The organism is Dehalococcoidia bacterium (assembly GCA_035310145.1).
In the GTDB taxonomy this organism is placed as follows: domain Bacteria; phylum Chloroflexota; class Dehalococcoidia; order CAUJGQ01; family CAUJGQ01; genus CALFMN01.
The window spans coordinates 1-110072 of the sequence record DATGEL010000022.1 but is presented as its reverse complement, the minus strand read 5'-3'; the positions used below and the strand labels follow the sequence as shown (position 1 = coordinate 110072).

111 protein-coding genes and 1 tRNA gene are annotated in these 110072 nt (G+C 69.4%); 47 read left to right on the top strand and 65 right to left on the bottom strand.

All coding sequences use genetic code 11. The annotated features are described in order from the left end of the window. The coding region (locus tag VKV26_04590) for a hypothetical protein (GenBank protein HLZ69170.1) at nucleotides 1-1361 on the bottom strand (1361 nt) is incomplete at its 3' end. Nucleotides 1362-1531: 170 nt separating this feature from the next. Between VKV26_04590 and VKV26_04585 the strand changes: the two genes are divergently transcribed. Further along, on the top strand, nucleotides 1532-1729 hold the full coding sequence (locus tag VKV26_04585; GenBank protein HLZ69169.1) for a hypothetical protein: 198 nt from the start codon (nucleotides 1532-1534) through the stop codon (nucleotides 1727-1729). A gap of 305 nt (nucleotides 1730-2034) precedes the next feature. Here VKV26_04585 and acnA read toward each other — a convergent pair whose 3' ends face one another. The 5 genes from acnA to VKV26_04560 form a co-directional block, all read right to left on the bottom strand. Continuing rightward, complete coding sequence (gene acnA, locus VKV26_04580) at nucleotides 2035-4734, bottom strand: aconitate hydratase AcnA (GenBank protein HLZ69168.1); 2700 nt, start codon at nucleotides 4732-4734, stop codon at nucleotides 2035-2037. A gap of 105 nt (nucleotides 4735-4839) precedes the next feature. Further along, nucleotides 4840-5607 carry a GntR family transcriptional regulator gene (locus VKV26_04575; protein ID HLZ69167.1) on the bottom strand — a complete coding sequence of 256 codons (768 nt, stop codon included), beginning with the start codon at nucleotides 5605-5607 and terminating at the stop codon, nucleotides 4840-4842. Nucleotides 5608-5662: 55 nt separating this feature from the next. Then, nucleotides 5663-6352: a hypothetical protein gene (locus VKV26_04570; protein HLZ69166.1), complete on the bottom strand. Its 690-nt coding sequence runs from the start codon at nucleotides 6350-6352 to the stop codon at nucleotides 5663-5665. A gap of 150 nt (nucleotides 6353-6502) precedes the next feature. Beyond that, the gene (locus tag VKV26_04565; GenBank protein HLZ69165.1) at nucleotides 6503-7102 is read right to left on the bottom strand and encodes a hypothetical protein; all 600 of its coding nucleotides are present in this window, start codon (nucleotides 7100-7102) and stop codon (nucleotides 6503-6505) included. Between the two features lie 106 nt (nucleotides 7103-7208). Continuing rightward, complete coding sequence (locus tag VKV26_04560) at nucleotides 7209-7778, bottom strand: hypothetical protein (GenBank protein HLZ69164.1); 570 nt, start codon at nucleotides 7776-7778, stop codon at nucleotides 7209-7211. Between the two features lie 186 nt (nucleotides 7779-7964). Here VKV26_04560 and VKV26_04555 point away from each other — a divergent pair, with 186 nt between their 5' ends. From VKV26_04555 to VKV26_04530, 6 genes are all read left to right on the top strand, one after another. Then, on the top strand, nucleotides 7965-8765 hold the full coding sequence (locus VKV26_04555) for an alpha/beta hydrolase (GenBank protein HLZ69163.1): 801 nt from the start codon (nucleotides 7965-7967) through the stop codon (nucleotides 8763-8765). Nucleotides 8766-8768: 3 nt separating this feature from the next. Then, a complete protein-coding gene (locus VKV26_04550) occupies nucleotides 8769-9857 on the top strand; it encodes an isocitrate/isopropylmalate family dehydrogenase (GenBank protein HLZ69162.1) in 1089 nt (362 codons plus the stop codon). Between the two features lie 199 nt (nucleotides 9858-10056). Further along, on the top strand, nucleotides 10057-11253 hold the full coding sequence (locus VKV26_04545) for a CoA transferase (GenBank protein ID HLZ69161.1): 1197 nt from the start codon (nucleotides 10057-10059) through the stop codon (nucleotides 11251-11253). Continuing rightward, nucleotides 11253-12446, top strand: coding sequence for a CoA transferase (locus VKV26_04540; GenBank protein ID HLZ69160.1), 1194 nt, complete (start codon nucleotides 11253-11255; stop codon nucleotides 12444-12446). Before VKV26_04545 ends, VKV26_04540 begins: the two co-directional genes overlap by 1 nt. 239 nt (nucleotides 12447-12685) lie before the next feature. Then, nucleotides 12686-13324, top strand: coding sequence for a hypothetical protein (locus VKV26_04535; GenBank protein HLZ69159.1), 639 nt, complete (start codon nucleotides 12686-12688; stop codon nucleotides 13322-13324). Between the two features lie 208 nt (nucleotides 13325-13532). After that, the gene (locus VKV26_04530) at nucleotides 13533-15137 is read left to right on the top strand and encodes a DEAD/DEAH box helicase (GenBank protein HLZ69158.1); all 1605 of its coding nucleotides are present in this window, start codon (nucleotides 13533-13535) and stop codon (nucleotides 15135-15137) included. Between the two features lie 231 nt (nucleotides 15138-15368). Here VKV26_04530 and VKV26_04525 read toward each other — a convergent pair whose 3' ends face one another. Beyond that, entirely contained in the window at nucleotides 15369-16538 is a 1170-nt protein-coding gene (locus VKV26_04525; GenBank protein HLZ69157.1) for a serine hydrolase domain-containing protein, read from the bottom strand. A 215-nt stretch (nucleotides 16539-16753) separates the two neighbouring features. Between VKV26_04525 and VKV26_04520 the strand changes: the two genes are divergently transcribed. The 4 genes from VKV26_04520 to VKV26_04505 all read left to right on the top strand — a co-directional run bounded on the left by VKV26_04520 (nucleotide 16754) and on the right by VKV26_04505 (nucleotide 19270). Next, the gene (locus VKV26_04520; GenBank protein HLZ69156.1) at nucleotides 16754-17086 is read left to right on the top strand and encodes a Lin0512 family protein; all 333 of its coding nucleotides are present in this window, start codon (nucleotides 16754-16756) and stop codon (nucleotides 17084-17086) included. Nucleotides 17087-17108: 22 nt separating this feature from the next. After that, nucleotides 17109-17612: a phytanoyl-CoA dioxygenase family protein gene (locus VKV26_04515; protein ID HLZ69155.1), complete on the top strand. Its 504-nt coding sequence runs from the start codon at nucleotides 17109-17111 to the stop codon at nucleotides 17610-17612. Beyond that, a complete protein-coding gene (locus VKV26_04510; protein HLZ69154.1) occupies nucleotides 17570-17857 on the top strand; it encodes a phytanoyl-CoA dioxygenase family protein in 288 nt (95 codons plus the stop codon). Before VKV26_04515 ends, VKV26_04510 begins: the two co-directional genes overlap by 43 nt. A 78-nt stretch (nucleotides 17858-17935) precedes the next feature. Next, nucleotides 17936-19270 (top strand): acetyl-CoA hydrolase/transferase C-terminal domain-containing protein, encoded by a 1335-nt coding sequence (locus VKV26_04505; GenBank protein ID HLZ69153.1) that lies wholly within the window; start codon nucleotides 17936-17938, stop codon nucleotides 19268-19270. A gap of 58 nt (nucleotides 19271-19328) precedes the next feature. Here VKV26_04505 and VKV26_04500 read toward each other — a convergent pair whose 3' ends face one another. From VKV26_04500 to npdG, 3 genes are all read right to left on the bottom strand, one after another. Then, on the bottom strand, nucleotides 19329-19907 hold the full coding sequence (locus VKV26_04500; protein ID HLZ69152.1) for a DinB family protein: 579 nt from the start codon (nucleotides 19905-19907) through the stop codon (nucleotides 19329-19331). Between the two features lie 186 nt (nucleotides 19908-20093). Then, nucleotides 20094-20891 carry a coenzyme F420-0:L-glutamate ligase gene (cofE, locus tag VKV26_04495; GenBank protein ID HLZ69151.1) on the bottom strand — a complete coding sequence of 266 codons (798 nt, stop codon included), beginning with the start codon at nucleotides 20889-20891 and terminating at the stop codon, nucleotides 20094-20096. Between the two features lie 39 nt (nucleotides 20892-20930). Then, nucleotides 20931-21587 (bottom strand): NADPH-dependent F420 reductase, encoded by a 657-nt coding sequence (gene npdG / locus VKV26_04490; GenBank protein ID HLZ69150.1) that lies wholly within the window; start codon nucleotides 21585-21587, stop codon nucleotides 20931-20933. 196 nt (nucleotides 21588-21783) lie between these two features. Here npdG and VKV26_04485 point away from each other — a divergent pair, with 196 nt between their 5' ends. After that, nucleotides 21784-22110, top strand: a complete 327-nt coding sequence (locus tag VKV26_04485; protein ID HLZ69149.1) for an NIPSNAP family protein — start codon at nucleotides 21784-21786, stop codon at nucleotides 22108-22110. 29 nt (nucleotides 22111-22139) lie between these two features. On the opposite strand, the gene VKV26_04480 is transcribed toward VKV26_04485, so the two are convergent. From VKV26_04480 to VKV26_04465, 4 genes are all read right to left on the bottom strand, one after another. Continuing rightward, a complete protein-coding gene (locus tag VKV26_04480; GenBank protein ID HLZ69148.1) occupies nucleotides 22140-22712 on the bottom strand; it encodes a class I SAM-dependent methyltransferase in 573 nt (190 codons plus the stop codon). Between the two features lie 124 nt (nucleotides 22713-22836). Beyond that, a complete protein-coding gene (locus VKV26_04475; GenBank protein HLZ69147.1) occupies nucleotides 22837-23427 on the bottom strand; it encodes a glycerol-3-phosphate acyltransferase in 591 nt (196 codons plus the stop codon). 96 nt (nucleotides 23428-23523) lie between these two features. Then, nucleotides 23524-24276 (bottom strand): response regulator transcription factor, encoded by a 753-nt coding sequence (locus tag VKV26_04470; GenBank protein ID HLZ69146.1) that lies wholly within the window; start codon nucleotides 24274-24276, stop codon nucleotides 23524-23526. A 270-nt stretch (nucleotides 24277-24546) separates the two neighbouring features. Continuing rightward, entirely contained in the window at nucleotides 24547-26016 is a 1470-nt protein-coding gene (locus VKV26_04465) for an alkaline phosphatase family protein (protein ID HLZ69145.1), read from the bottom strand. A 117-nt stretch (nucleotides 26017-26133) separates the two neighbouring features. Between VKV26_04465 and VKV26_04460 the strand changes: the two genes are divergently transcribed. The 3 genes from VKV26_04460 (at nucleotide 26134) to VKV26_04450 (ending at nucleotide 28815) form a co-directional block, all read left to right on the top strand. Then, complete coding sequence (locus VKV26_04460) at nucleotides 26134-27117, top strand: MBL fold metallo-hydrolase (GenBank protein ID HLZ69144.1); 984 nt, start codon at nucleotides 26134-26136, stop codon at nucleotides 27115-27117. Then, nucleotides 27114-27713 (top strand): hypothetical protein, encoded by a 600-nt coding sequence (locus VKV26_04455; protein ID HLZ69143.1) that lies wholly within the window; start codon nucleotides 27114-27116, stop codon nucleotides 27711-27713. The genes VKV26_04460 and VKV26_04455 overlap by 4 nt, the downstream gene beginning before the upstream one ends. A 70-nt stretch (nucleotides 27714-27783) precedes the next feature. Continuing rightward, entirely contained in the window at nucleotides 27784-28815 is a 1032-nt protein-coding gene (locus tag VKV26_04450; GenBank protein ID HLZ69142.1) for a ferritin-like domain-containing protein, read from the top strand. A gap of 127 nt (nucleotides 28816-28942) precedes the next feature. On the opposite strand, the gene VKV26_04445 is transcribed toward VKV26_04450, so the two are convergent. Beyond that, nucleotides 28943-30052: an amidohydrolase family protein gene (locus VKV26_04445; protein HLZ69141.1), complete on the bottom strand. Its 1110-nt coding sequence runs from the start codon at nucleotides 30050-30052 to the stop codon at nucleotides 28943-28945. 197 nt (nucleotides 30053-30249) lie between these two features. On the opposite strand from VKV26_04445, the gene VKV26_04440 reads away from it, so the two are divergent. Next, nucleotides 30250-30606, top strand: a complete 357-nt coding sequence (locus VKV26_04440; protein HLZ69140.1) for a hypothetical protein — start codon at nucleotides 30250-30252, stop codon at nucleotides 30604-30606. Here the strand turns inward: VKV26_04440 and VKV26_04435 are convergent. The 9 genes from VKV26_04435 to VKV26_04395 all read right to left on the bottom strand — a co-directional run bounded on the left by VKV26_04435 (nucleotide 30603) and on the right by VKV26_04395 (nucleotide 38834). Then, nucleotides 30603-31373 carry a DinB family protein gene (locus VKV26_04435; GenBank protein HLZ69139.1) on the bottom strand — a complete coding sequence of 257 codons (771 nt, stop codon included), beginning with the start codon at nucleotides 31371-31373 and terminating at the stop codon, nucleotides 30603-30605. The two genes, VKV26_04440 and VKV26_04435, sit on opposite strands and share 4 nt — an antisense overlap. A 380-nt stretch (nucleotides 31374-31753) precedes the next feature. Further along, entirely contained in the window at nucleotides 31754-31951 is a 198-nt protein-coding gene (locus tag VKV26_04430; GenBank protein ID HLZ69138.1) for a hypothetical protein, read from the bottom strand. A 284-nt stretch (nucleotides 31952-32235) separates the two neighbouring features. Further along, the gene (locus VKV26_04425; GenBank protein ID HLZ69137.1) at nucleotides 32236-32679 is read right to left on the bottom strand and encodes an SUF system NifU family Fe-S cluster assembly protein; all 444 of its coding nucleotides are present in this window, start codon (nucleotides 32677-32679) and stop codon (nucleotides 32236-32238) included. 13 nt (nucleotides 32680-32692) lie between these two features. Beyond that, nucleotides 32693-33934: a cysteine desulfurase gene (locus tag VKV26_04420; protein ID HLZ69136.1), complete on the bottom strand. Its 1242-nt coding sequence runs from the start codon at nucleotides 33932-33934 to the stop codon at nucleotides 32693-32695. 34 nt (nucleotides 33935-33968) lie between these two features. Continuing rightward, complete coding sequence (locus tag VKV26_04415; GenBank protein HLZ69135.1) at nucleotides 33969-34280, bottom strand: non-heme iron oxygenase ferredoxin subunit; 312 nt, start codon at nucleotides 34278-34280, stop codon at nucleotides 33969-33971. A gap of 13 nt (nucleotides 34281-34293) precedes the next feature. Next, entirely contained in the window at nucleotides 34294-35631 is a 1338-nt protein-coding gene (gene sufD / locus VKV26_04410; protein ID HLZ69134.1) for a Fe-S cluster assembly protein SufD, read from the bottom strand. A 259-nt stretch (nucleotides 35632-35890) separates the two neighbouring features. Then, on the bottom strand, nucleotides 35891-37300 hold the full coding sequence (gene sufB, locus VKV26_04405) for a Fe-S cluster assembly protein SufB (protein ID HLZ69133.1): 1410 nt from the start codon (nucleotides 37298-37300) through the stop codon (nucleotides 35891-35893). 69 nt (nucleotides 37301-37369) lie between these two features. Next, the gene (gene sufC, locus VKV26_04400; protein HLZ69132.1) at nucleotides 37370-38131 is read right to left on the bottom strand and encodes a Fe-S cluster assembly ATPase SufC; all 762 of its coding nucleotides are present in this window, start codon (nucleotides 38129-38131) and stop codon (nucleotides 37370-37372) included. Nucleotides 38132-38192: 61 nt separating this feature from the next. After that, nucleotides 38193-38834 carry an ArsR family transcriptional regulator gene (locus VKV26_04395; protein ID HLZ69131.1) on the bottom strand — a complete coding sequence of 214 codons (642 nt, stop codon included), beginning with the start codon at nucleotides 38832-38834 and terminating at the stop codon, nucleotides 38193-38195. Nucleotides 38835-39121: 287 nt separating this feature from the next. Between VKV26_04395 and VKV26_04390 the strand changes: the two genes are divergently transcribed. Next, a complete protein-coding gene (locus VKV26_04390) occupies nucleotides 39122-39490 on the top strand; it encodes a type II toxin-antitoxin system RelE/ParE family toxin (GenBank protein ID HLZ69130.1) in 369 nt (122 codons plus the stop codon). Further along, entirely contained in the window at nucleotides 39474-39818 is a 345-nt protein-coding gene (locus VKV26_04385) for a helix-turn-helix transcriptional regulator (GenBank protein ID HLZ69129.1), read from the top strand. The genes VKV26_04390 and VKV26_04385 overlap by 17 nt, the downstream gene beginning before the upstream one ends. A gap of 9 nt (nucleotides 39819-39827) precedes the next feature. Here VKV26_04385 and VKV26_04380 read toward each other — a convergent pair whose 3' ends face one another. After that, nucleotides 39828-43259 carry an FtsX-like permease family protein gene (locus VKV26_04380; protein HLZ69128.1) on the bottom strand — a complete coding sequence of 1144 codons (3432 nt, stop codon included), beginning with the start codon at nucleotides 43257-43259 and terminating at the stop codon, nucleotides 39828-39830. 3 nt (nucleotides 43260-43262) lie between these two features. Next, nucleotides 43263-43973, bottom strand: a complete 711-nt coding sequence (locus VKV26_04375; GenBank protein HLZ69127.1) for a GDSL-type esterase/lipase family protein — start codon at nucleotides 43971-43973, stop codon at nucleotides 43263-43265. Nucleotides 43974-44122: 149 nt separating this feature from the next. Between VKV26_04375 and VKV26_04370 the strand changes: the two genes are divergently transcribed. Next, the gene (locus VKV26_04370) at nucleotides 44123-44464 is read left to right on the top strand and encodes a thioredoxin family protein (GenBank protein HLZ69126.1); all 342 of its coding nucleotides are present in this window, start codon (nucleotides 44123-44125) and stop codon (nucleotides 44462-44464) included. 46 nt (nucleotides 44465-44510) lie between these two features. On the opposite strand, the gene VKV26_04365 is transcribed toward VKV26_04370, so the two are convergent. After that, nucleotides 44511-44882: a DUF423 domain-containing protein gene (locus VKV26_04365; GenBank protein HLZ69125.1), complete on the bottom strand. Its 372-nt coding sequence runs from the start codon at nucleotides 44880-44882 to the stop codon at nucleotides 44511-44513. 142 nt (nucleotides 44883-45024) lie between these two features. Next, on the bottom strand, nucleotides 45025-45672 hold the full coding sequence (locus VKV26_04360) for a flavin reductase family protein (protein ID HLZ69124.1): 648 nt from the start codon (nucleotides 45670-45672) through the stop codon (nucleotides 45025-45027). A gap of 180 nt (nucleotides 45673-45852) precedes the next feature. On the opposite strand from VKV26_04360, the gene hpaB reads away from it, so the two are divergent. Then, nucleotides 45853-47304: a 4-hydroxyphenylacetate 3-monooxygenase, oxygenase component gene (gene hpaB, locus VKV26_04355; protein HLZ69123.1), complete on the top strand. Its 1452-nt coding sequence runs from the start codon at nucleotides 45853-45855 to the stop codon at nucleotides 47302-47304. A 149-nt stretch (nucleotides 47305-47453) separates the two neighbouring features. Then, the gene (locus tag VKV26_04350; GenBank protein HLZ69122.1) at nucleotides 47454-47804 is read left to right on the top strand and encodes a zinc-ribbon domain containing protein; all 351 of its coding nucleotides are present in this window, start codon (nucleotides 47454-47456) and stop codon (nucleotides 47802-47804) included. Between the two features lie 162 nt (nucleotides 47805-47966). On the opposite strand, the gene VKV26_04345 is transcribed toward VKV26_04350, so the two are convergent. Continuing rightward, nucleotides 47967-48251 (bottom strand): hypothetical protein, encoded by a 285-nt coding sequence (locus tag VKV26_04345; GenBank protein HLZ69121.1) that lies wholly within the window; start codon nucleotides 48249-48251, stop codon nucleotides 47967-47969. A 265-nt stretch (nucleotides 48252-48516) separates the two neighbouring features. Between VKV26_04345 and VKV26_04340 the strand changes: the two genes are divergently transcribed. Beyond that, on the top strand, nucleotides 48517-48996 hold the full coding sequence (locus VKV26_04340) for a hypothetical protein (protein HLZ69120.1): 480 nt from the start codon (nucleotides 48517-48519) through the stop codon (nucleotides 48994-48996). 17 nt (nucleotides 48997-49013) lie between these two features. On the opposite strand, the gene VKV26_04335 is transcribed toward VKV26_04340, so the two are convergent. Then, nucleotides 49014-49805, bottom strand: a complete 792-nt coding sequence (locus VKV26_04335; protein HLZ69119.1) for an alpha/beta fold hydrolase — start codon at nucleotides 49803-49805, stop codon at nucleotides 49014-49016. A gap of 184 nt (nucleotides 49806-49989) precedes the next feature. Between VKV26_04335 and def the strand changes: the two genes are divergently transcribed. After that, nucleotides 49990-50637 (top strand): peptide deformylase, encoded by a 648-nt coding sequence (def, locus tag VKV26_04330; protein HLZ69118.1) that lies wholly within the window; start codon nucleotides 49990-49992, stop codon nucleotides 50635-50637. Between the two features lie 61 nt (nucleotides 50638-50698). Then, the gene (locus VKV26_04325) at nucleotides 50699-50896 is read left to right on the top strand and encodes a zinc ribbon domain-containing protein (GenBank protein ID HLZ69117.1); all 198 of its coding nucleotides are present in this window, start codon (nucleotides 50699-50701) and stop codon (nucleotides 50894-50896) included. Between the two features lie 10 nt (nucleotides 50897-50906). Here VKV26_04325 and VKV26_04320 read toward each other — a convergent pair whose 3' ends face one another. From VKV26_04320 to VKV26_04310, 3 genes are all read right to left on the bottom strand, one after another. Next, nucleotides 50907-52367 carry an Rnase Y domain-containing protein gene (locus tag VKV26_04320; protein HLZ69116.1) on the bottom strand — a complete coding sequence of 487 codons (1461 nt, stop codon included), beginning with the start codon at nucleotides 52365-52367 and terminating at the stop codon, nucleotides 50907-50909. A gap of 111 nt (nucleotides 52368-52478) precedes the next feature. Then, nucleotides 52479-53144, bottom strand: coding sequence for a cysteine dioxygenase family protein (locus VKV26_04315; protein HLZ69115.1), 666 nt, complete (start codon nucleotides 53142-53144; stop codon nucleotides 52479-52481). Nucleotides 53145-53275: 131 nt separating this feature from the next. Beyond that, the gene (locus tag VKV26_04310) at nucleotides 53276-54052 is read right to left on the bottom strand and encodes a hypothetical protein (GenBank protein HLZ69114.1); all 777 of its coding nucleotides are present in this window, start codon (nucleotides 54050-54052) and stop codon (nucleotides 53276-53278) included. A gap of 138 nt (nucleotides 54053-54190) precedes the next feature. Here VKV26_04310 and VKV26_04305 point away from each other — a divergent pair, with 138 nt between their 5' ends. Next, nucleotides 54191-54946 carry a SprT family zinc-dependent metalloprotease gene (locus VKV26_04305; protein HLZ69113.1) on the top strand — a complete coding sequence of 252 codons (756 nt, stop codon included), beginning with the start codon at nucleotides 54191-54193 and terminating at the stop codon, nucleotides 54944-54946. A 91-nt stretch (nucleotides 54947-55037) separates the two neighbouring features. Further along, nucleotides 55038-55847 (top strand): methyltransferase domain-containing protein, encoded by an 810-nt coding sequence (locus tag VKV26_04300; GenBank protein HLZ69112.1) that lies wholly within the window; start codon nucleotides 55038-55040, stop codon nucleotides 55845-55847. Here VKV26_04300 and VKV26_04295 read toward each other — a convergent pair. Then, nucleotides 55844-56917, bottom strand: a complete 1074-nt coding sequence (locus tag VKV26_04295) for a cupin domain-containing protein (GenBank protein HLZ69111.1) — start codon at nucleotides 56915-56917, stop codon at nucleotides 55844-55846. The genes VKV26_04300 and VKV26_04295 overlap by 4 nt on opposite strands. A 135-nt stretch (nucleotides 56918-57052) precedes the next feature. Between VKV26_04295 and VKV26_04290 the strand changes: the two genes are divergently transcribed. The 3 genes from VKV26_04290 (at nucleotide 57053) to VKV26_04280 (ending at nucleotide 58575) form a co-directional block, all read left to right on the top strand. Continuing rightward, nucleotides 57053-57316, top strand: coding sequence for a prevent-host-death protein (locus tag VKV26_04290; protein ID HLZ69110.1), 264 nt, complete (start codon nucleotides 57053-57055; stop codon nucleotides 57314-57316). A gap of 3 nt (nucleotides 57317-57319) precedes the next feature. Beyond that, nucleotides 57320-57598 (top strand): type II toxin-antitoxin system YafQ family toxin, encoded by a 279-nt coding sequence (locus VKV26_04285; protein HLZ69109.1) that lies wholly within the window; start codon nucleotides 57320-57322, stop codon nucleotides 57596-57598. Nucleotides 57599-57675: 77 nt separating this feature from the next. Beyond that, on the top strand, nucleotides 57676-58575 hold the full coding sequence (locus VKV26_04280; protein ID HLZ69108.1) for an MBL fold metallo-hydrolase: 900 nt from the start codon (nucleotides 57676-57678) through the stop codon (nucleotides 58573-58575). Nucleotides 58576-58659: 84 nt separating this feature from the next. Here VKV26_04280 and VKV26_04275 read toward each other — a convergent pair whose 3' ends face one another. Then, the gene (locus VKV26_04275) at nucleotides 58660-59457 is read right to left on the bottom strand and encodes an alpha/beta fold hydrolase (protein ID HLZ69107.1); all 798 of its coding nucleotides are present in this window, start codon (nucleotides 59455-59457) and stop codon (nucleotides 58660-58662) included. A 243-nt stretch (nucleotides 59458-59700) separates the two neighbouring features. Here VKV26_04275 and VKV26_04270 point away from each other — a divergent pair, with 243 nt between their 5' ends. Both VKV26_04270 and VKV26_04265 read left to right on the top strand, forming a co-directional pair. Then, entirely contained in the window at nucleotides 59701-60561 is an 861-nt protein-coding gene (locus VKV26_04270; GenBank protein ID HLZ69106.1) for a DUF6065 family protein, read from the top strand. After that, the gene (locus VKV26_04265; GenBank protein HLZ69105.1) at nucleotides 60558-60857 is read left to right on the top strand and encodes a hypothetical protein; all 300 of its coding nucleotides are present in this window, start codon (nucleotides 60558-60560) and stop codon (nucleotides 60855-60857) included. Before VKV26_04270 ends, VKV26_04265 begins: the two co-directional genes overlap by 4 nt. A 119-nt stretch (nucleotides 60858-60976) precedes the next feature. Here VKV26_04265 and VKV26_04260 read toward each other — a convergent pair whose 3' ends face one another. From VKV26_04260 to VKV26_04210, 11 genes are all read right to left on the bottom strand, one after another. Further along, nucleotides 60977-62266 (bottom strand): radical SAM protein, encoded by a 1290-nt coding sequence (locus VKV26_04260; GenBank protein HLZ69104.1) that lies wholly within the window; start codon nucleotides 62264-62266, stop codon nucleotides 60977-60979. A gap of 4 nt (nucleotides 62267-62270) precedes the next feature. Then, nucleotides 62271-62756, bottom strand: a complete 486-nt coding sequence (locus tag VKV26_04255; GenBank protein ID HLZ69103.1) for an SAM-dependent methyltransferase — start codon at nucleotides 62754-62756, stop codon at nucleotides 62271-62273. Nucleotides 62757-63186: 430 nt separating this feature from the next. Then, nucleotides 63187-63954, bottom strand: coding sequence for a class I SAM-dependent methyltransferase (locus VKV26_04250; protein ID HLZ69102.1), 768 nt, complete (start codon nucleotides 63952-63954; stop codon nucleotides 63187-63189). Continuing rightward, a complete protein-coding gene (locus VKV26_04245; GenBank protein HLZ69101.1) occupies nucleotides 63951-64736 on the bottom strand; it encodes a hypothetical protein in 786 nt (261 codons plus the stop codon). Before VKV26_04245 ends, VKV26_04250 begins: the two co-directional genes overlap by 4 nt. A gap of 17 nt (nucleotides 64737-64753) precedes the next feature. After that, on the bottom strand, nucleotides 64754-66223 hold the full coding sequence (locus tag VKV26_04240) for a radical SAM protein (GenBank protein HLZ69100.1): 1470 nt from the start codon (nucleotides 66221-66223) through the stop codon (nucleotides 64754-64756). Between the two features lie 244 nt (nucleotides 66224-66467). Continuing rightward, nucleotides 66468-66758: a hypothetical protein gene (locus VKV26_04235; GenBank protein HLZ69099.1), complete on the bottom strand. Its 291-nt coding sequence runs from the start codon at nucleotides 66756-66758 to the stop codon at nucleotides 66468-66470. Nucleotides 66759-66969: 211 nt separating this feature from the next. Further along, the gene (locus VKV26_04230) at nucleotides 66970-67182 is read right to left on the bottom strand and encodes a hypothetical protein (GenBank protein ID HLZ69098.1); all 213 of its coding nucleotides are present in this window, start codon (nucleotides 67180-67182) and stop codon (nucleotides 66970-66972) included. A 152-nt stretch (nucleotides 67183-67334) separates the two neighbouring features. Then, nucleotides 67335-68384 (bottom strand): BTAD domain-containing putative transcriptional regulator, encoded by a 1050-nt coding sequence (locus VKV26_04225; GenBank protein ID HLZ69097.1) that lies wholly within the window; start codon nucleotides 68382-68384, stop codon nucleotides 67335-67337. Between the two features lie 101 nt (nucleotides 68385-68485). Continuing rightward, entirely contained in the window at nucleotides 68486-69376 is an 891-nt protein-coding gene (locus tag VKV26_04220) for a carbohydrate ABC transporter permease (protein HLZ69096.1), read from the bottom strand. Next, nucleotides 69376-70353 carry a sugar ABC transporter permease gene (locus VKV26_04215; GenBank protein HLZ69095.1) on the bottom strand — a complete coding sequence of 326 codons (978 nt, stop codon included), beginning with the start codon at nucleotides 70351-70353 and terminating at the stop codon, nucleotides 69376-69378. Before VKV26_04215 ends, VKV26_04220 begins: the two co-directional genes overlap by 1 nt. A gap of 75 nt (nucleotides 70354-70428) precedes the next feature. Then, nucleotides 70429-71967 (bottom strand): ABC transporter substrate-binding protein, encoded by a 1539-nt coding sequence (locus VKV26_04210; protein HLZ69094.1) that lies wholly within the window; start codon nucleotides 71965-71967, stop codon nucleotides 70429-70431. 317 nt (nucleotides 71968-72284) lie between these two features. Here VKV26_04210 and VKV26_04205 point away from each other — a divergent pair, with 317 nt between their 5' ends. Further along, a complete protein-coding gene (locus VKV26_04205; GenBank protein ID HLZ69093.1) occupies nucleotides 72285-73283 on the top strand; it encodes a hypothetical protein in 999 nt (332 codons plus the stop codon). Nucleotides 73284-73881: 598 nt separating this feature from the next. Then, nucleotides 73882-74280: an HAD family hydrolase gene (locus tag VKV26_04200; GenBank protein ID HLZ69092.1), complete on the top strand. Its 399-nt coding sequence runs from the start codon at nucleotides 73882-73884 to the stop codon at nucleotides 74278-74280. Nucleotides 74281-74338: 58 nt separating this feature from the next. On the opposite strand, the gene guaB is transcribed toward VKV26_04200, so the two are convergent. The 3 genes from guaB to VKV26_04185 all read right to left on the bottom strand — a co-directional run bounded on the left by guaB (nucleotide 74339) and on the right by VKV26_04185 (nucleotide 77756). Beyond that, nucleotides 74339-75871 (bottom strand): IMP dehydrogenase, encoded by a 1533-nt coding sequence (gene guaB / locus VKV26_04195; GenBank protein ID HLZ69091.1) that lies wholly within the window; start codon nucleotides 75869-75871, stop codon nucleotides 74339-74341. Between the two features lie 233 nt (nucleotides 75872-76104). Continuing rightward, nucleotides 76105-76302, bottom strand: a complete 198-nt coding sequence (locus VKV26_04190) for a hypothetical protein (GenBank protein ID HLZ69090.1) — start codon at nucleotides 76300-76302, stop codon at nucleotides 76105-76107. A 32-nt stretch (nucleotides 76303-76334) separates the two neighbouring features. After that, complete coding sequence (locus VKV26_04185) at nucleotides 76335-77756, bottom strand: amidase (protein HLZ69089.1); 1422 nt, start codon at nucleotides 77754-77756, stop codon at nucleotides 76335-76337. A gap of 71 nt (nucleotides 77757-77827) precedes the next feature. Between VKV26_04185 and VKV26_04180 the strand changes: the two genes are divergently transcribed. Then, entirely contained in the window at nucleotides 77828-78646 is an 819-nt protein-coding gene (locus VKV26_04180) for a class I SAM-dependent methyltransferase (GenBank protein HLZ69088.1), read from the top strand. Between the two features lie 56 nt (nucleotides 78647-78702). Here the strand turns inward: VKV26_04180 and VKV26_04175 are convergent, their stop codons facing one another. The 4 genes from VKV26_04175 to hisS form a co-directional block, all read right to left on the bottom strand. Next, nucleotides 78703-79020: a helix-turn-helix domain-containing protein gene (locus VKV26_04175; GenBank protein HLZ69087.1), complete on the bottom strand. Its 318-nt coding sequence runs from the start codon at nucleotides 79018-79020 to the stop codon at nucleotides 78703-78705. A 104-nt stretch (nucleotides 79021-79124) separates the two neighbouring features. Next, nucleotides 79125-79952 (bottom strand): peptide chain release factor N(5)-glutamine methyltransferase, encoded by an 828-nt coding sequence (prmC, locus tag VKV26_04170; GenBank protein HLZ69086.1) that lies wholly within the window; start codon nucleotides 79950-79952, stop codon nucleotides 79125-79127. 44 nt (nucleotides 79953-79996) lie between these two features. After that, a complete protein-coding gene (gene prfA, locus VKV26_04165; GenBank protein HLZ69085.1) occupies nucleotides 79997-81073 on the bottom strand; it encodes a peptide chain release factor 1 in 1077 nt (358 codons plus the stop codon). 79 nt (nucleotides 81074-81152) lie between these two features. Continuing rightward, on the bottom strand, nucleotides 81153-82406 hold the full coding sequence (gene hisS, locus VKV26_04160; GenBank protein HLZ69084.1) for a histidine--tRNA ligase: 1254 nt from the start codon (nucleotides 82404-82406) through the stop codon (nucleotides 81153-81155). Between the two features lie 156 nt (nucleotides 82407-82562). On the opposite strand from hisS, the gene VKV26_04155 reads away from it, so the two are divergent. Next, nucleotides 82563-84737, top strand: coding sequence for a bifunctional (p)ppGpp synthetase/guanosine-3',5'-bis(diphosphate) 3'-pyrophosphohydrolase (locus tag VKV26_04155; protein HLZ69083.1), 2175 nt, complete (start codon nucleotides 82563-82565; stop codon nucleotides 84735-84737). A 17-nt stretch (nucleotides 84738-84754) separates the two neighbouring features. Here VKV26_04155 and boxB read toward each other — a convergent pair whose 3' ends face one another. Further along, complete coding sequence (boxB, locus tag VKV26_04150) at nucleotides 84755-86164, bottom strand: benzoyl-CoA 2,3-epoxidase subunit BoxB (GenBank protein ID HLZ69082.1); 1410 nt, start codon at nucleotides 86162-86164, stop codon at nucleotides 84755-84757. A gap of 54 nt (nucleotides 86165-86218) precedes the next feature. Further along, nucleotides 86219-87880 carry a 2,3-epoxybenzoyl-CoA dihydrolase gene (boxC, locus tag VKV26_04145; protein HLZ69081.1) on the bottom strand — a complete coding sequence of 554 codons (1662 nt, stop codon included), beginning with the start codon at nucleotides 87878-87880 and terminating at the stop codon, nucleotides 86219-86221. A gap of 274 nt (nucleotides 87881-88154) precedes the next feature. Here boxC and VKV26_04140 point away from each other — a divergent pair, with 274 nt between their 5' ends. The 3 genes from VKV26_04140 (at nucleotide 88155) to VKV26_04130 (ending at nucleotide 91746) form a co-directional block, all read left to right on the top strand. After that, nucleotides 88155-89687, top strand: a complete 1533-nt coding sequence (locus tag VKV26_04140; protein ID HLZ69080.1) for a YifB family Mg chelatase-like AAA ATPase — start codon at nucleotides 88155-88157, stop codon at nucleotides 89685-89687. Between the two features lie 242 nt (nucleotides 89688-89929). Beyond that, nucleotides 89930-90622 carry an HAD family hydrolase gene (locus VKV26_04135; GenBank protein HLZ69079.1) on the top strand — a complete coding sequence of 231 codons (693 nt, stop codon included), beginning with the start codon at nucleotides 89930-89932 and terminating at the stop codon, nucleotides 90620-90622. 200 nt (nucleotides 90623-90822) lie between these two features. Continuing rightward, nucleotides 90823-91746 carry a YihY/virulence factor BrkB family protein gene (locus VKV26_04130; protein ID HLZ69078.1) on the top strand — a complete coding sequence of 308 codons (924 nt, stop codon included), beginning with the start codon at nucleotides 90823-90825 and terminating at the stop codon, nucleotides 91744-91746. Nucleotides 91747-91890: 144 nt separating this feature from the next. On the opposite strand, the gene VKV26_04125 is transcribed toward VKV26_04130, so the two are convergent. The 5 genes from VKV26_04125 to VKV26_04105 form a co-directional block, all read right to left on the bottom strand. After that, nucleotides 91891-91964, bottom strand: a tRNA-Glu gene (locus tag VKV26_04125). Nucleotides 91965-92042: 78 nt separating this feature from the next. Next, the gene (locus VKV26_04120) at nucleotides 92043-92894 is read right to left on the bottom strand and encodes a Sir2 family NAD-dependent protein deacetylase (protein HLZ69077.1); all 852 of its coding nucleotides are present in this window, start codon (nucleotides 92892-92894) and stop codon (nucleotides 92043-92045) included. A gap of 41 nt (nucleotides 92895-92935) precedes the next feature. Beyond that, nucleotides 92936-93304, bottom strand: coding sequence for a hypothetical protein (locus VKV26_04115; protein HLZ69076.1), 369 nt, complete (start codon nucleotides 93302-93304; stop codon nucleotides 92936-92938). Further along, nucleotides 93301-94506, bottom strand: a complete 1206-nt coding sequence (locus VKV26_04110; protein HLZ69075.1) for a hypothetical protein — start codon at nucleotides 94504-94506, stop codon at nucleotides 93301-93303. The genes VKV26_04115 and VKV26_04110 overlap by 4 nt, the downstream gene beginning before the upstream one ends. Before the next feature lie 2 nt (nucleotides 94507-94508). Then, nucleotides 94509-95765, bottom strand: coding sequence for a PLP-dependent aminotransferase family protein (locus VKV26_04105; GenBank protein ID HLZ69074.1), 1257 nt, complete (start codon nucleotides 95763-95765; stop codon nucleotides 94509-94511). A gap of 521 nt (nucleotides 95766-96286) precedes the next feature. On the opposite strand from VKV26_04105, the gene ileS reads away from it, so the two are divergent. Beyond that, nucleotides 96287-99622: an isoleucine--tRNA ligase gene (gene ileS / locus VKV26_04100; protein ID HLZ69073.1), complete on the top strand. Its 3336-nt coding sequence runs from the start codon at nucleotides 96287-96289 to the stop codon at nucleotides 99620-99622. An 18-nt stretch (nucleotides 99623-99640) separates the two neighbouring features. Here the strand turns inward: ileS and VKV26_04095 are convergent, their stop codons facing one another. Together VKV26_04095 and VKV26_04090 are read right to left on the bottom strand one after the other, a co-directional pair. After that, the gene (locus VKV26_04095; GenBank protein ID HLZ69072.1) at nucleotides 99641-100450 is read right to left on the bottom strand and encodes an enoyl-CoA hydratase-related protein; all 810 of its coding nucleotides are present in this window, start codon (nucleotides 100448-100450) and stop codon (nucleotides 99641-99643) included. Then, complete coding sequence (locus VKV26_04090) at nucleotides 100447-101643, bottom strand: M20/M25/M40 family metallo-hydrolase (protein ID HLZ69071.1); 1197 nt, start codon at nucleotides 101641-101643, stop codon at nucleotides 100447-100449. Before VKV26_04090 ends, VKV26_04095 begins: the two co-directional genes overlap by 4 nt. A gap of 186 nt (nucleotides 101644-101829) precedes the next feature. On the opposite strand from VKV26_04090, the gene VKV26_04085 reads away from it, so the two are divergent. Next, nucleotides 101830-103020, top strand: coding sequence for a CaiB/BaiF CoA-transferase family protein (locus VKV26_04085; GenBank protein HLZ69070.1), 1191 nt, complete (start codon nucleotides 101830-101832; stop codon nucleotides 103018-103020). A 31-nt stretch (nucleotides 103021-103051) separates the two neighbouring features. Here the strand turns inward: VKV26_04085 and VKV26_04080 are convergent, their stop codons facing one another. Next, nucleotides 103052-103447, bottom strand: a complete 396-nt coding sequence (locus VKV26_04080; protein HLZ69069.1) for a carboxymuconolactone decarboxylase family protein — start codon at nucleotides 103445-103447, stop codon at nucleotides 103052-103054. A 176-nt stretch (nucleotides 103448-103623) separates the two neighbouring features. On the opposite strand from VKV26_04080, the gene VKV26_04075 reads away from it, so the two are divergent. The 4 genes from VKV26_04075 to VKV26_04060 all read left to right on the top strand — a co-directional run bounded on the left by VKV26_04075 (nucleotide 103624) and on the right by VKV26_04060 (nucleotide 106888). Then, nucleotides 103624-104013, top strand: a complete 390-nt coding sequence (locus tag VKV26_04075) for a nitroreductase/quinone reductase family protein (protein HLZ69068.1) — start codon at nucleotides 103624-103626, stop codon at nucleotides 104011-104013. A gap of 91 nt (nucleotides 104014-104104) precedes the next feature. Next, entirely contained in the window at nucleotides 104105-104956 is an 852-nt protein-coding gene (locus VKV26_04070) for a GNAT family N-acetyltransferase (protein HLZ69067.1), read from the top strand. Nucleotides 104957-105216: 260 nt separating this feature from the next. Beyond that, nucleotides 105217-105606: a hypothetical protein gene (locus tag VKV26_04065; GenBank protein ID HLZ69066.1), complete on the top strand. Its 390-nt coding sequence runs from the start codon at nucleotides 105217-105219 to the stop codon at nucleotides 105604-105606. Nucleotides 105607-105889: 283 nt separating this feature from the next. After that, nucleotides 105890-106888: an oxidoreductase gene (locus VKV26_04060; protein ID HLZ69065.1), complete on the top strand. Its 999-nt coding sequence runs from the start codon at nucleotides 105890-105892 to the stop codon at nucleotides 106886-106888. A 59-nt stretch (nucleotides 106889-106947) separates the two neighbouring features. On the opposite strand, the gene VKV26_04055 is transcribed toward VKV26_04060, so the two are convergent. Further along, nucleotides 106948-107250: a hypothetical protein gene (locus VKV26_04055; GenBank protein HLZ69064.1), complete on the bottom strand. Its 303-nt coding sequence runs from the start codon at nucleotides 107248-107250 to the stop codon at nucleotides 106948-106950. A 157-nt stretch (nucleotides 107251-107407) separates the two neighbouring features. Continuing rightward, on the bottom strand, nucleotides 107408-107611 hold the full coding sequence (locus tag VKV26_04050; protein HLZ69063.1) for a TOBE domain-containing protein: 204 nt from the start codon (nucleotides 107609-107611) through the stop codon (nucleotides 107408-107410). Between the two features lie 78 nt (nucleotides 107612-107689). Between VKV26_04050 and VKV26_04045 the strand changes: the two genes are divergently transcribed. From VKV26_04045 to VKV26_04035, 3 genes are all read left to right on the top strand, one after another. Then, nucleotides 107690-108232, top strand: coding sequence for a PadR family transcriptional regulator (locus tag VKV26_04045; protein HLZ69062.1), 543 nt, complete (start codon nucleotides 107690-107692; stop codon nucleotides 108230-108232). A gap of 21 nt (nucleotides 108233-108253) precedes the next feature. Continuing rightward, entirely contained in the window at nucleotides 108254-109234 is a 981-nt protein-coding gene (gene modA, locus VKV26_04040; protein ID HLZ69061.1) for a molybdate ABC transporter substrate-binding protein, read from the top strand. Between the two features lie 79 nt (nucleotides 109235-109313). After that, nucleotides 109314-110072 (top strand): ABC transporter permease (locus VKV26_04035; protein HLZ69060.1); only part of this gene is annotated, 759 nt, incomplete at its 3' end.

Below are 110072 nucleotides of genomic sequence, written 5' to 3'. Positions count from 1 at the left end.
TGCGGCAGGTTGGGCGGAAGCTGGGTATAGGCAGCGAGCCAGCCTCTGGCGCTTGTTGTCGCCCGCCGGAGGGCGCCTGCTTCGGCGCTCGAAACCAGGCCGGCTGTTGCGTACGTCGCCCCTGCCTGCAGGGGCGATGCGGCGATCAGCGCCGTGAATTCGCCGGCCGGCGCACCTTTCAACCACTGCGTATAGGCGCGTGGCGGCTGAGTGCCTTCGGTTGGAGCGAGGCCGAGCGGCGGTCCGGCCGCCAGCAGGACCGTGGCGGGTTGTGCAGGCGTCACGGTGAGCGTTGTGGACGAGCTGCTGAGATAGGGCGGCGCTGCCTCGAACGACAGCCCGCCGCTGCGGCGTATGCCAGGTCCGCCCTGCGGGGCGTTGGTATCGCCGGCAGCCGCGGATGTCGCCCAACCGTTCCCTTCGTAGCGGTCGTAGGAGATGCCGAACACGTATCCCGGTCCATCGGCTTGCACCGTGGCCACGATGCCGTCCCCCGGCGCGACCGGCCCGGAGAAGGGCAGGACCGACCCGAAATCGTGCAACACCGTAAGCGGCCGCTCGATCTGCCCCGCACCGAGCGCCGAGCCGCTTCCGGCCGGCGGGCGGTTCTCCGGCAGCCGAGGCAGGCGCCAATGGGCGGCGGGAATGAGCCAGCCCAGCGCAACCAGGCCCGCCGCGCCGCTCAGCACCATGCCGGTGTGGGCGACGCCGGCGCGGCGGCCGGTTGCAGGAGAGGCTTCCAGACCGCGCCGGACAGCATCCTGCCGCCGCTGCAGGGCCTGCTGCTGGGACACGTACAGCAGCGCGGCAAAGAGGAAGACGATCAGTCCGCCCGCCGGCCAGTTGTGCGTGTAGCCGATGCTCGAGAGCACGAGAGCGCCGGCGAGGGTAAGTACCAACCAGTGCCAGCCGGCCCGCAGCGCCGCCCAGGCCGCCCACATGCCCGCGAGCCAGGCAAGGCCGCTGGTCCAGGCACTCACGGCGAGGTCGTCGTGAATCGCCTCGCCGCGCCAAAGCAGCCGCAACCAGTGCAGCAGGTGCAACCGCGCTTGTTCGTCCGCGAGGCGCAGCCCCGGCCCCGGCTGCGCCTGAAGCAGCGTGGCGTAGGTCGCGGCGAGGCCGAGCGCCAGCGCCAACACGAGCAACCAACCGGGCCGGCGCGCGGTTGCCGCCAGGCCGCAGCAGGCCGTGCCGCAGACGAAAGCAGGCCACGGCGGCTGATACCGCGCCCAGACATCGAGCCCGCTGAAGACCACGGCCCCGGGTGCGAGCACAGCGACGAGCAGGACGACGGAGAGCAGATCGGAGGGCGTGCGAGCGGCGGCCGTACGACCGGAGCCGGCGGCCGCGGGGGATGCCATTCAGTGCAACCTCGCAAGGACGGATGGCGACCGCGGCAGGCGTCGCCGCTCCAGTGTAGCAACCGGCCGCCGCTTTCACGTTAAGCGCCGGTGTACAGCCGCACAGGCTGCCGCCCCGAGGGTGCACGCCGCTCGCGGCACGACTCAGCAGCTATACTGGATATATGACGGTGAAAGAAGAGTTGCACCAGATCGTCGATGCGCTCTCCGAAGAGGAAGCCGAGGAGCTGCTCGACTTCCTCAACCTGCGCGCCGACCCCGACACGCTCACGCCCGACGAACTGGCGCGCGTGGAGGCGGCGGAGCAGGCTGCCGCCGCCGGTGACTACGTCACCCTTGAGGAGTGGCGCCGTAGTCGCCGCCGATGAATTACAGGCTTCGACTGGCGGGACCGGCCCGAAGGTACCTTGACCGACTGGAACCGCGGGTTCAGGACCGGTTTGAGCGCAAGTTCTTGCTTCTCGCAGCGGATCCGTTCGACCTCCGGCACTCCAAGCCCCTGACTTCAGCCGGCATCCGAAGGTCGGCTCGCGTCGGCGGCTGGAGGATCGTCTTCACCGTGAACCGGGATGCACACGACATTCTCGTCGATGAGATCGGCCCGCGTGGCCAGATCTACCGTCGCCTATAACCCCGCCGCCAAGCTCGCGGGCCGATACTCTTGCTCATCGCTTCAGCCCGCCGTGGCGCCATGTGTCTGCACGTGTTCCGAAGCCAGCCGCCGCAGCACGTACTGCAAGATGCCCCCGTGGCGGTGGTAGTCCACCTCGACCGGGCTGTCGATGCGCACCTGCGCTGAAAAGCGAGATTCCGTCCCGTCTTCCTTCAGCGCCCGCACGCTGAGTAGCTTGCCCGGCGTCAGATTGTCGGCGATGCCGTCGATGTCAAAGACTTCGCGCCCCGTCAGGCCCAGCGTCTCGCGCGTCTGGCCATTCACAAACTGCAGTGGCAGCACGCCCATGCCCACCAGGTTGCTGCGGTGGATGCGCTCGAAGCTCTCGGCGATCACCGCTTTCACGCCCAGCAGCAGCGTGCCCTTCGCCGCCCAGTCACGCGAGCTGCCGGTGCCGTACTCCTTGCCCGCGATCACCAGCAGCGGCACGCCTTCCTCGCGGTAGCGTTCGGCCGCCTGGAAGATGCGCATCTCCTCGCCATCGGGCAGGTGCACAGTCCAGTCGCCTTCTTTGCCGGGCGACAGCTCGTTGCGCAGACGGATGTTGCCGAAGGTGCCGCGCACCATCACGCGGTCGTTGCCGCGGCGCGAGCCGTAGCTGTTGAACTCATCCGGTCGCACGTCGTGGGCGATCAGGTACTGTCCCGCCGGGCTGGTGCGGGGGATGTTGCCGGCGGGCGAAATGTGGTCGGTCGTCACCGAGTCGGCCAGCATCGCCAGCACGCGGGCGCCGTGAACGTCGCTAAGCGGGCCGGGTTCGGCCGCGAGATCGGTGAAGAAGGGCGGCTCCTGCACGTACGTCGATTCCGCGTCCCAGTCGTACAGGTCCCCGGTAGGTACGGGCAGGCTGCGCCAGCGCTCGTCGCCGGTGAACACATCGCCGTAGCTGCGGGCGAAGAGCTGCGGCCGCACCGACTTCTCGATCTCGTCGGCCACCTCGCGGTCGCTGGGCCAGATGTCGCGCAGGTAAACCGCGGCGCCGCTCTTGTCCGTGCCCAGCGGCTCGCGGTCGAGGTCGATGTCCACCGTGCCGGCCAGCGCGTAGGCGACGACCAGCGGCGGTGAGGCGAGGTAGTTCGCCTTGACCTGCGGATGGATGCGTCCCTCGAAGTTGCGGTTGCCGCTGAGCACGGCGGCGACGGTCAGGTTCTGGTCCGTGATCGTGCTCGCGACCTCGTCGGGCAGCGGACCGCTGTTGCCGATGCAGGTGGTGCAGCCGTAGCCTACGAGGTTGAACTTGAGCTGTTCCAGAAATGAGAGCAGACCGGCGTCGTGCAGGTAGTCGGTCACGGCGCGTGAGCCCGGCGCCAGGCTGGTCTTCACCCAGGGCTTGACGCTGAGACCCTTCTGCACGGCGTTGCGCGCCAGCAGGCCCGCGCCGACGAGCAGCGCCGGGTTCGAGGTGTTCGTGCAGCTGGTAATCGCGGCGATCGCCACCGAGCCGTGGCCGGGTCCGGCGTGGCCGTCGGTGGCCGCGGCGCCGTTGCCCTCCATCAGCCCGGGATACGCGGCGCGGAAGCTCTCCTTCAGCTCGCGCATCGCCACGCGGTCCTGCGGCCGCTTCGGCCCGGCGAGGCTGGGTTCGACCGTCGAGAGGTCGAGCTCCAGCAACTCGCTATACTGCGGCTCAGGCGCGGTGTCGGTGCGAAACAGGCCCTGCGCCTTCGTGTAGCGTTCGACCAGGTCGACAACGCGATCAGGCCGCGCCGTGTTGCGCAGGTAGCGCAGCGTCTCGTCGTCCACGGGGAAGAGGCCGGCGGTGGCGCCGTACTCGGGCGACATGTTGGCGATCGTGGCCCGCTGGGCCAGCGGCAGGGCGCTGACGCCGGGACCGAAGAACTCGACGAACTTGCCAACCACACCGTGCGCCCGCAGCCGCTGCGTCACGGTGAGCACGAGGTCCGTGCCCGTCACCCCCTCCTTGAGCTTGCCCGTGAAGCGCATGCCCACGACGGTCGGCAGCAGCAGGTAGAGCGGCTGACCGAGCATCACCGCCTCGGCCTCGATGCCGCCCACACCCCAGCCGAGCACGCCGAGGCCGTTGATCATCGTCGTGTGCGAGTCGGTGCCGACCAGCGTGTCGGGGAAGGCGATCGGCGTGCCGTCGTCTTCCTTGCGCTCGACCACGACGTGCGCGAGGAACTCCAGGTTGACCTGGTGCACGATACCGGTGTCCGGCGGCACGGCGCGGAAGTTCTTGAAGGCGGTCTGGGCCCAGCGCAGCAGCGCATAGCGCTCCTTGTTGCGCGCGTACTCCAGCTCCACGTTGGCGGCGAAGGCGGCGTCGGAGCCGAACTGATCGACCTGCACCGAGTGGTCGATGACCAGGTCGACGGGCACGAGCGGGTTGATGCGCTGCGGGTCGCCGCCCATGCGGCCGACGGCCGAGCGCATCGCGGCGAGGTCCACCACGCAGGGTACGCCGGTGAAGTCCTGCAGCAGCACGCGCGCCGGCAGGAAGGGAAAGTCCTGGTTGCCCGGCTGCCAGCGCGCCAGGGCCAGCACGTCGTCCTCTTTGACGAGCGATCCGTCGCAGAGGCGCAGCACGTTCTCCAGCAGCACACGCACGGTGTAGGGCAGGCGGCCGAGATCCCCGACGCCGCGCTGCTTGAGCGCCTCTAGCTGGTAGTACGCAACCCTGCTGCCGTCCGCGAGCTGCAGCGAGGCGCGTGCGCCGAAGGGGTCGAAGTTCCCGGCCATGCCCGACCATCCTTTCACCTGATGCCAGTCACCGGAGAGACGCGATTAGAGCATGTGCCGGCTTGTGCGAGGCCAATGCCGGCACACCTTCGCCACTGCTGCTTGTCATCCCGTATCCTGACGCGACGGACGCCGGGGCGCCAGCACCCGCAGGCCGGACGGTCCCCAGCCGGTGCCCGCGGCCAGGTGCGGAAACTCGACCTCGAACTCGGTGCGGTGGCCGGGGTAGCGGTGGTCGGAGAACAGCACGGTCTGCCCGGCCCGATCGCGGGTGGTGCGGCGGCAGGCGAGGAGCGGCGTGCCGGCCGGCACGCGCAGCAGCCTCGCTTCCTCCGGCGTCGCCGCGACAGCCGCGATCGTCTGCGTCGCGCCCGCCAGCTCGACGCCGCGCAAGGGCAGTAGATCGTAGAAGGTCGAACGCTCGACTTCGGCGCGCGAAAGCTGCGCCCCCAGCGCCGCCGGCACCCAGACGGTGACGATCGCGAAGGGCTCCTCGCCGGCGAGGTTCAAGCGCTGCACGCGCAGCACCTCGCTGCCTGGGGCGAGACCCAGACCCGCGGCCACGCCGGCGTCGGCGCGCTCGAAGGCGAAGGCCAGCACCTGCCGCCGCGGCGTGATCCCCGCCTCGGCCAGGGCGCTCTCGATCGTGACCACGCGCCCCAGCGCCTGGCGCACGGGATCGCAGACCACGAACCAGCCCGCGCCCTTGCGGCTGGTGAGCAGCCCCTCGCGGCGCAGCTCTTCGAGGGCACGCCGCACGGTCACGCGGCTGACGCCGTAGGCGCGGCCGAGATCGGCCTCCGACTCGATCGCGCCGCCCGCTCCGTAGGCGCCCGCACCGATCCGGGCACGCAGTGCCGCAGCCAGCTCCATGTATCGCATACCTGTATGCTACCTGTATCTCATACAGGCGGTCAAGCAGGCGAGATCAGGAGCGGCCGCGGCTGCGCTTGAGGGCCGCGCGTCGCCGAGGCGCCGGCTCCGGCGGTCCTGGCCGTCTATTGCGCCGAAGGGCCGGCCGACTTCGCTGAGGCGGACGCGACGGAGTCGATCGCGGTCGCGCCCGCCTCGCGCCGTGCGGCGGAGGCGAGACGCGTCTCCTGCTCGTCGGCGGTGTGTACCCGACCAGCTCGGGTCCGCAGGCGACTTCGTCGGCATAGGTGTCCACGTGGGCTTCGGAACGGTCGAGTCCGCCGACCATGCCGGCGAGCGCGCCGCCGATCGCCCCGACGATGCCGCCGATCAGGATCGCCGCGATGAACGCCGGCCAGTCGGGCTGTGCGCGGACGGCGTGACGAAAGCCGGGAATCAGGATCAGGATGATGCCGATAACCGCGCCGATAACCGCGCCTGCGAGACCCCAGAGCCAGGCCCGCGTCCAGACCGAGCGCACCACCGCTGCATCGGCGCGCATCAGGCCGCTGCCCGGCTCAACCTCGTCGCCAGCGCCGCCCAACACCGAAACGTCGCTCGCGGCGATGCCTCCCGCGCGGATGCGCTCTACCGCACGTGCGGCGCTCGCCGGGTCGGGAAAGCGGGCGATCACGTTAAAGCGGCTCGTCCTGGTCCTGGGCAGGTAGGGTTGTCGTGCGGTTCCCTCGTAATCGGCTGACGGCATCGACGTCTTCTCCCGCGCGCCGCCGCGAGCGGCGCGCTGCGATTCGATGCTCGCACGCAGAGCGGTCCCGCAGGCACTGCCAGCGGGGCAATTCTGCACCCGGCCACACGGGTCAGAGAGGCATCGATGCGGGAGTAGGCGAGGCAGCGCTCAGAGGGACGGCTCCTCGCCGGCGGCAAACGCGCGCACGCCAAAGGCGCCGCAGCCGTGCAGGATCTCGCAGACCCTGGCCTGCTGCTCGGGGTCAGCGGTATGGACGCCGACGATGCGCGCGTTCTCGCAGATTTGATCGCCGTAGGTGTCCGACCCGGCCTGTGTGCGATCTAGTCCGGCGACGCCGCCGACCAGCGCGCCGGAGACGACGCCCACGACCGCCCCGAACGCGGCCGCCAGCGCGTAGCCCGCGGCGGTCGGCGCCACGATGTGCTGCACGGCGGGCAGCAGCCCGAGCAGCAGGCCGAGCAGCGCGCCGCAAACCCCGCCCACGAGCGCACCCTCGCAGGCGTCACGCACGACACCGCGCAGCAGGCGCTCGTCCAGCTCGGTCAGGCCGCTGCCCGTGTGGACGGCGTCGCCCGCCGGGCCGAGGACCGAGGCATCGCCCACGGCGAAGCCGGCGCCGCGCAGCTCGGCGACGGCGCCGCGCGCCGCCTCCTCGTCGTGCAGGCGGGCGATCACGTTGAAGTGGGTGAGTTCGGCCTGCGGCATGAAGGCGACATGCGCGCGGCCTTCGTAGTCGGCGGCAACCATCGTATCGGCACCTTCCCACACTCCACGGGAGATGACTGCTCCGAGGATTGCCCAGCCGTCTCAGATGAGAATACCTAAACCGGTTTATCTTGCAGGACTGAAACGTTTAGCCGCCCGCGCCGCGGCCCGCCGGTCTGCCGCCCATGCGCGCGATCGTGGCCAGTGCCCGATCTTCCTGTTCGTCGCTGCGCGGGGCGAGCAGCAGCAGGGTAGCGTCTTCCGGTAACTGGTCGGCGTAGGTATCGCTGCCGGCGCGCTGCCGGTCCAGCGCCGCGGTCATGCCCAACAGTGAGCCGCCGAAGATTCCGGCCACGGCGCCGAGTACGGCCGCGATCGCGAACATGCGCAGCGACGCGCCGCCCGCGGCATCGCGCACGGGCGGCAGCAGGGCGATGAGGATGCCGAGCAGCGCTCCGACGAAGGCGCCCAGATAGGTGCCGGCCAGCGAGTCGCGCGCCACGACCAGGAAGAGCTCGCGGTCGCGGCCGGGCACGCGATCGGCGGCCTCGCTCTCAGCCTCAAGCCAGAGCACCGCGTCCTCGTCCGCGAATCCGGCCGCGCGCAAGTCCTCCAGCGCCGCGATCGCCCGGTCGCGATCGGGCAGCCAGGCGCGCAGCGGATAGCGCGCCAGCGTGTCCGGCGGCAGCGAGGGTTCGGCCCGCGGCTCCTCCGTCATGTCACCCGCTGGCCCTGCCTTCTCCGGCGCACGCCGCGGACCCGATCACCTATCGAGCGGCCGCCAGGCGGGCGCCTCGGTTTTCATCCTGACCATACCGCATCGCTGATGCGCCGTTGACAGCGCTGCCGCGCGGTTCGTACCGTGCGCGTGGCGTGGCCGCCTGGCGGGGCGGCGGAGGGCTCGATGACGGCAACCGGCGGCGGCACGATCGCGGCGCGCGGCGGCGTGCTGAACTACGTCGAAGCCGGCCGCGGCCCCGACCTGGTTTGGCTGCCGGGCGGCAACGACTTCGCCGAGCTGGTGCTGCACGCGCAACGCGGCCTGCTGGACAGCTATCACCTGATCGCGATCGACCCGCGCGGCCAGGGCCGCTCGCACGCGCCGGCCGACCCGGATCTGTACGCCGGCGAGCACCACGTCGACGATCTGCTCGATGCGCTCGACGCGCTCGGCCTGCGGCGTCCGCTGCTCGGCGGCCACTCGCGCGGCAGCCGCACGGTGCTGGAGTTCGCGGCGCGCCATCCAGCGAGGGCTCGGGCGGTGGTCGCCGTGTGTGTGCCGGCGCTGGGCGGCACGCGCGGCCGTGCCGCGCGCTACCGCGGCAACGCCGCGCTGCTGCGGGAGCAGGGCTTGGAAGCCTTCCTGCGATCCTCGCGCACGGCGCCGCGCAATCCGGAGCGTCGTGCGGCCTGGGAGGAGCGGCTGCGTCGCGCCGGCGTTGCGGCGCTGGCGGCGCAGTACGAGGCGCTGGCGCGGCGCCCGTTCCTGACGGAGGCGATGTCGGCATTCGAGTCCCCGGTCCTGATCGTGACGGGAGAACACGACCACCTGCGCCCCGACTGTGAGGCGCTCGCGGACGCGGTGGCCGGTCTCCAACTCGTCGTGATTGCCAACGCCGCGCACGCGCCGATGACCGAGAACCCTGAGGCCTACTACGCCGCGGTCTGCCCCTTCCTCGGCCGCTGGGCGTCGGGCGAGGCGTAGTCCGTGGGTGGCGCGATCTCCGGTTCAGTGCGCGGTTACCGCGTCGTGCTGATCGCCGGCGACGGCATCGGCCCGGAGGTGACGGGCGCGGCGGTGCCGGTGCTCGAGGCCGCCGCGGCGCGTTTCGGTTGCCGCCTCAACCTTGAACGCCACGAAGCGGGCGCGGCCTGCTACCAGCGCAGCGGCCTGGCGATGAGCGCGGAGACCTTCGCCGCCTGCCGCGACGCCGACGCCCTGCTCAAGGGACCCGTCGGTCTGCCGGGCGTGCGCCTGCCCGACGGCACGGAGGCCGGCGTGCTCGGCGGCGTACTGCGCAACGGCCTCGACCTCTTCGCCAACCTGCGGCCGATCCGCCTGCTCGACGGCGTGGCGTCGCCGCTGGCGGGCCGTACCAGCGGCAGCATCGACTACGCTATCGTGCGCGAAAACACGGAAGGGCTGTACGCCGCACGCGGCCGCGGCGTGGCGACGGCCGATGCCGTGGCCGACACGATGCTGATCACCCGCCGGGGTTGCGAGCGCGTCGCGCGCTTCGCCTTCGACCTTGCCCGCGCCGGCAGCGGCGCCCCGCGCGACGGCGTGCGCCGCGTCACCTGTGTGGACAAGGCCAACGTGCTGCGCGGCTTCGCCTTCTTCCGCGCCGTGGTCGAAGCGGTGAGCGCGGAGTATCCGGAAGTCGTCTTCGAAAGCCGCTACGCCGATGCGGCGGCTCAGGCGCTCGTACTCGAGCCGGACGCCTTCGACGTGATTGTCTGCGAGAACTTCCTGGGCGACATCCTCAGCGACCTGGGCGGCGCGACGGTCGGCGGCCTCGGCTTCTGTCCCTCCGGCAACATCGGCGAACGCGGCGCCTACTTCGAGCCGATCCACGGATCCGCGCCCGGTCTCGCCGGCAGCGATCGGGCGAACCCGCTGGCGACGATCCTCGCCGGCGCCATGCTGCTCGATCGGCTGGGCGAGTTCGACGCCGCCGGCGCCGTGCGCGCCGCGACAACGTCCGCCCTGCGAGACGGCGCGGTGCGCGTGCAGCGCGACGGCACGCTGGCCAGCGGCTGCCGCGCGGCCGGGGAGACGATCGCGCGGCTGATCTGAGCGCGTGGACCACGGCCGCCGACGATGGCTCGATTGATACTCGCTGCTCAATGACTGCGCTGTCTCAATGTCGCGCCGTCTGGTGCGGATGGCGCTATGATGCGGTGGGATCGCGCCTCGTGCCCGAGGTCCGGGCGGCGCGGCCCTGCCGGCGGGCTCGCGTCCGGCGGCGGCTCGTCGGAGCGCAGGGAGGCAGCAGATGCCCAGCCCGCTCGCCAACGTCACCGTCCTGGATCTCACCCAGTTTGAAGCCGGCACCTCGTGCACCCAGATGCTCGCCTGGCTGGGCGCCAACGTGATCAAGATCGAGCACCCCAAAGGCGGCGACCCCGGCCGCGGCCTCGGCGCAGATCCGAACGGACCAGACGCCTGGTACTTCATCATCCTGAACGCCAACAAGCGCAGCGTCACGCTCAACCTGCGCGACCCGCACGGCAAGGAGCTGTTCGCCCGCATGGTGCCGAAGGCCGACGTGGTGGTCGAGAACCTCGGCCCCGGCAGCCTCGAACGGCTGGGCATCACCTGGGAGTGGTTGAGTGGCTTGAACCCGGCCATCATCTTCGCCCGCGTCAAGGGTTTCGGCACTTACGGCCCCTGGTCGGGCTTCCCCAGCTTCGACATGATCGCGCAGGCCACCGGCGGCTCGATGAGCGTCACCGGCGAGGCGGATCGCGAGCCGCTGCGCCCCGGATCGACGATCGGCGACACGGGCACCGGCATCCACGCGGCGATCGGCATCGCCGCGGCCTACATCCAGCGGCTGCGCACCGGCAAGGGCCAGCCGGTGGAAGTCGCGATGCAGGACGCCGTCGCCAACTTTGTGCGCGTGCCGATGACAAGCATGTACAGCAGCGGCCGGGCGGTGCAGCGACGTGGCAGCGCCGGCAACCGGCCGCCGAACGGTGTCTACCGCTGTAAGGGCGATGGCATCAACGACTACGTCTACATCGGCATTCTCGGCGACGGGCAATACGCGCGGCTCTGGAAGACGCTCGGCCGTCCCGAGCTGGCCGGCGACCCGGAGTATCAGACACCGCGCGGCCGGGCCAAGCACGCGGAGGAGATCCAGCAGCTCGTCTCCGGCTGGGCGGCGCAGCGCACCAAGTTCGAGGCGATGGAGGAGATGGGCTGCGCGGGCGTGCCTGCCAGCGCCGTCTACGGCGGCGAGGACGTCTTCGAAGACCAGCATCTGCGCGAGCGCGGCAGCGTCGTCGACCTCGAACACCCGGCGCGCGGTCGGTTCTCGATGATCGGCAACCCGCTCAAGCTGGCGGACAACGACACGCCGCTGCGCACGGCGCCGTTGCTGGGCCAGCACAACGGCGAGGTCTACGCGGAGTTGCTGGGCATGACGCCGGCCGAACTTGACCGGTTGGCAGCGGAGGGGGTGCTCTGATGGCGGCGCTGGACGGCATCCGCATCATCGACCTGACGCAGTACGAGGCCGGCACCTCCTGTACGGAAACGCTCGCCTTCCTCGGCGCCGACGTGATCAAGATCGAGCCGCCCGGCCGCGGCGAGCCCGGGCGTGGCCTGATCAACGACGGCACCGAGGCCGATTCGTTCTACTTCCTGCTGCTCAACGCCAGCAAGCGCAGCGTCACGCTGAACTTGAAGGCCGAGCGCGGCCGCGAGCTCTTCGAAGACCTGCTGCGGCAGGGCGATGTCGTGGTCGAAAACTTCGCGCCCGCGGGCCTGGAAAAGCTCGGCTATCCGTGGGAGCGGATTCAGCAGATCAACCCGCGCATCATCTACGCCACGATCAAGGGCTTCGGCACGGTCGGGCCGCACGCGGGATTTCTCGCTTTCGATCCAGTGGCGCAGGCGGCCGGCGGCGCCATGGCGCGCACCGGTTACCCCGACGGTGAGCCGATCAAGCCCGGCCCCACGGTCGGCGATACCGGCACCGGCGTGCACGCCGCGCTTGCCATCCTGGGCGCGATCATTCAGCGCGAGACGACCGGCCGCGGCCAGAAGGTCGAGGTCGCAATGCAGGACGCCGTGCTGAACCTGACGCGCGTCGGGCTGCGTCCCTACTACGACGAGCGGGCGCCGCTGCCGCGCCGCGGCAACCAGCTCGCGGCCAAAGGGCCGCGCTGGCTCTACGCGTGCAAGCCCGGCGGCCCGAACGATTACGTCTTCGTCTACGCCAGCACCGACGCGATGTGGGACAACCTGCTCGACGTGCTCGAGCGCACCGATCTGCGCGGCGATGCACGCTTCACACGCTCCGGTCGGGCGCAAAACGGCGCGGTGATCGACGAATTGGTTTCCGCCTGGGCGGCGCAGCGCACGAAGTACGAGGCGATGGAGGCGCTCGGTGCGGCCGGCGTGCCCGCGGGCGCCGTGCTCGACACGGCCGAAATGCTGTGCAATCCGCAGTTGCTGGCGCGCGAGACGATCGTGGAGATCGACCATCCACAGCGCGGCCGCTTCAAGATGGTGGGCAGCGTGCCGAAGCTGCGCGATTCGCCGCCGGTGATCAAGCCCGCCCCGCGGCTGGGCCAGCACACGGCAGAGGTGCTCGCAGAGCTGACCGGCATCGGCGGCGAGGAACTCGCGCGGCTGCGCGCCGACTCCGTGATTTAGGCCGTCCCGTTCATGAGAGCAGGCTCGATCGGCCGACCGCTCCACGCCGCTCCGCAACTTGTGCCCTGCGTGGCGGCGGGCGACCATTCCGGCGAGCGCCCGCAGGCCCCGGCCGCATCGTTGACCGTTTCCACGGCCCGGCCCAGTAGGAAATCTCGTGGTCGATGCATCCCGCGTGCGCGTTGCATCGTAGTTGCGACGACGGCACGACGACGTGAGCCGTTGAAGGAGCGGAAACCATGCTGCGAGGTCTTCACCTGTCCCGGTTTCGACTCGGCATTCTGGCGGTTGCGACGCTGAGCGTCCTCGGCGGTTCCTGGGCGCTCTCCCAGCAGCACGTGGCTGCGCAGGCGGCGCCAACGGTGCAAACCCGCACCACCGGCCTCGGCACGGTCCTGACCGGCACCGACGGCAAGACCCTCTACGTCTTCGACAGGGACACTTCCAGCGAGAGCAACTGCAACGGCGCCTGCTCGACGACCTGGCCGCCGCTGGTGCTGGCGAGCGGCAACCCCACGGCGCCCGCGGGCGTCGGTGGCGCGTTCACCGTGATCACCCGCCAGGACGGATCGCACCAGGTCAGCTACAACGGCCACCCGCTTTACTTCTATGCGCCCGACGCGCAGCCCGGTGACACGAAGGGTGACGGCGTGGGCGGCGTCTGGCACGCGGCGAAGCCGATCGCAGGGGCGGCGGCGCCCGCAGCGCCGGCCGCCGGCGCTGCCGCGGCGCCCCGGGCGATGCCGGCCACCGGCAGCGGCGGGCAGGCCGGTGACACCGGCCGCAACGCCGGGCTGATCGTCGCCGTCGTGCTCGGCGCCGTCCTGCTCAGCGGCGCGGGCATCGCCTTCGCGCGGCGGTCCTCAACCACGTCATAGCGCCGGCTACGAGCCACGGTGGCCGCCGGCGTTTCGCGGCGTCGGCGACCATCGTGGCACTCGCGCGCACTTGTGCGACGCGGCGCGATGCGCCTCTTTTTCGGCGCGCTTACGGCGGCATCCGCATTGTCGCTCGACTGCAAGGGCAGGGATGGCGCCCGCACCTGTTACGCTGTGGGCAAACACCGTACGCCAGCAGGAGCGAGCCTTGCCAGCAGCCGAGTTCCGGGATCTGGGCCTTGCGGACGACCTGGTCGAGACGGTGGACGCGCTGGGCTACGAAGAGCCGACCCCGGTGCAGCGCCGCGCCATCCCCGTGCTGCTCGCCGGGCGCGACCTGATCGCGCAGGCGCAGACCGGCTCGGGCAAAACCGCCGCCTTTGCGCTGCCGGCTGTGCAGGGCATCTCCGAGAACCGCAGCGAGGTGCAGGTGCTCGTGCTGGCGCCGACGCGCGAGTTGGCCGTGCAGGTGGCCGAGGCGACGCACCGGTTCGGCCGCAAGCGCGAGGTGCGCGTGGCGCCCGTCTACGGCGGCCAGCCGATCGACCGCCAGTTGCGCGCCCTGCGCTCCGGCGTGCAGATCGTGGTCGGCACGCCGGGCCGGCTGCTCGACCATCTGCGCCGAGGCTCTCTGCGCCTCGACGGCGTGCGCTTCGTCGTGCTCGATGAGGCGGACGAGATGCTGGACATGGGCTTCATCGAGGACATCGAGGAGATCCTGCGGCAGACGCCGGAGTCACGCCAGACGGCGCTCTTCTCCGCCACGATCGCGCCGGCGGTGCGCCGCCTGGCCCGGCAGTACATGCGCGACCCCGAGAACGTGACGATCGCCGCGGAGAAGGTTACGGTCCCGCAGATCGAGCAGCGCTACGTCGAAGTCAGCCCGCGCACCAAGCTCGATGCGCTCAGCCGTATCCTCGACGTCGAGTCGCCGACGGCGGCGATCGTCTTCTGCCGGACGCGGCGCGAGGTGGACGATCTGGGTGAGGCGCTCGTCTCGCGCGGCTACGCGGCGGAGGCGATCCACGGCGACCTGAGCCAAACACAGCGCGACCGGGTGATGGCCCGTTTTCGCTCCGGACAGGCGGATGTGCTGGTGGCGACGGACGTGGCCGCGCGGGGGCTCGACATCGAGAATGTCTCGCACGTCTTCAACTTCGACATCCCAGAGGATCCGGGAGCCTACGTGCACCGGATCGGCCGTACGGGCCGCGCCGGGCGCACGGGCACCGCGGTCACGCTGGTCACGCCGCGCGAACAGCGGTTGCTGCGCCTGATCGAGCGCGCCGTCGCACGCAAGATCAAGCCGATGCGCATGCCGACGCTCGCGGACGTGGCGGCGCGGCGCATCGAGCTGTTGCGCGACGGCGTGCGTACGACGCTGGAACACGGCGGGCTGGAGGAGTATCTGGCCGCGGTCGAAGACCTCTCCGAGGACTTCGATATGGCCGAGATCGCGGCAGCGGCGATGAAGCTGGCGGCCGAGCGTGACGGCTCGCGTCCCGTCGCCGCGGCCGAGGCCGAGGCCGGCCCGACTGAGCACGGCCGCACCCGGCTGTTCATCGAGATTGGCCGCAACCAAGGCTTGCGGCCGGGCGACCTGGTAGGCGCGATCGCCAACGAGGCGCGCGTGCCCGGCGACGCCGTCGGCAGCATCGATATCTACGATCAGTTCACCTTCGTCGAAGTCGACGATCGCCTGGCGCAGCGCATCATCGACGCGCTGCGCCAGGCGACGATCCGCGGCCAGCGGGTGAAAGTGGATGTCGCGCGGCCGCGGCCCCCATCCCCCGGCCCCTTCCCCCAATACTAGGGGAAAGGGAGATCTACGGCGGGGATCGGGGCTGAAGGCGCGATGCACAGGCCACCGGGCGGGGCGCACGCCCTCTGCCCTTCGCGCCCGCAGCCGCGGTCAACGCTGTCTGAGTAACCAGCTCGCACTCCGGAGCTTCCCCCGCGATCGCCCTTTCACTGGTATTGGGGCCATAGCACAGCGCATCGGTGGGAGACCTTTCATGAAGAGGATAGGGGCCACGCGCGCCCCTCAGCCCTTCACGCAGGCGCCGGCGAGGCTGCTGATCGCCAGCGTGCGCCGGCCCAGGTCTTCAGGATTGACAAAGCCGTTGGTGCAGTAGCCGACCGAGATGCCCGTCTCAGGGTCGCCCCAGGCGACCTGGCCGCCGGCGCCGGCGTGGCCGAACGCCTTCGGCGAGGCGTTGTGGCCGAAGCCCCGCTCGTGCGCGTGGCCGTCGTTGTTCGCCACAATAATCGAGAGGCCGCGGCTCACCGGCAGGTTGGTCATCGGGTCGGTGTAGCGTCCCAGCGTGCGCACCGCCGTCGCGAACGCGATCGTTTCAGGCTTCATGATTCGCTTGCCGGCCGCCGTCTCGCCACGGTTGATCAGCGGTTGGTAGAAGAGGGCGAGCTGACCGGCCGTGGCGATACCGCCGCCGCCCGGTACGCCGACCTCGCGCTGCTCCGGGCTGTTGAACCGCAGGATGATGTTCGGCGTGACTTCGCCCCAGCCACCCGGCGGCGGCGTGGGTTCCACCACGTGGAGCACGTCGGCCACTCGCTCGTTCTGATCGCGCGGCAGGCCGACGTACAGCTCGTCCAGCCCCATCGGGTCGAGGATGCGCTCGCGAAGGAAGCGGTGGTATTCCACGCCGGTGCGCCGCTCAATGATCTCCACCAGCACCCAGTGCGCCGAGGTCGCATGGTACTGGAAGCGGCTGCCCGGCTCCCAGTTCAGCCGCCAGCGCGAGAACGCCGCGAGCCGGCCCTCGCGCGTCTCCCACTGGCCCGGTCCCAGCGGCGCCATGGGGAAGCCGGCCGTGTGCAGCAGCACCTGCTCGACGGTGATCACATCCTTGCCGTTGGTGTTGAACTCCGGGATGATGTCCACCACGCGCTCGTCCAGGCGCAGAAGACCGTCCTCGAACAGCGTCCACACCGCCGCGGCCACGATCGCCTTCGTGCAAGAGAAGATCGTATACAGCGTTTGATCCGTGGCCGGACGCATCGCCCCGCCCTGCACGGCCCGGCCGAAGGTGCGCATGCCGGCGAGCCTGCCGTGCCGCGCCACCGCGACCTGGGCGCTGGGCAGCCCGCCCTCGTCCACATCGCGCTTCGCCCGCGCAAACAACGCCTCCAGCTTCTCGCTGTCGACCCCGACATCCTCCGGCTTGGTGGCGACCAGGTTCTCCGCGACCATCGGCTTGCTCCTCTCGCTCGCGTAAACGTCAGCGCCGGCATTGTAGCGCGTGGCCTCACCCCCTGGCCCCCTCTCCATGCCATGGGGAGGGGAATGGAGAGGGGGTAGCTGCGGAAGTTGCCAGTTTTGCAGGCTTCGGGTTCCCGGGGGCATCAGCGATCTCGCGGGATGGCGGGCGGCGCGGTACGCTGGCGGCACAAGTGCGGAGGTGATCGATGGCGGCGAAGCCGTACGTGCTGGAGATGGGTATGGGCGTCGATGTGCACGGCGACGACAGCACCAAGGCGGCCTGCCGCGCCGTCTCCGACGCCATCCGTCACTCCAGCCTCGCCTTCTTCCGCGACGTGCGCGAGCGCGGCGGCCGCATGCTGGTGGACGTCACGATCGGCGTGCCCAACGCCGTGAGCGTGGACCTGGAGCGCGTCAAGAGCGAACTGCCGCACGGCGAGGTCACAGTGCATGCGATTGAAGGCGGTCTGCGCGCCCCGCTCGGCGATACGCTGCTGGCCTGCGCCGCGATCGTCGTCAGCGTCGAGGAGCCGGCCTGAGGGTATCGCCGGGAGGATCGCTATGACCGCGCTCACCGCGGCCGTTGCCGTCGAAGATGTGCTCGCCACGCTCGATCGCGACGGCTACGCTATCGTCGAGGGGATCCTGAGCGCGGCCGAGGCGCGGGAGAAGCGCGCCGAGCTGACGCGAATCCTCGACCTGACGCCGCACGGCCGCAACGACTTCGAAGGCTTCAAGACGCGGCGCATCTACGGCCTCTTCGCCAGGACCCGCGCCTTCGACGGCCCGGCCACGCATCCGCTGGTGCTCGGCGTGTTGGACCGTGTGCTGGGAAGCTACCAGCTGAGCGCGCCGCAGGGCATCGAGATCGGCCCCGGCGAGACCGCGCAGAACCTGCATCCCGACGACGGCGTCTATCCCTTACCACGCCCGCATCAAGAGCTGATCGTCAATACGATGTGGGCGCTGGACGACTTCACCGTCGAGAACGGCGCCACGCACGTCGTGCCCGGAAGCCACAAGTGGGCGGATCGCCGCCCGGACGCGCGCACGCCGGCTCGGTGATGTTCTTCCTCGGCAGCGTCTTCCACGGCGGCGGAGCCAACCGCACGGACCGGCCGCGGCTCGGCGTGATCCTCGAGTACTGCGCCGGTTGGCTGCGGCCGCAGGAGAACCACTTCCTGGCCGTGCCCAGGGCCACGGCCCGAGATCTCCCGCCACGCTTGCAGGAGTTGCTCGGCTACAGCATCCACGGCAACCTGCTCGGCGGCGCCGACGGCCGCCATCCTCGCAAGTATCTGGAGGATTGACCGGCGCTGCTGCCGGCGGGCAGGACGTTTGGCGAATCGCCGCTGAGCGGGCCGCCGCGGCCTGAGGGGGAGCGCAGCATGAGTCTCGTCGCGCGGCCCGCGTTGCGGCCGGATTGGCAGGCGTGGTACGCCGAACGGCTGGTTTCGGCCGAGCAGGCGGCGGCGCAGATTCGCTCCGGCGAGCACCTCTACATACCTGTCGGCATGCAAACCCGGAGCGTGGTCGCGGCGCTGCTCGCTCGCCGTGCCGGGCTGAGCGAGGTGCGCATTACCTGCATGCCCGTCGGCGATCTCGGCTGGTTTGCGCCCGAGCTGGCCGGCGCGATCGAGATCAGCGTGATCCACGCCAACCCCGTCTCGCACGAGGCGCTCGCACGCCGCACTGCCGATTACACGCCCTTCATGATCTACGGGGCGCACAGGGCGATCGATGAGAACCGCGAAGAGGCGCGGCCGATCGATACGGCGATCATCACCGTCTCGCCGCCGAACGAGCAGGGCTACGTCTGCCTGGGCAACGCGGTGTGGGACGCCGGCAGCGTCGTGCCCCGTGCTCGCCGGGTGATCGCGACCGTGAACCAGCATCTGCCTCGCACCTTCGGCGATTCCTGGCTGCCCGTCTCCGCGATCGATTGGTTCGTGGAGGACCACACCGCGCCGCAGCCGCGCGCCTATCCCGATCCGGACCCGTGGGACGCGGCGATCGCCGGCTACGCCGGCTCGATCGTGCACGACCGCGATACGATCCAGATCGGCGTCGGCAGCACGACGGGCAACCTGGTGCGGCTCGGCGGCCTGAACGGCAAGCACGACCTCGGCTACTTCGGCGAGCTGACCGTGCCCGGCACCGTGGATCTGGCGCGAGAGGGCGTGATCACCGGCCGTTGCATGACGACGCACCCGCACAAGTTCGTCACCACCGCCGCGGGCAACAGCCCCGAGGACGTGGCCTTCATCGACGGCAACCCCGCCTTCGAGTTCCGCGCCGTCGACTACCTGCACGACCCGCGCAGCATCGCCGCCAACGACAACTACGTGGCGATCAACAATGCGCTGGCCGTCGACCTGACCGGTCAGATCGCCGCCTCGACGATCGGACCGCGCATCTTCAGCGGTACCGGCGGGCAGCTCGCGTTTGCCATCGGCGCCTTCATGTCGCGCGGCGGGCGCTACGTCGTGGTGCTGCCGTCTACCGCCCGAGGCGGCACGGTCTCGCGCATCGCGCCGCAGTTCGACGCCGGGCAGATCGTGACCGTGCCGCGCGACCTCGCCGACATCGTCGTCACCGAGTACGGTATCGCCCGCCTGCTCAACCGCTCGGTGCGCGAGCGGGCGGAAGCGCTGATCGCGATCGCGCACCCGGACCACCGCTCGGAGCTGCGCCAGGCGGCGGCGCGGCTGTTCTGGCCGTAGCGCTTGCGGCGAAGGCGCGACGATCGCCACGGCATCGCCTGTCGAGGTCGGCCTCGGGCTATCTGCTGCCGCGCTTCGCGAGCGCCGCGAGCGCCGCCTCGAGCTGCTGCTGGTGATGCTCGATGTGCCAGCGGATGAACTCCAGCCGCTGCCAGGCGTCGAGCGGGCCCGAGATGAAATGCGGGTAGATCACTGTCTCCAGGTCGAGCCCGTCGAGCTGTAGCCCGAGCGCATCCAGGACCGGCTGCAGCGCCGCGAAGACCGCCCGCCAGTAGGCCAGCGGCGCGGCCGCCTTCGGCGTCGCGTTCGCCGGCGCTTCCTCCTTGAAGCGCCAGGTGCCGGCGATCACCGCCTCGATCGATTGGCCGCGGTGCACGGGATCGCCGCTCCACAGCGGCGCCCCGCCGCGCACCCCCGCGGCGGCGAGCCAGATGAACTGCACGCCGGATTGCTCCGCCAGCACAAGGTGCTCGACGATCTCCCGCGCCGACCATTGGCCCGCTGCCGGCGGCCAGGCGCCGTCGCCGTCGTCGAGCGACGACGTGAGCGCAAGCACCCGCGATCGCGCGGCGGCGGCGGCGGCGATGTGGTCGGCGATCTCCTGGTACTGAGCCGAGGTGTTGGCGCTGTGTGTCATGCGCGTCAGTCTATCAGATCGCAATCGCGTTGTTCGTAGACGCGCGATTACGGCGCGCAGGCGCGGTGATAGAGCCGGCCCTTGACGACCCTGGCGATCGCCATCGGTACGGGCCTGGCGCAGGCCGCGCAGGGCACCACCTGTCCCCCGAACATCGTGTTGTCGCCTTCCCTTTTCTGTCGCCGCTCAGCGGAACAGATCGCGCTCCGGCACCCGCACAAGCTGGCGGGCCGAGCCCTCGGCCGGGGTGTAGACGAAGCCGCGCACAATCGCGGCGGGCACGGCGGCGATCTTGCCCATCACCAGCTCGGCCGCGCCGGCCAGCTCGTCGGCGTCGGCGAGCGTCGTCACGCGCAGCTCGTAGCCGTGCGCGTCGGTCAGGCCGACGTAGTCGCGGATCGGCGCCATGCCGGCCACGCCGATCGCGACGTTGGTCAGCGATTCGCGCCAGGGCCGGCCGAAGGTGTCGGAGATGATCACCGCGACCTCGACGCCGAGCCGCTCGCGCAGTGCCTGGCGAATCCCCTCGGCAGAGGCGTCAGGATCGGGCGGCAGCAGGCAGAGCACGTCGTGGCCGCCGACGTTGGAGGCGTCGACGCCGGCGTTGGCGCAGACGAAGCCGTGGCGCGTCTCCGAGATCAGCACACCGTTCGCCATCTTGACGATGCGCGCCGATTCGCGCAGCACCACCTCGGTCTGGCGCGGGTCCTTGCCGAAGGCCGCGGCCCAGGTGCGGGCGAAGGCCGACGGCTCAATCGTGTTCAGATCGACGAGGCAGCCCTCGACCTTGGAGACGGCCTTCTGCGCGATCACCAGCACGTCGCCGGTCTGAAGGCCGACGCCACTCGCTTCCGCGGCGCGCGCGATCTCGCCGGGCAGGTCGTCGCCCGGCGTCAGTTCGGGGATACCGCGCAGCGGCAGGATGCGCAGCTCCGTCTGTGCGTCCACGAAGGCGCGGTCCGCTGCCTGGTGCGACTGGGTCATTGCTGGCTTCCTCTCGGAGAGCGCGGACGGCCGGTCCAATCAGTCCTGAGACAGGCCGACGATGCGCACGCCCGACTGCGTCTTGTAGCGCCGGTTGATGCCGACCAGGAGCACGGTGATGTCCTCAATGTAGCGCGAATTGCGCAGGGGGCCGGCATCGATGCCGCGGCAGCCGGGCAGCCTGGCGGCGAGGTCGAGCACCTGCTTGCGGCTCTCCGTGTCGCCGCCGCAAACGAGCACATCGCAGTCGAGCGGCTTGCCGACGGCCATTAATTCATGGCTGCTGAGGTTGTGAAAGGCGCTCACCAGCCGGCTGTCGGGGCCGAGAATCGCCTTCGTCTGCTCGGCGGCGGAGCCTTCCTCCACCGCCACGGCACGGGCGCCGCCCTGGCCGAACTCCATCGGCACGACGATGTTGATCGTGAGCTTCGTGCCGATCAGGTCCTTGAGCGCCGTCACCGTGTCGCGCTGGCCGGAGTATGGCACGGCGATGATCACGGTCTCGGCGCGGCGCACGGCTTCGGGATTCTCTGCGCCCTCAACCCGGGCGTCGGGCACGGCCTGGCGCACCTTCTCCGCCGCCGCCGCCGCGCGCTCGTGCGAACGCGAGCCGATCACGACCGCTTCGCCCGCCGCGGCGAAGCGCATGGCCAGGCCGAGCCCCTCATCGCCCGTGCCGCCGATGATGGCGATCATGCAGCCGTCCTCAACGAAAACTGCCGGGCGCCATGCAGTCGTTCTGCGGCCGCCGCAGCGTGGGAAGTGTAGCACAGGGCTATTGCCTGACCGGGTGGCGTGCCGGATTGCCGAGACGCCGTGCCCTTCGTATCATGCGCGCTGGCCGTGCCGGCAGGACGACGCCGGCGGGCGGCTTGCGAAGGAGAGATCCGCCGTGCTTTACGAGCTGCGCAGCTACGAGGCCCTGCCCGGCAAGCTTCCGGCGCTGAACAAGCGCTTCGCGGAGGTCACGCTCAAGATCTTCGCCCGTTACAAGATGGACGTGGTCGGCTTCTGGACCAACGAGATTGGCGGCTACAGCAACGAGCTCGTCTACATGATGCGCTTCGACGACATGGGGGACCGCGAACGCAAGTGGAAGGCGTTCGGCGCCGATGAGGAATGGCAGAAGGCGCGCGCCGCCTCGGAGGCCGACGGCCCGCTGCTGCTGCGGATCAACGCCCGCTTCCTGCGTCCCACGGCCTACTCGCCGGCGCAGTAGGCGGACGCCGTATCGTCACCGCAAACGGGTCAGGCGGGCGGCCGCCGGGCGCGGAAACTGAAGCCGGGCCGGCCGGGATTCCGGCGCACGCTGACGTCGCCGAAGCCGGCGCGCTCCAGCCGCGCGCCGAAACCGTCCGGATCCACAGGAAAGCGGTCGTCGAACAGGTGGTAGAGGTTCCAGACGAAGCTCGGCGTGCTGTCGATGCCGACGAAGACGCCGCCGGGTTTGAGCACGCGGCACGCCTCGCCCAGCAGGCGGTCCTGCAACCGCGTGGGTACGTGATGCAGCATGGTCAGGCTGATGGCCGCGCTGAAGGCGGCATCGGGAAACGGCATCTTCGCCGCGTCGCCTTCGATCACGGTGACGTTGCTGCCCGCCAGGCGCTGCTCAAGCGACGCCGCCAGCCGCCGGTCGATCTCGATCGCCGTGAGATGCGGCACGCGCTGGCGCAGCCAGTCGGTGGTGATCCCAGGGCCAGGGCCAATCTCCAGCGGATCGTCGCCCAGGTCCACGTCTTTGAAGAGTCCGGGCAGGATCGTGTCGTAGAGCCGCCGGCGCCAGCGGCCGGAGCGGCAGTACCAGCGGTGAAAGGCGTTCATCGGCATCTCCTGCGTGCGCGCGACGGTTCCGCAATCGTGCGTCCGGCCCCACGGATCGAGCGCCCGTGGCCGGCTTGCGCCGTGCGCGGGGCAGGGGTGCATGCATTTGGGTTGGGCACGCGCATCAATCGTCGTGGCGCACGGGCTGGACAGCGAGCTGGTAGTGGTCATCGGTGCGGCGGTCGTGCCGCAGCAGCACGACGAGGCAGGCGAGCGAGGCGAAGACGAAGAACGTCCAGCGGTGCGTAATCGCCAGCGTCAGCAGGGGAAAGGCGATAATGTTCACCCGCGTGGCGATGAAGTTGTCGCGGCGCAGCGTATAGACCGCCAGCCAGACCGCGGCGCTGCCCAGCAACACCCACGGCGCGATCACGAGGCAAACGAACACGCACAGCGTTGAACCGCGCCCGCCCGCGAAGCCGACAAACACCGACCAGTTCACGCCGATCAGCGCCAGCAACGCGGCCAGCAAGGCGCCGTCTACGTTGCGCGTGAGCGCCCGGCCAAGCGCCACGGCGGCGGCGCCTTTGCCGCCTTCCGCCAGGAACACAATCATGCCGGCGGGCAGCCCCGCCTGGCGGATCGTGTTCATCACGCCGACGTTGCCGGTGCCGAGCCGGCGCAAGTCACGCCCGGTGAGCAGGCGCGTGACCAGGTAGGCGACAGGCAGCGCGCCGATTAGATAGCCAAGAATCGCCACGAGCAGGAAGCGCATACCGAGCCCTCGCGGCCAGACGATCTCCTGCGATCATCGTACCGCGCGGGCAATGAGGGCGACAACGGAATCAGTCGCGCGTGGGCGTTGTCTCGCTCAGGGGGCCGAGCTGTCCGGTGTTCTGCGGGAGGTTCGCCGACGCCGCTCCAGCAAGTAGCCGACGTTGCGCACGTTCACGATGTAGTCCGGTTCGCCGGTCGCTTCGAAGAGCTTGCGCCGCAGCCGCGCGACGTGCACCTTGACGATCTCGCGGGGACTCGGCGCTTTGAGGTTGACGCCCGCCGCCTGCTGCAGGAGGAAGTCGGCGCCGAGCACGCGGCCGGCATGCTTCACCAGGGCGTGCAGGATGCGGTATTCGGTCGGCGTCAGGTCGAGGCGGCGGTGGTTGGCGGTCACTTCGCAGCGCAGTGAATCGACCTTGAGCGAGCGCACGCGCAGAATGCCCGCGGGCTCGCTGGCCGGGCGCGTGCCGGCGGCGTGGCGCAGCACGGCGCGCAACTGCGCATGCACCAGCGAGGCGCGGGCGCTCCAGGGCAGGACGGCGATGGCGCCGGCGAAGAGCGCCTGCTCGGCGACGGCCGGATCGTCGCTCAGCACGATCATTGGCAGGCCCGGCGCCTCGGCGTCCAGATTCTGCACGGTGTTGACGATCGAGCCGAGCGGTTGCGAGAGGGCGATCACGGCGACCTCGGGCGGCCGGCTGGCAACGTCCCCACGTTCGACATCGGCCGGCGAGATGCGCCAGGTCATCCAGCCGAGCTTCTCCAGCCCGCCTGCCGTCGCATCGGGCCAATCGCGGCCGTCGCTGACTACCAACATACTGATTCCGGCCGGAGATTCGACCGCCATCGTGCCCCGCTCCTCGTGGGGTGCTGTCCGCTCGCGGCCGGCGGCGCGCCTCCCGCGTCCGCTCGTCCGCATGGCCCAGCGCCTCCACGATTGTCGCACCCGCTCCCGGCGCCGCGCATCGACGCAGCGGCACGTCGCGGTACGGATCGGTAACGGAATCCGCAACGCGGTGCGCCTGCGGGTCGGACAGGGTGTTCGTTAGCAGTGTACGCCATTGATCGCTTAGGAGATGCTGGCAATTGTGCTGCGCCTGGCAGTGCGCCGCCGGGCTCAGTCATAAGAAAAGGCGGCCGGGTCGCCCCTTCCGGCCGCCTGCACATAGGCGCTCCTGCCGCGGCGCACCAATGAAAGCCAGAGCTGCCTGGCGTCCTCGCCGGCCATCAGCAGCTCCGCCGACTCCGCGCCGGCGTGTCCTGTCTGCACCGCTTCCTGGCCAGCCAGCGCTTCATGCAGCACACGCCCGTCCCACCGCGCCGGAGCGGGCACGCCGAGCAGGCGGCACACGGTCGGCGCGATGTCTCCGATGCCGGCAGCCCCATTCCACGCGCCCTGCCGGAACGACGGTCCTGCAGCCAGCAGCGTGTTTCGCAATTCGAAGGGCGCGGCGCCGCCGTGATCGCCGGCGCCGATGGCGATGGCGCCGCCGCCCGGACTCTGGCCGCGGAAACCGTGGGCGTTCGGCGCATCGCTCCAGGCGAAGGTCACGAGCAGGTCGGGCGCCCGCGCGCAGTCGATGCCCAGCGCAGCCAGCGGCAGCGCCCCGGGCGTCTCCTCTCCGGCGAACACCGCTCCCGCCCAATCGTGCTCGAGCAAGCTTTCGACCGTCACGCGGCGTAGGGCCGCGTCCGGCCTCCTGCCGTCCCGTGCGAAGAGGTGCGCCGCACCGCCATCCACCGTGACCGCCCAGGCGTCCGCGTGGCGCCGGCTCCGCCACGTCGCGCCCAGTTCGCCCGCCACATCCACGTGCCGGTTGACGGTCGCATAGCCGTGGTCCGCGGTGACGATCACATCGAGCGAGTTGCCGGTCCGCTCGGCCAGGGCATCTATGGCGCCGCCGAAGGTCGCATCGGCGCGGTGCAGCCCGGCCGTTGCCTCCGGGCTGCCCAGACCGAAGCGGTGGTGCAGTCCGTCCGGCACGGTACACCAGAAGATGACCAGCGCCGGCTCGATCGCCGGGACCAGGACTTCGCTCAGCGCCCGCGCGGCATAATCGACGCGGGCGCTGAGCGCCTCGACGCTGTAACCAGTGGTGTCCGGTTGAGGGCCCAGCACTGCCGCCACGCGGGCGCCCAGGCCGGCCGGCTCGCAGAAGGCGGGATGCCAGATCGCACCGCCGGCCCGCCCAACCTCTGGATGCAGCAGATAGGCACAGCCGGGCGAGCCTGTACCCACCACCAGTGTGTGCTGCCCATGCGCCGCCAGCGTTTCCGCCAGCGTGGGCGCCCCCAGCAACGGTGCGGCGGACCCGACGCGCAGGCCGCGCAGGACGGCGTCGTCGCCGGTGCTGCCGAAGCGGCCTCCGGCGCCAGCTCGCAGGTACAGCGTGTTGCCGGGAATGCCGTGCAGCGCCGGCGACGAGCCGCTGGCCAGCGTGGCCGCATTGACGCGCGTGACGGGCGGGAAGGCGCAGTAGCTTTGACTGAACCAGGCGCCGCGCTGCCGCATGGCGTTGAGCCGCGGCATCAGCGCCGGCTGCACGAGGTCCGGTCGCAGGCCGTCGAACACCCAGATCAGGATCACGGCCCCTCCTTCCTGCCCGGCTGTTGCGGTCGCGGAGCGGGCGGCCCCACCGGGCGAACCGGCGATCCGGGAAGCTGCGACAGTATCGTACGATGCCAGCAGGAGCGTCTGCCCGGCATGCGAGACGAAGCGTTCGCAATTGGCGACGGCGTGAGCATCCCCTCCGCCGGCCTGTGGCTGGATCCGCACGCGGCGCGGCCGCTGGCGGTGGTTTCTCACGCTCACTCCGACCACGTGCGCCGCCACGCGCGCACCATCTGCACGCCGGCGACCGCCGACCTGATTCGCCTTCGCTACGGCGGCGCGGATTTGCGGGCGCTTCCCTTTCATGCGCCGCTGCGAGTCGGTCCGGCGCGGCTCACGCTCTATCCCGCCGGGCACGTGCTCGGCTCGGCGCAGGCGCTGGTGGAAGCAGGCGGCCGCCGGCTGCTCTACTCCGGCGATCTGCGGCTGCGTCCCTCGGCCACGACGGAGAGGGCCGTAGTGCCCGAGGCCGATCTGCTGGTGATGGAGACGACCTTCGGGCGGCCGCGCTACGTCTTTCCGCCGGAAGAGCGTGTTGTGTCGCAAATCGTCGCCTTCTGCGAGCAGGGCTTCGCCACGCGACAGACGCCGGTGCTCTTCGCCTACTCGCTGGGCAAGGCGCAGGAGGTGATCGCCCTGCTGCAGCGGCATGGCCTGCCCACGCTGGTGCACCCCGCGATCCAGGCGATCAACGCCGTCTACGCCCGCCACGGTGTGCAGTTGCCCGAGTGCGCGGGCTGGGATGCGCCCGCGGACGATCGCACCGTGATCGTCTGCCCGCCGCAGTCGCGCAAGAACCGGCTCTTCGGCGATGAGCGGCGCTTCCGCTTCGCCATGCTTTCCGGCTGGGCGATGGACTCCGGCGCGAGGTTCCGCTACCGCTGCGACGAGGCGTTCCCGCTCTCCGACCACTGCGGTTACGACGATCTGCTGCGCTACGTAGAGCTTTCACGGGCGCGCATGGTCTACACCCTGCACGGCTTTGCGCCGGAGTTCGCGCAGGATCTGCGCCGCCGCGGCATCGAAGCATTCCCCAGTGGCCAGGCGATGCAATTGCCCCTGCCGGGCATCGCTTGAGCCGGCGCGCCGAGTTTATTCCTGCCTGTGTGGCCGCCGCCGCGCTGGCGCTGAACGCGGGAGCCGGCGTGTGGGCGGCGCTGCCGCTGCACGGGTCGATGGGTCAGGAGTTCGCCTGGCCGAACGCGGCGTTGATTCTCGTTGGCGCGATCTCGCTGGCGGCAACCGGGCTGGCGATGCACGGCGCAGTGCTCCTCACGCGCCGCGCCGGCGTGCGTACACCGGTCACGGCGGGCAGCCTGGCCGGCGGCCTGCTCCTGCTGCTGGCCTTGCCGAACCTGACGCATCTCTGGCAGCTGACAGCGACGCTGATCCTCCTCGGCCTGGCCCGCGCCGCTGTGCTGGCAGGCGGCTGGCAACAACTGCGGCACGCCCTGCCGCGTGCCGGCGCCTGGCCGGCGCTCGCAGCGTCGTTGCTTGCCGGGCTTGGCGGGGTGACGCCGTGGCTCAGCGCGATCGTCTACCGCAATAGCTGGCGTGAAGGCGCCGCCGCCTGCGCCGGCCTCTTATTGCTGCTCGCCGCACCGCTGTCCTACGTATTGCTGCCCGGCCGCGAACCGGGGTGCGGTTGCCCGCGGCCTGGTGACCGGTGTTGATTGACAGGCTGCGCCGTCGATTCGGATACTTGTGTACAGGCAAAGCGATGCAGGCGCGGGGGGCATGGTCATGGCGATCGACACACGCGAGATCGAAGCGCGGGTTCAGGAGCTGAGCGGCCCTTCCGCGGCGGAATGGGGCGTGCGGGCACGGCCCGGCAAACGCGGCCTGACGCTCGACGACATTCGCATCGGATCGTACGGCGAGATTCCGGAGAGCACGCGCCGGGCGACGTACTTGCCGCGCGGCGCCGAGGCGCGGTCCGGTGTCGCCAGCGTGGGTTACACGATCCGCGATCGCGCCGACGTCTGGGCCGAGAACGCGACCTTCCTCTACGAGGAGGCGCTGCAGCGCCAGTGGTCCTCGGCGACGGATATTCCCTGGCGTGAGCTCAGCGAGTTGCCCGAGGACCTCGAACGCGCGATGTGCCAGCTCTGCACCTACCTGACCGAGGTCGAGTTCATCGCCGGCGACGTGCCGGGCAAGTGGATTCCGCAGATTCCCGCCGAGTACTTCGAGGCCAAGCTCTTCCTGTCGACGCAGGTGATGGACGAGGCGCGCCACTTCGACGTCTTTCGCAAGCGCGCCCTGGTGAACGGCGGCGGCCTCCTGCAAGAGACGGGCGCCGCCGGCCTGCGCAACATCATGGACGGGCGCGACTTCTCCGAGATGTCGGCGATCATGCACGTGCTCTCGGAAGGCTTCGTGCAGAGCCTGTTCCGTTGCGGCGAGTGGATCGGCCAAACCGACGTGGACAAGCGCATCTTTCGCATGTGCGCGCAGGACGAGTCGCGCCACCTGGCCTTCGGCGTGATGCACCTGAAGTACGTGCTGGAAAAAGAACCGGAGCGCCGCGAGGAGATCCACGCCTATCTGGATAAAGGCGAGGGCGTCCTCTTCACCGAGATCCAGGACAACGCGATGTTCGAGGCCGTAGCGCTGCTGCTGGGCGGCGGCCGGGACAAGATGGACCTCGGCGTACAAAAATTCCTCGCCGTGCGCAAGAAGCAGATCAACGAGTACGTCCACCGGCTCGATGTCGCCGGCCTTGGCGATCGGCGCGATCGACTGCCGGCCTTCTACTCGATGTTCCTGAACTGAGCGGCCCGCATCGCCCGGATCATCTCCTTCGTGCCGTACAACAGGCGAAGGAGAGATCTCGATACTCGCCGGCCGGGTCTGAAGGCGCGCCGGGCGCCTCGCACGGCTGGATACCACCGGCCTCGCTTCAAGCGCCGCGGCTGATGATCTGGCCTCCGAGCATGATCAACTTCGGGCTGGCCAGTACCTCGGGGTCGTTGCGCGGGTCCACCGGGTAGAGCACGAGGTCCGCCGGAGCGCCGGCTTCGATTCCCGCCACGCCAAGGTAGGATCTCGCCGCGCTGGAGGCGGCCGCCAGGGCATCCGCGGGCGTGAGGCCACTTTCTTGCAAGGCAGCGACCTCGCGCACGACGGCGCCCGGCGGCAGCACATCGGTGCCGGCGAGCACCGGCACGCCCAGCGCTCGCGCCCGCGGCAGCACCGTGCGCAGCCGTTCGAAGCAGGCGCGCAGCCACGCGGCGACATCCGGCTGGCCGCGATGCTCGGCACTGCGCAGCGTCGCCTGGAGGGCGGCCAGCGTCGGTGTCCAGGCGATGCCCGCGGCCGCCATCGCCTCGACCTGCGCGGCGTCCGCCTCCGTGGCGTGCTCGATGCAGTCCACGCGCGCGGCGACGGCGGCGGCCACCGCGGCGTGCGACATGGCGTGCACCGCGACCCGCGCGCCGGCCGCGTGCGCGGCTGCCACCGCCGCCGTCAGTCGTTCCGCCGAATAGTTGACTTCGCCACGATGCAGCGCCGGAATCGCGCCGTCGGAGGCGACGCGCGGCCAGTCGGCGATGATCTTCACCCAGGGCGCCAGCCGCGCCTGCCCCGCGGCCACTTCCGGCAGGCGTTCCGGCGTTGTCGGCCGTTGCATCCCGCCGTAGCCATCGGCCGGCGCGAGGTAGCGCCCCGCCGGCTGCACCTTTGGCAGCCCGTCGTCGTCGGGCAGCCCGATCGCCGCGTCGCTCACCGAGCCAATGTCGCGCAGCAGCAGCACACCGGCGGCGAGCTGGCGCCGCCGGTTCTCTGCCACCAGCTCGGCGCTGCCGCGCGGCAGACCGAGGCGGCCGAAATCGACGGTGAGATGCACGTGGCTGTCGACCAGCCCGGGGAGCGCAAAGCCACCGGCCGGGGCCAGTTCTCGTGCGCCGACCACCGGCGTGAAGCTGATGCGGCCGCCGGCGATCCATAAGTCGCTCGCGGCATCGCCGTAAGGCAGCAGCGTGGCGCGCAGGTGGAAGCTGGAATGCGCCATCCGGCCGCTCCTCCGCCTGGCAGCTCGTTCCCGCCGGGACATTGTGTCCGGGATATACGGTACACGAGCGCCCGTGTGGGTGGGAAAGATTGCTTGTGCCCGCCCGGCCGTGCTGAATGACTGCACCCGCTGGCGCCTCGTACGGCCGGCTTCGTACAATGCCCACGGCTGCCGAAGCTGGCAGCGGGAGGCGGATGATGGCGGCTCCGGAGGCCGCGCCGGCGAAGGTGCGGAGCTATCTCGACCGGCAGTTGAGCCGTCTCGCCTATCTGCGCGCCACGGGGCCGAATCCGTTCGACTACTTGCAGTGGGCGGACGAGAGCGGCAATATTCTGCGCGAGCTGTTCGGGGACGAATCAGACGAGTTGACGGCCTTCAGAATCGCCGTGATCGACAGCGGCCGCACCGCGGACCAGCGCGGCATTCTGGACAACATGTCGCTTGGGCTGCACGGCCCCTGGGGCATCTGGGCCAGGCTGGACCGAGCCGAGAGCGTGCTGCACCAGATCCAGCAGCGGTTCGGCCAGAGCGCGCCGGCCAACGGGGGCGCTTAGCCGCTCCCGTCTGCCAAGGCCAGCAACTCCCTCGCCCGCTGGTGCGCGGCATCGGCAACCGGCGCGATCAACGGGTCGGCCAGATCTTCGGCGCCCAGGGCCGAGCCTTCCACCTCGCCCAGCGCTCGGTAAAGCAAGCGCAACGTGCGCCAGCCGTCCTTCGGCGGCGGCAGCACCGCTTCCAGCACCTTCTCGGCCTGGATCGTGTGCTCGCGCAGATGCGCATCGAAGCGGTGCAGTTGAAAGCGCACGTCGGCCTCGTACCAGAACGAGACCGGCGCATTGAGCTCAGCATCGGCGGCACCGCTCAACGTGTGCAGGATGCGCTCGTGGAGCGCCGCGAAGCGGGCCAGCACCTCGGCCACCGTGCCGCTCGCATCCGCCTCGGGGCTACCCGAGAACGCTTCCGCGGGCGCCTTCAGCGGCGCATCATCCTTCAGGCGATGGCGGTCGAGCGCCCATGCGGTGACGGTGAGAAAGCCCACCTCGGCCTTCATGACGTGTCCAAGCAGATCGCGGAGCGGCCAGTCGCCGGGCGCCGGCGCGCGGTCGAAGTCTGCCGGTTCGGCGCGCAACAGCAGCGACTCCAGTTCCCGATAGGCGACCTGGTAACGGGCAAGATCGCGCTGCGCCTCGCTCGCCGGCCGGCGGGCGGCGTGGCGGGTCGACACGATGGCGTCGGACAGGGCGAGTAAGTCCTCGTACGTCCGGTAGAAGGCCCAGCGCACGTCGGCGGTCAGACCGCGCCAGGGCCAGTCCCGTTCCATCGCCGCGTCCGCGGTACGCCGTGCGACCGTCTGCCAGGCCGCCGCCGCGCGGGCGAGTTGAGTGTTGCACACGCCGTCCTCCCGGAAAGGCAGGCGCGCTGCAACCTGCCGACCGCGACAGTGTACCGCCGTCGCGTCGATTGCGGTCGTTCAGCGGCGCCGGCGTCGGCGGAGCGGTCGGTTTCGCGCACGAAGCGGATGCCGGCGCTGCACCGCCTGGCGCCAGGCCGAGTCTCGCGGGCTTTCTTCCGCCGTGGCTGGCTCGGGCCAATCCGGGCGCAACGAAAAGCCGCCCGCGGCCGCGCCGGTGGGGAACCGGGCGGCCGCTGGGGCGGCGGAAATGAGAGTGGGCGGCGAGGCGCAGCGGTTGCGGCGCCGGTCTACCAGTTGTTCGGTTCGCCGGCGGTCTCGAGCGTGGCGAGCGCGGCGATCACCTGCCGTCGCAGCTCCTTGGGCATCGGCAACGTGCTCTCGGTCTCGCGATGGTAGCAGCGCAGGCAGATGCAGTGCCCCGGAGTGGTGAGGGCGACCACGTCATCCAGCTCCGTGGCGAAGCGACAGATAGCGCATGTATACATCGTGTTCGTCCCTTCCGCGGCCCCGCCGCCTCTTGCCTGACTCAAGCATCGCAAAATGCCCGGCGCGCCGCAGCGGCCGGACGTGTGGTTGGGCGCTGGACATTGGCCGGTGCCGCGCGATGGCCGGATGGCCAGGAGGGGCGGTACCTCAGGACACACGAAAGCGGCCTCAGCGCCGGGCCGGATGGGCGGGCAACTGCGCCGTACCACGCGGGCGTCAGGAAAGGACCGTGACCTGTGACGGGTGGTGGCCGGTCGCGGTAAGCGCGACGTGGCAGGCAGCCTCAGTGGGGGCTGCAACGCTCGTCGAGCGCGTCGCGCAGCACCTTCCACGGCAGCAAGGCGCACTTCACGCGCACGGGAAAATTGGCAACGCCGCGCAGTGATTCGAGCGGGCCCACGTCGACGTTCGGCTTCACACCGGTCTTGAGCAGCTGCTCGAACGCGTCGAGCAGCTGCTCGATCTCGTCGCAGGTCAGTCCTGCGATCTCGTCGGTCATCATCGACGCCGAGGCCTGGCTGATCGCGCAGCCGCGGCCCCAGGCAGCGCCTTCGGCCAGACGTTCACCGTCGAAGCGCAGCTCCACCCGCACTTCGTCTCCGCAGAGCGGATTAAGTCCCTCGGCGCTGGCATCGGCGTGGCTGAGCGGGGCGGCGTGGTGCGGGCGGCGGTAATGCTCGACGATCTCGTCGCGGTAGACAGCTTCAAGGGCAGCTTCGGAGTTCACGGGCCTGACTCTTTCACGCCGCCGGCTCGCGGCTGCCGAGCAGTACGTCGACGGCGGCCAGCGCATCCACCAGGGCGTCGACCTCGGCCGGCGTGTTGTACAGGTAGAACGACGCACGCAGCACGGCAGGCACGTCCAGCACCTGCATCAGCGGCTGTGCGCAATGATGACCGGCGCGCACGGCGATACCCTGGTGGTCGAGGATCATCCCAACATCGTGGGGATGAAAATCGCGGTAGTTGAAGCCGAACACCGCGCCACGCTCGCCGGCGTTGCGCGGGCCGAACAGCGTTACCCCGGGCGCCGCCCCCAGCCGCTCGAGCGCGTAACGGGCGAGCGACTGCTCGTGCTCGCGTACCGCCTCCATCCCGACTGCATCCAGATAGTCAAGCGCCGCGTCGAACGCCGCGACGTCCGCGAAGTTCGGTGTGCCGGCCTCGAAGCGTGCCGGCGGCGGCGCGTAGGTGGACTTTTCCAGCGCGACCCGCGCGATCATCGATCCGCCGGTCTGGTACGGCCGCATCTGCTTGAGGATTGCCCGCCGGGCATAGAGCACTCCCACGCCGGTCGGCCCAAGCATCTTGTGGGCGGAGCAGGCGAAGAAATCGCAATCGAGGTCCTGCACGTTCACCGGCAGGTGCGGGGCGCTCTGGGCGCCGTCGACCAGGATCAAGGCTCCCCGGGCATGCGCGAGCGCCGCCAACTCCCGCACCGGCACGATCGTGCCCAGCACGTTCGACATCTGCGCCACGGCAACGAGCCGCGTGCGCGGGCCGATCACCCTCGTCGCCGAGTCGAAGTCGATCCGGCCCTCGGCATCAAGCTCGATGAAGCGCAGCGCGGCGCGGCGTCGCTGCGCCACCACCTGCCAGGGCAGCAGGTTGCTGTGGTGTTCGGCCGTGGTGAGCACGATCTCATCGCCTGGGTCGAGGTTGTCATGCGCCCACGTCTGCGCGACCAGGTTGATCGACTCGGTGGTGCCCCGTGTGAAGACGATCTCGTCGTCGTGGCCGGCGCCGAGGAAACGGGCTGCATGGGCGCGTGCGGCTTCATAACGCTCGGTCGCGTCTTGCGAGAGCGTATGCACGCCGCGATGCACATTGGCGTTGTGCTGCTCGTAAAACTCGACCAACGACTGAATGACCTGACGAGGCTTCTGCGTGGTGGCCGCGTTGTCGAGATAGACCAGCGGGTGGCCGTGCACCTGCCGTGCGAGGATGGGAAAGTCGGCGCGGATGCGCTCGCTGTCGAGCATGATGCTTCTCCGCCGCGACCAGCGACGGCCTCGGCTATGAATCCGGATCCACCAAGATCGCTCCGTCGCGGAGTTCGACCGTGTACGTGTGAACGGGCACCACCGCCGGTAACCTCAGCGCCTTGCCGGTGCGCACGTCGAAGCGGGCGCCGTGGCGCGGGCATTCGATCTGAACGCCGTCCAATTCGCCCTGGTCCAGGGGGCCTTCGTCGTGCGTGCAGACGTCGTCGATCGCGTAGATCGCGCCGTCCACGTTGCACAGCGCGATCGGCATGCCGTCGATCTCCACCACGTGGACCTTACCCGCCGGTACCTCGTCCAGCCCTGCGACGCGCTCGAAGGCCATCGTCCGAACCTCGCTACGCCAGCAGCAGCACGCGCTCGTCCACCGCGTCGCGCAGGCGCTGCTGCACCGACTCATCGGGCACGCGGCCGATCACCTGGTTGAAGAAGCCCGAGACGAGCAATTTTTCCGCTTCGGTGCGCTCGATGCCGCGCGACTGCAGATAGAACAGCTCTTCCTCATCAACGGGACCGACGCTGGCGCCGTGTGTGCAGCGCGTGACCTCGGAGGTGAGGATCTCCAACACGGGGTCCGAGTCGGCCTTTGCCCGATCGCTGAGCAGAAGGTTGCGGTTCACCTGGTTGGCCTGAGAAGCCGCTGCCCGCGGCCCCACACGCACGAGGCCGTAATAGATCGAGCGTGCGCGATCCGTCAGCGCGGACTTGAACAGCAGATCGCTGCTGGTGTGCGGCGCCTGGTGATCTTGCAAGGTGACGTAATCGAACTGCTGGCCGCGGCGGCCGAAAAAGAGGCCAAGCAGCTCGCTGCTGGCGCCTTCGCCGCGCATCACCGATTCGCCCGTCGCTTTCGCCAGCCGGCCGCCGAGGCCGATCGTGGCGAAGTTGAGGCTGGCGGCGCGGTCGAGCAACGCCCGCTGCGTGCCGAAGTGCGTGGCCGTGGCGCCCCAGCGCTGCAGGTTGACGTAGCGCACCCGCGCCCCCTCGTGCGCGATGATCTCGGTGACGCCGGCGCTGAGAATCCCCTGCTGCACCTCGGCCGAGCCGTACTCCTCGACCAGCGTGACCTGGCTGTTCGGCTCGGCCACGATCAACGCGTGCGGGAAGACGGCGATCGCGTCGCTCTCGGCCCAGAGCAGGCTGTAGAGCGGCAGCTGCACCTCGACGTCTTTCGGCACGTAGACGAAGACGCCGCCGCTCCAGAAGGCGCCGTGCAGCGCCGTGAACTTGTCCCGCTGCGCGGGCACGCACTCGGTCATGAAGTACATCTGCAGGAGATCCGGGTGCTCCTTGACCGCGCGGTCGATGCTGGTGAAGACGACGCCCTGGCGCTGCGCCGCTTCGAACAGGTCACCGCCGTGCGCGTGCGAGTCGAACTGCTGCAGCACGCCGGCCGCGGCGTCCTGTCCTGGCACGCTGAGCTGCGAGGAGGCAGCTACGCCCTGCGGCGGCCGCGCGTGCGGCGCGAAAGCGTCGAGCCTGAATCGCGAAATGTCGGTGTACTTCCAGGGGCGCTGGTCACGCGTCGGCAACGGTGTCGCCTCGTAGGCGGCGAAGGCCGCGAGCCGCTTCTCGCGCATCCAGTCCGGCTCGCCCTTCGCGCGGGAGAGCGTTTCGACAGCCTCGCGGGTAAAGCCGGGCGCGAAGTGCAGCTCCGCGTCGGTAACTGTGGTCATCGTTCCGTTCCTGGTTATGGCTTGCGGTGCGCTCGGCCCCCACCCCCATCCCCGCTCCCAATCCTGGGCGAGGGGCGCTCCTGGGGTGTTTGAGCGAGGGCGGATCGGGTAAGTCCGGCGGTGTTGCAGGCGCGAGGGGCGCATAGTGATGCGCCCGACAGGTGGCGGCCCCAGCCGCGCCTTCAGCCCGGCAGCCCCGTACCGAGACCTCCCCTTCTCCCAGGATTGGGAGAAGGGGCCGGGGGATGAGGGCCGCCGATTACCCCACCGAGCCTTCCATCTGCAGCTCGATCAGGCGGTTCAGCTCGACCGCGTATTCCATCGGCAGCTCCTTAACGATCGGTTCGACGAAGCCGTTGACGATCATCTTCGCCGCCTCGACCTCCGGGATGCCGCGGCTTTGCAGGTAGAACAGCTCGTCCGTGCCCAGCCGGCCGACGGTGGCCTCGTGACCGATCGTCACGCGCTTGGCATCGACCTCCATCGTCGGATAGGTGTCCGAGCGCGACTGCTCGTCGATCATCAGCGCGTCGCAGCGCACGCTGGCCGAGACGTCGTCGCAGCCCTCGTGAACCTTGAGCAGGCCACGGTAGCTGGTGCGGCCGCCGCCCTTGCTGATTGACTTGGAGACGATGTTCGAGGTCGTGTGCGGCGCGGCGTGGATCACCTTGCCGCCGGCGTCCTGGTGCTGGCCGTGGCCGGCGAAGGCGAGCGAGAGGATCTCGCCGTGCGCGCCCGGCTCCATCAGGTAGATGCTCGGGTACTTCATCGTCAGCTTGGAGCCGAGATTGCCGTCCACCCACTCCATCACGGCGTCCTGGTAGGCCGCAGCGCGCTTCGTCACCAGGTTGTAGACGTTGTTCGACCAGTTCTGGATCGTCGTGTAGCGCACGCGTGCGCCCTTCTTGACGATGATCTCGACCACGGCGCTGTGCAGCGAGTCGCTGGAGTAGGTCGGGGCGGTGCAGCCCTCGACATAATGCACCCAGCTGCCCTCGTCCGCGATGATCAGCGTGCGCTCGAACTGACCCATGTTCTCCGTGTTGATGCGGAAGTAGGCCTGCAGTGGGATATCGACGTGCACGCCCTTGGGCACGTAGATGAAGCTGCCGCCGCTCCACACCGCGCTGTTCAGCGCCGCGAGCTTGTTGTCGTTCGGCGGCACTACCGTGCCGAAGTACTCTTTGAACAGCTCCGGGTACTCTTTGAGCCCTTGGTCGGTGCCGACGAAGATCACGCCGAGCTTTTCGAGGTCTTCGCGGATGTTGTGATAGACGACCTCAGAGTCGTACTGGGCGCCGACGCCGGCCAAAAACTTCTTCTCCGCCTCGGGAATGCCGAGCCGGTCGAAGGTGCGCTTGACGTACTCGGGTACGTCCTCCCAGGAGCGGGAGCCTTCGTCCGACGCCTTCACGTAGTAGAAGATGTTCTCGTAGTCGACGTTATCGAGCTGGCCGTTCGCCCAGCCCGGATTCGGGTGGGAGCGGAAGTTCGCCAGCGCCTTCAGCCGGAACTGCGTCATCCACTCCGGCTCGCCCTTCATCTTCGAGATGCGCTCGACAAGCTCGGGCGTGAGCCCGCGTTCGGACTTGAAGACCGGCTTCTCCTCGTCGTGGAAGCCGTACTTATAGCCTTCGCCCTGGATCTGATCGATCGTCGTGGTGGTCATCGTTGCATTCCCTCCGCGTGCTGCCGGCCGAGCCGGGACGCCAGAGTATCGTTCGTGCAGAGTATTCGATCAGGCGGGCGCTGCCACGTTGATCAGCCAGTCGTAGCCGCGCTCTTCGATCTGTTTCGCGAGGTCGGCGCCGCCGGACTTGATCAGCCGCCCGTCCGCGAGCACATGCACCACGTCCGGCTTGATGTAGTTCAAGATGCGCTGGTAGTGCGTGATCAGCAGCACGCCCATCTCGGGGCCGGCCACGGCGTTCACGCCCTCGGCGACGATGCGCAGCGCGTCCACGTCGAGGCCGGAGTCGGTCTCGTCCAGCAGCGCAAGCTTCGGCTGCAGCACGCCCATCTGCAGGATCTCGGCCTTCTTCTTCTCGCCGCCGGAGAAGCCGTCGTTGACGTAGCGGCGAGCGAAATCTTCATCGACTTTGAGCAGCTTCATCTTCTCTTGAAGCAGCGTGCGGAACTGGCGCACCGGCATATCCTCACCGCGCGTCGCGTTCACGGCGCGGCGCAGGAAGTTGACCATGGTCACACCGGGGATCGCCGTCGGGTACTGGAAGCTCAGGAAGAGCCCGCGCCGCGCACGCTCGTCCGGCGGCAGGCCGAGCACGCTCTGGCCGCGGAAGCGGATCTCGCCGCCGGTGACGGTGTAGCGCGGGTGGCCCATCACCGTGTTGGCGAGCGTGCTCTTGCCCGAGCCGTTCGGCCCCATCAGCGCGTGGATCTCGCCCTCGTTCACCGTCAGGCTGACGCCCTTGACGATCTCCTTGTCATCGATTGCGATGTGCAGGTCGCTGATCTCCAGGAGTGGTTGCTTCTCGGTCATCGAGTCTCGCTTCCCGTCCTTATTCCGTGGATTGTGGCCGCCGCGCGGCCGGCTCGCTTGTCTATGCCACCGGCACCGGCACGGCGCCGACCAGATACTCGCAGCAGGTGCGGCCATCGACAATGCGGCCGATCTGCTCCACCGGCGTCTCCAGCAGCAGGCTGATCGCTCGCTGCTCGGAGCGGCAGACCTCTTCGGAAGCCAGCGCCGCGCGGCGGTAGGGGCAGCAGGAATTGATCAGGTGCACACCATCTTCGCGCACCTCGAAGTCGTCCAGAATCCCCTCGCGCGCAAGGGTGGCGACCAGCGAGGCGGCGCGTTCCTCAATCGTCTCGCCGGAGATGCTGGCGCGGTGCTCGTCCGCCAGGTGCTCCGACATGCGCGCCAGCAGCGTTTCGGTCAGCCGGCCAGCGGCGCCGGAGTCGTCGTCCAGCGCCCGCAACTCCGCCAACAGCCGTTCGACCAGGCGCGAGTAGCCGGTCGAGGCCTGCTCCCGCGCCCGCTCGGTGAGCGTATAGACGAAGTAGGGCCGGCCGGTGTGCTGGCGCACGCTGCGGAACTCGACCAGCCCCTCGGCATTCAGAATGTCGAGATGCCGGCGCACGGCGGGCTGGGCGATGCCGAGCAGGGCGGTGAGCTCGGCGACGGTCAGTTCACCGCGCTGCCGCAGCAGATCCAGCGCCTGCTCCCGCGTGCCCTTCATGCCCCGCAACCCTTCGCCCACTCGTGCCGTGCTTCACGATCAGCATAGCGCCCAGCGCCGCCCGATTCAATACTAACCGTGCTTTTAAATAGCTTTTGTTCTAAAAGGCCGAGCAGAGGGACCGAACTCATTCCTCGTAGCGCAGCGCCTCGGCGGGGTCGATGCGGCCCGCCTGCCAGGCGGCGAACAGGGTCGTGCTCAGCGCCGGCGCGCCGGTTGCCTGTTCTGGCGGTTGACGCCGCGTGCACTATTATACGAAAATACGTATTGTGAGCGATGATGAGTGGGTGCTCGAGTTCTACCTTGACGCTCGCGGCAGTAGCCCGGTCGAAGAATTCCTCGATTCGCTCGACCTCAAGACGCGTGCCCGCTTCCTTTGGTCGCTGGAGCAACTGCGCGTGAGAAATGTGAGCGCACACTTCCCGCTCGTCCGCCATCTGGAGGAGCACCTCTGGGAACTGCGTGAGGAGAGTCGGACCAATATCTACCGGGTGATCTACTGCTTCTTCACCGGCCGCCGGATCGTGTTGCTGCACGGCTTCCAGAAGAAGACGCAAAAGACGCCGGCGCGTGAACTTGATACGGCGAGGCGGCGGTACGAGGACTGGTTGCTTCGGCAGGAGTCACGGAGAGAACGCAATGGCCACTCAACCTGAAATCGTGTCGGATGGCGCGCGGCGCTTTCACGAGTACTGGGTCCGGCAGATGGCCGATCCCGCCTTTCGGGAAGCGTATGCGGCAGAGGCGGCCAGCAAACAGCTCTGGCTGCAACTCGTCGAGGCGCGGCAGGCGGCTGGTCTGACCCAGGCGGAATTGGCGCAGCGGCTCGGCGTATCGCAGGCACAGGTCGCGCGGGTCGAAAAGCGTGGCTACAACTCCTACACGCTGAAGACGCTGCGCCGCTATGTGCAGGCGCTAGGAGGCGATTTCACGCTTGAAGTCGCCGTGCGTTGTCGGACGCCTGCAATCGCTGCCGCCGAGTGATAGATCGGCTCACTCGTAGCGCAGCGCCTCGGCAGGGTCGATGCGTCCGGCCTGCCAGGCGGCGAACAGGGTCGTGCTCAGCGCGGAAAGATAGGCGACCAAGGCGATCAGGCCGACCTCGCCCCAGGGCACGCGCAACTTCAGCTCGCGGAAGTCATTGGAGAGGAAGATCACGACGTTGCGCGCCAGCAGCACGCCAAGCCCCACACCTACGGCCACGCCCAGCAGCGCGATCAGCGAGACCTCGAGCAGGAAGCTGACCTGCACCCAGCGCCGCCGCAGGCCGATCGCACGCAACATGCCGATCTCCTGCCGTCGCTCGACCACGGCCCGCGAGCTGATTACGCCCAGCGCCGCCATACCGGAGACCAGACCCAGCCCCACGAACCCCTCCAGCAGGTAGTTCAGCAGTCCGCGCACGGTTTCCAGGTTGCGCAGCCCTTCGCCTCCTACGCTGGTTTGCAGCCCCTGCAGCGCGAACGAGAGGTCGAGACCGAGCGCCGCCTGGCCGGGGTCGCGGCCGGCGCGCGTCTGGAAGTAGAACGAGGTCGGCACAGCGGTCTGCGCGGAAGCCGTCGCCACGTTCGAGCGCAGCGTCAGCAGGCCGGAAGGAAATGCCTCGCGGTCGTCCACCACGCCGATCACGGTCAGTCTCAACGGCTTGCCGGACGTGTCGCGCAGCCAGAGCCTGTCCGGCTGGAACAGCGCGTCTCCCGGCTTCGGGGCGCTGAGCCCGACCGAGCTGTAGCCCGTGCCATCGGGCAGGCTGCCGATCGCCACGACGGCCGTGCCGGGCTTTGCCGCCAGCGCGTCCCACACGGCGCCGTCCGAGGGGTAGCCGTCGGCGCGGGCGCTGAGCCGCAGCCGCGTGCCGCGCAGCATCCCCTCGTCGGCGAGGTGTACCGTCGCCGTGTGCCAGCTCGCCGCCTTGCCCGAAGGTTGCACGACCTCGGCCGAGATCGTCGCGTTGCTGCCCACGCCGCTGAATTCGTCGGGCTTCGTCGCCGGCGCGTTCTGCAGCGCCGCGTTGATGTCCATCAGGTTTGCGCCTTCGGGCGCGGTCGCGCTGATGTCGTAGCCGACGGGCGGCCGCTCGCGAATCACGTACGCCTGATGGGCGCTTTCCAGCAGCACGGCCGAAACGACCATGGTGAACACGACCAACGAGAACATCGCCACCGCCATGCCCGTGCGGAAGCGATGCTGCAACGGGTAGGCGACTGCCATCTTCACCGCCGCCGTGGCTGCGCCGCCGCGCCGCAGCAGGCCCGCCAGCCCTTGCAGTGGCCCGGCCAGGTTGAAGGCGAGCACGATCACCACGCCGGCGACCATCATCACGCCGGAGAGCGCGAACGCCTCAATCCGACTCACGGCGAGATGATCGTGCCGCTGGATCCAGAAGGGCGGTGGGAACGACCAGAAGACCGTGAGACAGGCCCCTGCCACGGTCCAGGCGGTCCGCTCGACCGGGCCGTGCGGCAGGCGCGCGAGCAACAGAAGCCAGCGCAGCAGCAGCGCCCCGCCTAGCAGCGCCAGCGAGACGCCCAGCGCGAAGACCACGTACTGGCGCCGGGCATGGCCGTAGCTGAGCATAAACAGCCCGAGTCCCGCCGGAACGACGCCGCGCACGCTCAACATCGCCGGCAGGGTCAGCACAGCCTGGGCTGCGCTCATGAGCAGGCCCGCCGCGCGCCGGCCGCCGCCCGCTCCGAGCGAGCGCAGCCCGCCGCCCAACGCCGCCAGGCGTAAACGCGCCTCGCTCGCTACGCCCTCGCCGAGGCCGGGCGTGGCGGGGATGCCACGGATCGCCTCGACGATGTTGACACGGCTCACGCGCCAGGCGGAGACGAGCACGGTGGCGAAGGTCACCAGCAGGCCGAGGCAGAACGCGATCACAAGGCTGCGCGCGCTGATCGTGCCCTGCACGCCGATGCCGTAGCCCGACAGCGCATGCGCCACCAGTCGCACCACGGCCGCGGCGACGAGCACGCCAACCGCCACCCCAAGCAACGCCGAGGCGAGGTCGTACAGCATACCCTCGAAGGCGAAGGACTGCACCAGGTGCGAGCGTTGCAGGCCCACGGCGCGGGCGATGCCCATCTCGCCGCGACGCTCGGCCGCCAGCATCACGAAGACGAGGAAGACGAGCAGCAGGCTGGCGGCGATGCTGAACAACCCCAGCACCAGGAAGCTGCTGGTCAGAATGCTGCCGTACTGGTTCGCCTGGTCGAGCGCGCTCTGCTTCACCTCCACCACGGTGAGCCGATTGAGGTTGCGCAGGACACGGCCCGCGCGGCCTTCGCGGGTGGGGAGGAACGAAGCGGTGGCCCGCAGGGTGCCCGCGACCTGCGGGTCGCCCAGCAGGTAGATCAGGTGGTCGCTGACCTTGCCCTGCTGGACGGTGTGCAGTAGATCGCGGATCTGCGCCTGGCCGGGGCCGTTGCGCCGCGCGATCAGGCCGTTCAGCACGCTGCGGCCGTTGCTGCTGTCCAGCGCCTGCAAGACCTGCGCGGCTGCGTCGTGGTTGACCAGCGCCTTGCGCAGGTCGAGCGCGGCCTGCCGGCTGCACGCTGCGCCGGCCGAGCAGCGGTTGACGACCAAGATCTGGTTGATCTGCCCTTCTTCGCCGCGCAACTGCTGCATCGCTGCAAGTGAGAAGAAGATCGTGGGCTGGGCGCCGGCCAGGTCGCCGTTCTGCACGACGGCCGCGACAGCCAGCGTGGTAGGCGCCGGCGGCGTGCCGGGTTTCGCGTCCGGCGGCGCCAGGTAGACTTGCAGCCGCTGGCCTCCACCGCTGCCGAGCAGATCCGCGGCGGCCTGATTCAGATAGACATCCGTTGCGCCCAGCGCCGCGACTTCACGCACCGCGCCGGCTGTGTCCTTGAGCGGCGAGAAGCCCGCTGGCATCCGCGGCGGCAAGGCCAGCAACCCGACCCCGGGATGGATCAACTGCGAACCGTCTGCGGCGGCGGGCGCCTGTTCCAGGATGGCCGGCATCACGCCGGCGATCGCGTGGCTCTTGCTCGCGGCCGCGCTCACGGTCTGGAACTGCTCCTGGTCGAAGTACGGTGTGCTCACCTGCATCAGCCCGCCGCCGGAGGCGAGGTTGTCAAGGCTGCGGCGCGTGATCTGAGTTGGATCGTTCGGCGAGGCGGTCACGGTTTCGTCCACGCGGCCGATGCTGCCCGAGATCAGCGAGCGCACGGTCAGCGTCATGGCGTCGCCCGTGGAGAAGGCGGTGGCGATCACGACGGTGCTGAGCATCAGCCCGATCACGATCACGACGGAGCGCAGCGGCCGGCGCGCTGCGTTGCGCAGGCCCAGCTTCAGCAGCGTGCGCCGCCGCAGGCCGAGCACGGCCAGCAGGACGAGCACGAGCGCCGACAGCACGATAAGGAATCGCGCCAGGTCCGTGGTCGAAACGCCGAACAGTGAATCCATGCGCTACTTCGCGCTTTCGATCGCTTGCCAGAAGAGATCGGCCAGCCGGCCGTAGCCGGCGCTCGTCGGATGCAGGCCGTCGGCGCTGACCAGGCCCGCGCGATCCTTCACATCCTTGAGATCGCCCCAGGCGGTGTAGACATCGACCAGCGTGGCGCCCTGCTCTCGCACGATGCGGCCGATCGCCGCGTTCCAGCCACGGACCTGCGTGTCGAGCGCAGCCGGGTCACGGCCGTTGAACGCGGGCAGCAGCCGGAGATCCGGGAGATTGCCGACGTAGAGCTTCGAGCCCGTCTGGCGCAGGCCGCTGAGCACGCCGCTCAGGTTGGCGGAGAAGGCATCGAGCGAGACGTTCTGCTCGATGTCGTTGACGCCCAGCCAGACCGCGGCCAGCGTCGGCGCGGCGTCTGCCGCGACCGGCAGCTCCTGCTCGAGTGCCTGTTGCGCGGTGGCGCCGCTGATGCCCAGGTTCACCACGCGACTGCCGGAGGGCAGCTTGCCGCCCAGGCGTGCCACCCAGTTGTCCGAGTCGGGATTCGTGGCGCCGATGCCGACCGCGTCGGAGGCGCCGATCGCCACGAGCACCTGCGCGTGCTCCCTGCTGACGGGGAGCATCGACGAGGCCGGGGGGCTCGCTGCCCGGCAGCCAAGCAACAGCACGGAAAGCAGCGCGAGCCCGGCCAGGCTCGCCTTCACCACACCACCCACGCCCATACCCCAGCCGAACCACGGACCGCCGCGCGCACCCGCCGTGCTGCCATGCTCTGTAATAATACGTCAACATGGGCCGTTGCCAATGGGGGCGCTATACTCGGGGCAGCGCAAACCGACTAAATCGTGACCGCGCGACGCTGGAAGGCGGCATGAAGGTAGAAGTACAGGTTTCCTCATCCTGCGCGCACCGCGACGCCACGCTGGACGCCGTGCGGGCCGCGATGGCCGAGGCCGGCATCGCCGGCGATCCGCAGATCGTGAGCGTGGGCGACTATGAGCAGGCGAAGGCGCTGCGCTGCTTCGGCAGCCCGACCGTGCGCGTGGACGGCGTCGACGTGGAGTACGGCGATCGCGAGCCGGAAGAGTTCACCACCGGCTGCCGCTACTACAACAGCCCGGAGGGCTGGGTGCCGGTGCCGCGCAAGGAACTGGTGCTGCGCGGCATCGACACGGCCAGGCGCCGGGCCGAGCGTGCGGCGAAGCCGTCTTAGCCGCGGCGGCGGCGCGCTCGGCTCCGAAGCGATGTAGCGAGCCCGGTCACGACCCTCGCCAGGCGGCGACCGCGAGGCAGACCCAGCCGGAGATGAACGCCAGGCCGCCCAACGGCGTCACCGCGCCCAGCCACTTCAGGCCGGAGAGCGAGAGCACGTAGAGGCTGCCGGAGAAGAGCACGATCCCGGCGCAAAACAGCCAGCCCGCCGCCGTGCTCCAGCCTCCGCCCCAACGCTGCGCCGCGTAGGCCACGGCCAGCAGCCCCAGCCCGTGGTAGATGTGGTAACGTGCCGCCGTCTGCCAGACCTCCAGGTCGTCGGCGGAGAGGCGTTGCTTGAGCGTGTGGGCCGCGAAGGCTCCGGCGGCCACGCCCAGCGCCAGCAGCAGGGCGCCCGCGGCGAACCAGGCCTGTTCCATCGTTCGTTCGCGCCTTCGGCCGGGAGTGGCCGGCCGCTGCTCATCGAGTTCCTGTTCGGGCTGGAGCGGCCGCGAACCACGGTGTGTCTGCAATGTGCCCCTCGCTCCGCCCACGCCGGCCAGCCTGTCGCCGCATCGTCGCCTACTTCGCCGGGCGCACGGTGCCGGCTTCGACCAGGCCCGCGTAGGTCGGGCGGGGCATCTGCACGAACTCACGCGAGTAGACGTAGCCGGAGCCGCTGAGCCGGCCCACCGGACGGAAGCGCGAGGCATCGACGCGGCCGTTGACCAGCACCGACTCGGCCACATGAAAGCGCAGTACCTCGCCGATCACGACGTGATTCGGGCCGCGGCCAACCTCGATGATCTGCGTCACGCGGCACTCAAGGCTGGCCGGCGCCTCGAGCAGGCGCGGCGCCCGCACCAGGTCCGAGGCCACGGCGGTCAGGCCAGCAGCCGCGAACTCGCTCTCGCCAGGGGGAAAGTCGGCCGAGGTGAGGTTCATTGCCTCGGCCAGCTCTTCGCTCACCACGTTGACCACGAAGTCGCCGGTGAAGCGGGCGTTGCGCAGCGAGTCTTTGACGCCGCTGCTGGAGAAGAACACCGTCGGCGGGTCGGCCGAGAGCACGTTGAAGTAGCTGTGCGGCGCGATGTTGGCCACGCCCTGGTCGCTAAGCGTCGATACCCAGCCGATCGGCCGCGGCACGACCACCGCGTTGATCAGCTGGTAGGCGTCGTTCGGGGCCATCGCCTCCGGGTCGAAGGCGCGGTGGCGGGCAGCGTCGGTCATGCGGTTCGCTCCTCGGGGTGCGGGCCTGCGGCCGCTTCGTTCTCACTCTACCCCCCTCCCTTCCCCCGCACGAGTGACCGCCCTGCCCGTAGCTGTCAGCTCCTTGCGAGCACGCATGCGGCGGTTCTACGGTGAATGGCGGGGCGGCTGCCGTGAAAGCGGCCCGAGGAGCCGGGCAAGATGGGCGCACGCACGGGCGCGGATTACCTCGCTGGCCTGAAGGCGACGGGACGCGACGTCTGGATCGGCGGCGAGCGGGTTGAGGATGTCACGGTGCATCCCGCCTTCCGCAACGGCGCTCGCTCGCTGGCGCGCCTCTACGACATGCAGCACGACCCGGCGTTACGCGACGAGATGACCTACGTCGAACGTACCTCCGGCGAACGCTGCGGCGCCTCCTTCCTCATTCCGCACACACAGGACGAGCTTTTGCACCGCCGCCGCATGATGTACCGCTGGGCGGCGGACACCGGCGGCATGATGGGGCGCACACCCGATTATCTCAACAGCAGTTTCATGGCCTTTGCCGCCGCGGCCGACTACTTCGCCGGCGGCGACCGCGACTTCGCCGGCAACGTGCGCCGCTACTACGAGTCGATCCGCGGCCGCGATCTCTGCCTCACGCACACGCTGATCAACCCCCAGGCGAACCGCGCCGCCGGCCCCGCCGCTCAGGCCGATCCACATCTGACCGCCGCGGTGATCAAAGAGGACGACGCGGGCATCGTCGTGCGCGGCGCTCGCATGCTGGCCACACTGGCGCCGCTGTCGGACGAGCTCGCCGTCTTCCCGTCGACCGTGCTCAAGGGTCAGCCGGAGGACCGGCCCTACGCCTTCGCCCTCGCGGTGCCCTGCGACGCGCCGGGGCTGCGCTTCATCTGCCGCGACAGCTTCGATCTCGGCCGGCCGGTGTTCGACCAGCCGCTGGCGGCGCGTTTCGAGGAGATGGACTGCGTGGTCATCTTTGACGATGTGCACGTGCCCTGGGAGCGTGTCTTCCTGCTGGGCGACGTGGAGAAGTGCAACGGCGCTTACGGCCGTACGAACGCGATCGTGCACATGATGCACCAGGTGGTGACCAAGAACGTCGCTAAGGCCGAGTTCATCCTGGGCCTGGCCAGCCTGATGGTGGAAACGATCGGCGTGGACGGCTTCCAGCACGTGCAGGAGAAGGTCGCCGAGATCATCACCTATCTGGAGACGATGCGCGCCTGCCTGCGCGCCGGCGAGTCCGACGCCGCCCTGGATGAGTGGGGCGTGCTCTGCCCGGCGCGGGCGCCGCTGGACATCGCGCGCAACGTTTTTCCGAAGATGTACCCGCGCATGATCGAGATCCTGCAACTGCTGGGCGCCAGCGGCCTGATGGCGACGCCGAGCGAGGCGGATCTGGAAAGCCCGATCGGCGGAGACATCGAGCGCTTCTACCAGGCGGCGAATGCGGGTGGGCGTGAGCGTGTACGGCTGTTCCGGTTGGCCTGGGATGCGGCGGTCAGTTCGTTCGGCTCTCGCCAGGTGCTGTATGAACGCTTCTTCTTCGGCGATCCGGTTCGCAATTACAGCACACTGTTTGCGACCTACGACAAAGAACCCTACAAAGAGCGAATCCGCCGATTTCTCCAGCGCGAAGACTGAGCGCGGAGCAACGGATTTGCAACCTTGATCCGCTGTGCTATGATACCGCGCGGTATCGGCGTCGCATCCGCCCGCCGAAGGGGAAGCCCTGCCCCTGCCGGACGCTCGATGGCCGAAGATTGACCGAAAACGTGGCTGGAGGCCGTCGAGTGCCCTTCGCAGACAAGACGCTCACCTGTGCTGACTGCGGCACGTCCTTCGTCTTCACAGCGGGTGAACAGGAGTTCCACGCGACCAAGGGGTTCACGAACGAGCCGCGCCGCTGCGCGAGCTGTCGCGCCGCGCGCCGCGCCTCACGCTCGCAGGGCGAGGGATACGAGGGCGGCGGCTACTCGTCGGAGCCGCGTCGCGAGATGTTTACCGCCGTCTGCGCCTCCTGCGGCAACGAGGCGCGTGTGCCCTTCGAGCCGCGACTCGATAAGCCCGTATACTGCTCGGACTGCTTCCGTTCGCAGCCACGGCAGTCGAGCTACAGCGGCTCGCGCGGCGATCGCTGGTAGAACGGCTCGCCGCTGCCTGGTTTCACCCGATGGGGCTGCCGGAGCAAGCAGTCTGCGACGGGCGCCTGCCGTGGGCCGGCCGGCACCTGCTCGCGTGAGGCGCTGGGCGGGCTCTGTGGAGACACACCGTCACTTCTAAGCGCCTAGCAACGCCGCGCGGAGTCAGGCGGGCGGGCGCTCGGCGAGCAGCAGGGCGCAGCCGCGCGCCCACTGCGCCCAGCGACCGTAGGTCTGTTGCAGTTCCTCGGCCGAGAAGCGCTCCTGACAGGCGAAGGGGGCGTCCGGCCAGCCCACGGATACCAGCAGACCGCCTCCGGAGTCCGCCTCGACCCAGGCCGCGATGCCGGGCGCGAGCGGGAAGATCTCGTCCATCAGCCGCGCGCGCAAAATCTGGTGTGCCGCAGGGAAGCGACGCCAGAGCGGCTCACGTGCGGAGGCTGCGGTCATGGAGACAGCGTAGCTGATCTCCTGACACGATACTCTGCCATATTTCTGCAAGTACGGTGCGACAGAGCTTGCAGATTGCGCCGCCGTGTTGCACACTTCACTCTTCAGCCGTGCGTCTGACAACACCGGCAGTGAACGTTTGCATCAGAAAATGGGTGCACGGCAGCAGCCCGATCGGGCCCGGCGCCGCGTTCATCTATGCAGACGGGCAATACGGAACGGCCGCGGCCAGGCCGTCTTGCCGCGATCGATGGGAGGTGCCAGCGTGCAGCAGGTGCTCGAATGCGCTCTCGAAGCGGACGGCATGGCCGAGATGGCTGAGCCGTCGGCGCGGTCGCCCCGTACGGGCGGACGGATGACCGAAGCAGAGCGCCGCCGCCGCCTCGACGTGTGGGCGGAGTTCGTCAACGATGAGCTGGAAGCGCGCGCCATGCGGCCGGCGCAGCTCGCCGTCTATGCCAACGTCAACGCCAGCACAGTCAGCGTTTGGCGGCACCGCAAGTCGCTGCCCGACCGCGAGGCGGTGGTCGGTGTGGCCCGCTGCTTCCGCCTGCCGGTTGAGTTCGTTGCGGAGAAGGCGGGTATGCTGCCGCCGGCGCCGCAGCGCCCGCTCAGCCGTATCGAGTCCGACCCCGAGTGGCGCGCCCTGCTCGCCGACATCGATCGCCTGCCGCACGAGCAGTTTTGCAGCGTGAAGCAGGCCCTGAAGCTGGCGCTGCACGGCCCGCGCCGCCGCGCCGTCTAGACCGTCGCCCCCCGCCGCTACGCACCCGTTTTGGCCCTGCTAGGTATGCCGACCTCGCTGAGGAAGCCGAGCAGGGCGTCGTTGAAGGCCGCTGGCTGGTCGATGTTCGAGGCGTGGCCGGCGTTGGCGATCACCACCTTGCGTGCGCCGGGAATCTTGGCCGCCATGTAGTCCGTGCCGGCCAGATAGGGCCGGTCGTTCTCGCCGACGATTATCAGCGTCGGCACGCTGATCTGCGGCAGCCCCTCGATCACGCGTGCGTCGAACTGTTTGAGCATGCCGCGCGCCGCGTTTGCCAGCCCCTGTGGCGTGCGGTGGCCGGCCGCCGTCTGCGCGACCTCCGGGCTGCGCCCCAGCGCCTCGAAGCCCCGCGTCTCGAGGGCGACGGCGCGTTGTTCGGCGGTTTCATTCCATTGCTCGCGTGCCGTGGGGTTGCGGTACCCCGGCCCCGTGTCGCAGAGCACCAGGGCGCGGCAGCGTTGGGGGTGCGCCTGCCAGAAGCCGAGCGTCATGTAGCCGCCCAGCGACAGGCCGCCGATCACCGCCTGCTCGGCGCCCTCCGCGTCCAGGATCGCGGCGATGTCGGCCACCGTCTCGGCCTCGCTGTAGGCGTCGAGCTGCGCCGGGCTGTCCGTGCGGCCGTGTCCGCGCATGTCCCAGGTGATGAAGCGGTAGCGGCTGCCGAGCGCCTCGCGCTGCGGCTGCCACATCTGCGCGGTCGCCGAATACCCGTGGGTGAACAACACCGGATAGCCCTCGCCCTCCGCTTCGTAGTAGATCTTCACGCCGCCGCGATCGATTGTCGGCATCGTCTTCCCCTTGGGCCGGCACAGCCTCGGCCAGCGCTCAGGCTAGGCAGCGCGTCGATGGCTGTCAAGCGCGGCAGCTCGCCGTGCGACTGCCGGCGAACGTTGCCACACCGTTTCTGGACCGGGGTATATTCCATTGCTAGCATGGTGCAACAGAGGGCGTGGCGGCGGAGGCGAAACGAGGATGGCGATCCGACCGATCCGCATCTTGGGCGAGCCCGGCGACGACGTGCTGCGGCAGCCCGGCGAGCGAATCGAGTGCATCGACGGTTCGCTGCAGCGGCTGATCGACGACATGATCGAGACGATGCGCGACGCGCCGGGCGTCGGGCTCGCGGCGCCGCAGATCGGCATCGCTCTGCGCCTGGTCGTGATCGAAGTGCCGGAGGTGCCCGCATTCGCCCTGATCAACCCTGAAGTGGTGCGTACCACAGGCCAGCGCTGGATCGAGGAAGGCTGCCTCTCGATCCCCGGCTACCGCGGAGACCTCTTCCGCTCGGTGAAGGTGACGGTGAAGGGGCTCGACCGGCAGGGCCGCCGCGTGCGCATCCGCGCCGCCGACGATCTGCTGGCCCAGGCGCTGGAGCACGAGATCGATCACACCAACGGCCTGCTGTACGTCGATCTGCTGGGCGGCACGGAGCATCTGCACCGCATCGATCTCGATGAAGCCGAGGAGGAAGAGGCGCCGCCGGCCGACGAGCCAGACGCGGAGCAGCGACCTTCGGCTCCACGGCGGCGTCGCGGGCAGGCGCCGCTGGTCTATGTGGCCCGCCATCGGCTGCGCGGGCGAGCGGGCGCGGCCGGCCCGCGCTCACCACGACGGCGCTAAGTTGCGCCGGTTGCTGGACTAAGGGGTACACTTTGGCGCACAGTACGCGCAGGAGGCGGCGATGCCGGTGTATCTCTTTCGCTGCACGACCTGCAGTGAGACGTTCGAGCGCTGGCGACCCGAGCGGCGCCGTGATGACCCGCTGACCTGCGCCCGCGGACACGACACCGTGGCGCGGCTGCCGGGCCTCGAGCCGCGCGAGGGTGAGGGTGGCACGCCGTCGCTGGGGCGGCCGCCGGAGGCGGGCCAGCCCACCTGAGCGCCCGGCGCTAGCGGGCGTAATCCACGGCGCGCGTCTCACGCACCACGGTCACCCGGATCTGGCCGGGATATTCCAGCTTCTCCTGGATCGTGTCGCTCACAGCGCGGGCCAGGCGCGCCGCGCCTACGTCGTCGATCTGCTCAGGTTTGACCAGAATGCGCAGCTCGCGTCCCGCCTGGATGGCGAAGGCGCGCTCGACGCCGGCGAAGCTGTGCGCCACGTCTTCCAGCGCTGCGAGCCGCGCGAGGTAGCGCTCGAGCGACTCGCGCCGGGCGCCGGGGCGGCCGCCGCTGATCGCGTCGGCCACGATCGTCAGCCGCGCTTCAAACGTCTCCGGCTCGATCTCCTCGTGGTGCGCCGCGATGCAGTGCACGATCGCCTCCGGCATACCGGCACGGCGACAGATGTCGGCGCCCAGCATGGCGTGCGTGCCCTCGGTGTCGCGGTCGATCGCCTTCCCCAGGTCGTGCAGCAGGGCGCTGCGCCGCAGAATGTAAACATCCGCGCCGAGTTCGAACGCCAGCATGGCGCCGATGCGCGAGGTTTCGATCGCATGTTGCAACTGGTTCTGGCCATAGCTGGTGCGATAGCGCAGCCGGCCAAGCGTCTTCAGCACCTCGTCGGGCAGATCCTTGCAGGCCGCCTCGGTGGCGGCGATCACTCCTGCCCGCTCGATGCTGGCGGCGACGTCACGCTGGGCGCGTTGAATGATCGCTTCGACCTTGCCGGGGTTCATGGCGCCGTCACGGATCAGCCAGGTCAGCGCCGTACGCGCGATCTCGCGCTTAACCGGGTCGAATCCGGCGAGCGAGATCGCCGGCACCGCGCCGGGCACGTCTTCGATCGCCAGTTCACAGCCGGTGGCGGCTTCGATGGCGCGTAGCGTATGGCCGTCGCGGGCCAGCAACTTCTGCCGCGCGTCGTCCGAGGCGGCGTGCAACGGATCGGCAGCCGGGTCGGGAACCTCCGGCGGGTCCAGCCGCTGGATGGACGCGGCGATCGCGCCGCGGGCGCGGCGTTCGGCGTCCGCGGTCATCGCCGTCTCGCCGGCCCGCAGCCGGCGCTCATTGTCCTCGCGCAACTCCTGCTCGATCGCGGCCAGCGCCTGATCCTTCGCCTGCACGAGTGTGACACCGGCTTGCCGTTGCAAGGCCTCCACCCGCTGCTCGCTCAGCTCTGCCAGCATGGCCTCGACCGCTTTGCGGTCGTCTGCGTGCCGGCGCAGCGCGGCCTCACGTTCGTCCAGCGCCGCGGCGCGTGCCGCGATGCGCTGCTGGCGTTCTTCCAGCCGTTGTGTTGTCTCCGCCAGGTTCTCGCGGTGCGCCTGCTCTTCTTCAAGCCCGCGCTCGCGGAGCGCGGCGGCGTCATGCCGCGCCCGGGCAATGATCTGCTCGCCTTCGGCCTGCGCCGCCGCCGTCACCTCCGCCAGGGCGCGCTGATCGGGCATCGGCGGCGATGGTGCCGTCACGGGCGCCGCTCGCCGTCGGCCGAGCGTCCGCAGCCAGTTGAGGATTCGGATGGGAATCATCGCAAGCCTACATGGTGGCCGGTATCGGTGTCGCCCGCGGCAGCGTGTGCGTCAGCGTCGGGCGCCGACACCGGCCGCGTCGGCGCCGGCGATGCCGCCGACGTTATCGTAACCCGAAATAAATGTCTCGGCACGCTTCTCCTCGGGGTAGAAGAGCTGGCGACGGATCTTGCCCAGGTCGTTGCCGAGCAGGTGAATCGAAATCGAGGGCGTATCCGACAGCGTGCTGATGATGTGAATGTCATCAACCGGCGGCAGCAGGCGCGTGATCTCGCCCCGATCCAGGCGCCGGCGCTCGGTTTCTTGCAGCTCGGCGTAGTCAGGATTGGCGCCGTCGTCCACGCGGCGGTATTGCACCTCGAACTGCGTTCCCTGCCAGAGTCCGATCAGGCCCCATGCCAGGTGGTTGTGCACCTTTGTGCTCTCGCCCGCGGGCAGAACCATGCTGAAGAGCACGTACTCTGGGTCTTTGGAGCGCAGCAGCGCGTAGCTGGCGGCCTTACCGGGAATCGGCACGCGGCAGGGCGCGGGCAGCCAGCCATCCCGCTTGAGAAAGTCGGCGAAGGGGCCGCGCAGCCGATCGATCGTCGCCTCGGGCGCGCTGCCGGATGCGATCGCTGCATTGATGGCCTCGTGCAGCTCGTGCAGCGCCGCCTTGCCCTCGGCGTCGATCAGGGCGCCGACGTCGGGCATGGTCGCGGATTCGAAGTCGCACATGCCGGTCTCCTGCTCCGTTGCCGCTTGAGCGGCGTGGATCTCCGCTCTCAGTATAGGTTTGCGCCGTGCGCGGGCGCCAATCGAGGCGGCGCGTGGCTTGCCGTGGAGCGGATCGCGGGCCGGCCGCGACGTCAGCTGGGCTGCGCCGCGCAGAGCCGGGCGACGAGGCCGGGCAGGTCGCTGCTCTCAAGCAGTCCCTGCACCATGCGATAGAGCTCGAGTCCCGCTTGCGGCAGGGTCGCGGCCGCCTCCGCGGGCGGCGTACCCAGCCGCGCCAGCAGGTAGCCGGCGTAGGCGACCTCCGCGCGGCGGGCCGGCAGCTCCGTGGAGACGCAACCCGCGGCCGAGGTGTTCAGACGCCGACCGGCGCTATCCTGCGCCGCGTGCGTCAACTCATGCGCCAGCACGTCGCCCAGCAGCCAGCTCGGCGCGCCGGCGAAGATCGCATCGACTTCGATGGACCGGGTTCGCGCATCATAGCGGGCCACCGCCTGCTGAGCGCCCGAGCTCGGAGCGAAGCCGGCGAAGCCGGCGCTGACTCCATGCGCGGCGGCGCCGCGCAGGAGCTGGCGGCCGTCGGGCCAGCTCCACACCCAGAGCACCGCCTCGGCCAGCCGTGGGTCGGCGTTGAAGCCCGCGCCGAGCGGTGAGAACTCGACCGCCGTGCCGGCCGGGGCGGGCGCCTGCAACAACGACTCCTCCCACCACTGGTCATGGCGCGCGCAGCTCGGATTCTCGGGCAGGCAGGACCACGTTCCCGGCGCCGGTCCACTCGGCTCGAGCGCGACAATCACGACCTGCCGCGCCGCGGCACGGGCAGCCGGCGGCCGGCGGCCGGCGCCGGCCACCACGAGAGCGATGAGCACGACAAACAACGGCAGGGCGCGCCTGCGGGCGGCTTGGGGCACGGCGGGGCTCCATTCAAGCGCTTATGGAAATCTCGCTCTGGAACGCAAAGGCCGGCGCCCGCGACACTGGACTCCGGCCCTGCGCGTCAGCATAACGCATCGTGCCGGCCGATCACGTTGTGAGAGCGTGGAAATACGGTGAAGCGCTCCCAGCGCTCCGCGCAGCCTGAGGCCGGCGAAGTACGGCGCGATGATCGCACGATCCGCTATCTCGTCACGCGCAGTGCTCGGCGGCGGCGTACGCTGACGATCACACTTGATCCAGACTCCGGCGTGCGCGTGGCGGCGCCGCTGCGTGTTCCCGCGACGGAAATTCAGGCTCTGGTCTTGCGCCGCGCCGGCTGGATCCTGCGCCGGCTCGACACCGCCAGCGTGCCGCCGAGTCCGCCCCGCCGCTTCGAAAGCGGTGAGACGCTGCTCTACCTCGGCCGCCGACTGTCGTTGCTGGTCGAAGCGGCTCCGGCGCGGCGTGTCCAGGTCGCCGTCGAAGGTGGCCAGTTTCTCCTGCGCGTTCCTGCGGCGCTGGCCGGCGAGGTGCGGCGGGCGGCGATTGTCGGCGCCCTGGAGCGCTGGTATCGGGATTGCGCTACGGATGAGATCGGCCGCGCCGTGGAACGTTGGGCGCCGCTTGTTGGGGCGACGCCGGCCGCCGTGCTGGTGCGGACGCAGCGACGGCGCTGGGGCAGTTGCAGCGCCACGGGCGTGCTGCGTTTCAACTGGCGGCTGGCGCTGGCGCCGCCGGAACTCATCGGCTACGTGGTGGTGCACGAACTGGCGCATCTGCATGTGCGCAGCCATGCGCCGACGTTCTGGGCCGCAGTGGAGCGTGTGCTGCCGGATTGGAAGCTGCGGCGGCGGCGTTTACACGAGCTTGGCCCGTCGCTCTCGATCTGACGCGCTTCTGCCGTGCGCCGGGCCGCGCGGCGCCGACACCGCGTGTACAATCGGCAGACGGGCCGGCGAAGCGATTCCCGCGGAGGCGCGCATGGCTTCGGAAGAAATGGCGTCCGAGCTGCGCGCGGTCAACGACTTCTACGACGCGCCGAGTATCGCCTGGTCGTTGCGCGGCGCCGGGCTGCACCTGCACGCCGGCAGCGAGGATGCCACCGTGGCCCAGGCGCAGCGGCTGGAGGCGTACGGCTACACAGGCGGCGGCCGCATCCTGGAGATCGCCTCGGCGCTGGGCGGGCCGGCACGCTACCTTGCGCGGCGTTTCCTCGCCATGGTGCTGTGTATCGACGCCAATCCGCGCATGCACGCCGCCTCCCGTGCGACGGCCGCGGCCGAGGGTCTGACGGCCCGCACACCGCTGCTGCTTGCCCGCACCGAGGCGCTGCCCCTCGTCGCCGCGAGCTGCGACGTCGCCTGGAGCCAGGACGCCATGTGCCACATGGACAAGCCCGCCGTCGTGCGCGAGGTGGCACGCGTGCTGCGTCCGCTCGGCCTCTTCGCCTTCAGCGACTGGGTGGCGCGCGCCGAGCTCACGCCGGAGGAGCGCGCCGAGCTCGCTCGGGTCTGGAGCTTCCCCGCGCTCCTGCGCCTGAGCGAGTACGTGCGGCTGCTTGACGAGAGCGGCTTCGACGTGCTGCTCGCCGAAGACCGCACGACGATCCTTTCCGCTCGCCCGCAGGTAGACCCGCCCGACCAGCAAGCCTGGGAGGGCGCCTTCGCCGCGGCCTACGGCGCGGCCGAACTGGAGCGGCAGCGCGAGCCGTTCAGTATGTGGCGAGCCCTGGTGCGGGCAGGTCGCACCGGCTACGCATCCTTTGTCGCGCGGAAGCGGGCCGTCGCTTAACTCTGGCGCCCCTGCGTGTGCCGCTCCTCGCGATCGAGCGCGAAGGCTTGCAAGACCGGCCGGTCGCTGAAGGAGAAGAGCACCGCCTCGCCGCCGGCGCTGGCGTGCTCGTGCCAGGCCCAGGCGGGCACCACGAAGGTGTCGCCCTCGCTCCACTCGAAGCACCGGCCCGCAATCACGCTCCAGCCGCCGCCCTCCGCGACGTGGTAGACGGTGCTCGCCACGTGGCGGTGCGCCTGCGTGTGCTCGCCGCGACGCAGCAGTTGCAGGTAGGCCGCCATCGTCGGCAGCACCGGCCCACCCGTGTTCGGGTTCTGATACTCCATGATTACGCCGTCGAAGGGACTGGCCTCGGCCTCGCGCAACGTGTGCAGGGCCGCGCGCGAGGCCGCCCAGGTGTAGTTGAGGATGGGTGAGTAGGGGCCGGGCGCTGATTGCCAGGTCGGCCGCAGGTTGGCGCCCCAGCGATGCAGCGCGTCGTCGGGCGGCTTCGTGATCGGCTGGCGCTCCTCGCCGAACTCCTCATAGAAGATCGCGTCCAGGTTCGTGACGAGCGGGATATCCAGGCCGTCGAGCCAGATCACGGGGTCGCCGCCCTCGTTGCCGTGGTCGTGCCAGGTCCAGTTGGGCGTGGTGAGGAAGTCGCCCTTCGCCATCGGCCCTTTTTCGCCGCTGACGGCCGTGTAACCGCCCTCGCCCTCGATGATGAAGCGGATCGCGGCGGGCGTGTGGTGATGGGTGCGCGCGATCTCGCCGGGCAGGATCAGCTGAATGCCGGCGTAAAGCGTGGCGGTGGCCGCGGGTTTCCCTTCCAGGCCGGGGTTGAGCAGCATCAGCACGCGGCGCTCTGCCTCGGCGGCGGAAACGAGCTCGCCGGCGCGCAGCACACGCGGGCGCACGTCGGCGTAGCGCCAGAGACAGGGGACCGACCTGACACGCGGCTCGGGTGTGAGCGCCTCGCCCAGCACCGCCCAGAGCGGCCCCATGCTGAACGACTCGAGATCCTGGTAGAACGCCTGGCGCTCGGCGGCGAGCGTGGATGGAACGGGCCTGGTGCTCTGGCTGGTCATCGGTTGCCTCCCTCGAAGCTGACAACTGGGACGCTCGTGAAGATGCCCGGACTGTAGCACGCTGCATCCAGCGGTGCTGTGACGCGGAGCGTTTCGCTGCTAGAATGGCCGTACAGCACTGAATGGAGTACCGAAATGAATACTATTCCGGCGCGTGAGATCAAGCGGCGAGGCATCTCGGCGGTGGACGAACTGCTGAAGTGCGGCCCGGTGCACGTGATCAAGAACGACAGCCCGAGCTACGTGATCATGGACGAGGTGCGCTACCGCGACCTGATCGATGCAGAGGAGGAAGCCGGTTTCGCGCGGATCAAGGAGTCGATGGCCGAGGTGAAGGCCGGCTTGGCGCGGCCGATGACGGCCGAAGAACTCATCGCCGAGTTCGGGCTTGATGAGTAGCGAGTGGCGTACACGCTCGTGCCTACGCCCCGCTTTCGACGATCCCTGCGCCGATTCACGAGTCGTCATCCCGGGCTTCAAGATCGAGTCGCCCGCGTTTTGCGCGATCTCGAGAGCGATCCGCATCAGCCTCGGCTTCAACTGCACGCCCTCGGCGGATCCTTGAGCCAGTACCACGCCGTGCGAGTCACCTATGCATACCGCATCGTTCTGATCCTCCTGGTGGACGAACAGCAGATCACCCTGATCGACATTGGCAGCCACGACGACGTCTATCGCTGAGCGCGGCTCGCTGGACGCGATCGGCGCACTCGGCGTACGCTGCTGCACGCCGCCTGGCGGCCGCGAGGTGTTCCGCGATGACCGAGGCGTTGGAGATCGTCTTCCTCGGCACAGGCAGCCCCTTGCCGAGCCGGGTGCGCTGCGGCGCCGGCCAGGTGCTGCTCTGCGACGAGACGCGGGTGCTGCTCGACTGCGGCTGGGGCGTTGCGCGGCGGTTGCTCGCGGCCCGCGTGCCGCCGGCCAGTATCGACGCCGCCTGCTTCACGCACATGCACTCCGACCACATCACCGACGTGCCCGATTTCCTGATCACGCGCTGGACGGGAGGCGCCACCCGGCCACTCACGGTCTACGGGCCGGAGGGCACACGGGCGATGATCGACGGCTTCCTTGCGGCGCTCGACCGCGACATCGGCTACCGCTTCGCCCACCATGGCGAGAAGCTCTCGCGTGACGGCATCCGCTGCGAGGTACACGAGGTGCCGGCCACAGCGGATCCGGCGCTGGTCGCCTCACTCGCCGGCCTGCAGCTTGAGAGCTTCGAGGTCGACCACCGCCCCGTCGTGCCGGCGCTTGGCTACCGGGTGCGCGCGGCCGGCGCGAGCGTGGTCTTCTCCGGCGATACCACGGCCTGCGCTACGCTGCGCCATGCCGCCGAGGGTGTGGATCTGCTCGTCTGCGAGGCGCTGAACCTCGGCATGCTGGAGCAGAACATTGCCGTGCTCAAGGCGTCCGGCAACGGGCGTGTGGCGGCGCTGCTGGAGGACGTGCCGAGCTACCACGCGCCGACGCTGGCGGTTGCGACGCTGGCGCGCGATGCGGGCGTGAAGCGGCTCGTGCTCTCGCACGTGATTCCGTCCGTGCCGAACGACGGCCCCCTCCTGGCCGCATTCACCGCCGGCATGGCCGAGATCTATCCCGGGCCGATCTCGGTCGCACAGGACCTGCAGCGCATCGGCGCTTCTCCCACGGCATGAACGGCCCGTGCCCATCAATTCAGAGCGGCGAGCGCCGACGACCGGCGTCTTCCGCCGATTGAAGACGGGCTGGGTGGCAGCGCGTCAGGCGCGCGCCGCAGCCGGAGCGGCAACCTCGCTCAGGAAGCCTTCGAGCAGGCGGTTGAACTGGTCGGGCCGCTCGAAGTAGACCGAGTGGCCGGCGTCGGCCACCAGCTCAAGCCGGGCGCCGGGAACGATCTGCTGCGCCACGCGGATCACGTCCGGCGGGATGAGCACGTCGTCGGCGCCCTCGATGAACAGCACCGGCAGCCTCATAGCGGCGGCCTGCTCCGCCGTTACCGGCAGCCGGTTCAGCTGCGAGGCCCGCCCCAGTGTCTGCTCGCGCGGCGGGTTGAGCGCGAAGATCTGCTCGTAGAGGAAGGCGCCGGCGGGATCGCGGCGGCGGAAGCCCTGGCTGAGCGCCCCGCCCAGCAGGGCTAAATCGCCGCGCTTCGCCTGGGCAGCAGCCCGAGCCTCGTCTAACTCCGGTGAGGTCAGGCCGCCGGCGGTGTCGGCCATCACCAGCGCCCGCACGCGCTCGGGGTGTGTCGCCGCGTAGCCGAGGCAGGTCCAGCCGCCCATCGACTGCGCCACGAGGCGGACCTCCGGCAGCCGCAGGTGGTCGATCAGCGCCGCCAGATCTTCATCGAAGCGGGGCCGCTCCTCCGGCGGACGCGGATCGGCCGAGCGGCCGAAGCCTCGGTGGTCGAACGTTACGCAAGTGTAGCGCTCGCGGAAATACGGCACCTGCTGGAACCAGGAAAGATGGTTGCCGCCGGCGCCGTGGGCAAAGACGATCGCCGGCCCGCTGCCGTGTGTCTCGTAGTAGAGATCGGCGCCATTCGTGCTCAAAGCAGGCATTGTCTGCACTCCAATCGCGCGGGTCGTCGCCGGACCATGGCGAAGGCCCGAGATCCATGACCGCGGGCGATCATAGCGCATCGGGCTCGGCGCCGCAGCGGGGACAACTCGGTCACAATCGGTTGCATGCGCCACAAAAGCGCTTGTGAAGCGATCTGCTTCAGGTGATGATCCTCGCGACATCCGTTGCCTTTCGTGACGGAAACAGGTCGATCGCGCAATCCTGCAAGCGGATGGCTGCCGATGGCCGTTGAGCCGCTGGTTACGCTGTACAAGCTATTTCCCGCGGCGCCGAAGCCGGTGCGCGCCGACGCGGGACTCGGCGGCTCGATGCCCGCCCGCGCCTATCACTACTGCGAGCCGTTTCGCGCCGCCTCCTCGTTCGGCTGGCACGTCTTTCCGCCGATCGATTTCGATCTGCTGTGGGACGGCACGACTGTCCGCTGGCGCGGCGCGGGCGCCCGCGACTGGCAACTGCTGGAGGCGGCCGATCTGCCGGGATTCACCGGGCTGTGGAACTTGAACGCGCCGGTGGCCGATGTGCTGCCACGCCCGGTCTACTTCATGCACGCGCCCCGCGGCGAACCGGGCATCGTCATGGTTTCCACCGGCGTGCTGGCGAAGACGCGGCCGGGCTGGTCGCTGCTCGTTCGCCGGCCGGCGAACCTGCCGCAGGATCCGGGCTTCGAAGTCCTTGAGGGGATTATCGAGACAGACTGGTGGTTTGGGCCGGTCGCCTCGAACCTCCGCCTGCGCAAAACCGACACCCCGATCTGCTTTCGCCGGGCACAACCCCTGTATCAACTGCAGCCGCTGCCGAAGGCGGCGTACGCGGAAGAGAACCTCGGCAGCGGGTCTGTGTGCGAAGGGTTTGCGGCGTTGAGCGAGGCGGACTGGTCGGCATATACGCGATCGATTCTGCCGCGCAACACGCCCGGCGCCCGGCCGGGCTGGTATCGCAGCGAGGTGCACCGCCGGCAACGCGCCGGCTGCCCGGCGCATTCATTGCAGGCGATCTCGGCGGAGCCGGTTCCGCCGCAGAGCGACGGCCCGCGGCAAGACACTTGTCCGGGCGAACCGATCAACAAGGGAGAAGCAGGGTGAGCAACGAGCAGGCGTCCCCGGCAACGGCGGAAGATGTCGTCACACTGAAGGAGAAGCTGCGCGGCTTCTGCCAGGCCCTGACACCGGGCGAGCAGGTGGTGCTCGGCATGCTGCTGGAGCGCAGCTTCGAACAGGGGGAGACGCAGGGCTACGCCGGCGGGGTCTTCGCCGAAGCGGTCGTGGCTTCGGCAATCCGCACGAATTTTCTGACGCCGGGTTCGCTCGGTGGCTTCGCCATAGAATTGCGCGGCGGCAGCGCGCTGGAGGCCGGCGCCCGCTCGTTCGAAATTCGCTGAGGTTCCGGCCGTCGCCCACCGCGGCACACGCCCAAGCGGGTACCAGACAACGCGGTACGAGGAAAGCCGCCCCTTGCGCGAGCCCTCGCGCAAGGGGCGGCTTTGGTCTGTCCAGCCGGTCACGCGGGCGCGTTCAGCGCGAGCTTCTTCCCCGACCGCTGGAACTCCTGCCAGTAGCGGTGCGCCTTGAGCATGAACAGCTTCATGTACTCCGTCGCGCCGCAGCCCAGCGGGTTGCGCGTCAGGTTCATCGCCACCGGCGGGCAGCGGAACTGGCACCAGACGTCGGCCGCGGCGACCGGGCAGGTGTTGCAGTCCTTGAAGTCGCTGAAGTGGATCGTGCGGAAGTCGCGGAAGCCCGTGTCCCAGATCTCCTTGAAGGAGCGCTCTCGCAGGTTGCCGCCGCGGTACATGACGGCGCTCTGGCAGTTGGTGCAGGGGTACACCTCGCCCGCGGCGTTGATATAGGCCACGGAGCGGGCGCACTTCTCCTGTCCCGTGGCGCGCTCCAGCTCCACGGTGAAGCGCACCGTATCGACGTTGAGCATGCCCTTGCGGTCAGACGGCCCGATCACCGCCTGCGCGTCGGCGGGCGTGGCGTAGAGCTCCATGCACTGCTTGTAGACCGCGAACACTTCATCGACCTGCTCGGGCTGCAGCAAAATATCGGGGTGCAGCAACGCCCGGCCGAGCGGGTGTGTCTCCAGCCACTGCGGCCGCGGGTAGCCGTTCTCCAGGCACCAGCGGTAGATGTCGAGCGCGTCGTGGATGTTGTTGCGGTGCACGGAGATGGCGGTGCGTACGACGTGCCCGTACTTCGCCATCCATTCGAAGCAGCGGCGCAGCTTCGGGAAGTCCATGCCGCCGCGCACGGTGCGCTCGGGATCGGCGGTGTCAAAGCTGATCGCGAACGAGGTGCCGCGCGGCAGTTGCGCCAGCTTCTCCTCGGTGATCAGCAGGCCATTGGTGAAGATGTCGACCGCGAACGCCTTCGTCTTGGCGTGCTGGATGATCTGCACGGCGTCCCGGTGGGAGAAGACCTCGCCGCCCGTCAGGAAGATGCCGAGCGTACCCATTTCGTCCAGGTCGTCGAGCACGCGCAGGATCTGCTCCGTCGGCATCTCGTTGGCGCGGGCCACGCCGGACCAGGCGTAACAGTGTTTGCAGCGCAGGTTGCAGCGGTTGGTGATCTCCAGAAAGACGTTCGCCGGGGCGCTCAGGTGGAAGTCGTTCATCTCCACCAGCGGGTCGCGCACCAGGAACGCCGAAAAGTCCGCTTGCAGCGGCGGCACGTTGCCCGCGTTGACGGCGTCAATCAGCGGCCGCGCCTCGACCCGCAGGAACTGCACCTCGCCCCGCGGCAGCACGGCCAGGATCTGCCCGGCGTTGTACTGGAAGGGAATGAACATCGCATTACTCCTCGTGCCTGCCGGCGGGGGCCGGGTGCGTGTCGTAGTAGTCCTGCATCAGCTCCGTGGCCCAGGCCGGCTGATGCACCTCGCCCAACGGCCCGAATTCGGCCATGTACGGCTTGATATCCAGCACCGGCGTGCCGTCCACCGCGTCGAGCCCCTGTACGCGCAGCATTCGCTCTTCCACGCTCAGCAGACGGCAACGCGAGACGCCGATACGGTTCGGGCGGCCCTTGGCGCGCTGCGCGAAGATGCCTGCCTCCGGCCAGTCGGCGCGGCCGCGTGGGTGGCGCTTCCCGCTCTCGATCTCGTCCTCGGGCACGCGGTGCATGAAGAACACGATCTCCAGGTGGGAGAAGTCCGCCAGCTCCGCGAGCGCGTCGGCGCCGAAGCGGGCGGCCTCGAGCGTGATCATGGCGACCACGCCGCCCCAGTTGTCATCGCTCAGGTCGCGCCGCGGCGAGGAGACGAAGCCGATCGGCCGCAGCATGATCACTCCCGGAGGTTCGCCGGCGGCGGCCGCGTCTGAACTTGCCGGCGCCTCATCGCCTTCCCAGATCGCGCCGCGCACGAGCAGCTCTTGCGGCACGACGCGCTGGACCGCGATGTAAATCTCGTCGGCTGAACAGTGCAGGCCGCCACTGAGCACGCGCTGGATCGTGCGCATCACGGCGCCGACCTGCGCCTGCGTGTAGCGGTTTTTGCAGCGCACGAAGACCACGGGAGCCTGCGAGCCGGCGGCCCACTCCGGCCGCGCGAAGCTGCCGGCGGGATGCCCGTTCCAGACGGCCCAGGCGAAGCCGGCCGGTATGCCCAATGTGCGCGTAACCTCGGCGCAGAGGGCATCCAGCAGGCCCGCCGGGGGCAGCGGCTGGGGCGAGTGGATCTCGATCACCGGCATCTCGACGCCTTCCTGCCTACTTTCCCGCCACGAGCAGCACGGTGCGGACGGGAATGCGGAATTCTTCCCCATCGGCTTCGATGCCCAGCGCCTCACGTGTGGCCGGGTCCGCGGCCGCCAGCAGATCGCGGATCGCGGCTTCGGCCGCAGCGCCGGAACCGGCGATCTCGCACCAGCGCTTGCTCGGCACGCCGGCGGGACTCTCGCGCTGCCGGCGCTCGAGCGCCTCCACGCGCAGCCCGGCGTCCTCGAGCAGCTCCCGCCAGCGCGCAGCGGGATAGCTGCGCACGTGGGTCGGGTCGTGCAGCAGCTCCAAGCGGTGATTGAACGCGTCGATCGCCGGCTCCGCGTCCCCTTCGAGGTCGATCACGGCCACGCTGCCGCCCGGCCGAGTGAGCCGCGCCATCTCGGCCACGGCCGCTTCGATGCGGGCGAAATGGTGTGCGGCGAGGCGCGTCACGACCAGGTCGAAGGAAGCGTCTGGCAATGGAATCCGTTCTGCATACGCCTGGATGCATTCGACGGCGACACCGCGCTCGCTCGCCAGCGTGGCGAAGGCGTCCAGCATTGCCGGCGCCGGGTCGACGCCGCAGATGCGCGCGGCGCGGCCGGAGAACGACAGCGCCAGGTGACCCGCGCCGCAGGCGACGTCGCAGACGGCGGCGCTTTCGGGCAGGGCGATCAACTCGTGCAGCCGCCGCATGGTCGGGCTGCTGCTGTGCACCTCGCTGGTGGCAAAGTTGGCGGCGATCTTGTCGAAGCGGGCGGCGGCGGTCGTGGTCATGCGCTGCGCTCCAGAGCCGAATTCGGCGTTTCTCCGTTCCATCCAACGCGATGATCGCCGTCTGGCGATGCGTGCCCCGCGCACGTCCGCAGCACGAGTCGGGTGAGCAGCGGGACAGGGTCCGGCGCCCGCTGCATCTCGACGCAGGGCGCCAGCGTGTGGCCTAGACCGTCGAGGATGTGGAGCTTCGCCGCGGCATCGACGCCGGCGAGGCGTCGGAGCGTGGCCGGAGCGTAGTCCGCGGGGCGCCGGGGCGCGGTCTGGTTGCCGGCTGCATCTACGTACGCGACATAATCGCCTGCGCCGTAGACGAATGCGGCGGCGCCGACCCGCGCCCGCAGGCGGACCGGCGCCTCGATGACGCAGCCGATCAACACCAGCCCCGCAAGCCTGATATTTGCCGCTCGCTTCGAAGACAGCGCCGCCAGCACGACGTCGGCGCCCAGCGAGGCGCCCAGCAGCACTGTGCGCGGCAGCAGGGGCTGCAGATCAGGCGCCGCCAGCACACTCTCCAAACGCCGTACCCGCTCTGCGAACTCGGCGGGCGAGGCCGCGAGGTGGCGATCCGCGCGGTGCTGCATCTCGAAGCGGATCGTGCCGGCGCCGTGACGTGACAGACGCAGTCCCAGCCGCTCGTAGAGCCGGTTCTCTGTGGTCGGCTCGTCGATCGGCCCGGCCTGGCCCGACTGGACGATTAAGCAGACGCGGCTCCCCAGCGTCGCGGGCGGATCGTACACGCAGCGGAACGGTTCACCGCCCGACCGCAGCTCGATGCCTGGCATGCAGCCCTCGCTCATCCCTAACGCCGGCAAACGGCCTCGTCGAACTGCCCGATGCGGCCCTGCAGGTAGACGCTGATGATCTCTTCATGCAGCGCCTCGCCGTTCAGCGTCGGCTTTAGCGCGGCGCCGCCCTCAACAAACTCGAGCAGGCCGCGCGCCACCAGCTCCCGGAACACGCCGCGGTACGGTTCCTGTTCGAGGATCTCGACGCCATACTGGCGGCGGAAGCGCTCCGGGCGGATCGGCTGGTTCGCCTTGAAGGCGAAGCCGAGCGCCGAGCCGGCCGCCTGGTGACCGCTGAGCAGCCGGCCGAAGGCGATCGGGCGGCTGTCGCCCGCCTTGACGCGTTTCGCGTAGGCGGCGATGTCCGTCTCGTTGTGGGTTTGTACGACCTCGGCCGTCTCGCCGGTCAGCCAGCCGTAGGCGCCGGGGCCGAAGGCGATCATCGTGTCGTAGCGCTGCCACTTGTTGCGGGAGACACGCGGGATGTTGCCCTCCGGATAGGTGCCGGGCGCGTTCCACCAGCCGCAAGGGCTGGGCGTGTAGCCGTGCTCCAGGAGGGTGCGCACCGCCGCCTCGCGCATCGCGTACGTGGTCGTGATGCTGGGGAAGCGATGCTCGGCGTGCAGCTGGTCGCGCACGGCGGGCACGTTCCAGAGGGCGCGGTTGCCGATCCCCATCTTGTGCCGCTCGGCGTTGCGCAGGCGGTAGATCGTGATCGTCGGCACGCGCCGGGTGACGAGTGTGCGGATGTCTCTCTCCACGCTTTCGACGGTCTGAAACGGCAGTCCGAACATAATGTCGACGTTGAAGGGGCGGTGCGATTCCAGCAGGTGGTCGATCGCGGCAAGCGAGGCTCTGCCGTCGTGGCCGCGGCCGGTGAAGCCCGTGACCTCGTCCTGGAACGACTGCACACCCACGCTGAAGCGGTTGAAGCCGATCGCCTGCGCGGCGCGGATGTAGTCGCACTGGAAGTTGTCGGGGTTGCCTTCCAGCGTCAGCTCGCAGTCCGGGCTGAGCGCGTAGTTCTTGCGCACGTGCGCGATCAGCCGTTCGAGCTGCCGCGGCCGCAGCAGCGCCGCGGTGCCGCCGCCGATGAAGAACGACTCGATCCGCGCCTCTCGCAGCCAGCCGACCCGATCGAGATAGGCCTGCGACTCGGCGGTCAGCAGCGTCACCCACTCATCCAGGGTTGCATCGGCTTTGCCGTCGTTGGGCAGGCGCCGCTTCACATAGTTGCAGAAGTGGCAGATATACGAGCAGAGGGGCACATGAAAGTAGAGATGCGCCGGCATACCGCGGCCGGGATGGGCCGCGTAACGGTCGAAGACCTCCGCCGCCGTGAGCGTCCGGCCGAAGTTCGCCGTGACATTGATGTTGTACTCGTCCTGCTCGATCTGCAGCTCCGGATGCTGCTGCAGCAGCACGCCGAGGTTCAATTCCGCTGCCGCGCTCGACGAATTGCGTGCGGGCTGCAGCGCTACCATGCGACTACCTCCAATGGCCGGCTAGACACACTCAGCGATGCCCGAGCGTCCCCGGCAATCCCCCGGCCCGGCCGCGCGGCGGCGTCGCGGCGCTCCGCGCCGAGTGAGGCGTGGGGCGCTGCTGCCGGGACCGCCTGGACGGAGGGATTGCCGGGAGCGGGGCTTAGACATGGTTTCATAACCGGCGCGAGTTCCCGCTTGTAGGTGTGCGATCGCACCTGAACGCCGGTTTTGAAACCATCTGTTAGAGCTGGCCGCGCGCCCTGGGGCCGGCCGCGACCAGAACGATGTTGTTCGGCGCCGTCTGCAGGTGCAGCCGCGTGAACGTGTTGTTGCTCGCCTGGGCCCCGAGAATCGCGCCGCCAAGCAGGGACGACGGACCGGAGGCGAGGAGATAGCCGGCAACGTCCTGCGGGGTCTTGCTGCTGTCGACGCTGTTCAGCAGGAGCTCGCCGAGCACCTCTCGCTCGGGATCGGAGAGCGTGCCGGCGAAGCTTTCCAACTTCTGGATCAAGGACTCGGTCGGGGTCGCCATAACGGATGTCCCTCCTGTTTGCCTTGGGCTCTTGCCATCGCGCCGGTTAGTGGGCGGTGGAAGCGGCCGCGCTCCTGGCGGCCGCTCGGCATCCCGTCACATGGCGACACCTCCGTTTGCGCGGTTGCAACGGCGGGCCCGGCTGGGCGTTGCCGGGTAGGAAGGTGCGGCTGAAGAGGCGAGGTCGAGGCGACCGGCGCGCCCCGCGAACTCACCTCTGGCCGTCGTCGGCCGGGCCGGCCGCAGCCGTGGGGATCATCGGGTTCGAGGCCGGCGGGAGATGCGCAAAGATGAACTGCATCATCCGGCCCATCTCGCGGAATCGCAGCGACTCTTTCGTCGCAGCGTGCTCGATCGAACCAACCAGCACATTGCGCCGCTCATCGATGCGAATCTTGAGGATGAACGACGAGTAGTCGGTCACCCGGTGCCCCTTTTGCTGGTCACTGAGCCACGGAGACGCCACGAATCGGCGACTGCGAAGCGGCGACGCGAATTCGGTCGAGAGGACGCCACTCGCCTCGGCGACGCAGAGTATTTCGCTGTTCACACTAGAGAAGGGTGATTACTGGCACGTTAATCGGGCGTTAGTGCGGAATTAATTGTCGCCGGACTCGCCCGCAGTGCGTGCAAGAGCGCAACCGTCTCCGGTCCCGGCGGCAGGTCAAGTTCCTGGCGCAACACGGCGGTGCAGACGTCAAACCAGCGGCGCACACGCCCCGGCTGGCCAAGCGCGGCGTGGCAGCGCATCAGCCATTGGTAGATGTCTTCGCGGCAGGGGTCCTGGCGGAGAAGCCGCTGACAGCGCTGAATGCAGCCTTCATAATCGCCCCGTTCGAGGGAGCGCCGGCCAAGCCGCGCCAGCAAGGCCAGGTAGCAGTCCCTCAGCGCTTCGCGCCGCAGGACCGTCCACTCGTCGTAGGGATCGTCCTGGAGAAAGTCACCCTGGTAGAGCGCCTCCGCGGCTTCGAAGGCGGCCAGCGCCCGCTCGGGCGCCTCCTCCTGTTCGAGCCGGCGGCCTCGCTGCCAGAGCCGTTCGAAGCTGATCACATCGACGTCCACGGCGAGGCTCGGGCCGAAGCCGTAGCCGTCTCCCTCGCAGAGGAGCAAATCGTCGGCGCCCGCCTCGCCGGCCGCCTCCGCCAGGATTCGGCGCAGCGCGTGGATGGTCACTCGCAGCGAGTTAGCGCCGGCGCGCGGATCCGCGCCGGGCCAGAGCGCCTCGATCAGTTGCTCCCGCGGCGCACGCTGCCGCTCGTTGACCGCGAGGCACTTGAGCAGCGTCCGTGCCCGTCGGTTCTGCCAGTTGTCGATGGGGCGCCCGTCCAGCCAGGCACGGAACGGGCCGAGCACCTGCACCTGCAGACGATGCACGCGCGCGGGGCGATCGAGCGCATCATGCCAGAGGGCGCCTGCGGCGCCTTCCGCCGCGGCCTCAGCCGCGTGCCGATCGCCGAGGCCGCTGCCGCTGAATCGCTGTTCGAGCCGGCGCAGCACCTGCAGCGCGCCGGCGTGCTCGGCCTGAAGCTGGCGCACAGCCGACAGCAGTTCTGTCAGTTCCCCGGTCGAGAGCGCTGCTGTTGGTTCGGCACGTGCCGCCGCGCTGATCGCCTGAGCGCTGTTCATGCGCAGATACTACGGGACCTCAGCAGGAAAACGACGCGACCTTGAGCCGCATGCACCGCTTTGCGGCGGAGTCATCGTTGCAAGGCTGCACGGCGGCGGAGCTACCCCTTCACCGCGCCGGTGAGAATGCCGGAGACGAAGTAGCGCTGCAGGGCGAAGAAGACGCTGAGCGGCAGCGCCATCGAGATGAAGGCCGCGGCAGTAAGCAGTTGCCAGTTCTGGCCCAGCGAGTTGACGAGGTTGCTGATCGTCACCGGCATCGGCGCCACGTCCGGCGCGCCGCCGAGATAGACGAGCGCGATCAGCAGGTCGTTCCAAACCCACATGAATTGGAAGATCGCCAGCGAAGCCAGGGCCGGCACCGAGGTGGGCAGCACAAGGCGGAAGAAGACGGTAAACGGCCCGGCGCCGTCGACGTAGGCCGACTCCATCATCTCGCGCGGCAGCGAGCCGAAGAAGTTGCGCAGCAGGTAGACGGCGAAGGGCAGGCCGTAGCCCGTGTGCGCCAGCCAGAGGCCGGGAAACGTGCCGGCGAGGTGCAACTGCGTGTACAGGCGCAGCACCGGGATCAGCGTCATCTGCGGCGGCACCACCAGCAGGCCGACGACGACGAGGAAAAGCCAGTCGCGCCCCGGAAACTCCATCCAGGCGAAGGCGTAGGCCGCGTAGGCCGCGACCAGGATGGGGATGACGGTGGCCGGAATCGCGATGAAGAGGCTGTTGACGAAGCTCTGCCCCATGTGGTTCGTCGTCAGCACCTTTTGGTAATTGTCCAGCGTGAAGTGCAGCGGCGGCTGCAGGGCCGTCCACCAGCCCGTGCGCGAGACCAGCGCCGGCGGCCGGAAGGAGGAGACCAGCAGCCCCGCGGCCGGCACCAGCCACAGCAGGCAGATGGCGATAATCACGATGTGCAGCGGCCCGCGCCGTAGCGCCTGGCCCAGCCGCGCGGGAAACGAAACGGCGACGCTCTTGCGCAGGGCGGCGGTTTGCATCAGCGGGTCGCCTCCTGCGTGCGGAAACTGCGCAGGTTGTACAGCATTACCGGCACGATCGCGCAGAGCAGGATGACGGCGATGGTGCTCGCGCGGCCGAAGTTGCGGAAGTTAAACATCTCTTTGTACATGCGGTTGGCGATCACATCCGTGTCGTAGTTGCCGTTGGTCATCACGTAGACGATGTCGAATGCCTTCAGCGCGATGATCACGACCGTGGTGGTGACGACGGCGATCGTCGTGCCCAGCAGCGGGAAGATGATCCGCCAGAAGACCTGCCACTCGCCCGCGCCGTCCACGCGCGCCGCCTCCAGCACGTCGGCAGGCACGCCCTTGAGCGCGGCCGCGAGGATCACCGCCGCGAAGCCGGTCCACATCCAGACCGAGGCGCCGATGATCGCGAAGGTGTTGATCGGCCGTTCGATCAGCCAGGCGTGCGGCGTGTAGCCCGGAACCACGAGGATCAGCGCCGCGTTCACCGTGCCGGTTTGGGGCAGGCCGGGCGGCCGGTAGTCGTACATGAACCGCCAGATCACGCCCGCCGCCACGAAGGAGACGGCCATGGGCAGGAAGACGACGCCGCGCGCGATCGACTCGTAGCGCACGCGGTCGGTGAGCACGGCGATCAGCAACCCGAAGGCGACGACGGCGCCGGTGAAGAAGATTACCCAGAGCACATTGTTGCGCAGCGAGATCAGGTTCGTACGGTCGGTGAAGATGTAATGGTAGTTATCCAGCCCCACGAACCGCCGCGAGTCGGCGTTGAAAAAGCTGAGATAGATCGTCTTCAGCGAAGGATAGACGAGGTAGACGCCCAGGAAGACGAGTGCCGGCAGCAGCCAGAGCCAGGGACGCAGCCGCGCCTTCCACCGGTTGGCGGCGCCGCGCAGCAGCCATTCGATCAGGGCGACGTAACCGACCAGGGCCGCCGGCACCCCCAGCACGACGACGAGCGCGAGGACGATGCGATCGCTCATGGTGAAGGGCGTGGGGTGGAGGGCGGAGTGGACGCCTCCATCCCACGCCCTGGCCCTGCGCCCGATGGCCTCCTGTCACTGCTTGTAGGCGTCGGCCTGCACCTTGTCGAGATTGGCGAGGATGCTGTCCAGGTTGCCGGGGTTCTGGATGTAGTCCAGCACCGCTTTGTAGAAGGCGGTGTTCATGGCGTCAGGCATCAGGTCGGAAGCGTCGAACTTCGCCGTCTTGGTCGTGGTGATGATCTGCGCCTGCTCCTTCGCCAGCTCATCGGGATACACCTCGGGCGAGACGAGCTTATTCGGTGAAAGGGCGCCGCCGCGCTTCACCCAGATCGCCTGCGCCTCCGGTGTGGCCAGGTATTTGATCAGCGCCCGTGCCTGCGGCGTGTCCTTGAACATGCCGAACAGGTCGCCGGCGACCTCGGCCGAGCCGGTGTACTTGGGGTCGATGTCGGGAAACATGAAGAAGTTGAAGTCGGTGATCGGCTTCAGGCCCGGCGTGTTCTTAACGAAGAAGTCGGTGATGAAGCTGCCCTGGTGCATCAGGTAACACTTCGGCGGGTTGGAGAACATCGGCGTGCCGGCGTCGCCGAAGTTGGTGGAGAGCACCGTGTTCGAGCCGCCGAAAACGTCCTTCGAATTGGCGACGATCTTGCCCCAGCTCTGCCAGGCCTGCTTGATCTGGTCCGAGGTCCATTTGATCTTGCCCTGGTACCACTGGTCGTAGACATCGGGTCCCGCCTGGCGCAGCACGATGTCTTCCAGCCAGTCGGTGCCGGGCCAGCCGCTGGCCGCGCCGGACTCCATGCCGATGCACCAGGGCGTGGTGCCGCTCTGCGCGATCTTGTCGGTCAGCGCCAGCAGCTCGTCCCAGGTCTTCGGCGTCTGCCCGGTAGAGAACTTGCTCAGCGTCTTGGGGTCGTACCAGATCGGCCCCTTGAGCGCGACCTTAATGAAGATGCCGACCTGCTTGCCGCCGACCTGCGCCAGTTGCAGCCACGACTCGGGGTACTGCTGCTTCATCGCACTCATATCGAGCACGCTGTCGAGGTCGACGAGCTTGCCCTGCTGCGCGAACTGCGCCATCTGGCCGGGGCCGGGCAGGCCCGCCAGCTCGGGCGGGTTGCCGCCCTGCACGCGCGTCGTCAGCACGGCGTTGAGGTCGCGCGTGCCCTCGTAATTCACCTTGACGCCGGTGGCGTCCTCGAACGGCTTCACCATGGCGAGGAAGCTGTCCTGCTCGCTGCCCCCCCAGGTGCCGAGCACGTTCACCGAGCCGCCGATCTTCTTGCCCCCCGCTGCCGCGAGCGCCGCCGCGCCAGGATCGCCAGGCGCAGCGCCAGCGGCCGGCGAGCCGGCCGCCGAGGTGCTCGCAGGCGCCGCTGTGGCCGCGGCGCGAGTGGCCGCCGACGTCGGCGAACCCGGCTGGGCGGTGCCCGCGGCGCCCGGCGCCGGCGCGATCGAGCTGGCGACGGGCTTCGTCGCGTTGGCGGCGTTGTTCGCCGCATTCGACTTATTGCCGTTGTTGTTGCTGCTGCTGCACGCGGCCAGCAGGCAGGCGAACGCGACCAGCAGGAGCGGCCGGCCGAAGGGTTTGCATGGACCGATGCGCATGGCAGCCTCCCTGGCGTCTGGCGGAGTCCTCGTGCAGGCGCCGGGAGCCGGACTCGCCCGCCGCCCGCGCGCCGCTTTGCCTGTTACCCTCCGCCCTGGCGCGGTGGTCAGGCTATTCCTCGAAAGGATTACACCGTCTTAACATCTCGCCTCGCCAGCGTGGGAGGGCGCTCGCGGCCCGGAGGATCGTGCTAGAGTGGGGGCGCTCAGCCCCCGGCAAGCCCGGCGGCGAGTACGTTGGCGCAGACCGCCGGCCCGCGCGGCCGTGCGGCAACGCTGCAGCATCGCGCGCAGTGCGATCACGAAGGAGGCGCGTCGTGGAGTACCTGATCGGCACGAGCAAAGGCGTCTTTTGCACGAGCGGCGGCGATACGCGGGAGGTCGAAGGACTGCAGGGACACAGCGTACGGGCGCTGGCGCAGGTCGGCGGAGCACTGTTCGCAGGCACGAAGGACGGCATCTTCCGGTCGGCGGATGGCGGCAAGAGCTGGGCGCAGGCCGGCGTCGCCGGGCGCGAGATCTGGGACATCGTGCCGGCGCCGGGTGACACGCAAACGATCTTCGCCGGGGCGCAGCCCGCCGGCCTCTTCCGCAGCACGGACGGCGGCCGCTCATGGGGCGAGGTCGAATCCTTTGCAAAGATCCCCGGCGCGGAGAAGTGGTGTGTGCCGACCACACCGCCGTCGGGTGGCCGCGCCCGCACCGTCACGCTGGACCAGAAGAACCCGGAGCGCTGGTGGGTGGGCGTGGAGGTCGGCGGCGTTGCCCGTACGGCGGACGCGGGCAAGAGCTGGTCGGTGAGCCTGCCCAACAATAACCCCGACATCCATGTGATGGTGAGCCAGCCGTCGCGGCCGGACACCGTCTTCGCCACCACCGGCTACGGCCGGCTGCAGGGCGTGGCGGAGCAGATCGAGGGCAATGCCGGCCTCTTTCGTTCCAGGGACGGCGGCGCGAACTGGGAGTATCTCTGGCAGGGGCGTCTGCCGCGCTACACGCGGCCGCTGGTGATCGATCCGCGCAACGAGGCACTGACCGTGGCCTGCGCGCCCACGGCCTTCGCCAGCTACAAAGACGAGGGCGGCGCCCAGGCGAAGCTCTACCGCAGCGACGACGCCGGCGATAGCTGGCGCAACCTGGGCGACGCCGCGCACACTCCTTCGGCCGCCTGCCTGCTGGGCGTGGCCGTGGGCGAGCGGCCGGGCGAGGTGTTGGTCACGACCGACACGGGCGAGCTGTGGAACGTCACGCCCGAGGCGCGCTGGACGCTGCTCGCCAGCGGCCTGCCGCCGGCCTGGAGCGTGCTGGCCGTCTGACCGATGCAAGCCGTCGCGGCGCGGAAAATGCGAAACCAGGCGCTCCGGCAGCCCTGCCGGGGCGCCCTATTTCGCTCCGCGAGATCGTTGATACTGGAAGCAGTGCGAGGCGTGCGCTCAGCCAGATAGCAATGAGTTTCCTTGATGCCCGCGAGGAGCTCGGTCACGGAGGAGCCGGCGTGGCTGCTGTGCCGCCGCGCTGACCGCAATCCGGAACGGCGCCTGGCTGACGGAGGACGGCGACCGCGGCACGGTCTGCCTGCGGGAGGGCTTGTAGTGACGGGCAACTTCAGGGCCGTGCTCTCCGACCTGGGCGGCACGCTCACGCGCAGCGACGGCTTCATGGAGGCGAACGCGCGAGCGCTCTGCCGCCTCGCCAGCCTGTATGAGAATCCAGCCGGCCGCGCCCGCGCGACGCGGGCGTTGCAGTCTGCGTTCGCCAGGGTCGGCTTGCAGTACCTCGCCCGGCCGTTCTACCTGCACCGCGACCTGTTCGCCACGGTGGCCGCGGCGGCGCTGCGTGAACTCGGCGTCGAACCGACGCTGGCGCTGCTCAGCGCGTATGACGAAATGATGGCCGCGGCGATCTGCGAGGGCCGTGCCATTGCGCGACGGCGTGCGCGAGACGCTGCGCGAGCTGCGCTTGCGCGGGCTGCACCTCGGCCTCGTGAGCAACGCGCACGAGGCCCAGCTCTGGCCCCTGGTGCGCAACACGGGTCTGGAGTCGCTGTTCGATTCGCTGCTCTCCAGTGAAGCGGCCGGCTCCTGCAAGCCGGACCAGCGCCTCTTCGAAGAGGCGCTGGTCCGTGCAAGCTGCGCACCGGCCGAGGCGCTCTTCGTCGGCGATTTGCTGCCGTTCGACATCGCCGGCGCCAACCGCGCCGGCATGTGCTCGGTGCTGATTCTCGACGGCATGGATGCGATGCTGCCCGCCGGCGAGGCACGACCGGATCACATCGTTCGGGAGATCCCCGAAGTCCTCACGCTACTGTCATAAACCGAGGCGCTGGTCCCAGCCCCCTGTTCGCTGTTCGCTGTTCGCTGTTCGCTGTTCGCTATGAAGCCCAGTAGTTCGGCGCCTCTTTGGTGACGATGATGTCGTGCGGGTGTGACTCGAGCTGGCCGGCGCCGGTGATGCGGATGAAGCGGGCCTCGCGCTGGAAGGTGGTGATATCCGGCGCGCCCAGGTAGCCCATTGCCGCGCGCAGGCCGCCGACCAGGTGGAAGAGCAGGTCGGCCAACTGACCCTTGTAGGGAACGCGGCCCTCCACGCCCTCGGCCACGAGCTTGCTCGGTCCCTGCACGTCGTGTTGGAAGTAGCGATCCTTGCTGAAGCCGCGATCCTGCATCGCCCCCATCGACCCCATGCCCCGGTAGTCCTTGAAGCGCTCGCCTTGATACAGCATCACTTCGCCGGGCGACTCATCCACGCCGGCGAGCAGGCCGCCCAGCATCACCGTGCTGGCGCCGACCGCAAGCGCCTTCGCCAGGTCTCCGGAGAAGCGCACGCCGCCGTCGGCGATGATCGGCACGTCGTGCGGCGCCGCCGCGGCCACGCAGTCGGCGATCGCGGTGACCTGCGGCACGCCGACGCCGGCGACGATGCGCGTAGTGCAGATCGAGCCCGGCCCGATGCCGACCTTCACCGCATCGGCGCCGGCCTCGATCAACTCGAGCGTCGCATCGCCGGTTGCCACGTTGCCGGCGACCAGGTCGATCTGCGAGAAAGCGTCTTTTAGGCGGCGCACCATCTCGCCCACGCTGCGGGCATGACCGTGCGCCGTGTCGACGACGAGCAGGTCTGCGCCGGCATCGACGAGGGCGCCGGCGCGCTCCCAGGCGTCCGGCCCGACGCCGACGGCGCCGCCGACCATCAACCGGTCCTGGCTGTCGCGTGAGGCGTTGGGGTGCTGCAGCTTCTTCTGGATGTCCTTGACGGTGATCAGACCCTTGAGCTTGCCGGCGCCGTCGACCACGGGCAGCTTCTCGATCTTGTGCCGGCGCAGGATGGAGCGGGCCTCGTCGAGCGTGGTGCCGACGGGCACGGTCACCAGGTTTTCCCGCGTCATCACGTCGCCGATGCGCTGGGTAAGATCCTCCTGGAAGCGGATGTCGCGATTGGTGAGGATGCCGACCAGCGTGTTCTCTTCGTCGGTGATCGGCACGCCGGAGATGTGATAGCGGTCCATCACCGCCAGCGCATCGGAGAGCAGTTGCCAGGCCTTTAGCGAGACCGGCTCGACGATCATGCCGCTCTGGCTGCGCTTGACCTTGTCGATCTCGTCGGCCTGGGCGCGAACGGGCAGGTTGCGGTGCACGATGCCGACGCCGCCTTCGCGGGCGAGGGCGATCGCCATCCGCGCCTCCGTCACCGTGTCCATCGCCGCCGAGATCACGGGAATTGCGAGGCGCAGGTTGCGGGAGAGCCGCGAGGCGGTGGAGACCTGCGAGGGCAGCACGTCGGAGCGGGCGGGGAGCAGCAGCACATCGTCGAAGGTGAGCCCCTCGCGATCGAAGCGGTCCCAGCGCGGCGAGAGGCCGGCCGGGACCGGTTGGAGGGTCGGTTTCGTGATCGTTTCTTCTACCATGGCGCGTGCCTCCGCTGGGAACCGAAAACGCTCCTGCCGCCGCCGTGTTCCCCTGATCGTACGTGGCGCGGCGGGCGCGGTCAACGGTAGGGCCGTGCAAATATGGCATAAGCGCTCAAGCGCTTTAGACAAACCCCGCGCTTGGCCGCACTCTGCCCTGCGATGCCGGCTGCCGCTGTGCGTAGCGCCGAGCGCTGGGGCGGGATACTGCGTGGACGAGGCTCAGCCGCCGCTCAGCGCGGCCCGTCTGGCAACCGCAGGCGAAGCAGCAGATCGTTGAGCGCGCCGGCGCCGGCCGGCCGGTCAGGCAAGGGGCTCTCCTCGCTTGCCTCGGCGAGCAGCGCCCGCAGCCGCTCCATCTCGGCCTCGTGGAACGGTAGGTCCGCATTGGGCAGCGCGGCCTGCTCCGGTCCTGCCAGCTTGCGGGCCACGAGATCGTGAAACTATGCCGGTACCCGCTTGGCTAGCCGCCCACCCCGATTGCCGGCCGCCGCCGGTGCCACTCGGTCGCCTGCTCGTAGGCGTGACCGGCGCGCAGCACCGTCGCTTCATCGAACGGGCGGCCGGCGAGCTGCAGACCGATCGGCAGCCCGGCGCGGGTGAAGCCGCAGGGCAGCGAGAGCGCGGGCAGGCCGCTGGCGTTGAACGGCCCGGTGCAGCGCACGAACGCCGCAATCGCCGGCTCCTCAACGCCGCCGTACTTGACCGTCTCCTGGCCGATGGGGATCGCCGGCAGCGGCGTCGTGGGCGTGAGCAGCAGATCGACGGTCTCGAGCTCACGCCGCATCGCCACGCTCAGCACGTCCTTCGCCCGCAGCGCCGCGGCGACCGCCGCGGTCGGCGGTGTCGGCTGTGAGAGGATCGCGCCCACGTCCGGGCCGAAGTCAGCGGGGCGCGAGGCCAGCGGTTCGGCATGGATCGCCTGCGCCTCGACCAGCACGATCCCGAACAGCGAGGCGACCGCTTCTTGAATGCCGGGAATCTCGACGTCTCGCGGCTCGGCGCCGAGGCCGCGGAGCGTGGCGATCGCGGCCTCGACCGCGGCCCGCACCTCGTCGTCGAGGCGCTCGAAGAAGTACGAGCGCAGCACGCCGACGCGCAGGCCACCCACGCCAGCGCGCAACTCCGCGGTGTAGTCGATCACCGGGACGGGCACGGTCGCCGGATCGTCGGGATCGTAGCCCGCGATCGCGCCGAGCACGATCGCGGCGTCTTCGACGGATTGCACGATCGGGCCGGGGTGGTCGAGCAGGTATGAGAGCGGCAGCACGCCCGCCTTGCTGGCGCGGCCGTAGGTTGGCTTGAGGCCGACACAGCCGCAGAGCGAGGCGGGGATGCGAATGCTGCCGCCCGTATCGGTGCCCAGCGTGGCGACGGCCATGCCGGCCGCGATCGCCGCGCCCGAGCCGCCGCTGGAGCCGCCCGGGATGTGGTCCAGCTTCCACGGATTGTGTGTGGCGCCGAAGTGCGGGTTGTTCGTCGTCACACCGTAGGCCAATTCGTGCGTATTGAGCTTGCCGAGCAGCACCGAGCCGGCCTCGCGCAACTTGCGGGCGGGGGTGCTGTCCTGCGCCGGCACGCGGCCGCGCAGGAACTTCGCACCGCCCGCCGTCTCGATGCCGGCCGTGTCGTAAAGATCTTTGAGGGCGATCGGCACGCCGTGCAGCGGGCCGCGGTAGTTGCCCGCGGCGATCTCCTCGGCGGCGCGGCGGGCGTCTGCACGGGCGCGTTCCGCCGTAACCGCGACGTAGGCGTTGACTGCCGGATTGAGCCGCCCGATTCGCGCCAGGTATTCGTCGGCAAGATCTACGGGCGAAACCTCGCGTGAGCGAATCAGTTCGGCCGCGCGGGCAATCGTCAGTCCGGAAAGGTCGGTTGCCTGCATGGCGCTGCCTCCTCTGCTGCCAGGCCATTATAGGCTCGCCCCTGTTCCCTGTTACCTGCTACCTTCGTGCCATGATCACGTCAGCCAGCAGTCATGCCCAGGCAGCGGACTATGCCGAGTTCGTGTTGCCGCTCACCAACCAGTTCTTCAGCGCGTTCTTCAAGCTGGCCGCCGTGCAGCCCGGCGAGCGCGTGCTCGACCTCGCCTGCGGCCCCGGCGAGACGACGATCGAGGCGGCCATGCGCGCGGGGCCTGGCGGCGAGGTCGTCGGCGTCGATATCTCCGGCGAGTTCACCGCGCTGGCCCAACGCCGCGCCGTGGAAGCCGGGCTGCGCACGGTGCGCTTCGAGACGCTGGATGCGGGCGACCTGAGCGCGCTGGCGTCGTCGTATTGGGATCTCGTGATCTGCCACCTGGGCATCGCGGAGTTCGCCGACGCGCGGGCGGCGCTTGCCGAGATGCTGCGCGTCTTGCGGCCAGTGGGTCGCGCGGCCTTCTCGACCTGGGGCGAGGCGCTGCGCAGCCCCTGGCTGGCGATCCCCTTCGACGCGGTGCACGCGGTGCTCCCGGCACGGCCGGCCGCGGTGAGCGCGCGGCCGTTCCGCTACGGTGAACCGGGGGCGCTTTCGCGGCTGCTTTCTGAGGCCGAGTACCAGGACGTCACGCCGGACCGGGTCTCCGCGTCGCTCGAATACGAGTCGGCCGATCAGTACTGGCAGACCGTCGAGCGCGGACTGGCCTACGCCGGCTCGCCGCTCGCCGGCTTGGACCCGGAGCAGCTTGCCAGGGTGCGCGAGACAGCCGCGCCCACGCTGCGCCGCTGGCAGCACCCGCGCAGCGGGCGGTTGCACCTGCCCGCGCAGGCATTCGTTTGCGTCGCGGTCAAATAGCGAGACATGCTCGGCCGAGGCGATATTCGCAATCCGGCGACGGGAACCGGAGTGAATCAGCTTGCCGGCTCGCGGCGTTCCCGCGGCACCAACACGCTGAGCAGGTGTCGCAGCGAGAGATTGTCCGCCTCCGGCGCACGAATCGCGGCCTGCTCGTTCACCAGGTAACGGTTCTGGCGGCCACGGCGCTCGCGGTGCAGCATGCCGGCCTCTTCGAGGTCACGTAGCACACCCATGATTCGCCGCTCGGAGAAGTTCAGCGCCTGTGCTAGGCCGCGCACCGTGACATCCGGGTGTGCCATCACGTAGACCAGCACCTGGCCGTGACTGGAGAGCAGACCCCATTGCCGGCGTTCGCCGTGCCGTTCCGCCACCTGCGAGCGTCCCTCAACGCGAACTCGTTACGCTGTATACGAGCCTAGCACAGCGGCCAGCGCCAACGTATGCTCTCGCAGGCGCAAAGCCGCACTGCACTGCACTACAATTCTATGACGGCGAGGCGGCTGCGCCCGGCGAGGTCGGGCTCGATCGTGGCGGCCGCGCCAATCTGGGCGGCAAGCTCGGTGACTGCTTCCGCCTGGCCGGGGTCGATCTCCAGCAGCGCGGCGCCGCCGGCGCGCAGCCGGCCCGGCAGCTGCCCAATCAGCCGGCGGATCTGATCCAGCCCATCGGCGCCGCCATCCAGCGCGGTGCGCGGCTCGTGGTCGCGGACTTCTGGCGCCAGCGTGGCCAGCACGGCCGTGGGGATATACGGCAAATTGGCGGCGATCAGATCCACCCGGCACGGCACCGGAGCCAGCAAGTCTCCTTGTACAAAGCGTACACGCGCCGCCAGCCGCAACCGCCGCGCGTTGTAGGCCGCGACGGCGAGCGCAGCGGGCGAATCGTCGGTCGCCAGCACCTCGATCTGCGGCAGGTGCTTCGCCACGGCCAGGGCGATCGCACCGCTGCCCGTGCCCACATCCACGAACGTCACGGGCCGTTCGCCGACCAGGCGCCGGCCGATCGCCAGGCAGCGCTCGACCAGCAACTCGGTCTCCGGCCGAGGGATCAGCACGCCCGGCGCGACGTGCAGGTCCAGATCGTAGAACTCGCGGTGGCCGGTGATGTATGCCAGCGGCCGGCGCTTCAGCCGCTGATCGAGCAGATCGATGAAGCGATCGTACTGCTCGGCGCCGAGCGCCTCGGGCAGGCGCAGGTAGAAGCAGGTCTTGTCTAGCCCGAGCACGTGGCGCAGCAGCAGCTCCGCTTCAAGCCGCGGCTCCTCGATTCCGGCGGCGCGCAACTGTACCACGGCCCGCTGCATGGCGTTCGCAGCAGCCGGCGGCGAACCGGGATTAGGGGCACGCATCAGTCGGCCGCCGCGATGCTTTCGGCGAAGCGGCGTTGCTGATCCCAGATCGTCACCGCGTCGATGATCTCGTCGATCTGGCCGTCCAGGATCGCCGGCAGGTTGTGGACGGTGAGCGGGATGCGGTGGTCGGTGAGCCGGTCTTGCGGAAAGTTGTAGGTGCGGATCTTGTCGGAGCGCTCGCCGGAGCCAAGCTGCGAGCGGCGCGTGTCCGTCAGCTCCTGCTCCTGCTTGCGCACCTCAAGGTCCAGCAGGCGCGAGCGGAGCAGGTTCCAAGCCTTCACCCGGTTTTGCAGTTGCGAACGCTCGTCCTGGCAGGTGACGACGATGCCCGAGGGAAAGTGCGTGAGCCGGATCGCGGTCGCGACCTTGTTCACGTTCTGGCCGCCGGCGCCGCCGCTGTGGTACACGTCCTCGCGCACATCCTTCAGGTCGATGTGTAAATCGACCTCTTCCGCCTCAGGCAGCACGGCGACCGTGGCCAGCGAGGTGTGAATGCGGCCCTTCGCCTCGGTCGTGGGCACGCGCTGCACGCGGTGGCCGCCGCTCTCGTACTTCAGGCGCGAGTAGGCGCCCCGGCCGCGGATCTCGCAGACGGCCTCTTTGAACCCGCCCATGTCGCTGAGCGTGCTGGAAAGCAGCTCGCTCTTCCAGCCGTGGCGCTCGGCGTAACGCGTGTACATGCGGAAGAGATCGGCGGCGAAGAGCGCCGCCTCCTCGCCGCCCTCGGCGCCGCGCACCTCGAGAATCACGTTCTTCTCGTCGCGCGGGTCTTTGGGCAGCAGGGCGATGCGCAGGTCCTGCGTCAATTGCTCAACGCGCGGCTCAAGCTCGGCGATCTCGTCGCGTGCCAGCTCGCGCAGCTCCTCGTCATCGCTTTCGAGCGCGGCGCGGGCGTCGGCCAGGCCGCGCACGGCCTCTTGATAGCGCCGGTACAGCGCCACGGTGCCTTCGAGCTGCGACTGCTCCTTCGCCAGCTCCTGGTAGCGCGCGAAGTCGGAGGCGACTTCCGGCCGCGCCATCTCGGCCGTCAGTTGCTCGTAGCGCCGCACCAGCTCTTCGAGTCGTTCCCACATGTTCCGGCCTGCATCGGTCTGCGTACCCGGGCCTAGCCGTCACGCTCCGCCCGACCAGTGTACTACGCGCGGAAGCGGGCTATTTCGCCGCCTCTCTCATCCGTTCGATCAGGTCGTCGGGCTCGACTGCCTGCTGCGAGCCGGCACGGAGATCGCGCAGCTGGCTCTCCCCAGGGCCGCTGCCGACGATGTAGGCGTAGCGCGTGGCGGCGCGGCCGGCGTGGCGCATCTGCGCCTTAAGGCTGCGGCTGCCCGTGGCCGCCAGGGCGCCGATCCCCTCGTGCCGCAGGCGCGCCGCCAGCAGCACCGCCTGGTCGCGCTGCGCATCGGTCGGATAAGCCACGAACACTTCCGGTCCCGCCAGCGGCGGCGGCTCGATGCCCGCCTTCTTCAGATTGAGCACGATGCGCTCGATGCCCGTGGCGAAGCCGATGCCCGGCGTGGGTGGGCCGCCAAGCACCTCCATCAGCCCGTCGTAGCGGCCGCCGGCGCCGATCGTGCCCGTGCTGCCGGCGCCCTCCGGCACGAACTCGAAGACCGTGCGCGTGTAGTAGTCCAGCCCACGTACGAGCCGCGGCTGCACGACGAAGTGGATCTCGAGGGTGGCCAGATACCGTTGCACGCGGGCAAAATGCTCGGCGCACGGTTCGCAGAGGTGCTCCGCGATCACCGGCGCTCCGGCGATGATCGGTTGGCAGGAAGGCACCTTGCAGTCGAGCAGGCGCAGTGGGTTCTTCTCGAAGCGCACGCGGTCGTCGGCACAGACCCGATCGAGCTTGTCGGCGTAGTAGGCGCGCAGCAGTTGCACATACTGCGGCCGGCAGTTCTGGTCGCCGATGCTGTTGAGCAGCACGGTCAGATCGCGCAAACCCAGCTCCGCGAAGAGCTGCCAGAGGTAGTCGATCAGCTCGGCGTCGATCGCCGGGTCGGCCTCGCCGATCGCTTCCAGGTCGAGCTGGTGAAACTGGCGTGTGCGCCCCGCTTGCGGCCGCTCGTGGCGGAAGGCGGGGCCGACTGTCCACAGCTTCACCGGCTGCGGCTGGTTGAAGAGGCCGTGCTCCAGATAGGCTCGCATGACGTTGGGGGTGAACTCCGGCCGCAAGGCGTAGGTGTGGCCGCCGTCGCGGTCCTCGAACAGGTACATCTCGCGCTGAACGATGTCGCTCGACTCGCCCGTCCCGTGGATAAAGACGCCCGCATCCTCGAAGATCGGCGTGTCGATGCGTTGGTAGCCGTAGCGGGCGCAGAGCCGCTCGGCCGTGCGCGAGACGTGCTGCCAGTACGGCTGCTCGGCCGGCAGTACGTCGCTCGTGCCGCGCGGGGCCTGATACATCGAGTGCTCCTCATTTTGCCGCGGCCGCGGGCCCGCGCGGCGCCGGTGCGAGCAGGGGCGGTTGACCATCGGCGGCAGCGGCCGGCGTGACAAAGCCGTTATGCTAGAATAAAGGGTCAGGCTCATACACTGAGCAATCCCGCCGAACGGGTGCCCATGAACGTCTCTGAACTGCTCGACCGAGTAGCGGAATACCTGCCCGAAGACAAGGTCTCCGTGGTCGCGGACGCTTACGCCTTCGCCGAAACGGCGCACGAAGGCGCGCTGCGGCTGTCGGGCGAACCGTACATCCAGCATCCGCTGCAGGCAGCATACACCGTCGCCGACCTGCAACTCGACGCCTCCGCCGTGGCGGCGGCGCTGATGCACGACACGATGGAAGACTGCGGCGTGACGCCGGCGCAACTGGAGAAGCGCTTCGGGCCGGAGATCGCCCGCCTGGTCGAGGGCACGACCAAGCTGAGCAAGATGCACTGGCAGCCGCCGGAGGGCCGGCCGGCGGACGGCTCGCAGGCAGAGAACCTGCGCAAGATGTTCCTCGCCATGGCCGAGGACGTGCGCGTGGTGATCATCAAGCTGGCCGACCGGCTGCACAACATGCGCACGCTCGACGCGAAGGAGCCGGAGAAGCGCCGGCGCATCGCCGCCGAGACGATGGAGATCTACGCGCCGCTGGCCAACCGGCTCGGCATCTGGCAGATCAAGTGGGAGTTGGAAGACCTTTCCTTCCGCTATCTGAACCCGGAAAAGTACCGCGAGATCGCTCAGCTCGTGCAGTCGAAGCGGGCGATGCGCGAGCAGTACATCCGGCAGGTCGAGCGCATTCTCACCGAGGAGCTGGAGAAGCACGGCGTCGAGGCCGAAGTCAAGGGACGCGCCAAGCACATCTACAGCATCTATCAGAAGATCGCGCGGTACGAGGCCCAGGGGAAGAGTTTCAACGAGATCTACGATCTGCTCGCCCTGCGCGTGCTGGTTAACTCCGGCGCCGACTGCTACAACGCGCTTGGCATCGTGCACAATCTCTGGCGCCCGATTCCCGGCCAGTTCGACGACTATATCGCCAGCCCCAAGGACAGCCTGTATCAGTCGCTGCACACGACGGTGATGTGCCTGGGCGCCCGGCCGCTTGAGGTGCAGATCCGCACGCAGGAGATGCACCAGATCGCCGAGTACGGCGTCGCCGCGCACTGGCGCTACAAAGAGGGCGGCAAGCGCGATCTGCGCTTCGAAGAGCGGCTGGCCTGGCTGCGCCAACTGCTGGACTGGCAGCGCGAGCTGAAGACCGCCGACGATTTCGTCGATTCGGTCAAGACCGACATCTTCGGCGATCAGGTCTTTGTGTACACGCCGAAGGGCGAGATCAAGGACCTGCCGGCGGGCTCGACGCCGCTCGATTTCGCCTACCGCATCCACACCGACCTCGGCCACAACTGCGTCGGAACGAAGGTCAACGGCCGGCTGCTGCCGCTCAACCACGCGCTGCAGAACGGCGATGTGGTCGAGATCATGTCCAGTAAGAGCTCGCGCGGGCCGTCGCGCGACTGGCTGAACGCCGATCTCGGCTATCTCAAGACGAACCACGCGAAGGAGAAGGTTCGCGCCTGGTTTAAGAAGCGCGAGCGGGTCGAGAACATTGAGCGCGGGCGCGAGCTGCTGGAGAAGGAGCTGCGCCGCCTCGGCGTGAGCCTGGCCGAGAAACAGGGCGAGCTGCTCAAGCTCTGCCATCTCGACTCGACCGACGATCTCTTTCAGAAGGTCGGCTGCGGCGACCTCAGCCTGCATCAGATCACCGCGCGCCTGGCCGCGGCGATGGAGGCGCGGCAGGAGCCGATCTTGCCGCCCGCCGTGGCCAGCCCGCGCCGCGTGGTGCCGTCCAACATCCGTGTGCTCGGCCAGGACGATCTGCTGACCTCGATCGCTCGCTGCTGTACGCCCGTGCCCGGCGATGAGATCGTCGGCTACATCACCCGCAGCCGCGGCGTGACGATCCATCGTGCCGACTGCCCCAACATCGCCGCCGGCGGCGAAGACGAGCGCATCGTACCGGTGCAGTGGGGCGGGGCGGAGGAGTTCTATCCGGTCGCGCTGCATATCGTATCGATGGACCGCGTCGGCCTGCTGCGCGACATCACCACGCTGATCAGCGACGAGAAGGTCAACATGAACGGCGTGCGCACACAGCGGCGCAACGACCACGAGACCTCGATTCAGCTCACGGTCGAGATCAAAGGCATCGAGCAGTTGAGCCGTCTGCTGAACAAGCTCGAAGGCGTGCGCGGCGTCATCTCCGTCGGCCGCGCCCGCGAGGGTGTGCGCGCCGAAGTGTAGCCGGGGCGCACACACGCCTACACTATGCGCACGTACTCGAAGTCGAGCGGCTTGCCGTTGATGCCTTTGGCCGGCGGCGCGATCCAGGCCGCGACTTTGCCCGGTTCGTACACCGGCCGCATGATCGAGCGCACGTACGCCTGATCGGCCGCCGTGGGCAGCCATTCGTCGCGCTGCAGCTCCCATTTCGCCTGGCCGATCACCGCGCCGGCCGGGTCAAAGCGCAGCAGGCCGGCATAGGTGCCGACCCGGCGGTTGAAGCGCTTGCTCGGCAGGCGGAGCTTGATGCCGCTGAGGCCGTGGCCGGCGATGGTCTTGTTCCAGCGTTCGACGCCGCGCTGGCAGTCGCGGATGTACGCTTCCTGGAGCACCGCGTTCATCGCGTTGCGCAGCGGGACCTCCTGATCGATCAATTGCCCGTCTTCCACCATCGAGAGGCGGTGCGTCTCCTCCAGGGCGTGGTGGTCGCTGTACTGGTCCGCCTCGCGGTAGCGCCCCTTCAGCCCGGCCGCGAAGTAGTCGGCGGCGTTGCTGCTCACCTCACCGCCGAACAGGTCGAGCGAGAGGCTGTACCAGTGGTTGATGTACTTCTGGATCGTGACGAGATCCACGGCGCCGGCCGTGCGCGGCTCCGTGCCCGTGGCCATCAGCTCGGCAGCACGCTGCACCACGCGATCCACGCCCGACTCGCCCACGAACATGTGGTGCGCCTCCTCGGTGAGCATGAAGCGGGTCGTGCGCGCCAGCGGTGAAAAGCCGCTCTCGGCCTGCGAGGCGAGCTGGTACTTGCCGTCGCGGTCGGTGAACATCGTGAACATGAAGAAGTCGAGCCAGGTCTCGATCGGCTCGTTGAAGGTGCTGAGGATGCGGGGCTTGTCGACGTCGCCCGAGCGCCGCGCCAGCAGCTGCTCCGCCTCCTCGCGCCCGTCGCGGCCGAAGTAGCGGTGCAGAAGGTAGACCATCGCCCAGAGGTGGCGTCCTTCCTCGACGTTCACCTGGAAGAGGTTGCGCAGATCGTACAGCGAGGGCGCGATGCTGCCGAGCCGGGCCTGCTGCTCGACCGAGGCTGGCTCGGTGTCTCCCTGGGTGATGATGATCCGCCGCAGCGCATTGCGGTGCTCGCCGGGCACCTCGTCCCAGGCCGGGCGCCCCGCGTAGTCGCCGAAGCCGATCTGGCGCTCGCCGCTCTCGGGTACGAGGAAGATGCCCCAGCGGTACTCGGGCATCTTCACGTACTCGAAGCGGGCCCAGCCGCTGGGATCGACCTTCACCGCCGTGCGCAGATAGACGTCGTGCGCCTGCCAGCCCTGCGGGCCTATCTCCATCCACCACTTGAGGAAGTTCGGCTGCCACGAGTGCAGGGCGTGTTGCAGGCGGCTGTCCGATTCCAGGTCGACGTTGTTGGGTATGGTCGAGAGGTCCGCCATAACTCACCTTCCTGCCGTGCCGCATACCGTGTGCCGGGCGACGCGGACACCCGATCAGGTGCGCGTGTAGTCGAAGCGCGGTCGCTCCGGTTTGCCGTAGAGCGAGAGCGCGCCCGCCGGGCCAGTGGCGTTTGGCCGCGTGAAGATCCAGTTCTGCCAGGCGGAGAGGCGGCCGAAGATCTTCGTCGCCAGCGTCTCCGGCCCGCCGAAGCGCAGCGATGCCTCCATGCCGGTGAGCGCGTCCGGCGAGAGGCTGGCGCGCTCCTCGACGGCGACGCGCAAGTCGTCCTCGAAGTCGATCGCGTCGATCAGCTCCGTGGCCAGGCCGAGGTCGTCGAGCTGACGCGCGCTCAATGAGCCGGCGCGGCCCGCATCACGCACGGCCGCAACCCGCGCGGGATCTCCGAGGAAGCGCGTCGCCAGGCGCGAGAGGCCGTTCCAGCGCGGTAGGGCGCCGCCGCTGAGACTGCCCGGCCGGGCCGCGACGCCGTTGGCGTCGAGCACGTAGACCCGGTCGGCCGCGAGCAACAGCTCGAACAGCGGGCCGGCGAAACTGGAGCCTTCATCCACAATCGCAAAGACGCTGCGCGCCGTCAGGTCCAGCCGCCGCAGCACGCGGCCCAGCAGCAGCCGTGTCTCGCGCACGAACCAGCTGCGGGGATTCGCGGCCAGCAGTTCACCGCATGCGTGGGCGAGGTCTGGGTCGCCGCGCGTGCGCAGCAGCAGCAGGCCGATCTGCGGCTCGTTGAAGCGCAGGCGCAGCAGCGCATCGTCCAGCTCGCGGGCCATGCGCAGCGGCCACCAGTCCGCAGCGGCCCCCAGCGCGGCGACGGCGTCGTGCGGCTGGCCGGCCGTGGGACCGCTCACGGTGATCTCGACCACCCTGCGAGCATGATCCAGATCGAGCTTCACGTGCCGGTAGGCTACCTGGGTCTCCGTCACGATGGGGTCGAGCGCGTCAAGCGCGATTCCCGGCCCGCGAAAGGCCTCGTTCGCGGCGGCCCGTGCCGTTGCGACCCGTTCGGCCACAACCTCGGCGAAGCGGCTGCGCGGCGCCAGCGTGTCCACCAGCCCCCAGTCGCGCGCGCGTTTGCCCTTCACGCCCTCGGCCATCGTGGCGAAGCGATCGGCGAAGTCGGGCCGTACGCGGCGCTTGTCGATCACGCGCGTGAGGCCGCCGGTGCCCGGCAGCACGGCGAGCAGCGGCACTTCCGGCAGGCTGACGGCGGAGGCGTTGTCGTCCACGAACACGATCTCGTCGCAGGCGGCCGCAAGTTCGTAGCCGCCGCCCGCCGTGGCGCCGTTGCAGGCGGCGATGTAGCGTTGGCCGCTCTCGGCGCTGGCCTCCTCGATATAGAGGCGCGTCTCGTTCGTGAACTTGCAGAAGTTGACTTTGTGCGCGTGCGTGGCGCGTGACAGGGCGTGGATGTTGGCGCCGGAGCAGAAGATGCGGTCGTCGGCGGAGGCGATCACCACGGCGCGCACCTCGGGATGCTCGAAGCGCAGCCGCTGCACCGCGTCGTGCAGCTCGATATCGACGCTCAGGTCGTAGGAGTTGCCCTTCAGCTCGATCGTGGGGTCAAGCCCGCCGAAGCGCTCGACGGCCAGCGTCAGCTGCGCGCTGTCGCCGTCGATTGCCAGCGACCAGTGCCGGTAGCGTTCCGGCCGCGTCTCAAACGCGATCGGGGCCGTGCCGCTGGATGTAGTGGTGGTCATAACGCCTCCTCGGGAGCAGCGGCCACGGCTCGCGCTTCCTGGTTCGTGGCTTTCGTCAGTCTGTCAGACAGTAATACAAAGATGAGAAGGTTGCAAGCGCCTCCACAGGCCAAACGGTCTGACAAAGTTCTAGCGGCCCGGCGCAATGAAGCCGGAGGAAAGTGGCAATCGCGGCGCCATGGAGAGGACCACGGAACGGCGCGCACCGCATCTGGCGGCAAGCCACGCGCGGTTGCTACGATGACCCCGCGAAGCATCGCCCGCCGGGTGCCCCGTGCCCCTCGCCAAGGTTCTCGCCTGCACCGTGATCGGCCTGCAAGGGCGCCTCGTCGAGGTCGAAGTCGATCTCGGCGGTGTCGGCGTGCCTTCACTGACGATCGTCGGTCTGCCGGACGCGGCTGTGCGCGAGTCGGCAGAGCGGGTGCGGGCGGCGATGAAAAACTCCGGCTTCGCCCTGCCGCCGCGGCGCATCGTCGTCAACCTCGCTCCCGCCGACGTGCGCAAAGAGGGGCCGGCCTTCGATCTGCCGATCGCCGTCGGCCTGCTGATCGCCACGGGCCGCATCGTCGCCAACCTGAGTGACAGCGTCGTTTTGGGCGAACTCTCGCTCGACGGCAGCCTGCGCCACACGCACGGCGTGCTGCCAATGGTGGGATTCGCCCGCGAGCTGGGGCTAAAGCGGGCGTTCGTGCCGGCCGAAGACGCCGCCGAGGCCGCGCTGGTCGAGGGAATGCAGGTGCTGCCGGCCGCCTCGCTGGGCGATCTGGCCGAACACCTGGCGGGCATCCGCGAGATCGCGCCGGTAGCCGGCCGCCTGCCCGGGGACGCCGACGGCTTCGAGTGGCGCGGCACCGATCTGGCCGAGGTGCGTGGCCAGGAGCACGTCAAGCGGGCGCTGGAGGTGGCGGCGTCGGGCGGCCACAACGTTTTGATGTCCGGGCCGCCAGGCTCGGGCAAAACCTTGCTGGCGCGGGCGATCCCGGGCATTCTGCCGCGCATGGGCGGCGAAGAGCGGCTGGAAGTCACACGCATCTACAGTGTCTGCGGCATGTTGCCGCCCGGCACGCCGCTGATCGCCCAGCGGCCGTTCCGCGCGCCGCACCACACGATTTCGCACGCGGGCCTGGTCGGCGGCGGCAGCCGCCCGCGCCCGGGCGAGATCTCGCTGAGCCATCGTGGTGTGCTCTTCCTGGACGAGCTGCCGGAGTTCGGCCAGAACGTGCTCGAGGTGCTGCGCCAGCCGATGGAGGACCGCCTGGTGACGATCTCGCGGGCGCAGGGCACGGTGACGTTTCCCGCCAATTTTGTGCTGGTCGCGGCGATGAACCCGTGTCCCTGCGGCTACTACGGCGACCCGGCGAAGCCGTGCACCTGCTCGGCCGGCGCCGTCGCCCGCTATCAGCGGCGCATCTCCGGACCGCTGCTCGACCGCATCGATATTCATATCGACGTGCCGCGCGTCGAGTTCGAGAAGCTTGCCGGCACCGCTGCAGCGGAGGCGACCAGCAGTGTACGCGGACGGGTAGAAGCGGCCCGCACCCGACAGGCCGAGCGTTTCGCCGGCACACGCATCCATACCAATGCCGAGATGACGCCGGCCGACGTGCGCCGTCACTGCCAGGCGGTGCTCGACGACGGCGCCCGCTCGCTGCTGCGCCTGGCGATGGAGCAGCTCGGCCTCTCCGCGCGGGCGTTTCACCGCACGCTCAAGCTGGCGCGCACGATCGCCGACCTCGCTGGCCGTGACGGCATCGCGTCTGCGCACGTGGCCGAGGCCGTGCAGTACCGGCATCGCGCCGCCGGCTGATCCCGCTTAACCGGCTGCAAAGCGACGCGGATTCTTGCCCATCTGTCGTCATCGCGAACCTTCCCCGCGATAATGCAGTGTGAGGCTGCGATGCTACGAGCCGCGACGCCTGGCGTCGTGGCGTCCGGGGAGGATCGGCGGCAGCTCGCCAGTCCGCGTGCCAGGGCGCCGCCGGTCGAGGCTCACGGACGGCGCGATCTGCTGCAACCCGCTCCGGCGCCGAGTGTATGGAGTGTGAGCGGATGTCCACGATTCGTCTCGTCGTCTTCGACCTGACCGGCACGCTGGTGGACGACGGCGGCGCCGTGCTGGACGCCTACCGGCAGTCGCTCGCGGCCGAGCAGATTCCCTTTGCCGAGGCCGACCTCCAGGCGGCTCGCGGCGGCAGCAAACAAGGCATCTTCAGGGCGTTCGCCGAGCGGGCGTTCGGGCCGGGCGAGCAGGCGCAGCGGGCCGCCGCAGCCGCCTTCGATCGGTTTGACGCGGCGCTTGTGGGCGCCTACGGTGAGGGGCCGCTCGCGGAGATCCCGGGCGCCGGCGACTGCCTGGCGGCGCTGTCGCGGCGTGGGTTGAAGCTGGCGACGAACACCGGCTTCGGGCAGGCGCTCGCCCGGATCATGCTGAAGCGGTTGGGCTGGCTCGCGCAGCCGTTCGCCGCGCACGCCGCGTCCGACGAAGTGCCCGAAGGCCGGCCGGCGCCATACATGATCCACCTGGCGATGCAGCGCGCCGGCGTCGAGTCCGCCGGTGACCTGATCGTGGTCGGCGATACGCCTCGCGATCTGCAGGCCGGCTGCAACGCCGGCGCGGGCGGGGTGGTCGGCGTGCTGACCGGCTCGCACGGTGTTGAATCGCTCGGTCGCGTGCGGCACACGCACCTGCTGCGCAGCGTGGCGGAGCTGCCCGATCTGATCGCGGCCGAATTCAACTCCTGACCCCCTCCGCGCCCGAGCTGCCGCCAAGACCGCGATCGTCACGCCGTCTGCGCCAAGCGAGTGATGCCGCGCTACCCGCTCCGGTGCGGCACGACGCCTGCACGAGCTACAGACGGCGGCCATCCGCCCCCTACGTTGGGGTGGGCGCCGCCTGGCCACGGATGCCGCGGCCGTTAATGCCCGCAACGGAGTGCAGGTGGATGACCGCACAGACGCAACTTGAGCGCGCCGCCGTCGATGCCGGCAACCGGGTGCCCGTCCCCTTCACCGGCATGAACCGCATCGGCCTGGGGCGGCTGCTGCGGCAGGCGTTGCGCCGAGGGCAGCGGAACGATCTCGCCGTCCGTGCCGGGAACCTGGCCTTCCGCGCGGTGTTTGCCCTCTTCCCCGCGGCCGTCTCCGCGCTGTGGCTCATGACGGCGCTGCATCAGACGCGGTTCGTCGCTGCGATGGTGAATGTAGCCGGCGCGGCGCTGCCGAAGGCGGCAGGCGAGGCGCTCAAACACCAGATCGCCGGCGCGTCGGGCACGCAGGCGAACGGCTCGCTGACGGTTGGCGCGGTCATCGCCTTCGGTGGCGCGATCTGGGCGATCGCCGGCTTCTTCCTCGCCGCGATCGAAGCGTTGAATGCCATCTACGAGCTGAAGGAACACCGGCCGTGGTGGCGGCGCTGGGGCATCGCCCTGCTGCTCACGGCCGTGATCGTGGTCGTGGTCGGCGGCAGCCACCTGGCGGACAAGCTGTCGCTGGCGTGGGGTGCATCGCCGGCGTTCGGTGCGGTCTGGGCGCTGGTCACCTGGCCGGTGCTGGTCGGCTGCGTGCTGATCGCATTCGCGCTCGTCTACTATGTCGCGCCGGACACCGAGCAGGACTGGTACTGGCTCCGCGCCGGCTCGCTGCTGGCCGCGGTGCTCTGGCTGCTGTTCACCGCCGCGTTTTCGATCTACATCAACAACTTCGCCGCTCCCACGGAAGCGTACGGCGCCCTGGCCGGCGTTGCGGTGCTGATGATCTACGGATACGTCACGGCCTACATCTTCTTGTTCGGCGCACAGATCAACCAGGTGATCGAGGCGGACGCGCCAGACGGCAAAGACGCCGGCGAACGGGCGGCATCAGGATAGTGCCTGATTCAGGTTCAGCGGGCGGCGCGTTCAGAACGTGTAAAGGTGGTGCGCGGAGTGTCGCGGCCGGCGCCGCGAAGGGCGGCGCGCGAACCGCCCCTACCGTTCGATTCCCGATTCCCTGACACCCAATCCCTACCGCGGTACCCCCAAGGGGATTCGAACCCCTGATCTCCGCCTTGAAAGGGCGGCGTCCTGGGCCGCTAGACGATGGGGGCATACCGGGCGGCGCCGGCTGGCGGCGCCTCGCCTCGCTGCGAGTGTATCACGCGCCGGGCGCGGCTCCGAACGCACGCTCAGCCATGGCGCTCCAGGCCGCTGCCGCGCGTCTGCGGCTCGCGCCGCTCCAGTTCGTTGACGGCCTCCACCAGTCGCGGCAGCAGCTCGCCGGAGGGTCCGCTCAGCACGGCGGCGCAGTAGGGCGTGAGCGCCGTTTCGTCCGTGTTCACCTCGATCAGCGCGCCGCCGGAGCGCCAGACGGTCACGGGCAGATCGGCGGCCGGCGTCACCAGCGCCGAGGTGCCCGCCACGAGGCAGAGGTCCGCCCGCTCGGCGGCGTCGAAGCAACGCTCCAGCACGGAGCGGGGAATCGGCTCACCGAACATGACCGTGTCCGACTTGATGATGCCGCCGCAGCGGTCGCAGCGTGGCGGCAACTCGTCCGTGGGCACCTGGTCCGGGCGGTAGCGAGCTTCGCAACCGATGCAGCGCAGCAATGTCCGGTTACCGTGGATCTCAAGCAGCCGCTCGGAGCCGGCGAGGCGGTGCAGGTTGTCGATGTTCTGCGTGACGACGGCGCGCAGGTAGCCCAGCCGTTCCAGCTCGGCAAAGGCGACGTGGCCGGGGTTCGGCTGCGCCCGCTCGATCGCTTCGCCCAGCTCGTTGGAGGAGGCGCCCGGATCGATGCGGCGGCGCCAGTGGTCGGCCGGGTCGCGCAGGAAGATCTGATAGCCGTTCATCGGCGGCTCGCCGTCGCGCGTCCAGAGGCCGCCCTCGCCGCGAAACGTGGGGATGCCGCTCTCCTTCGACAGCCCCGCGCCGGTGAGGGCGATGGCGTAGCGGGCCCGGTGCAGCAGTCGCGCCGCCCGCAGGATCTGCTCCTCCGGCGTCGTTTCGGACCCTTCGGCTGAAGCTGTTCGTTTCGACACTCGCTCGCCCCTCTGCATAACCGCTGATCGGGGATCGTGCCTTATGGCGGCGCCCGCAGGCCGATGCCCGGTGGGTAGTAAGTGCAGGCGAAGTCCAGCCAGCGCGCGAAGTACTCCGGCTCGTGCCCGGCGGCGTCTCGCCCCTCGCTCAGCCGTAGCCGCGCGAAGGCGTCGATCGCCTCGCCGATGCCCGCGATGATCTCCGGCTGCAGGCCCGATTTGCTCCAGCCGATCTTGTTCAACTCCTGCTCAACCGTGGCAAGCATTTCGGGTGTGAGCGCGTCGAAGGCGGCGAGCCAGCCGTCGCGCCCGCGCGGCATTTGGCGGGCGCAGATGCCGCAGTAGCGCTCGGCATCGAACACGTAGTCCTCGTCGTAGGGGCCGCAGTGCATACACCAGGCGCAGATCATGTTTCGCTCTTCGGTTGGGCGCTCGCGTCCGGCCGCGGCGACCAGAAGGCGATCACTCCGGACGCGACCGAGCGCGTGGCGCCGTCGCGCAGGTCGTGGACGTAGATCGTCGGTCCCAGCAGTTCCGGCGGCGTGCCGTTGAGCTGCATGCGGCCGCAGGCGAGCAGGCGCGTGCCGTCTGCCGACCACAACCGATGCGACAAAGCGTACTGGTCGAAGAAGGCGATCGCCATACTGAACTCCGGCGACGGCTCGAACGCGGGGAAGCGCCGCACAGGCTCGCCGTCCCGATCGATCACCAGCCAGGCGACGTGGCCGTCACGCGGTGTCGGCAGCAGCACCGCCAATCGTTCGCCGGACGGCGACCAGACGAAGGCGAGGCACTCGCCGCAGCGGGCGCGGCGTTCGGCGGCGCCGTCCAGGCCGACCAGCCGCAGGCCGGTGTAGCGCGGCGGATCGGCGTTGAGCAGTTGCGCCAGAGCGATATACGCGCCGTCGGGCGACCAGGTGAACGCCGCGGTGCTTGCGGACTCGGCCAGGGCCTCGAGCTTCTTGCCGGCACGGTCGAAGCGCTGCAAGGCGAAACGCGGGCCGTCCGCGGCGCACACGGCGAACGACTCGCCGTCCGCCGACCAGGCCGGCACGCGGTAGCCGGTGTGATTGCTGGCGAAGGTTTGCGTGGCCGGCGCCGTCGCCAGCTCCAGCAACGAGATCTCGCCGCCGACGTGCAGCAGCAACGCGTCCGAGCGCGGCGACCAGGCGCTGAACAGCGGCGCCCCCCGTGCCACGCCCTGCGCCGGACCACGCCCTTCGGCGTCGAGGAACAGCAACGTGAGGCCGACCATCGGCGTGGGCGCGAGCAGCGCAACGTGGCGTGCGTCCGGAGACGGGTTGACATAATAGGGCATGCGAGGCCCCAGCATACCCCCGCCCTCGGGACTGCGGAACAACGAGGCGACGGCTTCGCCGCGCGTTTCGATGCGCAGCAGTTGGGCCGGCGGCTGGCCACCCGCCTCGGCTTCGATCGTGGCGACGAGGAGCGCCGCACCGTCCGCTGTCCAGGTCGGCCAGCTATAGGCGAAGGGAGCGGGCCGAACAAGCGGTGACTGCACCTCCGGATGGGCGAGGGTGATGGGCGCACCGCCACCATCGGGCAGCAGGAGCAGCTCCCCGACCGGGCCGACGGCGGCCAGCGCAGCCAACGTCAGCGGGCGCCGGCCGCGGCGCGCGTGATCGCGCGGCCGAGACGCGCCACCGCCTCACCGATCTCCTGCGGGCGCACGGCGCTGAAGGCGAGGCGGATGTGGCCGTGCTCGTCGTCGTTCATGTAGAAGGCGCTGCCAGGGAAGTAGCTCACCCCCTCGTCCCAGGCGAACGGCTGCAGCGCCAGATCGCTGAGACCGTCGGGCAGCTTCACCCAGATGAAAAAGCCCCCGTCGGGATCGGTCCAGCTGCAGAGGCGGCTCAGGTGCTCGCCCAGCGCGGCGTCCATCGCCTCGAACTTGCGCTTGTAGACATCGCGCACCACGGCCACGTGCGGCCGGAAGTGGCCCGCTTCCACATAGGCGCGCACGGTGCGCTGGGCAAACGGACTGGTGCCGTTGTCGAAGCGCATGCGCACGAGGCCGTCGATCAGCGGCTTCGGGCCCTTGATCCAGCCCACGCGCAGTCCCGGCGCGATCGTCTTGCTGACCGTGCCCATGCGGATCACGCCCTCGCCGCCGGAAAGCGAAAGCAGCGAGGGCACCGGCTCGCCGCGGTAGCGCAGCTCACCGTAGGCGTCGTCTTCCACGATCAGCACGCGGTGGCGCGAGGCGACCTCGATCAGCTGCCGCCGCCGTTCGAGCGGCATGGTGGTTCCGGCCGGGTTGTGAAAGACGGGGATGATGTAGATCAGCTTCGCCGGCGTGCCCTCGCGTTCGAGCCGATCCAGCGTCTCGTCGAGCCGGTCAACGCGCATGCCCTGTTCGTCCATCGGCACGGCGGCGAAGCGTGCGGCGGAGCCCTTGGCCGCGCGGATGGCGCCCGCGTAGGTCGGAGCCTCGATTACGCAGTAGTCACCGGGGTCGAGGAAGGTCTGGCAGACGCAGGCGAAGGCGTGGGCGCTGCCGCTGGTGATCACGACGTTCTGGGCGCCGAGCGCAAGACCCGGCTCCGGCTCCATCACGTCCACGACCATCTGCCGCAGCTCGACGACCCCCTGCGGCGTGCCGAGCAGGTATTCGAGCGCCGGCGCCGGCTCGCGTTGCAGCACGGTGCGCACGGCCTCGCCGATCTCCGCGACGGGGAAAGTCGGCGCATCCGGCACACCGGCGTAGAGCGAAATGACCGGCTTGTTTGGCGGCGGGCCGGGCACCCAGCCCTGCGCCAGGCGCGCCGGCGTGGCCAACAGGCGGGTGATCTCGGCCTCGCTCCAGGGCTGCCCGGTGCCGCTCGCCGATTCGGTGGTTGTGCCGACCATCCACGTACTCCGCATGCATCTTGAGGCATCGTAGCGTCTCTTCCGCCGACGGGCTACGCCCGCGGGCGGCCGGAGCCGCGCGATCTGTCGGCCGCGCGATTGACAGTGCTAGCGAGCGCTTCCTACACTCAAGGCAATCGGATAGATACGGCGACGACGGAGACGAGTAGGCGGGGCCGGCCGGCCCAGCGAGTCCGGTTCGGTGCAAGCGGACGCCGCGCCCCCTGCCGAAGATCCCTCCCGAGCTTCCGGCCGAAAGTGCCTGAGACGGTGCGAGTAGACCCGGGCGGAGCGCCCACCGTTACCAGGGGCAGGAGCATCCGCGGGCGGCAGCCGGCGCGTGCTCCGGCAGAGCGGTCGCGCTTTCGAGCGCGGCAAGCAGGGTGGTACCGCGGGTTGCCATGTTCGGCCCGTCCCTCATCGCAGGGGCGGGCCCTTTTGTATTGGGCAGTCAGGAGCGCGTTGGGCGCGGCAGGGGACGCGGCACGGACCGTTGTCCAGGGCCCGAGCGGAGGTACGCGATGACCATGAGCAAGCCGGCCTTCCAGCCGGTCTCCAGCAAAGTCGACTTCCCGGCGCTGGAGACGCGCATCGCCGCCTTCTGGAAGGCGAACGAGATCTTCCGCAAGAGCGTGGAGCAGCGGCCGGAGAAGGACCTGTTTGTCTTCTACGAGGGACCGCCGACGGCGAACGGCAAGCCCGGCATCCACCACGTGCTGGCGCGGGCGTTCAAGGACGCGATCCCGCGCTACCAGACGATGCGCGGCAAGCGCGTGCCGCGCAAGGGCGGCTGGGACACACACGGCCTGCCCGTGGAGCTGGAGGTCGAGCGCGCCCTCGGCCTGCGTTCCAAGCCCGACATCGAGGCCTACGGCGTCGAGGCGTTCAACAAGAAGTGCAAGGAGTCGGTCTTCGCCTACATCCAGGACTGGGAGCGGATGACCGAGCGCATCGGCTTCTGGGTGGACATGTCCGACGCCTACGTGACGTATGCCGACTCGTACATCGAGAGCGGCTGGTGGATCATGAAGTCGTTGTGGGACGGCGGGCTCGTCTTCCAGGACTACCGCTCCGCGCCGTACTGCCCGCGCTGCGGCACCGGCCTCTCCTCGCACGAGCTTTCGCTGGGCTACCAGGACGACGTGCCCGATCCGAGCGTGTACATCAAGTTCCGGCTCGAACAGCAGCACGGTGCCTCGCCCATGCTGCGCCTCGGAGACGGCGTGCCGACCTTCGTGCTCGCCTGGACGACCACGCCCTGGACGTTGCCCGGCAACACGGCGCTGGCCGTCGATCCGAACGCGACATACGCGCTCATCGAAGTCGCCGGCCCTGCCAGCTCGCCGTCGGACGCCGCCGGCGCGCCGGCCGACCGCGAGCGACTGATCCTGGCCCAGCCGCTGGTCGAGCACGCGGTCGGCGCGGAGCACGAGGCGCTAGTGCTGGGCACCTTCCTCGGCAGCGCCCTCGTCGGCCTGGCCTACGTGCCGCTGTACGAGCCGCGCGACTGGGGCGTGCCGGCGATGACCTTCGATGACGAGGGCCACGTGGCGCCGATCCCCGCGGGCGAAAGCGGCCCTGAGCGCCGCGTGCAGGCCGCCGATTTTGTCTCGATGGAAGAAGGCACCGGCGTGGTGCACATCGCCCCGGCCTTCGGCGCCGACGACCTGGAGATGGGCAAGCGCCGCAAGCTGCTGTTCGTGCAGCCGGTGGATGCGCGCGGCAACATGATCTCTCCCGGCCAGCCCTGGGATGGCCACTTCGTCAAGCAGGCGGACCCGGTGATCACAGCGGACTTGCGCGAGCGCGGCCTGCTCTGGAAGAGCGGGACGATTCGCCACACGTACCCGTTCTGCTGGCGCTGCGACACGCCGCTGCTCTACTACGCCCGCACCTCGTGGTACATCCGCACCACGCGCTGGAAAGACAGCCTGCTCGCCAACAACGAGCGGATCAACTGGTATCCCGACTACATCAAGCGCGGCCGCTTCGGCGACTGGCTGGAGAACAACATCGACTGGTCGGTCTCGCGCGAGCGCTACTGGGGCACGCCGATGCCCGTCTGGCGCTGCGAGTCGCCGGACTGCGACGCGGCCGACTGCATCGGCTCAGTGGCCGAGCTGCGGGAGCGCGCCGTCGATCCGGTGGTCGTGGATGGGCTGCCGGAGCTGCACCGGCCCTACGTGGACACCGTGCTGCTGCGCTGCGACAACTGCGGCGGCCAGATGCGCCGTGTGCCCGAAGTGCTCGACGCCTGGTACGACTCGGGCGCCATGCCCTACGCGCAGTGGCACTATCCGTTCGAGAACAAGGACCTGTTCAAGCAGCGCTACCCGGCAGACTTCATCTGCGAGGCGATCGACCAGACGCGCGGCTGGTTCTACACGCTGCACGCCGAGGCGACGCTGCTCAACGCGGTCGAGGCCGTGCCGGAGGGGATCTCCTACCGCAACGTGATCTGCCTGGGCCACGTCCTCGACGGACGTGGCGAGAAGATGAGCAAGTCGCGCGGCAATGTCGTGGATCCGTGGGAGCCGCTGGACCGCTACGGCGCCGACGCGACGCGCTGGTATCTTTACACGGCTTCGCCGATGGGCCAGCCGCGCCGCTTCAGCACGGAGCAGGTGGGCGAGAGCGTGCGCCGCTTCCTGCTGACGCTCTGGAACACCTACAGCTTCTTCGTGACGTACGCGAACCTCGACGGCTGGACGCCCGGTGCGGGCAGAGGGGAGCGATCGGAGCTCGATCGCTGGGTGCTGTCCGAGCTCAACCTGACCGTCGAGCGGGTGACAAAGGAATTTGACCTCTACAACCCGACGGAGGCCGGCCGCGCTGTCCAGGAGTTTGTCGAAGATCTGTCCAACTGGTACGTACGTCGCAGCCGCCGCCGCTTCTGGAAGAGCGAATCGGACCAGGACAAGCTCGCGGCGTACAGCACGCTGTACACGTGCCTGGTCACCGTGGCGCAGCTGACGGCGCCGCTGGCGCCGTTCGTCGCCGACGAGCTCTGGCAGAACCTTGTGCGCGGCGTCGACGCCGGGGCGCCGGAGAGTGTGCATCTCTCTGACTGGCCCGCCGTGCGTCGCGAGCTGATCGACGAGTCACTCAGCCGCGAGGTGCGGCTGGTGATGCGCCTCGCAAGTCTGGGCCGCGCGGCGCGGGCAAAAGCTCGGGTGAAGGTGCGGCAGCCGCTGGCCGAACTGGCCGTGCAAACGCGCGTGCCGGGCGAGTCCGAGGCGCTGGCGCGGCTGGCGCCGACGCTGCTGGAGGAGCTGAACGTGCGCTCGCTGCGGGTGCTCAGCCACCGCGATGGCCTGTTGAGTTACCAGCTGCGGCCGAACCTGCCGAAGCTCGGGCCGAAGTACGGCAAGGCGATCGGCCTGATCCGCAACGCGCTGGCCGCGGCGAACCCGGCCGACGTGGCGGAATCGGTGGCCAACGATGCGCCCGTCGTGCTGGACGGTTTCACGCTGGAGCCGGATGAGGTGCTGGTCACGGCCTCGGAGCCGCCCGGCTACACCGTGGCGCAGGAGGCCGGCTACACCGCCGCGCTGGACACGACGATCACCCCGGAGCTGGCCGACGAGGGACTGGCGCGGGAGCTGGTGCACCGCTTGCAGACGATGCGTCGCGACGGCGGCTTCGAGATCGCCGACCGCATCTCCGTGACGTATCGAGGCGACGCCGAGGTGCGCCGCGTCATGGAACAATACGCCGACTACGCGAAGTCGGAGCTGCTGGCGCTCGTCCTGCGCGAGGGCGAGCCGGAGCCCGGCGCCTTCAGCGACACGCAGAATGTGGACGGACGCGAAGTGGTGCTCAGTGTGCGACGGGTCGGGGGCGTGCGGTCCGAGTAGGCGCTTCTGGTCGCGGTCTCAGCCCGTTGTCTTGTCGTAGGTCTTGGCGGCGAAGCGGGCGGGGCCGCGGCGGAAATCGTCCGACTGCAGCACGGTGCTGCCGATGATCATCTCCTGCGGCAGCGCATCGTCCGGCGTCTTGCCCAGGCCGCGCAGCACGGCCTCGGTGTCGCCGCGCAGGCCCGCCTGCGGCACGGCCGCCATGATCTGCGCCAGCTCGCGCGCCCGCGGCAGTAGCTCGGCGTCGAGCACAAGCTCCTGGATCAGGCCCATGCGCAGCGCCTCGGCGGCGTCGATGCGGCGGCCGGTCTGGATCAGGTACAGCGCGTTGCCCAGGCCAACGACGAGCGGCAGGCGATACGTGCCGCCGTCGATCAGCGGTACGGAAAAGCGGCGGTTGAGCACGCCGTACTCGGAGCTGGCCGCGCCGATGCGGAAATGGCAGGTCAGCGCGATCTCCAGCCCGCCGGCGAAGCAGTAGCCGTTGATCGCGCCGATGATCGGCTTGTAGATGTCGGTCAGATAGGTCACGCGGCGGTTCTGGAAGTAACCGCGGCGCCGCTGCTCCGGACTCTGCGGCTCCTGCGGCGCGGCTGCGCTCGCTCGGCGGGCCATCTCGGTCAGGTCGCCGCCGGCGCAAAACGCCTTGCCCGCGCCCGTGAGGATCGCGACGCTCGCCGCATCGTCGTCGCGGAAGCGGCGGTAGGCTTCGCCCAGCGCCTGGAAGAGGCCGCCGCCGAAGTTGTTCATCTTCTCCGGGCGGTTGAGCGTGATCGTGACGATCGCGCCGTCCTGCTCGTAGAGCACCGGCTCGTCCGCGCTCGTCATTCGGCCACTCCCGCCAGCGCCGCGCAGACGAGCACGAGCTGCTGCACGCCCTGCCGCATCGGCGCGATCTCGATCCACTCGCTGGCGCTGTGGATGCCGGCGCCGCGCGTGACGCCCAGCGCCAGCGCCGGTATACCCTGGCTGAGCGGAATGTTGGCGTCGGTGCTGCCGGCAGTGGGTTCCGGGCGCACCCCCACGCGCAGAAGCACGGCGGCGCAGAGCTGCATCAACGGATGTGTGCGCGGGATCGAACCCGCCGGCCGCTGGCCCACCTCTTCGATCTCGACTGTGATCTCGGGACCAGCCGCGCGCCGCAGGATCTCTTCGACCCGATCCGAGAGATCGGCAAGCGCCGCCACGCCGACCGAGCGCATGTCCAGCAGCAGCTCGGCCGATGGCGCCACCACGTTGACGCCGTCGCCGCCGCTGATGCGGCCGATGTTGAAGGTGGTGCGCGGCTCGGTTGGCACCTTCAGCCGCGCGATCTCGGCCGCCGCCTGCACCGCCGCGTGCACGGCGCTGGCCTTGCCGAAGTCGAGCCAGCTATGCCCGCCCTCAGCGTGGAAGCGGACCTTCAGCCGGCGGCTGCCCACCGCCACATGCCCCAGGCGGCCAAGCATCGTGCCCTCGATCGCGAGTACGGCGCTCAGCCGGCCCGCGAAGTGCTCCATCGTGTCGCGCGAGCCGCGCAGGTCGCCCAGGCCCTCTTCGCCGACGTTACCCACAACCCACACCGGACGCTCGAAGCGCAGCCCCGCGGCCTGCGCCGCCGCCAGCGCCGTGATCGTGCCCGCCACGCCGGCCGAATTGTCTCCCACGCCGGGGCCGTAGAGGCGGCCGCCGCGCCGCGAGACGCGGTGATCTACGGCTTCGGTGAAGACTGTATCGAGGTGCGCAAGCAGCGCGATGCCCTCGCCCGTGGTCGGGCCGAAGCGGCCGGCGACGTTGCCCAGCCCGAAACCGTGCACCTGCTCGGCGCCCAGCTCCTGCAGCCGCTGTGCGACATAGGCGGCGCGGCGCTCTTCGCCGAAGGTCGGCGCCGGGATCTCGGCGATCGCCGCGGTCTCGCGCTCGCAGGCGGCAGGGTGCCGGTCGAGCCAGGCGAACGCATTCGTCACGGCGGTCAACGAGGCCACGCGGGCGATGGCAGTGCCGCAGTCTTTGCCGGGCGCGCCGAGATTCAAAGCTTGCACAGGGAACTCTTTCGGTTCCTCCACAACCATCGGGCGTTTCGCCGGAACCTGCTGATGGTTGGCCGATCGTAGGGAGCGTTGCGGCCACGCGTCAAGGCGGCGCGAGCATAACCGCGGCGCCGCGCGGGGCACGCTACAATTCGGCGGGGCCGAACGCCCCGATTCTATCGATGTTCGAGGTACTTTGTGCTGCCGCTCGACAACATCCGCGTGCTCGACCTCACCCGGCTGGCGCCCGGTCCGCACTGCACGATGATTCTCGCCGACCTGGGCGCCGACGTGATTCGCATCGAAGAGCCCGGAGGCGGCCGCCGCGCCGTGATGGAGCGTGAGCGCGAAGCCGATCCGCAACGCGAGCAGCGCGAACGTCGCCTCGCGGCCTTCAGGGCACTCGACCGCAACAAGCGCAGCGTGGCGCTGAACCTCAAGGCGCCGGAAGCACTAGCGGCCTTCTACCGGCTCGCGGATCGCGCCGATGTGGTGATCGAGGGCTACCGCCCCGGCGTGGTCAAGCGGCTGGGCGTGGATTTCGAGACGCTGGCGGCGCGCAATCCGCGCCTGGTCTACTGCTCGATCAGCGGCTACGGCCAGCAAGGGCCGTACCGGCTGCTCGTCGGGCACGACATCAACTACGCCGCGATGGCCGGGGCGCTGAGCATCACCGGCCCCGCCGACGGCCCGCCCTACTTTCCGGCGAACCTGCTGGGCGACTACGCCGGCGGCGGCATGCATGCGGTGATCGGCATCCTGACGGCGCTGTGGGCGCGTGAGCGCACGGGCCGCGGGCAGTACGTGGACATCAGCATGACCGAAGGCATTTTGACGTTGCTCGCGGCGGCGCTGAGCGAGTCCTACGGCACCGGCGAGTTCGTGCGGCGCGGGGTCCATCGCCTGACGGGGGCACTGCCATACTACGGGCTGTACCGCTGCAAGGACGGTCAGTATCTCTCCCTCGGCGCCAACGAGCCGTGGTTCTACGACAACCTGATGACGGCGGTGGGCCGCCCGGACCTCGCGGGCACGCAGGGCGACACCGCACGCCGCGAAGAGGTCCGCGCGGTGCTGCGCGCAGCGATCGCGATGAAGACGCGCGACGAATGGTTTGCCGCCCTACAAGACAAGGATGTTTGCGTCGCGCCCGTGTACGAGCTGGACGAGCTAGAACGCGACCCGCAGATCGCGGCGCGGCAGATGCTTGTAGACGTGCCGCACCCAGAGTTCGGCACCGTGAAGCAGGTCGGCGTCTCGGTGAAGTTGTCGGAGACGCCGGGTGCGATCCGCTCGCCGGCGCCGCAGCGCGGACAGCATACCGAAGAGGTCCTGCGCGAAGCCGGCCTGACCGACGCCGAGATCGAGGCGCTCGGCCCCACCCCCTGACGCCCTCTCTCCAGGAACTGGAGAGAGGGCGTCAGGGGGTGGGGTGTTTGGAGCGCCACTCGGCGACGATCGGCTGCGCGGCGCGAAAGGCTTCCACCGCGGCGGGGAAGCCCGCGTAGCCGGCGAGCTGGAAGAAGACCTCGCGGATCTCCTCCGGCGTGACGCCGTTGGTCAGGGCGCCGCGCACATGTGTGGCCAGCTCCTGAGAGCGGCCGAGCGCCGTGAGCGTGGCGAGGTTGACAATACTGCGCGTTCTTCGGTCCAGGCCCGGCCGGTTCCAGATGTCGTTCCACGCCTGCGTGGTCACGAACTCTTGAAACGGCTGCGTGAACTCGTCGGCGTTGGCCAGCGCGCGGTCGACATAGTCGGAGCCAAGCACCGCGCGCCGCGTCTCCAGGCCGGCCTCGAAGCGGGCAGACTGATCCATCGCACTCTCCCTCCGGCGGCCGCCGTGAGCTGGCGCCGCGGCGTTGTACACTGTGCGGCGTGCGGCGGAGCGGCGCAAGCGCGGGGCTGCGCTCTGCTCCGACCCGGGCCGCCGTCGGCCCGCAAGACTCCGGAGCGTGAAGCGGCGTGACGTGCCAGCACGAGGTCAACCGGAGGGTGGTCGACGAGTTCCGCGCGAACGGGGGCGTTGTTGGCGGCGCAATGGCGGGCAGGCTGCTGCTCTTGCTGACCGCGACCGGCGCCAAGAGCGGCCTGCAGCGCACGACGCCGCTGCGCTACTTCGCGGACGACGGGCGCCTGGTCGTCTCCGCGTCCAACCTCGGCGCACCGCACGATCCCGCCTGGTATCGCAATCTCCTGAAGTATCCCGATGTCACGGTTGAGGTGGGCAGCGAGCGCTTCGCCGGGCGTGCGCGGGTGCTTGCTGGCGAAGAGCGTGCGCAGACGTGGACGAGGATGAGTGCGGCCTACCCGTTCCTGCTGGAGCACCAGGCGCGGACCAGCCGCCAGCTTCCGCTCGTCGCGCTGGAACGCCGCGATCGGTGAGTGCGCCTTTTGAGACTGTCGCCGCTATCCATGCGCCCGACCTCCCGTTGGCGAAACGTTCCATTCGCAGCTCAAAAGCTGAGAGGAAATCATGAAGATCCGCGAAGCGACCGCCGCCGATGTTGATGAGGCGGGCCGCATCATCTACGCCGCCTTCAAAGGCATCGCCGAGCAGCACAACTTCCCCACGGATTTCCCCACGCCGGAGTCCGCAGTGCGCTCGGCGCGCTTCAGCATTGCGCACGAGCAGTGCTATGGCGTGGTGGCCGAAGCGGAAGGCCATCTGCTCGGCTCCGCCTACGCGCATGAGCGCGACCCGATCGTCGGCGTCGGCCCGGTCTCCGTCGATCCGCGGGCGCAGGCCGGCGGCGTGGGCAAGGCGCTGATGCGGGCCTTGCTTGAGCACACGGCCGGTGCCGCGGGCGTGCGGCTGGTGCAGGACGCTTTCAACACGACCTCAATGCCGCTGTACGCCTCGCTGGGGTTCGAGGCGCGCGAGCCGCTGGTGCTCGTGTCCGGCACGCCGAAGGCTGAGCCAACCGCGGACATCGAAGTGCGGCCGATGACCGAGGCGGATCTGGACACCTGCGGCGCGCTCTGTGAGCGTGTGCATGGTTTCCCGCGCACGGGCGAGCTGCGCGACGGTCTGGGGCGCTTCGCGCCGGCGGTGGCCGTGCGCGGGGGCCGCATCGTCGCGTACAGCTCCGGGCTTTCGATGCGCGGCCACGGAGTTGCCGAATCCGACGAAGCGATGCAGGCGCTGATCTCAGATGCAGCGGCCTTCGCACCGGAACAGCCGGCGTTGCTGCTGCCGATCCGGCAGGCCTCCTTCTTCCGCTGGGCGCTGGCGGCGGGGATGCGCGTGGTGAAGCCCTGCACGCTGATGACCATCGGCGCCTATCAAGAGCCTGCCGGTTGCTACTTTCCGTCCATCCTGTACTGACCTGTGCCGAGTGGCGCTGTCGCGTGCCAGAACGAGTTTTTCGCCTTCTAAGCGTTCCTAAAGGATCGTGTCGCAAACTCGGAGATGGAGAGCGGCGCCGGCGGCCGGCGCCGGGAACGGAGGGCGCGGCAGAGGCGGACACGGCGCCGTTTGCAGACGTAACGGGCCGGACGGGGTAGAACGAGCCGGGGCGCTGCGGGATTGTACGATCTAGCGTTCATCCGCGGGGCGCCGACATCACACCAGGAGTCCGCCAGCCGATGCGTCCTTTCCGAGTCCTGCTTGTTGCCGGCGCGGCAGCGCTGACGGCGAGCCTGTTGCCGGCTATCGCCTTCGCTCTCCCCGCGGCCAGCGCGCAATCGCTGCCGCCGGCAGGTCGCCTGTACGGCTTCGTCCAGGTGGACGATCACGGGGCCTATGACGCCACCACCGTGATCGCACACGTGAACGGCAGTATCTGCGGCCAGGCGTCGTACGACGCAAACCGGGGGCTGTACATCATCGACCTGGACAGCAGCATCGCGGAATGCGCCCAGGCCGGAAACGTTGTCTGGTTCTCAGTTGGCCCGTGCACGGCGTACACCACCGGCACGGTGCCGGAGTTCAGCGGCGCAGAACAGGTCGACCTGATCGCGCCAGGACGGTGCTAACTACTCCTGCTGCGGCGCCCCGGCTGGCGGGGCCGGGGCGCCGCCTCTCTGGTTCGACCCCGCCCCAATCTGACATCCTGGTTCCCCTTCTGGCAAACGCCCCGGTTCGTGCCGCCGGGGCGTTTGCATGCGCGCGGCGTGGCCGGTGAGACCGTCGATCGTCCGCGCACGCTCCCGATCGGCTACTTCCCCCTCGCGCAAACCGGCGCACATACTGGGGCAGTGCCAACAGAGCGACCTGCCGCCGCGAAGCCACCGGCGGGCGTGCTTGAAGGGAAAGGCGATGCCGCAGACCTACCGGGCGCTCGTGGTCGACAAGCAGGACGGTGTGTTTTCCGTCGGCGTGCGCGAGCTGCCCTTCGACCAGCTTCCGGCCGGCGACGTCACGATCCGCGTCGCGTACTCCACGGTGAACTACAAGGATGGCCTCGCCTGCACCGCGGACGGGCGCATTATTCGCGGCTACCCGATGGTGCCCGGCGTTGACCTGGCCGGCACGGTGACCGACTCCATGAACGGCCGCTTCAAGGCCGGCGACGAGGTCGTGGTCACGGGCTTCGACCAGGGCGTATCGCACCCGGGCGGCTTCGCCGAGTACGCGCGAGTGCCGGCCGGCTGGGTTGTCAAGCTGCCCGCCGGCCTCTCATTGCGCGAGGCAATGGCGCTGGGCACAGCCGGCTTTACCGCGGGGCTCTCCGTGCAGCGGCTGGAAGAGAACGGCCTGCGCCCGGGCAACGGGCCGGTACTGGTGACCGGCGCGACCGGCGGCGTGGGCAGCACGGCCGTCAGCATGCTGGCCGGGCGCGGCTACGAGGTCGCGGCAAGCACGGGCAAGTCGTCCGAGCACGGCTTCCTGCGCGGTCTCGGCGCCGGCGAAATCTTGACGCGTGAAGAAGTCTCGGCGCAGAGCAACCGGCCGCTGGAGAAGGAGCGCTGGGCCGCGGGCGTGGACCCAGTTGGCGGGGACACCCTCGCCTACCTGGTGCGGACGACGAAATACGGCGGTTCCGTTGCAAGCTCTGGCCTGACTGGCGGCACCGCGCTCAGCACGACGGTCTTCCCCTTCATCCTGCGCGGGGTCAGTCTGCTGGGCATCGAGTCGGTGATGTGCCCGATGGCCGTACGCGAGCCACTCTGGCAGCGACTGGCCGGCGATCTGAAGCCGAAGGGGCTGAGCGACAGCATCGCCCACGAGATCACGCTGGAACAGGTGCCCGAGGTCGTACCGGTGATCCTGCGCGGCGGCGTGACGGGCCGCGCCGTGGTGCGCATCGGCGCGTAGCGCCGTGCCAGGCAAAAACGGCGACTGTCACGCCGGCCGGCAACAGACGAGGCCGCCACCTACTCGACCGTCAGGATCTCGCGCTTGGGCGGCTGCAGCAGCAGTTCGCTCGTGCTGCGGCTCCACTCTTCGAAGTCCGACGCCGATATCACGCTTTGCATGCTGGCTTCGAGCTCGGCCAGCGTGTTGAACTGCTCCTCGAACTGCAAGTCCGGAGCGCCCGGCGAGGCCATCGACATGCGCAGCACGCGCGGGCGGGCGCGGCCGGACGCCTCGACCAGTTGCGCCAACCGGCCCAGCCGTTGCGTCACCGCGTCGGTCTGGCCGGGGCGGGTGTAGAAGGACAGCCGCGAGACATACATCTCAGTCTGCTCCCTGGTCTTCCGGCCGGCGCCGAGCGCGCTGGCGGGCCAACTCCCGCGCGGACGGCAGCGGCGGCTCAGCGCGGACAGTGGTGCGCTGCGCCTACTTCACGGTGCGACATCTCGACACGCGTTCGGGCATCGGGTGCCTCCCGGGTTACTTCGCGAGCATCACTTCCGTGGACTTGATCACCACGGTCACCGCGTCGCCGGCCTTCAGCGCCAGCCGCTCCACGCTGCTGCGCGTGATCGCCGAGACAACATCGTGACCGCCGACGTCCACGATTACTTCGGCCATCACCTCGCCCAGCTTGATCGCCTTGACCGTGCCCGGCAGTTGATTGCGTGCGCTGAGCTCCATAACCCTGCTCCTGCCCTTGACGTGAGTGTTCGCAATTCGCATACTCGCAAGGCGAGTACTCTGCAATCGGGATGCGCCATGTCCAAGCTTAAGGCGGGGCTTTCCGCCGGGGAATACGCCATTCTCGGCGTGCTGCGCGAGCGCCCGATGCACGGCTACGAGATCTCCCGCCGCTTCGCCGCCGACCTCGATTTGGGACTCGTGCTGCCGATGGACATGAGCACGGTCTACGCCCTGCTCAAGGAGTTGCACGAGCAGGGGCTGATCGACGGGCAGCGCGAGACGGTGGGCCTGCGGCCGCCGCGCACGGTCTATCACCTCACGCCCGAGGCGGACGCGCAACTGTTGCACTGGTTGGAAGAGCCGGTGGCCCGCCTGCGCGAAGTGCGCGCGGACCTGATGGTGAAGCTGTACTTCTGCCGCGCGATTGGCAGCGCCCTTGCCGCGCGCCTGCTCGACGCGCAGCTCGCCGAGAGCCGGTCATACCTGCAGCGGGCGGATCGGCTGGCGGCGGAAGCGGCGCCGGAAGGTTTTGAGCGGCTGGTGCGCGAATCGAAGGCCACCGCTGCACGCGCCACGGTTGCCTGGCTCGCCGCCGAGCGCGATCGCCTGGCCGGCTGAGTCTCGCCCGGAGTATGGTCTGTGAAACGCGCGCTTGCCCTGATCGTGTTCTCCTTGCTGTTCCCCGGCGCCTGCAGATCGAGCAACAACAGCAAATCAGCCTCCACGCCGGCGCAGATCGCTTCCGCGATCGCCACGGTCGCCACGCGGGCGGGGTCGCCGTCGGCGGCAGGCGTGGCCACGGCGACGCCGAGTCCGCCGCCGGTGCAAGCGGCCCTTCCGGCGACGCCGCCCGCCGCCGCACACGCCACGGTGACGCCGGCACTGAACCTGGGCGGTTCGCTCACCGTGTTCGCCGCCGCCTCGTTGACCGAAGCCTTCAACGAGATCGGCCAGGGCTTTCAGCAAAGCACGGGCGTGAAGGTGACGTTCAGCTACGGCGCATCGAGCACGCTGCAGACGCAACTCGCCCAGGGCGCGAAGGCCGATATCTTCGCCTCCGCCGACCAGCCGAACATGGACAAGGCAAAACAGGCCGGCGTGATCGACGGGCCGGACCAGCTATTCGTCAAGAACAAGCTGGCCGTTATCTTTCCGAAGGCGAACCCGGCGAAGATTCAATCGTTGCAGGACCTGGCGAAGCCGGGCATTGCCTTTGTCTTGACCGACCCGAGCGTGCCGATCGGCAACTACGCCCGCCAGGCACTACAGAAAATGGCGCAGGATCCCAGCTTCGGCGCCGGTTTCGACCAGAAGGTGCTTGCCAACCTCAAGTCACAGGAAGCCAACGTGCGCGCCGTGGTCAGCAAAGTCCAGCTTGGCGAAGCGGACGCGGGGATCACGTACACCACCGACGTCACGCCCGACGCCGCGAAAGACGTGCAGAGCATCGTGATTCCGGACCAGTTCAACATCATCGCCACCTATCCGATCGCCGTGGTGAAGGGCGCGGGGAACGGCGCCGCGGCGCGGGCGTTCATCGCCTACGTACGGTCGGCGCCCGGCCAGGCCGTGCTGAAAAAGTGGAACTTCATCACCGACGCGGACACGGGGCAGTCATGACCGCAAGCGATTCAAGGAACCTACGGACTATGAGCCGATGTTGAATGCCGAACGGATCCGCACGCGCACGAGGCCGCGCGTGGCCGACATTGAGGCTCGCGGACCGCGGCTGAACGCCGGCGATCTGCTGGTGTTGCCGGCGACGGTGTTCGTGCTGTTCGTGGCCGTGCCGCTCCTCGCCCTCACCTGGCGGGCGGCCCAATCGGGCGCGTTGTGGAGCAGCCTCGCGCAGCCGCCGATCCGCGACGCCCTGCGCCTCAGCCTCACCACCAGCCTGCTGACCGTGGCGATCGTGCTGCTGCTGGGCACGCCGCTCGCCTACCTGCTGGCACGGCGCCGCTTCCCCGGCCAGGCGCTGGTCGACACGCTGGTCGACCTGCCGATGGTGCTGCCGCCGGTGGTGGCCGGCGTCGCTCTGCTGATGGCCTTCGGCCGGCGCGGCGTCCTGGGCCCCGCCCTGGCCGGCGCCGGCCTCGACGTCGCCTTCACGGCCAAGGCGGTGGTCGCGGCGCAGCTGTTCGTCAGCAGCCCCTTCTACATCCGTGCCGCACGGGTCGGCTTCCAGGGCGTGGACGCGACGCTGGAGCAGGCGGCGGCGATCGACGGCGCCTCGCCCTGGCGTGGCTTCCGGCACATCACGCTGCCGCTGAGCCTGCCCGCGCTGCTGAGCGGCCTCGTGCTCTGCTGGGCGCGGGCGCTGTCGGAGTTCGGCGCGACGATGCTGTTCGCCGGCAACCTGCGCGGCAGCACGCAGACGCTGTCGCTGGCGATCATGACGGCGATGGAGGCCAACCTCTACACCGCGCTGGCGCTGTCGGTGCTGCTGCTCGCCGTCGCC

What these genes read in the sequence shown, in the direction of transcription:
- VKV26_04525 (HLZ69157.1), bottom strand. Translation starts at nt 16,538, where the DNA reads ATGGTCGCGGAGAACCTGGTCGCCACCAAGCCGGAGGATGTCGGGGTC.
- VKV26_04300 (HLZ69112.1), top strand. Translation starts at nt 55,038, where the DNA reads ATGGCTTCGGAAGAAATGGCGTCCGAGCTGCGCGCGGTCAACGACTTC.
- VKV26_04050 (HLZ69063.1), bottom strand. Translation starts at nt 107,611, where the DNA reads ATGGAGCTCAGCGCACGCAATCAACTGCCGGGCACGGTCAAGGCGATC.
- VKV26_04045 (HLZ69062.1), top strand. Translation starts at nt 107,690, where the DNA reads ATGTCCAAGCTTAAGGCGGGGCTTTCCGCCGGGGAATACGCCATTCTC.
- VKV26_04570 (HLZ69166.1), bottom strand. Translation starts at nt 6,352, where the DNA reads ATGCCGTCAGCCGATTACGAGGGAACCGCACGACAACCCTACCTGCCC.
- VKV26_04345 (HLZ69121.1), bottom strand. Translation starts at nt 48,251, where the DNA reads ATGACCGCAGCCTCCGCACGTGAGCCGCTCTGGCGTCGCTTCCCTGCG.
- VKV26_04380 (HLZ69128.1), bottom strand. Translation starts at nt 43,259, where the DNA reads ATGGATTCACTGTTCGGCGTTTCGACCACGGACCTGGCGCGATTCCTT.
- VKV26_04245 (HLZ69101.1), bottom strand. Translation starts at nt 64,736, where the DNA reads ATGCCAGGCATCGAGCTGCGGTCGGGCGGTGAACCGTTCCGCTGCGTG.
- cofE (HLZ69151.1), bottom strand. Translation starts at nt 20,891, where the DNA reads ATGACCCAGTCGCACCAGGCAGCGGACCGCGCCTTCGTGGACGCACAG.
- VKV26_04430 (HLZ69138.1), bottom strand. Translation starts at nt 31,951, where the DNA reads ATGTATACATGCGCTATCTGTCGCTTCGCCACGGAGCTGGATGACGTG.
- VKV26_04435 (HLZ69139.1), bottom strand. Translation starts at nt 31,373, where the DNA reads ATGGAACGGGACTGGCCCTGGCGCGGTCTGACCGCCGACGTGCGCTGG.
- VKV26_04535 (HLZ69159.1), top strand. Translation starts at nt 12,686, where the DNA reads ATGCTGCGAGGTCTTCACCTGTCCCGGTTTCGACTCGGCATTCTGGCG.
- VKV26_04440 (HLZ69140.1), top strand. Translation starts at nt 30,250, where the DNA reads ATGGCGGCTCCGGAGGCCGCGCCGGCGAAGGTGCGGAGCTATCTCGAC.
- VKV26_04395 (HLZ69131.1), bottom strand. Translation starts at nt 38,834, where the DNA reads ATGAAGGGCACGCGGGAGCAGGCGCTGGATCTGCTGCGGCAGCGCGGT.
- VKV26_04315 (HLZ69115.1), bottom strand. Translation starts at nt 53,144, where the DNA reads ATGTGCGACTTCGAATCCGCGACCATGCCCGACGTCGGCGCCCTGATC.
- VKV26_04500 (HLZ69152.1), bottom strand. Translation starts at nt 19,907, where the DNA reads ATGACACACAGCGCCAACACCTCGGCTCAGTACCAGGAGATCGCCGAC.
- VKV26_04240 (HLZ69100.1), bottom strand. Translation starts at nt 66,223, where the DNA reads ATGGTAGCGCTGCAGCCCGCACGCAATTCGTCGAGCGCGGCAGCGGAA.
- VKV26_04235 (HLZ69099.1), bottom strand. Translation starts at nt 66,758, where the DNA reads ATGGCGACCCCGACCGAGTCCTTGATCCAGAAGTTGGAAAGCTTCGCC.
- VKV26_04225 (HLZ69097.1), bottom strand. Translation starts at nt 68,384, where the DNA reads ATGAACAGCGCTCAGGCGATCAGCGCGGCGGCACGTGCCGAACCAACA.
- prmC (HLZ69086.1), bottom strand. Translation starts at nt 79,952, where the DNA reads ATGCAGCGGGCCGTGGTACAGTTGCGCGCCGCCGGAATCGAGGAGCCG.
- sufD (HLZ69134.1), bottom strand. Translation starts at nt 35,631, where the DNA reads ATGACCACAGTTACCGACGCGGAGCTGCACTTCGCGCCCGGCTTTACC.
- VKV26_04515 (HLZ69155.1), top strand. Translation starts at nt 17,109, where the DNA reads ATGACCGCGCTCACCGCGGCCGTTGCCGTCGAAGATGTGCTCGCCACG.
- VKV26_04375 (HLZ69127.1), bottom strand. Translation starts at nt 43,973, where the DNA reads ATGGGCGTGGGTGGTGTGGTGAAGGCGAGCCTGGCCGGGCTCGCGCTG.
- VKV26_04270 (HLZ69106.1), top strand. Translation starts at nt 59,701, where the DNA reads ATGGCCGTTGAGCCGCTGGTTACGCTGTACAAGCTATTTCCCGCGGCG.
- VKV26_04365 (HLZ69125.1), bottom strand. Translation starts at nt 44,882, where the DNA reads ATGGAACAGGCCTGGTTCGCCGCGGGCGCCCTGCTGCTGGCGCTGGGC.
- VKV26_04575 (HLZ69167.1), bottom strand. Translation starts at nt 5,607, where the DNA reads ATGGAGCTGGCTGCGGCACTGCGTGCCCGGATCGGTGCGGGCGCCTAC.
- ileS (HLZ69073.1), top strand. Translation starts at nt 96,287, where the DNA reads ATGACCATGAGCAAGCCGGCCTTCCAGCCGGTCTCCAGCAAAGTCGAC.
- VKV26_04220 (HLZ69096.1), bottom strand. Translation starts at nt 69,376, where the DNA reads ATGCAAACCGCCGCCCTGCGCAAGAGCGTCGCCGTTTCGTTTCCCGCG.
- VKV26_04070 (HLZ69067.1), top strand. Translation starts at nt 104,105, where the DNA reads ATGAAGATCCGCGAAGCGACCGCCGCCGATGTTGATGAGGCGGGCCGC.
- VKV26_04370 (HLZ69126.1), top strand. Translation starts at nt 44,123, where the DNA reads ATGAAGGTAGAAGTACAGGTTTCCTCATCCTGCGCGCACCGCGACGCC.
- sufB (HLZ69133.1), bottom strand. Translation starts at nt 37,300, where the DNA reads ATGACCACCACGACGATCGATCAGATCCAGGGCGAAGGCTATAAGTAC.
- VKV26_04540 (HLZ69160.1), top strand. Translation starts at nt 11,253, where the DNA reads ATGGCGGCGCTGGACGGCATCCGCATCATCGACCTGACGCAGTACGAG.
- VKV26_04335 (HLZ69119.1), bottom strand. Translation starts at nt 49,805, where the DNA reads ATGCCGACAATCGATCGCGGCGGCGTGAAGATCTACTACGAAGCGGAG.
- VKV26_04130 (HLZ69078.1), top strand. Translation starts at nt 90,823, where the DNA reads ATGACCGCACAGACGCAACTTGAGCGCGCCGCCGTCGATGCCGGCAAC.
- VKV26_04450 (HLZ69142.1), top strand. Translation starts at nt 27,784, where the DNA reads ATGGCGATCGACACACGCGAGATCGAAGCGCGGGTTCAGGAGCTGAGC.
- VKV26_04215 (HLZ69095.1), bottom strand. Translation starts at nt 70,353, where the DNA reads ATGAGCGATCGCATCGTCCTCGCGCTCGTCGTCGTGCTGGGGGTGCCG.
- VKV26_04065 (HLZ69066.1), top strand. Translation starts at nt 105,217, where the DNA reads ATGCGTCCTTTCCGAGTCCTGCTTGTTGCCGGCGCGGCAGCGCTGACG.
- VKV26_04095 (HLZ69072.1), bottom strand. Translation starts at nt 100,450, where the DNA reads ATGACGAGCGCGGACGAGCCGGTGCTCTACGAGCAGGACGGCGCGATC.
- boxC (HLZ69081.1), bottom strand. Translation starts at nt 87,880, where the DNA reads ATGACCACCACTACATCCAGCGGCACGGCCCCGATCGCGTTTGAGACG.
- VKV26_04470 (HLZ69146.1), bottom strand. Translation starts at nt 24,276, where the DNA reads ATGGCGGTCGAATCTCCGGCCGGAATCAGTATGTTGGTAGTCAGCGAC.
- VKV26_04210 (HLZ69094.1), bottom strand. Translation starts at nt 71,967, where the DNA reads ATGCGCATCGGTCCATGCAAACCCTTCGGCCGGCCGCTCCTGCTGGTC.
- boxB (HLZ69082.1), bottom strand. Translation starts at nt 86,164, where the DNA reads ATGGCGGACCTCTCGACCATACCCAACAACGTCGACCTGGAATCGGAC.
- VKV26_04420 (HLZ69136.1), bottom strand. Translation starts at nt 33,934, where the DNA reads ATGCTCGACAGCGAGCGCATCCGCGCCGACTTTCCCATCCTCGCACGG.
- VKV26_04155 (HLZ69083.1), top strand. Translation starts at nt 82,563, where the DNA reads ATGAACGTCTCTGAACTGCTCGACCGAGTAGCGGAATACCTGCCCGAA.
- VKV26_04055 (HLZ69064.1), bottom strand. Translation starts at nt 107,250, where the DNA reads ATGTATGTCTCGCGGCTGTCCTTCTACACCCGCCCCGGCCAGACCGAC.
- VKV26_04520 (HLZ69156.1), top strand. Translation starts at nt 16,754, where the DNA reads ATGGCGGCGAAGCCGTACGTGCTGGAGATGGGTATGGGCGTCGATGTG.
- VKV26_04560 (HLZ69164.1), bottom strand. Translation starts at nt 7,778, where the DNA reads ATGACGGAGGAGCCGCGGGCCGAACCCTCGCTGCCGCCGGACACGCTG.
- hisS (HLZ69084.1), bottom strand. Translation starts at nt 82,406, where the DNA reads ATGTATCAGGCCCCGCGCGGCACGAGCGACGTACTGCCGGCCGAGCAG.
- VKV26_04385 (HLZ69129.1), top strand. Translation starts at nt 39,474, where the DNA reads ATGGCCACTCAACCTGAAATCGTGTCGGATGGCGCGCGGCGCTTTCAC.
- VKV26_04105 (HLZ69074.1), bottom strand. Translation starts at nt 95,765, where the DNA reads ATGGTCGGCACAACCACCGAATCGGCGAGCGGCACCGGGCAGCCCTGG.
- npdG (HLZ69150.1), bottom strand. Translation starts at nt 21,587, where the DNA reads ATGATCGCCATCATCGGCGGCACGGGCGATGAGGGGCTCGGCCTGGCC.
- prfA (HLZ69085.1), bottom strand. Translation starts at nt 81,073, where the DNA reads ATGTGGGAACGACTCGAAGAGCTGGTGCGGCGCTACGAGCAACTGACG.
- VKV26_04460 (HLZ69144.1), top strand. Translation starts at nt 26,134, where the DNA reads ATGCGAGACGAAGCGTTCGCAATTGGCGACGGCGTGAGCATCCCCTCC.
- sufC (HLZ69132.1), bottom strand. Translation starts at nt 38,131, where the DNA reads ATGACCGAGAAGCAACCACTCCTGGAGATCAGCGACCTGCACATCGCA.
- guaB (HLZ69091.1), bottom strand. Translation starts at nt 75,871, where the DNA reads ATGGTAGAAGAAACGATCACGAAACCGACCCTCCAACCGGTCCCGGCC.
- VKV26_04260 (HLZ69104.1), bottom strand. Translation starts at nt 62,266, where the DNA reads ATGTTCATTCCCTTCCAGTACAACGCCGGGCAGATCCTGGCCGTGCTG.
- VKV26_04060 (HLZ69065.1), top strand. Translation starts at nt 105,890, where the DNA reads ATGCCGCAGACCTACCGGGCGCTCGTGGTCGACAAGCAGGACGGTGTG.
- VKV26_04475 (HLZ69147.1), bottom strand. Translation starts at nt 23,427, where the DNA reads ATGCGCTTCCTGCTCGTGGCGATTCTTGGCTATCTAATCGGCGCGCTG.
- VKV26_04415 (HLZ69135.1), bottom strand. Translation starts at nt 34,280, where the DNA reads ATGGCCTTCGAGCGCGTCGCAGGGCTGGACGAGGTACCGGCGGGTAAG.
- VKV26_04480 (HLZ69148.1), bottom strand. Translation starts at nt 22,712, where the DNA reads ATGAACGCCTTTCACCGCTGGTACTGCCGCTCCGGCCGCTGGCGCCGG.
- VKV26_04445 (HLZ69141.1), bottom strand. Translation starts at nt 30,052, where the DNA reads ATGGCGCATTCCAGCTTCCACCTGCGCGCCACGCTGCTGCCTTACGGC.
- VKV26_04555 (HLZ69163.1), top strand. Translation starts at nt 7,965, where the DNA reads ATGACGGCAACCGGCGGCGGCACGATCGCGGCGCGCGGCGGCGTGCTG.
- VKV26_04565 (HLZ69165.1), bottom strand. Translation starts at nt 7,102, where the DNA reads ATGGTTGCCGCCGACTACGAAGGCCGCGCGCATGTCGCCTTCATGCCG.
- VKV26_04180 (HLZ69088.1), top strand. Translation starts at nt 77,828, where the DNA reads ATGATCACGTCAGCCAGCAGTCATGCCCAGGCAGCGGACTATGCCGAG.
- VKV26_04275 (HLZ69107.1), bottom strand. Translation starts at nt 59,457, where the DNA reads ATGCCTGCTTTGAGCACGAATGGCGCCGATCTCTACTACGAGACACAC.
- VKV26_04185 (HLZ69089.1), bottom strand. Translation starts at nt 77,756, where the DNA reads ATGCAGGCAACCGACCTTTCCGGACTGACGATTGCCCGCGCGGCCGAA.
- VKV26_04280 (HLZ69108.1), top strand. Translation starts at nt 57,676, where the DNA reads ATGACCGAGGCGTTGGAGATCGTCTTCCTCGGCACAGGCAGCCCCTTG.
- VKV26_04295 (HLZ69111.1), bottom strand. Translation starts at nt 56,917, where the DNA reads ATGACCAGCCAGAGCACCAGGCCCGTTCCATCCACGCTCGCCGCCGAG.
- VKV26_04250 (HLZ69102.1), bottom strand. Translation starts at nt 63,954, where the DNA reads ATGACCACGACCGCCGCCGCCCGCTTCGACAAGATCGCCGCCAACTTT.
- VKV26_04080 (HLZ69069.1), bottom strand. Translation starts at nt 103,447, where the DNA reads ATGGATCAGTCTGCCCGCTTCGAGGCCGGCCTGGAGACGCGGCGCGCG.
- VKV26_04115 (HLZ69076.1), bottom strand. Translation starts at nt 93,304, where the DNA reads ATGATCTGCGCCTGGTGTATGCACTGCGGCCCCTACGACGAGGACTAC.
- VKV26_04325 (HLZ69117.1), top strand. Translation starts at nt 50,699, where the DNA reads ATGCCGGTGTATCTCTTTCGCTGCACGACCTGCAGTGAGACGTTCGAG.
- def (HLZ69118.1), top strand. Translation starts at nt 49,990, where the DNA reads ATGGCGATCCGACCGATCCGCATCTTGGGCGAGCCCGGCGACGACGTG.
- acnA (HLZ69168.1), bottom strand. Translation starts at nt 4,734, where the DNA reads ATGGCCGGGAACTTCGACCCCTTCGGCGCACGCGCCTCGCTGCAGCTC.
- VKV26_04135 (HLZ69079.1), top strand. Translation starts at nt 89,930, where the DNA reads ATGTCCACGATTCGTCTCGTCGTCTTCGACCTGACCGGCACGCTGGTG.
- VKV26_04360 (HLZ69124.1), bottom strand. Translation starts at nt 45,672, where the DNA reads ATGACCGACGCTGCCCGCCACCGCGCCTTCGACCCGGAGGCGATGGCC.
- VKV26_04545 (HLZ69161.1), top strand. Translation starts at nt 10,057, where the DNA reads ATGCCCAGCCCGCTCGCCAACGTCACCGTCCTGGATCTCACCCAGTTT.
- VKV26_04505 (HLZ69153.1), top strand. Translation starts at nt 17,936, where the DNA reads ATGAGTCTCGTCGCGCGGCCCGCGTTGCGGCCGGATTGGCAGGCGTGG.
- VKV26_04290 (HLZ69110.1), top strand. Translation starts at nt 57,053, where the DNA reads ATGAATACTATTCCGGCGCGTGAGATCAAGCGGCGAGGCATCTCGGCG.
- hpaB (HLZ69123.1), top strand. Translation starts at nt 45,853, where the DNA reads ATGGGCGCACGCACGGGCGCGGATTACCTCGCTGGCCTGAAGGCGACG.